Here is a 115343-nt window from a genome sequence, read left to right as displayed (position 1 = left end):
TAAGCTTCTGGTACCTCAATGCCTAATAATCCAAGTTCCCCAGCTTTCTCAAATAATTGACGAGAAACTTTATAGTTATGTTGTTCAATATTCTCCATTTGTGGAAAAATTTCTTGTTTAACGAATTGTTCAGTCGTTTTTGCGATTAAATCTTCATCACCTGAAAAATCTTCTGGTGTAAAGTAAGTATGATTTGTATCTTTATTGAGTGAAAAAAATTCATCCCATGGTAACTTCGTTTTCTCCATATGTATCCCCCTATCATTCGGCTTTCATAGCTTTTTGCTTATGCTCGTCTACGATGAGTGGAATATCTTTTTTGAAAATAGAAGGCGATGATTTTTCACATCAAGCATTTTATTTTGCCAAAGATGTATTTTCATCGCCTTCGCTGCTTTATCTATTGATCTTCTGATAATACTGTTTTTGCAATACCAGTATCTAACTCTTCAAAGTCATGATATGAAATTGTTTCGTATAATTCACTTCTCGTTTGCATATTAGAAAGTGCATCTTTTTGAGAACCTGTTTCTTTAATTAAAGTAAACACATTTTCATACGCTTTCGCTGCAACGCGAAGTGAAGTTACAGGATAAATAACCATTTGGAAGCCCATATTTGCAAATTCCTCTGCACTATAATATGGAGTTTTTCCGAATTCAGTCATATTCGCAAGTAAAGGTGCATTTACCTTGCTATTAAATAGACGGAATTCTTCCTCTGATTGAAGCGCTTCAGGGAAAATTGCGTCTGCACCTGCTTTTACATATGCATTTGCTCTTTCAATTGCTTCATCTAATCCTTCAACGCCACGAGCATCAGTACGTGCTACAATGTATAAGCTCGGTGCAACTTCTTTAATCGCTTTAATTTTTTGAACCAATTCTTCTGTAGTAACAAGTTTCTTACCATTTAAATGCCCACATTTTTTTGGTAATTGCTGATCTTCAATTTGGACAGCTGCTACTTTCGCTTCCACCATTTCTACAGCTGTTCTCGCCACATTTAGTACACCACCAAATCCTGTATCAATGTCAACAAGAACAGGTAAATCTGTAGCTCTTACTAAATCTCTTGCTCTCTCAGCCACTTCAGTAGACGTCACGATACCTAAATCTGGTAAGCCTTTACTTGCAGTATAAGCAGCTCCTGATAAATAAAGAGCTGAAAAACCTGTATTTTTTGCAACTAAAGCCGCCATTGCATCATGAGCACCTGGAATTTGCAAAATTTCATTTGCTTCTACTAAAGCTCGAAATCGATTCGCAAGCTCCTCTTGTGTTGACTGCTTTTTCACAACCCAAGCCATTCTAAATTCCCCCTATTATTAAATTAAGAATAGATCTACAAATTCGTTTACATTCATATTTTCTAGTTTTTCTTCATTTAAACAAACTTCATGAATTTGTTCTTGTTGCTTACTAGAATAATGACCTGCCATATTTGCAGTGAATTTTTGAACAACTTTTGGAATTGCTTCGTCTCTACGGAAACGGTGACCAAGTGGATATTCACATTCCACATTTTCTGTTACTGTGCCATCTTTAAAGTGAACTTGAACAGCGTTGGCGATTGAGCGCTTGTTCGGGTCAAGGTAATCTAAACTGTACTGTTTGTTTTCAACAACAACCATCTTATTACGTAATTCATCTACACGTGGATCGTTTGCTACTGCATCTTCATAATCGTCTGCAACGATATCTCCTTTTAATAAACCAATTGCCGTAATGTATTGTAAGCAATGATCACGATCAGCTGGGTTATTTAATGGCCCTTCTTTATCAATAATACGAATTGCTGATTCATGAGTTGTAATTGTAATACGGTCAATTTCATCTAATCTCTCTTTAATTTCCGGATGCAACTTCACTGCACATTCTGCAGCCGTTTGTGCATGGAATTCTGCTGGATATGACACTTTAAATAATACATTTTCCATTACATATGACTCTAGTGGTCTTGCTAATTTTAATTCTTGTTTATTGAATAATACATCTTGGAATCCCCATCCTGGCGCAGATAATGCTGTTGGATAACCCATTTCACCTTTTAGAGCAGTCATTGCAAGATGAACACCGCGGCTCGTTGCGTCACCTGCAGCCCATGATTTACGTGAGCCCGTATTTGGAGCATGACGATATGTACGAAGACTAGAATTATCAATCCACGCATGTGATAATGCATTAAAGATTTCTTCACGTGTTCCGCCAAGCATTTTCGCAACTACTGCAGTTGTTGCTACTTTTACATATAATACATGGTCAAGACCAACTCTGTTTAAGCTGTTTTCTAAAGCCAGCACGCCTTGAATTTCATGTGCTTTAATCATCATTTCTAATACTTCACGTACTTTTAAAGCTTCTTTTCCTTCTGAAATACGAACACGGCTAATATAATCTGCGACCGCTAAAATTCCGCCTAGGTTATCAGATGGATGTCCCCACTCTGCTGCAAGCCAAGTATCGTTATAGTCTAACCAACGGATCATACATCCGATATTAAATGCACCTTTTACTGGATCTAGTACATAAGACGTACCTGGTACACGTGTACCATTTGGCACGACTGTTCCTGGCACAACTGGTCCTAGTAATTTCGTACATTCTGGATATTGTAATGCTAAAATTCCACATCCAAGTGTATCAAGTAATACGTAACGAGCTGTACTGAATGCTTCTGCACTAGTAACCTCTTTATTTAATACATAATCCGTAATCTCTTCTAATAATGCATCTTTTTGCTTAATTTCATTTGTTTTAATCATGCTATCCTTCCCTTTCTGTCGAAAATTCGTTATTATTAATGATGGGTGTCGGTCAAACACCCATCTGGCGGGCGGTGCTAACAACTCCCCAGTTGTTCTTATTTACTAAGTACATGTCGCTCGCCAATATAATTTACACGCGGACGGAACAAACGATTATTTGCATGTTGCTCAATAACGTGCGCACATAATCCCACTGTTCTAGAGCTAAAGAAGATAGGTGTGTAAAGTTGAATTGGAATACCTAGCATCCAATATACTGGAGCTGCATAATAATCAAGATTTGGATAAATTCCTTTTTCTTTTTCCATAATCTTTTCTCCAGCTTCACACATTTCATATAGTGTATAATCACCTTTTACATCACATAACTGTTTTAAAGCTTCCTTCATCATAAGTGCTCTTGGATCCATCTTCTTCATATAAACACGGTGTCCAAAGCCCATAATTTTTTCTTTGTTATATAATTTCTTCTGTAATAACTCTTCAAATTTCTCAACATTACCAGCTTCTAAAAGCATGTACATAACCGCTTCATTTGCACCGCCATGTAAACTTCCTTTTAAAGATGCAACTGCACCTGTTAAAGCACCGTATAAATCTGATTGTGTTGATGCAATAACGCGAGCTGTAAATGTAGAGTTTGGCATTTCATGCTCACTATATAAAACAAGGGAACGATCAAAGATCTTTTCCTCAAGTTCAGTTGGTTTTTTACCAGTTAACATATAGAAGAAATTCGCACTATAAGATAATTCTTTAAGAGGTTCAATTGGCTCCTCATTATTTAAAATATGATAGCTATTCGCTACAATGTTTGGCACTTTACTTAACAGCTTGTACCCTCGGCTTTTATTCACTTCTAACGAGCGGTTTTCGATATCATTATCGTAACCAGCTAACGCTGACACACCTGTACGTAATCCATCCATGGGATGCGTCTCTTTAGGCAATGCCTTTAGTACGTTGAATACACCTTCTGGTACTGCATATTCTTCTTTTAATTTCTTTTCAAGTGTTGCTTTTTCATCTTCATTCGGTAGATGTTCCTCCAATAAAAGGTGCACAATGTCTAAATACTCTTTTGTTTTTGAGAGTTCGATTAAGTCATACCCTTGAATTACAATTTCACCTTTTACTGTGTCAAGAAACGAGATTTTCGTCTCCGCTGCCACTATACCATCTAATCCCGGGGAAAATTTTTCTTCAGCTTTCATCATTATTTCCTCCAATCCTAATAGATCTTCGTGCACATAACTGTAAGCCTTTACAATATTGTGAAACTACATTTCTATTTCAATGTATCAGAGTTTTTAGAAGATTTCAATTTATTTTATAATGATAAGTTTCCTACACTTTTCTTACTGTAACAATACAATTTTTTGAAAATAATTCTTATATTTTATAAAGAAAGAATAGACTTTTTTGCGTATTTTCAAAAACAAGATATAAAGATTTTTCATATAACACCGCCAAATATACAATTATTCTAATTTTATTTGAGAAATAAAAAAAACGAGCTGTACATAAATACAGCTCGTTACTATATGATATTTATTTCACTATCTCTTAAATATAATTTTTATATAAAACTTATTCATTTTTAATAAAGTTATTATTTTACATAATTAAATTGAATTTCTTCCATTTCCTCATGATAACTTACAAATAAATCATAGTTTTGAAAATACCAAAGATCATCAGAATCTACAAAAAATATAATACCTTCCTTCTCAACTGACACTATTTCCCCATCTGGTTTCTCAGCAACAACCCCTAAAGAATATCCGGGCTGAATTGAACTATCCCCTCCATACCTTACAGTAAAACGTACAGATTCACCGTTCTTTATACGTAATTCTTCCTGGAACCATTGCAGAGCTTTACGATCAATTGAAATTCTCATCTTTATTCCTCCAGTTTACGCAAACTCTTTTTTTCCTAATCGTTGTTTTACAAAGAAGACGAAAATAATTAAAGCTATCAATGCTGAAATTGCACTCCCTGAAAATAAAATACGATAACCAAACATTTGTGAAACAACTCCAAGTAAAATAGCACCTAACCCGATTCCTAAATCAAACGCTGTAAAAAATGAAGCATTTGCAACTCCTCTTTTACTCGGATCAACAATTGTAAGCATTGCCGCTTGCAAAGCTGGCTGCGCTGAACCAAATCCAATACCGTATAATGTTGCTGCGATAATTACACCTAACAAACCATTTGAAATAGTTAAAACAACTATAGCTAAAATAGTAATACATAATGCTGGGAGTATGATGAATACTTCTCCATACTTATCTAATAGTTTCCCTGAAATTGGTCTTACAATTGTTAATGCAATTGCATATACAAGAAAGAAAGTTCCCGGATTCACATGAATTGATGATGCAAATAACGGTAAAAAGGTTGTTATTCCTCCATATGCAAACGATAAAAAGAATACTACAATCGTGATTGTTAATACGGATTTCTCAAATAGCTGAATTTTCCCTTTTTCTTTTTGTGGCGTAAATGGCATCTTCGTTATTAGTGATAATACGACTGCCATAAAAGATAACAACGTCGCTAATAAAAATAGACCATGAAATGAATAATTTTGTACAACCCATAATCCAATCATTGGTCCGATTGCCATTGCAATTGTCATCGCCATCCCGTACCAACCCATACCTTCACCGCGGCGTGAATCTGGAATAATATCCGTTATTGCTGTTCCAACAGCTGTTGTAGAAACAGCCCATGTTACTCCGTGAATAACACGTAAAACAGCTAAAAGGACAATAGTCGATGCTATATTATAGGAATACATCGTTAATCCAAAAAAGATGAGACCGAAAATAATAAAGGATCTTCTACCATATTGATCTAACATTCCTCCAATAATCGGTCGTATTACAACAGCAGCTATTGTAAACATTCCCATCATGAGTCCAACTTGCGATTCATTGCCACCTATCTCTTTAATAAAGAGCGGGAGCGTTGGAACAAGTAAATAAAATCCTGTAAATAAAAATAACATTGCGAAAGTCATTTGAATAAATGATTTCGTCCATAATCGTTCCATAAAAATACCTCCATACACTCGTAAAATATTACGATTAACACCCTCATTGTACATTTTTTTTATCTCTTTTCCCTCCGTAAATAGACGTATCTTTTCATATTAAATAGTCCACCATCAGCTTACATTAGTCTTAAGACTTTGTACGCATGTTTTAAACGAAAGTCCTATATATGTACCTTTATACGTGCGAAAAGAATATACTAATTTATTATCACAACTTAGGAGTGATTATTTTATGTGGGTATTATCATCAAGAGTAACTGTCGCGGTTCCTTCGATACCCGAAATACATGCCCCCGCCGTTCATACAGCAAGTTCCGATGTCGGCATTGAACTTCCAGCAATTTGGCAACAATACCAATCACCAGGTCAAGCTACCCCTTCATTTTGGCATCATGGTGCCCATCCAAGTAGCACTACCTTTTATCACCCTAGCTACGCTCCACCACCTCAGGCTCAAGTCTTTTATCATTTCCCATCAATTTATTTTCAAAATTTTTATGGCACGTTTAACATTTAATAGCCATCACTGTATTCCCCCTACATTGCAATAAAGATTAACTTCACTCCAGTTTCAACATAAAAAGTCGAATTTCCTAAATAAGAAATTCGACTTTTTAAATTATTTTCCCAACTAAAGTAACCACTAAAGAAAGATATTTATTAAAGATTTGAATATAATTTTTACTTATTTAATACTTTATATGATTCATCACAGTTAGTCACTTTGCGGGATAGCCTAACCAACACATACCATCTTTTGCAAATAGGCTTTCCTCTCTTTACGTTAATTCATTCTTTTTCTTCTATCCAGCCCTTAACATTACATTTTCTGTAGCAAAATAAAAAAAGCACTTAAGATTGTAAATTCCTACAAATCTTAAGTGCTCTTTTGAAAACTTTTCTATAAATTTTTCTTATTGTCCATTATTGGCAGGAACCTCTCCTGCATTTCCACCATTATTTGGTTGTACTGTTGCAGGTGGGGTTGGAGTTCCTTGACCTCCATTATTATTCGCTGGAGGTGTCGTTCCTTGGCCTCCTCCGTTATTTGCTGGAGGTGTCGTTCCTTGGCCTCCTCCGTTATTCGCTGGAGGTGTCGTTCCTTGACCTCCTCCGTTATTCGCTGGAGGTGTCGTTCCTTGACCTCCTCCGTTATTTGCTGGAGGTGTCGTTCCTTGGCCATTTCCGTTATTTTGTTCATTTTGTTTCTTTTCTTCTTCTTGTTTCTTTTGCTCTTCTAGTTTCTTTTGTTCTTCTTGCTTCTTAAGTTCCTCTTGTTTCTTTTGCTCTTCTTGTTTTTTCAGTTCTTCTTGTTTCTTTAATTCTTCTTGCTTTTTCTCTTCTTCAGTTTTTTGCTGTTGATCTTGTTTTGGTTGCTCCGTTGTATCCGGTACGCTAGTATTTGGCGATGAATCACGTTTTTCACCTTTTATACGTAGCTCACTACCTTCTTGAATAACGCTACTTGGCATTTTAAAGCGTGATTTATCTGTAGCCATTTCACTCATCATTTCTTTAAAGATCAACTGTGCAATTTTCGTATTTTTACTACTAATATACTCGTCTTTACCATCTTTCATATACCCCGTCCATACTGCCATCGTATATTGCGGTGTATATCCAGCAAACCAACTATCACGAGTTGCACTTTCTGGAATTTTATATTGAGCTAATTGTTTTGATGAGTAGTTTGTCGTACCCGTTTTACCAGCTACATCTAAAGATGCTATATTTGCAGATGTACCAGTACCTGATGTAACTACAGAACGAAGCATATCTGTAATCATATATGCGGTAGAGTCTGTCATAACTTGTTTTGGTTTTTGTCCAAAACTTTGTGACTTACCATCTGGATAAACGACTTTCTTAACAAAATGCGGTTTCGTATATTTACCATCATTACCAAATGCCGCATAAGCGCCCGCTATTTCAGTTGGTGATACTTCATTTGTACCAATCGCTGTTGATTCAGTCGGTGCCGTATTAAATGTAATGCCTAATTTCTCAGAGAAGTCTTTTGATTTATTAATTCCAACTTCTTTCGCAGTCTTAATTGCTGGGATATTTCGTGACTTTTCTAATGCTACACGCATTGTAATAGGGCCCATATGACTTCTATCTGAATTTCGTACTTCTTGTCCCGTTGAATACTTAAATGGAGAGTCATCAATTTGATGGTACGTAGCCCATTTTAAATATTCAATTGCAGGAGCGTAGTCGAAAATCGGCTTCATCGTTGAACCAGCTGCACGATCTAATTCAATTGCCATATTATGCCCTTTAAATACAGCTTTATTTTCTCCACGGCCACTACCTATAGCACGAACTTCTCCTGTTTTCGTATCCATAAATGTAAATGCACCTTGGAATTTATCGTTCGGATAATCAATGATATTATTATTTAAAATATTATCAGCAAGTTTCTGTGCTTTCGGATCTAACGTAGTATAAATTTCTAAACCATCAGAACCAATATTAGCATCTGGCAATTCTTTTTCTACTTCTTTCACAACTGCATCCATAAATGCAGGGTATGGCATTGTTTGTAGTTGAGTTGCAGGCTTGAGTCCCTTTTCTACGTCAACTTTTGATGCTTCTTCCATTTCCTGTTTTGTTATATATCCATGTCGATTCATTAAGTTTAGAACAACATTTCTTCTTTCTGTTGCTTTTTGAACATTTTCTTTTTTCGTTGGATCATAGTTATTCGGTGCTTTCGGTAAACCTGCCAGCATCGCAACTTCTGGTAATGTTAAGTCCTTCAATTCTTTACCATAGTAGTTTTGTGCTGCTGTTGCGATCCCATATGAACGGTTTCCTAAGTTAATTTTATTTAAGTACATCTCTAATATTTCATGTTTTGAATACTGTTGTTCTAGCTTATAAGCTAAATATATTTCTTGCGCCTTACGCTTTGGTGTTTTGTCCATTGATAAGAAGTAGTTTTTAATAACTTGCTGTGTTATCGTACTTCCACCTTGAGAACCGTAATCTCCTTTAAGACTTACTAGAACAGCACGCGCAGTACCTTTAAAATCTACTCCGCTATGCTCATAAAAACGTGAATCTTCTGTTGCTAAAAATGCATTTTCTACTAATTTAGGTATTTGCTCATACGTAACATTCGTCCTTTTTTCTTTTCCATATTCATATACCAAATCCCCGTTTTTATCATAAATTTTTGAGGATAACGGATTAACAAGTTTTGCTTTCTCAAGTTTTGGTGCATCCTTAATCATTACGAAAAAGGTAGCAACCCCCGCCACTAAACCAACAATACCAAGTAATAAACAAGTAATTAAAAACTTGCGAAAGAATGATGTTTTACCTTTTGGTTTTTGTGTTTTAGAAGCTGGTTGTTTTTTCTTTTTAACTTGTCGTCGTTCCTCTCGAGAACGATAATTTTCTGACATGTTACTTTCTCCTGCCTTTCAATTCTCCCGTTGATTTACTTAAAAATATTGAGGTCACTTTCTAAAATGCATTTGATTAAGAAAGTATATTGACCTGGAGCATTCAATATTTTCCCAATTCACAGATTATAAATTTTAGAATACTTCTTATACAAACTATTTTCACTTCTATTTTTCCTAATAACGCTGCCCCTTTAAGCATAGAATGTAAAAAGTGAATTTTTAATACCTCGTATAAATAATATACCTTTTTTTCAAATGGTCAATATTTTCTTATTTATAAATCAAAGGTGAAATAAAAATAGCACAACGATATGTACTTCGTGTGAACTTCCTTATAATTACGTATAACAAACATTTAATATATTGCATATAAGTATAATACCTCTTAAATTATAAGGATTTCAACATCACAACCTCAACATATACAAGAAATTATTAAAAATGAAAAGTGAGGAGTTGCGTAATGATGAAGCTATCTCCCGTGATTTCAAAAAATATAGTTGCTGTTGGCTATAATCCTTTTTCTATGATTTTGCGAATCCAATTAAAGAACGGTATGTACGATTTCTTTAATGTACCAGAAAGTATTTATACTGGCCTATTACATGCACAATCTAAAAGTTATTATCATAAAACTTATATTAAAAATTCTTTCCGCCACACAAAAATTTAAACTTAACACCCACTAAAAAAAGGAGGTTAATCCTCCTTTCTTTTAAAAACATTTCACAGATGAATTATCTTCGATTCCTCTTATTAATTTCATCATATGCTTGAATTTGTTTTTTCAAACGCCGATCAGCTTTTTTATCATGCACTACAAGAATTGCATGTATAACTCCTGGAACCCAAAATATTAATGTTAATATGAAATTTATTATTGCCTGAATTGGTTTTCCACAAAATAGTACAGCAACAGGTGGAAGAAAAATTGCTAATAAATACATCATCCCTTGAAAACTCCTTATTTTGTATTTTATATATCCCTTTTCAAAACATACGTAAAGAAACCTTATGATGTTGTTGTTACATAAATTTTCATTAAGTATATATAACATCTCTTACTTTATCTATTCTATCTATAGGCAAAAAAACCTACTACTATTTTAATCTTAACGTACCTATAAAATTCATGTATCTCCTTCTATTTATATAAGTATTTCAACCTTTTCATTGTTTTCTAGCCTATTTTCTTCCTCTATTGCAGTTACTCCAATTGCAGAAATTAACGTTCCTATCGCTTGTATCCAAATACCAATGAGTGCAATTATTCTCTCATCCTTCTTATCAAAAATACTATCTTCATTTTCTCTCTCATCTTTCAATACATTTGAAACACCTTGATACGCTTGTAATCCAGCACCTAAACTTTGCATGGAGTTACCTAATATAATCATTTTCTGTAGTACATTTATATCCATCAAAGCTGCTTCTACTCCTAAAAAAGCACCGATTGATTGTAAACTGTTCCCTGTAATAATAAGATAATCATTTTCTTTCGATTGTTCATTTATATTAAAATATGTTCCTATTACATTTGATATATTCCCTAATGCTAATAGCTCAATTCCTATTTGATCAAGTAATTTACTTTGATTCTCTAAGCCTATATTTTGATTTTCTCTTTTTTCTTCCCCATCATCATAATTGCTCGCAATGATTTGTAATATATACCCGAGGGCTTGTAATGAGCTTCCTACAATAACAAGATCCGATTCAACTTTCTCTTCTCCAATAAATCCCCTTGTCGTTCCAATTGCAGCTGTAAGGTTCCCTCCTACTTGAAACCATGCCCCTGTAACTTTTAAACCGCTTGGATTCATTTTTATCACCTATTTAAATATTTTCTAAACCCTTCAAAATAAAGTGAAACTTTAATCAGTGGGGTTTTCTTCATCCCCCGCCTAAATTCTTTGCTTTCGCTGAATTTTGAGGTGGGGGTCTTACTGATTGGCAAATAGCGGAATAAATAAATTCCACCCTTAATCTTTTATTTTATTTTTCAAATGTAATTTTGTGAATGATATAATGTGCTACTAATATAAAAAGCACCTTAAAGGTGCTTTTTATATGCATGCTGGGCATGTCAATGAATCTCCATTTTTATCTATTGTTATATTCAATATATATTGAGTTGCTTTATGTGACCAAGTTTCAGGTGTAGGTGATTCATTTATATATTGTGGCGCACATGACTTCAGCATTGGAGTACTAATACTCCCTCCAGGATCTAAAGCAACTACAGCCATGCCATGAGGTAATTCCAGTGCCATAGATTTAGTGATACCTTCAATTGCAAATTTCGAGGCACAATATGGCGCAAGCTCAGCTTCACCTTCTCTCCCCCAACTAGAACTCATATTAATGATAATTCCTTCTTTCCTAGCTACCATTGCGGGAACAAACGCTCTTATTACATTCACTACACCATTCACGTTTACATTCATTACATTTTCGAATTCTTGATCCGTAATTTTCCAGAGTTGTGCATTTTGATTTACAATCGATGCATTATTTATTATCATATCGGGAGCCGTATGTCTATTAAGTATATAATTTGCCCAGTTGTTAACTTGCTGAGAATCTGAAACATCAATTACTTGAAAATCATGTATTTTACTGTACTGTTTTTTTAGTTCCTCAATTTTATCTTTTGAACGTCCACAACCATATATGTTCCACCCTAATTCATGAAATCGATCAACCATCGCACGTCCTAACCCTTGTGTCACACCTGTAATAATTACAGATTTACCAATTTCTTTTCTCTGCATTTCTCTCATCCTCCTTCCCTATATTTTACTCTCTTCATTTTTATTCAGCCATTTACTATAGTATCAACTCAACTCATACTTTAGTAATGGTTTTGATATTGCATACATAAATAAAAAAAGTAACCATCATGGTTACTTTTTGCTATATATCTAAAAATTCATTGTTTATTTCATTATCGTTTTTACATTTCAACTTCTCTTTTCCACATTTCTCACACTGGTAAATATAAACTACACCTAATGTACCTTTTTTTAAAATCCTCATTATCCTGCATCTTAATAAAAATATATTTATGTTTACAATGCGATTCACCCAAATAATTTTCAAACCACTTTTTCAACACAACACATTCCACCTTTATGATAGAACCTTTATTTAGCTGCCTTATTACATACTTTTATTTAAATATTCAATCTCATATTGCAATTTTTTAAATTGCTCAAAATGCATGGTAATAGATTGGCTACTACCATAATCAACATTTTGTTTCACTAATATAACACCCGTATCATGAAAAAGCGCTTCAAGTTCTTTCCTAATAGACACTTTCGCAATATGAGCTGTTTTAATTGCAGATAAAATTGCAATTTCATTAAACTTTAATTTTATTTCATTTGGACAAAATGCGTCTTCAACTAATATAACTTCATTACTATAAATTAGTGCAACAAGATTACTTGATTTGGCATCTGTTAAATCAACTTTTTTCATAATATCTTTCATTACATTTTGCCTCCTTTATTTTCGTATATATCAATTATACAAATTTTTTTAAAAAATTACTCAACTTTATTATATTAATTTTAACACACTTTTATTGAAATCCATGCTCCAAACGTTTTACTATTCCACAATTTTTATTATATGAACCATCTGGACTATAACTCCATATAGTAATGTTAACAACTTATTATAAAGCAGGTGAAAATTATGCCATCAGTTGTAGGGAATTTAGTTGTACAAAATAGTAATGGTTCATTTAACTTAGGTGATTTCTACAACGTTTCTCCAAAAGAAAATACGAAAGCTTATAATGGCTCTGGCGCATCAAACGTTGGTTTTGTTGTTAATACTTTTAGCGGTGTTAGCGCGACCAATACATTTGATTCTGACCTTGCAGATCAAAACCAAGTGGGTACAGCCTAATCTTATGTTCAACTTTTTGTATAGAAAATTTTAATTTGTCTATACTATAATCAGGCTGTTTGACAGCTCTTGTTGATTTTGGAGTACCCTATCTTTTTCTCCCTTTCCCTGGGGCTCAGCAGCTAGCACGAAGCTAGCTGCTTTTTCTTGTATTATTTGTCTCATAAATCAGAAATAAAAGAAGCTGCCATTTAATATTCAGCTTCTTTTACGTTATTTCAATAATATCCATAGCGTTAAATACGTAAGTTTTATAAAAGGCGTCTGTACAAATTACAATTTGTTTTACCGGATTGATATGTACAACAGTCATGTAGTTTGTTAGTATGTAACCATCTTCAAAATATGTTACCAATATTTCTTTCTCAGACAGTAATGACGTTAATAATTTATCAGAAATTCTCTCTTTTGCTTCGTTTGTTAAAAGCGGTTTTTGTACTTTTAATTTCTCTCCAATAATCTTTCTCATATTTAAAAGTTGTTCGGATATTACTGTAAACGGAACCCACTCTCTTTCTTCTTTTTGTATCTTTACATCGTTCATTTTTTATCTCCTTGATCATTTATACATTTATTTAGCCATACTATCCCTTAGTTATTTTTAATACGCACTAAATTCGGATTTACTTCTAAACTATAATTAGGTTACCTCTCAAAAGAACATTCGTTCTTATTATACACGAACTTATGTTCTTTTGAGAAGAGCCATACTTATTATTTTTTAACAAAAAACATAATTTTATTTATCTCCATACTTTTTCCTTTATCAAATAAACTTCTCATTTCTTATGTAAAATGCATATAACAACTAAAAGGCGACTTCACACAAAGTGAAATCGCCTTTTCTTAAAAAATATTTCAATGTTTATTTTTCTATTCTAACTAATGTTCTTTCTGGAATACATAATTCATCTATATTAAAATGATTTATTTTTAATTTCAATTCCCCTACTCGTTCCTTATCTTCATCACCAACCCAACAACTGAATAATTCGAAATAGTCTCCATCTTCCAAATAACCTTCCATAATCTTGCATAAAGTTAAAAGTTTTTCTTTCGCTTCTTTTTTTTCCTTTACGTTTTGCCACTCGACAAGTTCAATTCCCCAACTAGTTGAAACCTCATATATGTAATTTTTTTGGAATTGATACTCTTGTACAATTTCAAGCATACTTTCATCTGCAAAACATCGTCCAAAAACAATTACATCATTAGAATCGGGCTCCGTTAACGGAATTTCTACATTACAGCCTATGTAACTTGCTAAACTCATTTTATACTCCTCCAATATTCGTATAAAAAATACTTCATAGTATATTTATTTACTCAAATATAAAATCCCTGCCTAAACAAAAAAGTTTTAAATTTTTTCGTTTATTAACCATCTATAACTGAACACATATACTATGATGAACGAACTCACAAAGCATAAGAAAAGAGAGCATTTACAACACTCTCTTTTCTTACATACTCTATGAAACTTTACAAAACTGAATCAGTGATTTTTATTATTATATTTCATTACATATACTTAGGTTGTACTATTATATGTAACTCTCTCTCTGTATCCGCTTTTTTCGGATGACGAAAATAATTAAGTTCGTACTTTAACACTTTATACTCAACAATTCCGATTTTAATCCCTTTCGTTTCTTTTAATATAGCTAATAAATCACTTACATTTTCATCATATGACTCAAAAATTTTCGCGCCGCCCTCTCCTTGAAAGATTACTTTCATATATTCTCCCCACCTTAATTTATTGATGTGGTAAATGACGCGTTTAATACGATTCATTATTTATCCTAAAATTTTCACACCAAAAAGAACATCCTTTCCATTCGAATGCTCAGCTTTTTACTAATTATCCATATTAAATATTTATTCAAAAACATTATATGTATTATTTTTTAAATTATGTTCGATATCCATTATTAAAGAATAAATATATGTAACAAACTTGCATAATGAAAACCGTATAATATCCACTTTCGTTGAAATAGTTATAGCACCTTTAATTATCATCCATTATTTCCCATTGTAATTCTTAATATTTAAATGTAATATTGTATTGTCTTACTATCTATTTATAACTCACACACTAATTAGAAAAGGGAACTCTATATGAGTTCCCTTTTCTAATTATGATTACAATCATTATTTCTTTTCTAGAAATTTAAATGTATCTTTAAATTCTTTATTATTCACTTTAATATCAGCATCTTTCAATAAATCATTGACTACTTGTTGTTTCCATTTACCTGTCGTATCTTGTAGTCTTTGTTGTTCTAAATCTTTACGAATTTTTTCCTTTACTTCATCAAATGGCTTCAATTCTTTTTTATCCGTCACTTTAATAATATGGTAACCGTAAGTTGTTTTAACTGGATCACTTACTTGGCCTGCATCTAATTTATACGCAGCTTCCTCAAATTCTTTCACTGTTTGTCCAGGAGCAAAACCAGATATTTCCCCGCCCTGTTCCTTTGAACCAGTATCTTCTGAATACTGTTTTGCTAAGGCAGCAAAATCTTCACCATTATTTACTTTCTCCTTTACTTCTTTAGCTGTCTTTTCATCTTTCACTAAAATGTGACTTACTTTCATTTCTGGTTTATAGTTATCTTTCACATCTTTTTCTGTGACTGTTGCTTTAATCGCTTTCTCAAATGCAATTTCTGGCTTCATTTTTTCTTTTAATTCATCTTCATTTTTCAATCCAAGTTGTTCTAAAGTTGATTTAAAGTTCTCACCCATTTTATCTTTTGCTTCTTCTACTTTCTTTTTTGCTTCCTCATCCGAAACTTTATATTTATCTAACAATGCCTTACTTAACATCATTTGATATAAAGTACTTTCTCCATATTGTTGTCTTAATTCTTTACTTAATTCTTTCTCTGTAACATTTCCTACTTTTGATGTTACTACGTTGTCTGAAGAACCACATGCAGATAATGCTAACATCACGCATGAAATAATTGTTCCAATAAATATTTTTTTCTTTTTCAATTCAAATACCTCACTTTTATCATTATGCAAATTAACTATACACAGGCATTGTGAAAATAGTGTGTTTTCTGCATGTAATTCATTTCATATGAGTTGACTATGTATCATGCATTTCCATTTTTAAACATAAAGAGTCTTCTTACTATTATGTATAGTAAGAAGACTCTTTACATACACCTCAAAAACAATACGGCTGCTATAGTTACTTAATACTTACATGTTCTTCAGGTATCCAACTATTCTGCCCGATATCTACCGCATTTCCCACTCTACCCCACACTCGAAAAGATGTCGATCCATCTATATTTCCTTTATAATTCATACATTCAGGCTCTTCATAATAATTTACTCTGTAGCCGACAGGATATTTCGAAGTTGCATAAAACCATTTCACCTTAAAATGTTTTAAATATGCCCACTGCTTATCGTTCCCTAAACAAATCATATCTTGCTCACCGCCTCCCCAATAACCTGTTAAGATTAAATATGGAATTTTCTGAGTGAGTGCACCTGTAAATTGAGGATTCATGGGATTCTCATATAAATTTATTCCGTATCCATCAGGATATTTCGAAACTGCAATACCAATGCCATTCGGTTGCTGTTTATACACTATGTTAGATTGATTTGCTTTGTTCGAATCTATAAACCAAGAAAGTGACTTATTTCCTACTAATCGATTCAGATCACATTTCCCAATCCCAGGAACATTCCCTGAATCCGTATATTGCCAAATATCACATGGATATGCTGGCTTATTCCCTCCATAACGAGGGATCCATACGAAATCAGCTTCAATATTACGTGCTCCAAATGATAAATACATGTGATGCCCTACATATAATCCTACTTTTTCCGCACCTAAACGGCGTAATTCATCAATAAATGCCTGTGTCCCACCTTGCATATCTGACATCGTTTGAACTTCTACGTCCGCCACCCAAAACTTAGCTGATTGATCACCACGATTCCAAAAATCTTGTGCCTCTTTTTTTGCATCAGCAATAGATATAAAACGGCAAAAAGCATAATTACCGAATGGGATACTATACTTTTTCATTTCACTAACATAATTTTGATACATAAAATCCACCGTATTAGAGCCATCTTGAACTCTAGCAATCACTAAATCTAGCTGAGATGCTGCAATATCCCAATTGATAGTTCCATTCCATTTTGAAATATCTACAATATAACCCATACATTCCAGCTCCTTTTTAATGTCTTATTCATAGCTTGTTTTATTGTAAACCTTATCTCTCTAAAACTAGCTATCTATAATATAAATAAAAAGAATCGTTACTGTTTTAAAAAATATATTCTCTTTCAGAAATATTTCTATTAACTTTAACATATATACCATATAAAACATTCTCATATTTGAAATATACCCTACTATTCATTTGTTATGTAATCTCGTCCTATCAATCAAGGTATCAATCATTTTTACGGATATTAGAAAAAATCCCCCTACATTATTAAATTAAAACTTCCAATATCAATTCCCTTTCAGCTAATATAAATCATTCCTCATTTTCTATATCTTCTTAAGTCAAAATTACTATCTTTCCATGAAATTTGAGATTCAGAAAATTTTTAATTAATTGAAGATTATTCCTGCTAACCTACAATTGTCCAATCTGCACACTATTGGTGCATAAAAAAGACATTTTCTATTCATGAAAATGTCTTTTTATAGTCTAATAAAACAATTTTGGTGTTAAATCTTTATTTTGTAATTGTGTATTTTCACTGTTCATAACACAACTTGTAGAAAATAATATTGGGCTATCACAAACCTCATCATTCATTACATCGCGAAATATATTGGCAGCAACACCTGTAAACGTTTGACATAAGTTAGAAATATCGTCATTGAAAAACTGAATGACTTCCGCAGCGAAAACCGGAAAGACAACATTCGGTCCGCCAGGGAACTGAGGCTGTACCACAACTTGTTCAAAATAAGGATTATTTTCTAGTGCTACTTGAAATAAATGAGCTATTTCAAATGCATCTAGTGGACAAGGAAATGGATTTACAATTTCATTCTCATTATTCGTTACAATAACTGTCACACTTACATTCCCAAATTGTACAAAAAATTTTAAAAGCGTTGCTAATGCTCTCGCTTTTTCATTACTTAACGCATGCACTAAAATAATATAATTACCACCAACAGGAATAAGCGGCCCAACTGTAACAGTTGGATCAGCACCTATTGAATTTTTTAATTCATTAAAATATGTGATCCATGGTGGCGAAAGCTGAGCTTGTACATTTTCTTCCACTATTTTATACTACCTCCTTATACAATTCTTACTAACATAATATGTAGCAAATTAAAAAATGCATTAGTTATATTAACCATTTGCGTATTTATTGATTATATTAATTAAACATTTTACTTCGTATTTTCAATTTCCCCTTTACATCTTTAAGCACTTTTACTACTATGAAATTCTTTATTATAAGCAAATCCACTGAAATTTCATATTATACTAATACGACTCTATATCCTTTAACTTATAATACTCAATATTAGGAGCTGATTTCATGGAAAAAAAACCTATCTTGTTCAAAATCCCACCAAATTCAAAGCTAAAAGTTACATTTTTCGGTCCTTGTAACGAAGTAATTACAAATGTGTCTATAATTAATCAACTATGCACCCCTAAATGTCAAACTATCACGCAATATCCAGACTTTAAGAAATATGTGACTGAAGTACGATCGCTATCCCGTTGTTAGTCCGCATAATGTACGATTTTCACAAATTTGTTACCTAAAATAACTGAGAAAGAAAATAGATGCATTCCTAAACTAAAATTACACATTTTATGATATTCCATTGATAATTCATTGATTTTTTACACATTTTTATTAAAAGAACATATATTATCGTATGGAGATTATCCACTCATAAAACCTATCTTTCTTTAGAGCGTACTTTTTATGTATGCTCTTTTTTTATGTAACCGTCCCCCTTCTAAATTGACCAACAATATATTAAAATTCTTTATATACGCAAGGAGGTCAAATATGTTCAAGCTGCATCCAATACTACTCATCTTAGGATTGATTTTGTTTTTATATAGTGTACTCGCCTTTATATTATTCTTTTCAGTGTATTAGCATTGCCTACACAAATCTATGTTCAATATGTAATTTCTATATAGTAAAAAAAACGTAATGATACGATTTTTTATGTATTCCGTCTTTCTTGTTCTATAAGAAAACTAGTAAACTTACTAACAATGAGTTTTCAGAAGCATGTTACTTATTTACATATTATTTTGTTCAATACCTGAAGAAGGTTGAAGCCTCTGAAAATTAAACTATACTTTACCTATTTACTTACATATTTTAGAAAAACAATAATAATCCCCCACCATTTGGTAAGGGGATTAACTAAACCTACTAAAAAATATTTAATAATCTGTTTTATTTAATTGGAGAAGGAAATCTTGCTGCTTCAAAGTGAACCGTATTTAAACCATTAACATTTTGTATAATTACGCCCGCAATACTACTTTCTGCAAAAACTTCAACTAAATCTCCTGCTTCTAATTGAAGAATAGTAGTTACTGAAACATCATTATTAAAAAATACTCCTGTTCCAAAGAAATCATTATCTATCGCTATTGCTGGATTTCCATTTACACGAATTTCTACTCTAGCTCTGTAATTCACATTAAAATCATTTGGAGAAAATGTTATATTTCCTAATACATTATATACCCCTCTAGTTTTCGGAGTGAATATGGATGTTACTGGATTATATTCATTCGCTAGATCAAATTGTTCATTTTGAAATAATACTTTAACAGGAGTATTTGCTAGAACAGGTTGATTAACTGTATTCACAGCTCTAAATGCCGATGCCCTTACAAGCTCCTCTTTCTTATCATCACAACACTTCACCTTTACATACTTCCTATCACATTTACTACTTTTCCTATAACAATCATGACTTTCCTTTTTGTAATCTTTACAATACTTACAGTAATAATAAGACATAGTTAGTCCCCCTTTACACTTATTTTTACATAGTATGCTATATAGATTAGAATAGCTTGGACGACCTGTTACTATTTTTAATAGAGTAAAAAACCCTCACCATTTCGGTGAGGGTTTACCTTTAAGCTTCTGTAAACTCATTGTTTAATGACTTTATTTAATTGGAGAAGGAAATCTTGCTGCTTCAAAATGTGCACCATCTTCTAAAGGACTTAAAACTCCATCTATACTACTTTGTGCATAAATCTCAACTTCATCCCCTGCATTCAATTGAACAATCGTCGAAACACTTACTACATTTCCAAAACTTATTGGACCAAAAAAGTCATTATCTATAGCTATCGCTGCGTTTCCATTTACACGAATTTCTACACGCGCTCTATAATTTAAAGTTGGATCGTTTGGAAAGAAACCAATCGTTCCAATAATAGAATATACTCCTTTAGTCTTCGGCATAAAAATAGATGTTGCTGGATTATACTCATTCGCTAAATCAAATTGTTCATTTTGAAATAACACTTTCACAAAAGTATTAGCAGGAACATTTTGATTTACTGTATTTCTAGCTCTAAATGCGGATGCTCTAACAAGATTGTCCTTGTTATCATGGCACTTACAAGTGTTCTTACAACAATCATGATGCTTCTTTTTATACTCCTTACAATACTTACAGTAGTAATAACAAGACATACTAATTCCCCTTTCAAACTTATTACTACATATTATGTAAGATTGATTTATAAGGTTTGGACTAGCTATTTTTATTATTCATAAGGGCGCTATTAACCTGCACCCTTATTTATATACACCACTTCATTCCTTACTAGTTATAAGTTGTATACAGTCCCATATGGAATAGTCAGAAAAGAACTTCCGTACGGTGTAACTTGATGTACTGGGTAAAAATACTCTACGGATGAATAATACGGTTGTACACCTTGCTGCTGCATTTGCAATTGTTGTTGCATTTGCAATGCTTGTTGAATAGCTTGGATTGTACTTTGTGCTCCACTATACGTTATAGATGTACCATACGCTGGTCGCATACCAGTTTCAGAATTAAAATATGAATAAAACATGATTTTCAACTCACTTCCGTATAAGTTATTACAAATTATATTATGATTCTTTATTTCAGTGGGTACTATAAAGCTAGTCCGCTCGCTTATATTCAAATGACAAAATAAAAAAGTAGCTGCTAGACTACTTTGACTCCTTCTTATCACCAAATGAAATGATATACATATTCTCCTGTTACACGCTCATTAATTCCCGCAACCCTAACGAACCTAAGTAAATCCGCTCCTTGAAGGAAATATACCGAAATCGTAACCGGTACTTGTGACCACATGAATTGATAAAGCTCATTCACTCTCTGATTCGTCGTAACGATTAAATCATTTACAGGTCCATGATTCCATGCAGAGGTTTGAACTGAAGTGAAAGAAAGGTCTTTCCCATTAACCACTATTCTTGATACGCTTTGAGTTATGTCCACAATAATCCCCTCCAACATTACAAAAATTGGACCTTTTTTAGTTCATATTATTATAAATATTCTTGACTGTAATAAATGTTTAAGGCAAATCCCTAATAAAGTGAAACTTTAATCAGCCCTCACCAATCGGGCTTTTACGGGCAGCCCGACTCCACCTAACTTCTTTGCTTCCGCTGAATTTTGGGTGAGGATCTTACTGCTCGTTAATGCGGGATAAATTTTTTTATTCATATCCCTTAATTCCCATTACAACCATATAATTTCTAACCTTATTCAATTTTTGTAATTAAAATAAAAAATAGCTAATTCACTACTTAAAAAGTAAAAAAAGCATCAGATTGACTAGTATGTAGATGGTTAAATGAATGTAAAATGTTTTTAAATTATCTACTCTTTTTTTAGTTTGGAAGTAACTCTCATCTCGTCCCATCTTTATACACCACTTTCTTAATCACACTGAACGCAATATTCAATTGATGAGTTTGTCATTTCGTTACCTCCAATTAACGCCTTTGTTCAATGTAGTAATTTTCTTGTATAATAAAAGTTAATTAATCTAGAAGGGACTGAATTATGCGCAGATATCAATATTTTTAATCTACCTATCATTACAACATAACGGAGGTAAAAGTATTGATTACAGAACTACACTCACAGAGATTATATTTAAGGAAAATGAAAGCATCTGATTCACTAAGTATGTTTAAAATATGGTCTGATCCTGATGTTACTAAATTCATGAATATAAGTAATTTCACTGATGAGAACCAGGCAAAAGATATGATTCAATTCCTTAACGAACTCGCTCAAAATAATAAAGCTATACGTTTTACTATTATTGAAAAAGAATCTAATCACATTATCGGTTCATGTGGCTATAATTCCTTAGATTTTGAAAACTCAAAGACTGAGATTGGCTATGATATTTCAAAAACATTTTGGGGTAAAGGATATGCACCTGAAGCAATATCCTCTTTATTAGATTATGCTTTTACACATCTAAAACTAAATCGTGTTGAAGCAAAAGTTGAACCTGCAAATGTAAATTCCATAAAAGTATTAGAAAAATTAAACTTTACTTTTGAAGGTACTCTGAGAAAGAGCGAAAAATCAGCTGGAAAGCTTATCGATTTAAATATCTATTCGAAATTAATAAGCGATTAATTTTAGTCCCTCTGCCCATACTCAATCAAAGTGTGGGCTTCTTTAATTTCTGTATAAAATTCAAAAGTTTGACACAATCCTGGAAAAAGCTTATAAAGAAAAGTGAGGTTTCGTTATTTTCACACTTAGTAGCGCAGTCATGTTACATACAATTTTATAAGTGTGAACGAACTACAAAACTAAAAAATAAATAATAAGTTTGCAACATGTTTGCAAATACGAATTTTGCATATAAATTCGTGTGATATTGAAAGGAGTTTTACTTATGAAAGAAATTAAAACAGAACAAGAATTCAAAGACATCATCGCAAGCGAGGAGCCTGTAGTTGTTAAGTTCTTTACTACATGGTGCCCAGATTGCGTACGTATGGACAACTTTATCGGAGATGTAATGGAAGAGTTCAATAAATTTGAATGGTATTCTATTAATAAAGATGAGTTTCCAAGTATCGCTGAAGAGTATCAAGTAATGGGTATTCCAAGTTTACTTGTATACCAAAATGGTGAGAAATTAGGCCACTTACATAGTGCTAACGCAAAAACTGAAGAGCAAGTTACTGAGTTTTTAGAAGCATACTAAAATAAAAGCCCTCTGGAAAATATTTTTCAGAGGGCTTTCATCTATTTTCACACTTATCTTTTGACGTTTTTCATCGTTTAATGAATTACACCTTGTCATTATAAGAATAATACATAGTAAGAAAAGTATTCGTTTCTTCATCCATCTACCCTCCTATCTCTTTAGTAAATAAACTCCAATTCGGTTTACACCCTGACTTTGTACTTTTCAACATATTTTTCCTTCACGAAACTTTGTTATCCCCTTCTTAAAAAGCTATAAAACGTCAACAATGTTTGTATAGACCCACACGACTTTCGTTTGATACTCTATTTATAGAAAGAATTCCTTTAAAGAAAGGTGAGTGATTAAAATGGATACTCTTTCTCATAAAGAAGCTGATAAAGGTGCTATTGTCAGCATTATGGCCTACATATTTTTATCCTCTATGAAAATCATCATCAGTTATATTACCCTCTCTAGTGCATTACGTGCTGACGGTTTAAATAACTTAACGGATATCGGTGCTTCTTTAGCGATATTAATTGGTCTAAAAATATCTCGTAAACCTCGTGACCCAGATCATCCGTATGGGCATTCGCGGGCCGAACAAATCGCATCACTTGTTGCGTCCTTCATTATGGCAACAGTCGGATTAGAAGTTGTTATTAGTGCCATTCAATCTTTCTTAAATCCGAAACAAGCAGCACCTAATGTACTCGCTGCATGGGTTGCTTTATTTTCTGCTGTCGTTATGTACTGCGTGTATTTGTATACGAAAAAAATTGCAGCACGAACAAAAAGTAAATCATTAGAAGCCGCTGCAAAGGATAATTTATCAGATGCACTCGTAAGTATTGGTACTGTAGTAGGTATTGTCGGTTCTCAGTTCCAAATGCCTATTTTAGACCCTATTGCCGCTTTAATTGTTGGTCTTATTATTTGTAAAACTGCATGGGAGATTTTCGTAGAATCATCTCATATGCTAACAGATGGAATTGATCCTGATAAAATGGAAGAATACGCTGATGCTATTGAGCATATTGGCGGTGTGGAAAACATTGTAGATATTCGAGCACGTATGTACGGGAATCAAACGTACGTTGATATTACAATTGAAGTAGATGCTCGTATGGATGTTGGAGAAAGTCACTGTATTACTGACAATATCGAGGCTATGCTTCGCAAAAAGTTTGGAATTTACCATGCACACATTCATGTTGAGCCAATGAAAAAAGAACCTATTATGACATAGGTTCTTTTTTTATGAACGTTTTATGAAATATAACACATAAAACGAGCCAGCTACCGCCAGCTGCCCATCCTGCTAATACGTCAGATGGATAGTGCACGCCAAGATATATTCGGCTAACTGAAATAGATAATACAACAAAGCTTGCTATAAGAATAATTAATAATTTTTTATGCAACGAAATACGATCTTCAGTAATTGTGACGTATGCAATAAATCCTAAAAAAGCAGTAGCATTCATCGTATGACCGCTCGGAAAACTATATCCAGTCGCAGTAACAAGCTGCGTGACATCAGGTCTTGCTCGTTCGTACCATAGTTTAAGCATACTGTTTAAATAACGAGATCCGTAGTAATTAATTGTTAGAAGTAACGCACTAAGCAACTTTTTTCTAACGAGAAAATACATTACAAGAATAATGAGTAATGGAAAATATATTCTTTTGGAACCGATAAAAGACACCCAAGTAAAATAGGTCGTCAAATAATCGTTTCGAAAGCTTTGAATAAAATGTGCGACTATATTGTCAAAATTCTCAATACAAGCGGTATGATACGAAAGTGATAATACGACAAAACAAATGAGTAACGTAAAACTTAGCAAGTATAAATGTCGATATCGTTTCACATACATAACCTCACTATGCAAAAAAATGGAGCGGTTGTTTTAGTTTTCCTCTCCATTTCTTTTTTATGCATAGTTTATTAAAAAATATAATTATTAATTTTTTGCTTCATCTCAGGGATATCTTCTCTTGTTACGGTAAAACGAATCACCTTCTCATCAAGATCAAGCGCCTCAGCGAATAATCCAGCTAAACCACGGGATTTTCTATCTACTTCCATAATAATTTCTAGTCTGTCGTATGCACATGGCAAGATTAATAATTCTAATTCATCTAATTTCCCATAATGCTCTCCAGAAACCGGAATAAACTCAAATTCTTGTGCGAATGGAACTTGCTTACGTAATCGATGCGGTAATTCTTCACATTCTATATGACGTGCTTTAAACCCTAATTCATTTACACTATCTAAAACACTACTTAATAATGCATTGGGTAACACTTGAACGTAGTCGCGGTCACTTGGGTCTATACTACGTTTAATATCAAGACCTGTATGAATCCAAACCGTTTTCATACCAAGTGTAAGTGGTGCTTCAATTGGCATTGGAAAAGAAAATGGAATTTCAACTTTTTCATTCGGTTCTACAGAAAAAGGTTCTGTTAAGCGTACTCGCTCTAAATCATATGTTGCTGTTACTTTTTTATCATCCACTTCTCGTACATACGACGTCGATAATGTTAAGTAAATGCTTTCAATTTGTTGGCTAACTGAACCTCCAGTTATATGAACCTTTCCAACTATTTCTTCCCCAACAATATACTCATCTTTTTCAAGAACAGTATCTACCTTTGCACTTCCAATACCAACGCTTGCTAAAAACTTTTGAAACATGGAGTCTCCATCCTCTCTAAAGCAGAAGCTACATCTTGTTTTAAATCTTGTACATTCTCATAGTACGGCGTTTTTATTTGTAACATTCTCATAAGAATTTCGCGATTATAATTTTCCAAAGTTAATTCTTCGTACCATGGTTTTTCCTGTTTTTCATTAGATTCATATCCTGCATATAATAAAAATAATGAGAAATGACCGAGCGCATAAAAGTCGCTACGAAAGTGAACTTCTCGCATCAAAGCTTGTTCACCTTCGTAAGTTGTAGCTCGCTCATCATCCTCACCTTTCCATTTAGCCAATCCAAAATCAATAATACTAATTTGATTTTCTTTCATTAGTATGTTTGGAATGCGTAAATCTCGATGAATAATGCCTTCACTATGAAACACCGATACAATTTCTAATATTTCATATAAAATCTCAAAAACTTCACGTTCTGTATATACATACCCATCTATGAAAATATAATCTTCAAAATTTTTACCAGGCATGTACTCCATCACAAAGAAGCTCTTTTTCTCCCATATGAAATGATCATATAGACTAGGAATTGCATGATGATTTAATGTTTGTAAAATCATTTTCTCTTGTTCAAATGATTTTCTACCAGACTCATATCTTTGTTTACTTTGTCTTAATTGTTTTAAGACTTTATATCTATTTATTTGTAAATCATTAACGACATATGTAACCCCATAACTGCCCATTCCAATTACTGATTCAATTTTATAACGTTCTGCAACAATTGTATTTTTTCGCAGTGGTCTATCAAATAAAGCTAGTACACGACGCCATTTCATCAGCTACTTGAAAAGAAGCTACGGCTTTTACGTTTTCTTTTATAATGTTGATGTCCATAACCAGATGAACGTCGTTTATAATCGCTACTTGAATAAGAGCGCCCTCTACGACGATAATCACTACTTGAATACGAACGATATTTTTTCTTTCCTAATAAAGAATCAATAATTTTTTTGAACATTCCTTCACCTCTTGAGTAAAATTTCCTTTTCATTATACCAATAATTATTGACTATATTTGTGACAGGTTTGTAAAGAGTAAAAAACGACGAGTTATGCCCGTCGTTACTTTCATTCATCCTCTTCATCAAAAACTTCATCAATCATACATTTCTCTAATAAATACTCAAATGTAATATCTGCGAGATCTTCAATTTCTTCTCGTTTTGGGACGTACCCTCTTTCAATTAGTTGCTCATAAAAAAACTCCGCAATCTCTTCCGTATCAATCACGACTTCAATTTCCTTCATGAGCATCACTCCTTTATTTCTGTTTTATGAAAAAATCTCAAAATTATGTATATGAGATTAGAAAAATAGATTTTATTTTTTTATAGGTCATAAGCTTTGGACGAGATGCATACGATTGTAGTACAAGCTATTCAAAGGGGGAAATAATAATGGAAAATCAATATGAAGTAGGACAAACAAAAGAAGAGTTCATGCATGAAGATCAATGGGCAGACTCTCTTATAAAGTGGCTTTTTATTTTTTTAATAGTTGTAGGCATACCTTATACTGCATATGTTGTTGTTCAATTTATTCTCTCTTTCTAGTTAACTATTTTTTCTCTGTCAATTTAACTAAATAATTATGAACAACATCCATTACAATTTTATATTCTTCATCTTTAAATGTATCGAACAATAATTGATAATCGTTATAAATATCAAGTAACCCATCAATGATTTCTTGACGATTCGTCTTAACACTCACTTTTTTCGAGTTGTTAATTGACTTTAACTTACCTAAATCTAATTTATTCATACCTGCTTTATCTTGTTTCAGTTTCTTCAAAATTGCATTTGCCGTTTGAGCATTCGCAAGTAACGTTAAATCTGACTCATCCGCTTCTAACCATTCACCATCCGTAATCCGTGACAATTCATAAATTGTATCTTCCCATGCGTCATTCTTATATCTCCATACTTCTGTACGAAAACCAACAATACGGAAAACATCTTTATCATATCCAGTTACTTGCACAAGATCACCAAACGTGAAATTATAATTTAATTCAATCCACTCCGTATCGCCCTTTTTCATATCTTGCTCTGTAACGTGCTGCAATGTTTGCTCTACGTAAAATCCATCGTGATTATTGACTTCGTATACATAAACTCCATCTAAAACCTTCATATTTGTGATTTTCCCAACGGTTCCATATAGCGTAATCACGACTATGTCCCCTACGTTGTATTTAGGTTGTTTTTTTCTTGCCATCTCTATCTCTCCTTTTTTTGACGTCGTGATTTTGATATCAGTATATGCAACCTACATAAAAACGCTTATCACAGAAGCTTATATTCATAAATTTTTTCAATAAAAATTATAATCTTATAAAATTTACGTTACACTCAAAAAAAAGCTAGTAACTAGACTAGCTTTAAATCAACAAATTTCGTATAAAAAAACATACAGAATACTTCACTTTACACAAAGTAATGTATTCTGTATGTTTTCAAATAGTTTTTATCTATCTTGTATGTATAAATCCCAGGCTTCATCAAATATAGACATACTTTCTAGCATTCCGCTCAACTCTAAGTATGAACTAATTTCATCATAGTCTTCAGATTGCTTCGGAAAACTTAAATCATCATACATCGCCTCTGCTAAATCTGAAATTTCATTTCTAAATAAAGCTGCACGATGCTTCATCATATAATGGTAAAATGTCTTTTTCAAAAATATTCCCTACCTTTCTAACTTGGGTACATTATACAAGGCAAAAAAGAAAAAAACCAGCATAAAAGCTGGTTAAAAGTCGAAATAATTTCTTTTTAATAGACGCGGTCTTCCCATTAATTCTTCATATGTTAGTTGTTTTGGTAAATCTTTCGTATAAATTAAAAATAATTGATCTTCAATTTCTTTTACTGTATGGTCTGATTGATAGTCCATCCCGCACGAGGAACAAGAAATACATGGTGTCTTTTGGATTTCAATGGCTTTCGTACCATCTGGTAATTCCCAATATACAGTATTCAAGCTTTCTTTCGCTTCTGTACTGTCACACCACATACAATTCATACTGCATCACCCTCAGTTTTTTTGTCGTTTTCTTCTAATTTAGCCATTTGTGCTTGATATTTTTTATCTTTTAATTGATCACGCTTATCACGTTTATCTTTTAAAGATGCATGCGTATCATTATCTTCATAGTCTTTACGACGGTTCATACGCTGTAAGTCGTCTGGAACGAGGTTAAATTTCTTATCGCTCATAAGACCTGCGATACCAACATCTGAACGTTTTTCTTCGTAGTTCGGATAAATCTCTTTAAAGTATCCTTCCGCTCTTCCTGGAATATAGCTCTCTGGCTCTGGATACGTCGTAATAACACCTTCAAAGTTACGAAGTACAACTTTATCTGCACTTTGTGAGATTAAATAGTTTGGTTGAAGTGCAATTTTACCGCCTCCACCTGGCGCATCAACAACGAATGTCGGAACAGCATAACCAGATGTGTGTCCACGTAAACCTTCAATAATTTCAAGACCTTTAGATACTGGTGCACGGAAGTGACCGATACCTTCAGATAAATCACATTGATAAATGTAATATGGACGTACACGGATTTTTACTAAGTCATGCATAAGTTTTTTCATAATTGGGACGCTGTCGTTAATACCAGCTAAAATTACTGCTTGGTTTCCGACTGGAACACCAGCATTCGCTAACATTTCACATGCCTTTTTCGATTCTTCAGTAATTTCAATAGATGTATTGAAATGTGTATTTAACCATACTGGATGGTATTTTTTAATAATGTTACATAAATTTTCTGTAATACGTTGTGGGAATACTACTGGTGCTCTCGTTCCGATACGAATAATCTCAACATGCGGAATCTCTCGTAAATTTTTTAATACATATTCTAAAATTTTATCGTTAATTAGAAGTCCATCACCACCGGAGATTAATACATCTCGTACTTGTGGTGTTTCACTAATATAAGCAATCGCATCATCTAATTGTTTCTTCGGTACACCCATTCCAATTTGTCCACTAAAACGACGGCGTGTACAGTAACGACAATACATAGAACATTGATTTGTTACTAAGAATAGTACACGGTCCGGATAACGATGTGTTAGCCCTGGAACTGGTGAATCTTCATCTTCGTGAAGCGGATCTTCTAAATCATATTTTGTTTTATATAACTCTTCCGAAATCGGTACTGATTGCATCCGAATCGGACAGCGTGGATCATCAGGATTCATTAGCCAAGCATAGTACGGTGTAATGTTTAACGGGATCGTTTTCGTTGAAATTTTAACGCCCTCTTCTTCTTCAGGTGTTAAGTTAATTACTTTTCTTAAGTCATCTAACGTTTTGATCGTATTCGTTAATTGCCAAACCCAATCATTCCATTGCTCTTCAGTAACATCTTTCCATAATTCGATATCCTTCCAGTGACGATTTGGTTTGTATACATCATGTAACATTGCTATTCCCCCTTTTTATACGCTCATCCTTTATATAAGCAATAGTTATGCCAACTTTACATTGTTGATAAGTAAATGTGCGGAGAACCCTATTACATAAGCGAAAAAATATTTTTAAGCGTTGTATGAAATCAATACTTAACATCATATTCATTACTTTTTATATATGTAAACGCTCTTTTATTCGTGCAAACACACAAAAACCGCCGATTATTCGGCGGTTTTGTCGTACTTGCTCAGTTTATATTGAAGCGTTTGACGAGGGATACCTAACATTTTTGCGGCTTGTAATATATTCCCTTCCGTTTCAATCAACGCTTGATCTATTAATTCTTTTTCTGTTTGATGAAGTGCTTCTCTAAGTGGCATTATACCCTTCTTCTTCGAAAAATTCTCTTTCCGAAATGTACGTGGTAAACAATTGGCTGTTAATGTATTCCCTTCTGCAATAATAACAGCATGTTCAATCGTATGTTTTAACTCTCGGACATTTCCAGGCCACTGATAAGCTTGCAGTCTATCTTTCGCTTCCTCATCAATTTGAAGTACACCTTTTTTATAACTTTTATTATATTCTTTCAAAAAATAAGATGCTAATAATAGTACATCCTCAGTTCTTTCACGAAGCGGTGGGATATATAATGAAAATACGTTTAAGCGATAATATAAATCAGTGCGAATTTTATTCTCTCGTAAACATATTTCTGGAGGCTGGTTCATTGCGGTAATAACACGAACATCTACTTTTCTCGTCTTATTATCACCAATTCTTCTAATGACTCCATCTTCTAACACTCGTAACATTTTTGCCTGCAAATCAAGAGGCATTGAATTCAGTTCATCTAAAAATAATGTACCACCATCAACAAGTTCAAATAGCCCAGCTCTTTCAATCGCTCCTGTATAGCTTCCTTTTGTCGTTCCAAACAATAAACTTTCTAATAGCGACTCTGGTAAAGCTGCACAGTTTTGTGCAATAAATGGCTTGTTTTTTCTTTTAGAAGCTTCATGAATTGCTTGCACGAACAGTTCTTTTCCTGTTCCTGTTTCACCATATATTAAAACATTTGCGTCTGTTGGTGCTACTTTTTGTGCTAACTCTTTCGTCTGTTTAAACCGCGTATCATTTGTCACTATCGTCTCAAATGCAGCATGCTTTTTAATCACTTTTTTTCTAGATGATCGCTTTATTTTCGACTGTAAGTCAACAATTGTGTCAGTAAGTTTTTGAATTGTAGAGTAATCCTTTGCAATTTCAACAGCCCCAGCAATATTCCCATCTATAAAAATAGGTAACGTCGTATTTACTGTACAAACATCTTCACCATTTAAATTTTGATAATGCTGTGCTTGATGTACGATAGGTTTTTTTGTATCTAGTACTTTCATCAATGTACTCGTTTCCCTTGATAAAGACGGGAACGCTTCTAACAGATGTTTCCCTAACACTTTTTCAATCTTCGATCCATCGTGTTTTGCAGCTACAGAATTATAAAATATTGTAATTCCATTCTCATCTACAGCGTGTATAGCCTCATCAATACTGCCCAAAATCGCTTCAATGACTTCTTGTGTCGAAACTGCTAGCAATGTCATCCCCCCTCTTGCCGAAAATCCAGCAATTACATGCCGAATTTTCGGCACACCTATGTGCGATTGTAAGCATGACGATTCCGTTCTATAATTTTGACCAATTTTATATTTTCATTAGATAACTCGAAACTCTAATTAGTACAGCTTTTCGAACACCCAGCTCCACCTAACTGTTTTGCTTTACAGCCGAATTTTGAGGCGGAAGTTTTACTGCTTTCGAATAACTAGAAAGATCTTTCGCCCATATATTCATATCTTCCAACTTATCGAAAATGTAGCAATTATTCGCCAGTCTTCCTGTATACGTATAACCTAATTGATGAAAGGCAGCATTCATTCCGAAAGAAAGCGATCGAGCAATTGTATAGGAGCAGAAAATAGATCTTTCTCGAAGCTCTTCCTCTAATTTAATTAGTAAACTTTTCATAAATCCATGTTTACGATATTCAGGTAAAGTAGCACAATTCGTTAACTCTGCATTCCCTTCTTTTATATTCATTTCTGCAGATGCTGTACTAATAATTTTCCCCTCATATTCATATACGTAGTAAATTGTATCGTCTTCTTTCATCGTCTGTAATACATAACTCGCTTCATTTAAAGGTGTCGGATACACTTCAAATACTTTTCCGAATACAGTTGCTAATTCTTCTGCATCTTCTTCAGTCGCTTTTCTCAGCAAAAATTTCTCTGGAACTACTTTTTCTTTTATTTCTTTTCCTTTTACACCGCTTAATATAGTATCTTCCTCAGTCCAATGCATACTATTTCGTCTTTCATCATTATTATATTTCACAAAAAAGTATGCATCTTGTCCTTGAAAATAATGAGGTATCGTTGCTTCCAACAAAAAACCGAAAGAGAGCCATGTTGAAACATGCTCTCCCTTTCCTTTAATAATACATTTAGTGAAAGAATGTTCCTCTGCTAGTTCGTCAATTGTCTGTATAATACTTTCAACATTTCCTGTATAGTGATCTACCCGAATACGCTTATTAAAATAATCTAAAACGCCTTCTACTGTATAACAATTCGTCTGTTCTCTAAAAGATTCATAGTATTTCATTTTTTCACCTCACACCAATCTAGTAATGTACATGCAATAATTTTTGCGGCAGCTATCATTTTATCAACTTCTATATATTCGTTTGGATAGTGTGCTACTTTCGTCTCTCCTGGACCAAATACTATTGTTGGTACGTTTGCAATTTGTGTAAATAAACCTCCATCAGTCCCCCACGGAGATGCTTCAATAATTGGTTCGTTCCCTTCGATTTCAACAAAGTTGTGATGAAGTGTTGTAATGAGTTCATGATTCTCTTCTAATTCACCAGGAACCCATCTCGCTCCAAACCACTCTACTTCTACTGGATTTTCAACAAACCAATTGTCCACATCATTTAATTCAACAATCCAATTCTCAAACTCTTCTTTTGCCGCCTCTATAGTCTCATTCGGCGCAACACCGCATCTTCCTTCTAAAATTAATTCATCTGGAACAGAACTTGGCCAACTCCCTCCTTCAATTTTCCCAATATTAATTGGAATTGGAATCGGAATCCCTTTAAATAACGGATCTGTAATTCGACTATTTCTTTTCTCCTCTAGCTTTCTTACATGTTCTATAACAAACATACTTTTTTCAATTGCACTAACCCCTTCATAACGCGTTCCACCGTGTGCAGCTTTCCCTTTTACACGTAAACGAAACCACATGGAACCTTGTTGTTTCGGGAAAAACTTCATATTAGTAGGCTCTGGAATAATGACACCATCTGCCTTATATCCTCGTAATATAGTTGCTAATGTCCCTGCTCCGCCACTTTCCTCTTCTATTACACTTTGAAAATAGATGTCTCCTTTTAATTCAATGCTAGATTCAATAATCGCTTCCATCGCAAGCATGAGTGCGACATTTCCACCTTTCATATCCGTCGTTCCACGGCCATATATACGATTTCCTATCTTCTCACCGCTATAAGGATGATGTTCCCACTGATTCACATCCCCTTCTGGAACTACATCAATATGCCCATTTAATATCATAGATTTCCCGTCGCCACTTCCTTTTAAAGTTGCTACAATATTTGGGCTATCTGAAAAACTTGTACGGGGTGATACAAAATAAGGATGATCTTTCATTTTAGAAAAAGAAGGCTCCCATATATCGAGGTCTAAACCTAATTCACGTAATTTTTCAATCACAATCGCCTGCGCACCGCTTTCATCACCAGATACGCTCTTTTCTTGAATTAATCGTTTTAAAAATTTCACACTTTCCTCTTCATGGCTCTCAATATAATCACAAACTTGCTTTTTTAATTGCTCCATATATTACATCTCCCTTCATTCAATTACTAGTAAGTTAGAACTAATTTGAAAATCAGCTTCTGTATGTCGTTTTATATCTTCTACTGTGTATGGGCTCATTAATTCTTGTAATATAAGTCCACTCGGAGTTACCTCCATGACCGCCATATCAGTAATAATTAAATCTACACATTTCTTTGAAGTTAATGGCAATGTACACTCTGAAATAATTTTTGCATTTCCGTACTTATCAACATGATTCATCACAACAACGACCCGCTTCGCTTTTTGTGCTAAATCCATTGCTCCACCAATACCTGGAACACGTTTTCCAGGTACAATCCAGTTTGCTAAATCACCGTTTTCACTTACTTGTAATGAACCAAGAATCGTTATGTCTAGCAAACCTTTTCGAATCATACCAAACGCTGTACAACTATCGAAATAACTCGCTCCTGTTATAAGAGAAGTTGGTAAACCTGCCGCGTTACACAAATTTTCGTCTTCATTCCCTTTACTTGGCGTTGGTCCCATACCGACGATTCCATTTTCCGCATGAAACATAACATTTATATCGTTAGGCAAATGATTTGGTACAAGCGATGGTATGCCAATACCTAAATTTACAATCATGCCATTTTGTATTTCTTTCGCCGCTCGCCTAGCAATCTTATCCCTCACTTCTACGCCCATACCCATTTCCAGTTCACTCCTTCCGACGGTACAATATAATTTACGAAAACACCTGGAACGACAATTTCCTCTGGATCTAAACTTCCAAGCGGGACTATTTCTTCTGCTTCTACAATTGTTATATCCCCAGCCATCGCTACGTGAGGATTCATATTTCGTGCACTTTTGTCAAATACAAGGTTACCAAACGGATCTGCCTTTTTCGCATATACAATTGAAACTTCAGCAGTTAATGCTGTTTCAACTAAGTAGGTCTTACCATTCATTTCAACTGTTCGTTTTCCCTCTTCCACAATCGTATCAACACCAACATCAACTAAAACACCACCAAGACCAACGCCACCAGCGCGAATGCGCTCTGCTAATGTTCCCTGCGGAGAAAACTCAATTTGTAATCTTCCCTCGTTTAGTTGCCTTCCTGCATTTGGGTTGGAGCCAATATGAGAAGTAATTAGTGATTTAACTCTTTCATTTGTAACAAGACGACCGATACCTACATCAGGGAATCCAGTGTCATTTCCAATCAAATTTAAATTTGTAACGCCTTTTTCTAAAATTGCCTGTATTAAAGATGGAGGGGATCCAATCCCTCCAAATCCCCCAAACATTAATGTCATATCATCATGGAACAAAGAAATTACTTCCTCAATTTCTTTTAATTTACCGAATGTATTTGTAATAGTTGTCATGCGATACTATGCCCTCCTTTTTGCATCATCTCTTCCACACTTTTAGAGAAAATTGAAAGTAATTCATCTAACTCGGAATATGTAGTTGTCATTGGCGGTGCTACAAGCAGTGCACTATCTTCTTTTCCTGCTTGCCCTGAAACTGCTTGGTATAAAAGTAGGCCATTTTTAGCTGCAACTGAAATAAGCTCCGACGCTTTTGTAAACGGTTGCAATTCTACTCCGATTAGCAACCCTTTTCCGCGCACATCAGCAATGATTGTCGATTGTTGCTGAACTTTCTGTAAGCCTTTTATTAAATACTCTCCCTTTTCTGCTGTTTTTTCAGGGAGATTATGTTTCTCCATATATTCAATAACAGCTAAAGCCGTTGCTGCAGACAATGGATTGGCACTTAACGTATGACCGCTCATTACTGAACGTGACCCACGTAATATTGGTTCCATAACACGATCACTTACAACTGTCGCTGCCATCGGTGTATATCCCGCTCCTAACCCTTTACCAAGTGTCATGATATCCGGTTCTACACCCCAATGCTCCATTGCAAACCATGCTCCAGTACGACCAAGCCCAGTCATCACTTCATCCGCAATAAATAAAATATCGTAATGGTCGCAAATATCTTTAATGACTTTATAATAGTCTTTCGGCGGAACAACCGCGCCTCCAGCTGCTCCGATAATCGGCTCAGCAATAAAAGCAGCAATATGCTCTGCACCAATTCTTTCAATTGATCTTTCTAGTTCAGTCGCACATGCCAGCTGACAAGTTGGATATACCTTTTGAACAGGGCATCTGAAACAATATGGAGCTGGTATAGTCGGATAATCTTCCAAAATAGATACGAAACGTTGTCTACGTAGTGGGTGACCAGACATCGATAACGCACCCATCGTAATACCGTGATAACTCATCCATCTTGATAATATTTTATGTTTCCCTTGAATACCTCGCTCTTGAAAATGCTGAATTGCAATTTTCATAGCTGTTTCATTTGCTTCCGTACCACTATTTACAAAGAAACTCCAGTTCAAATCTCCTACACTTAAATCACTTAACTTCTTTGCTAATTTTTCAGCTGGTTCACTCGTAAACTGTGATCTATAAACAAAAGCAATCTCCTCAGCTTGCTTTTTAATAACGTCTGCAATCTCCTTTACGCCATGCCCAATACCTGCCGTAATTGCTCCTGACGAACCATCAAAATATTTATTACCATTTTGATCATACAAATAAACACCTTTTCCATGTGAAATCATTGGATACGGCTGACCAACAAGTGGTTTAATTAAGTAATCGCGCATAGCGCTCCCCCATTTCTCCAATTTGTATATATATATGAAGAAAATTGACGTTTCTTTCATAAAAAAGAATCCTCTGCAAAAGCAGTGAATTTATCAAAAAACTATTATAAAATATACAAATGAGTGCTTAAAAATATTTATAAAACAGAAAATTCAGAACTCAAAGCGAAGACCAACCCTTTTCTATACGCCCAAATAACCCTCCCTTTTATATGAAATGACTACATCACCAAATGTTTTTATAGCATAATGCCAGCTGCCCTTAAATGCCGACATTCTGTACACTTCGACGGAACTCCCGTTAAACTCCTTCCTATTATCCTACTTTAAATTGCATATTTTAAAACAAATTTCGACACCCACCTTACTAATCAATTCAGATTTCTATTCATTATGTAAACTTTTCAGTTTTAAACTATAAAAAAAGAACCGATTAACCACACTAATCAGTTCGTCATGACGCTCTCTTATGGGTTAATACTGTCAATTGCTAAAATAAATAGAAAAATGAAGTTTACAAATTCATCCTACAGCCTATAACACAAAACCTTTTCATAACTTCATTCACAATTACTATCGGGATATCCCTATCCCGAAGTGGCACTCCTTTCCTCAGATTCAAAGTATCTTTCCTTTATAATTTATGTAGGACAATTATCACTTTGTATGTGTATTTGCCTATAATTAAAAAAATCCCTAGTTTTCTAGCGATTTTTGGACATGTATTCAATATGTTAATTGAAATGCACTTTCAAATTGGCATTTATTTTACTTTCGTACAGTCATATGTACTGCTTTACTCTGTGAAATTCTCGTAAGCACCAGCACCTCTTTATGAAAACATATTTGTTGTCAATTTTTAATTTTCCCTTTATAAAATCATTTTTTTTGCATAACCGCTTTCTTGCTTCGCATATAGTTTTAATGATGACAAAGGAGGAATGTTCATGTCTCAATCTGAAATCGAAAAATATGGACAAGAAGTTACACAATACGAACAGCTCGCACGTTATTATCAGTTTCGTAACCCTAAAAAATATATAGAATTATATATGAAATATTACGATGCACTATCAAAACTTGTACAGGCGTATGAAACAAGAGACTCACAAGAAGCTGCTTTACCGTCACATATAAGAATTTTTCATGCCGATCCAAATATACCAGCGGTTGACATTTTAGTAAACGGACAAAAAGTTATTAAAAATATTTCATTTAAGCAATTCAGCCCTTATTTATCATTAGTGCAAGGTAAATACCGTATAGATATTGTTCCTGTCGGAAATGAAACTCCAATCTTTTCAGCGTTGGTACCAATAATGGGAAATCATACTTATACTCTTGCTGCAATAAATAGTGATAATCACCTACAATTACAACCTATACTTGATAATACACATTTACCAGCTGGTCAAGCTAAAATACGCTTTGCACATTTCTCTCCAGATACCCCTGTTGTAAATGTAGATTTAAAAGATGGAGATCATTTATTTGAAAATGTACTCTTTAAACAAATAACAGATTTTTTACAAGTTAGCCCTGGTACAGCAGATATTGAAATTTCACTCGCAGATAATAAAAACGTTTTATTGACTATACCGAAATTCAATGTTGAACCAAATGTTATTTATACAATTTCAATAGTAGGTTATTCAACTAAAGATCCTAAATTAGAAGCCGTTATACTTACAAATTAAAACAGTCTACACCATTCATTTGGTGTAGACTGTTTATTTTTGAAATGCAATTTGAAATTCTGTCCAATCGTTATCTGATCGACACATAATGGATCCATTATGTTTTTCCACAATTTGTTTACATACAAATAATCCAATACCAGTTCCTAACTTTTTAGTAGTTACAAATGGTTCAAAAATCGTTTCTACATTTTCAGCTGGAATCATTGGTCCATTATTTTTTATCACAATTCGAATAGCTTGATCTTCTTCAAATACATCAATGATAATTTTCCGTTCTTCTTTCATTGATTCAAGAGCATCAATTGAATTCATTAATATGTTTAAAAATACTTGTCTCACTTCACTTCGATAACCAACAAGCGGAATTGGATACGGTAAATTCTTTTCAATCAAAACATTCGCATTGACCAAACTCGGATATAAGAATTGTATAATGTCTTGAAACAAGTCATTAAGCCAAAACCGTTCCGATTCATTCCACATTTCTTTTTTCGATACGAGTAAAAATTGCGAAATACGAAAATTTAATTGATCTAATTCATGCGAAATAATATCTAAATACGATAAACTCGGATGATCTGCCTTTAATAATTTGACAAACCCCATAATGGAAGTAAGCGGATTACGAAATTCATGTACAAAACTAGCTGACATTTGTCCTAAAATCGTCAGTCTTTCTTTATGTGTTTCGTTAATATATTGCTGTTTTTCCTCTAAATTCTTCGATATAATTTCCGAGTATTTTAAAACAGTATAATAAATTAATTTGTCAAAACAAGTATGTATTTTTGCCATAATTGGTTTCAATTCACGAGCGCTAACATCTAATTCACACATCGCTTCGAAAAGTTCATTTCTTCCCACGTTTGCGTTATAAACAAAATCTCCAATATTCGCATCTGCTCCAGCACGTTCAATAGCAATTTTCTCGCATAACGGTTGAAGATAATTTATATCTTTATCTTCCATAGTAAGTTCGATAATTAACTCTAGTAAATCCTCTCCATTTTGAACTACTTCTAGTTTAAATGGATCTTTTTCGGAAATTATCATTTTGTTTTTCCAGTTCTCTACGAATTGGTGCCTATTGTTTTTCAAGTGTGAACAAAATATTTCTTTAATATCCTTATCGATTGGAAAAACCTCCATTCCCTCCATTTCCATACGACGAATACCCTTTATATTTTGAATATTAACACAAAAAATACGATTCGTTAATAGATTTTTGTCACATTTTGTTAATTTCTGTTGATAAAATTATTTTTTCTTTCTTATTTAACTAATTGTATGCAAATTCCCTTTTTCCTTCACATATTTTCATTATTTCCGTAGTCAAAACGACTTTTTTTTGCATCATTTTTAATTCTTGCGTACAATAGAAAATGAAAGGTGTGAAAAATATGGTAAATAAAAATGTGGAAGATTATCTCCAAGAAGGCATTTACGGCCAAAAGCAAAACAAACCAGAAGAACGTAATATGTATTTAACTACATTACGTGAGCGTGTAGAAATCGCTTTAACGATCGGTCAAGTAATGCAAAGTAATGTATACTCTGAAGTGGCAGGTAGCATGCGCTCTTCTCAATCATTACAACTCCTCCTAAATGGTAGCATTGCTTACCCACATTTATCAAAATACATTAAATTAGCAAACGAAAAAAATGTTCCTTTTACAATTGTTCAAAATAAAGATACAGAAACACCAATCGGTTTAGTATTAACTCATGCTACTGCTGTAGATAAAGAACAAATTTATGTAGAAGATACTATTTTCAAACAAGAAATGAAGTAAAAGTTACACTTAATTAAATAGTTACTAAAAGCGTAAAAAAACGAGTATGGAATCGTAAACATTCCCTACTCGTTTTTTAGCACAAATTTTAAGTTTTCTATTTTATTTTTTAATACATACTAATTTCATTTCTGTCATTTCTTCTATTGCATATTTAATTCCTTCGCGCCCCGTGCCACTTTCTTTCACACCACCATAAGGCATATGATCTACTCTGAACGTTGGAATATCATTAATCATGACACCACCAACCTCTAGCTCATCAATTGCACGCATTGCTTTAAATAAATTATTTGTAAATACTCCTGCCTGTAAGCCGTAACGCGAATTATTTACTTGCTCAATCGCTTCATCAAATTCTTTAAATGTATTTACTGTCATGAGTGGACCGAATACTTCTTGGCACTGCACAGATACATGATCTGGAACATTTGTTAATACAGTCGGTTCAAAAATTCTTGCATCCCGCTTCTTACCACCGCATAAAACAGTTGCTCCTTCCTTGATTGCTTCTTGAACCCACATATCAATTCGCTCTACATCTTTTTTTGAAATTAAAGCTGATACATCCGTTTCCTCAAGCAGTGGATCACCAACAACAACTGATTCCATCGCTTTCTTTAGCTTCGAGAGAAATTCATGCATTTTCGTTTCATGTACAAAAACACGTTGTACGGAAATACAAACTTGCCCATTATTAACAAATGCTCCCCATTTTACACGTTCAATTATTTCATCTGTTAACTCTACATCTTCATCAATAATAACAGCAGCATTTGAGCCTAGTTCTAACGTAACTCGTTTTAGCCCAGCCTTTTGTTTTATTCCGATTCCAACTTTTGGACTTCCGGTAAAAGTAATAGAAGCAACGTAACCATTTTTGACGATTGCCTCACCAACCGTGGCACCAGGGCCAGAAATGATATTTAAAGCTCCATTTGGCAATCCTGCCTCTTCAAATAACTCAACTAATGCATAAGATGATAATGGCGTTTGATCAGCTGGCTTTAATACAACTGTATTTCCAGCAGCAATTGCTGGTCCAACTTTATGCGCTACTAAATTTAACGGGAAATTAAATGGTGTAATAGCCCCTATAACCCCAATCGGCTTTCGGATTGTATATGCAATACGCCCATCCGCACCAGGTGCGGCGTCTAATGGCAATGTCTCACCATATATACGCTTCGCTTCTTCAGCTGCAAATTTGTACGTTTGAACAGTACGATCTACTTCTCCCCTTGCAGCACGTATTGGTTTTGCAGCTTCTTTTGCAATAATCTCTGCAAATTCTTCTCTTCTTTCATCCATTTTTTGTGCAACTTTCTCTAAAATAGTCGCACGATCATATGCAGATAATTTATTCATTTTTATCATTGCATTTTTTGCAGCAGTAACAGCCTCTTTTACATCTTCTTCCGTTCCTTGTGCAATTTCCGCTAATGTTTCTTCAGAATATGGTGCGTATAATGGTTTATACGTGTTTACAGATTTCCAATTTCCGTTTATATATAAATGCTTTTTCATACTTCTTCTCCTTCCAAATATATGTATACAACAATACTTCACCTAGTGAAAGGTTCAACTTATGTCATTGTATCATAGCCCCTATCCCTCAAAAAACATTATGCTCAAAAAAACTCTGCTATATAGCAGAGTTTACGAGCTAATTTGCTCTTGTAACGGAATTTGTTTTTCATCTTCTAAAATAACAATCGATTCTACTATCTTTGTAACTTCTAATCTTTTTATATAATGTCCATCTAATTCTTTCACACAAAACTTATAATTTTCAATTTCAATGGAATCCTCTTCAGCAATCTCTATATTCTTCGTTAAAATCCAACCACCGATTGTATCAACACCATCATCATCAATCCCTAAACCAAATAACGTATTCACTTCACTAACAAGTACTTTTCCCTCTAGTATCGTCTTCGTTTCACTAACTTGTTGAATTTCTGGTTGCTCATCCGTATCAAACTCATCCTGAATATCTCCAACAATTTCTTCCAAAATATCTTCAACAGTAACAAGTCCAGATGTCCCACCATATTCATCTATCAATATAGCAATATGTGTTCTTTCTTTTTGCATTTTTAAAAACAAATCATGAATTGGAATAGAATCGATAACTAAAATAATTGGTCTCATATATTGCTCTACTGTCTTCTTATTAACAGCTTTATGTTGTACAAACTCAGTAAAAATATCTTTAAAATTCACAAAACCTATTACGTGGTCTTTGTCGCCATCAACAACTGGATACCTTGTATATTTTTCGCGAGACATTTTTTGCAAAGCTTCTTCAGCAGGCATTTCTTTACTTATAATATTCATTTCAGTTCGAGGTACCATTATTTCTTTTGCAATCCGATCATCAAATTCAAAAATTTTATTTACATATTTATATTCAGATTGATTAATCTCACCATTTTTATAACTTTCTGAAACTAACAACCGTAATTCTTCTTCTGAATGAACCTCATCATGCCCCTTCGGCGGTTTCAGCCCTAACAGCTTCGTAATGATTCGAGCTGAACCATTTAATAGCCAAATGAATGGGAATGCAATACGATAAAAGAAAATTAACGGCTTAGAAACAAGCAAACTCACTTGTTCAGATTTTTGAATTGCAAATGTTTTTGGGGCCAATTCCCCTATTACAACATGTAAAAAAGTAATTAACAAAAATACTAAAGTTACAGCAAAAATGTCTGCTAGTTGAGTAGAGATATTCCAATTTGCAAAAAGCGTATCAAACATTTGCTTTAACGCAGGTTTACCAAACCACCCAATTCCTAAAGCTGTAACAGTAATTCCTAACTGACAAGCAGATAAATATTCGTCTAAGTTTGTAATGACTGTTTTGACCGATGTTGCACGATTATTTCCTTCTGCAATTAAATAGTCAATTCGTGAACTTCTCACTTTAACAATTGCAAATTCTGCTGCAACGAAAAATGCCGTTAAGGCAATTAAAACAATCACTATACTTATACTATATATGTCCAAATACTTTTCCTTACTTACATTGTAAGCAAGGAAGCCACCTCCTACTTAATTTTATTCAAGTGAAGTAAGCATTCTAATACTCTAACAAAATTCTACATTAGCAACCACCTTTTTATATATTATATGCATACATAAAAAAGATATTTATCATTATGATAATCTAATTCATTTACACTCGTCAAATTATTCTAAATGTTACGATAAAACATTTTTATTTAAACTAACTATTCTTCTCAACTCAATTTCGTGAAAAAACACTTTCTTTGCCGATTCCACACTTCTTTTGTCGCACTAGAAGGGAACTTACTTCATAGCTCGAAATCATTCAACAGGATATATATAGGAGGGATTATTTTGGAATATAAAACACCATTTATCGCAAAAAAATTAGGTGTTAGCCCAAAGGCTGTTGTCCGGATCGCGCAACAATTAAATCTTACGATAGAAAAAAACAAATATGGCCACTTTATTTTTACACAAGATGATGTCGATCAAATGTTAGAACACCATCTATTTCAAATAGAGCAGTCTCAAAATCCTCAACCTACTCAAAAGACTTCCTCAAATGAGGTTGAAGAATTAAAAACTCAAGTCAATACAATTGTTCAAAACATATCATCGAATGATTTTGAACAATTAGCTGATCAATTAAACACTATTACGAGAAGACTCGATCGAATGGAAGAACAAATGCAAGATAAGGCAAATGATGTCGTCACGTACCAACTTTTACAACACCGTCGTGAAATGGAGGAAATGTTAGAACGAATTCAAAAGTTAGAAGCTGCCCTAACGAAAGAAGAACCCATTTATATTACTCCTGATTCAAAACCAACATACGAACGAGAAAAGAAACCGAAGCGCCGCAAAATGATTTTTAGTATATTTGGATTATAATTTTTAGACCCTTATTAAAATAATAAGGGTCTTTTTTTATGAAGAGTTATATCTTATAAAAATATTATTCTCTTTATTATACATATTCACTTCGTTTTATTTCGTTAACATAATATTTTTACTGTATTCTGCAATTAATGCCTGTGCATGAGCATTCCCTTGAATCACATCGCGAAATTCTTTTAAAGAATACAAATGCGTAACCCCTTTTCGAGCATGAATTCTTACTGGTACACCTTGTAAAGTATCATGAAACTGAAATGGATTATCTATCGGTTCAATTGGAAAACCGAGTGTAAGTAAATACATATACATTCTTTTTGTTACTGCTGCAATGTACCATTCAGCTTTTGTTTCTAACGCATGTATAAATAAAATAGCTGTTAGCCTTTTGAAATGTCCTCTCCCACGAGACGTTTTCGAAATACTTAACTTGCCTATTTCATACACATTCTTCAAATCTTTTACTAAATCATTTTTAGAAAACGGATAGAAAAACTCAGAATTTGATTGTTCAGGTACCGTATACTTAATACATTCTACTGTACCAATAGGATGTTCATCTTCTATTAATAAAAATCGTGATGGATTTAAATTACGTTCTACGAACATTAAGTTTCTTTCTTCACAAAAATCTCCCCATAGTTGCTCGAACCCAAAATGTTCTTCCTTTGTTTGAACACGCTGGAACATATTTAACCGCCTTTCCCATCGTCGCTCTGTTTTTGATAACGCTTTCACTATCTATCATATAAGAACAAATCTTCGTATGCAACTAAAAATATTTATTACTTATTATATTCTGCAAAATGAATTAGATTCCAATTTAATCGACTTTTATCCCGCGCTCACATTCCTTTTAATAACACATTTGTATCACTTTTCAAATCTAACTTACAATATGTTTCTTTCCATACAGCATATAATTCTTCTTAATCTAAAAAAATCCTTTATGAAAAAGGATTTCTTTTACTTCTCAATGCTTTTTAACCACTTTTCAAAAATTTGTACCATCCCATGTTTTCCAGCTAATTTCTCTTCCCCTTGTTTCGTCTTATATGGATATAACTGCAAGAAAACACCGCATCCAGACTCAATTTTTTTACTATGCATATGGCTTCCTGGATATACACAAATGACTTCATAAATTGACCTTCGATAATAGACTCGCTTTCCATCCTGTTCTTCTACATACTTTATAGACCAATACTTATACATTTGCTCAGTTGCTTTCGTATTTCCGACGTGCTGAAAAATATTGTACATTGGACTATACTTCACTTCAATAATAATAGAAGATTTATATACGTATTTCCCATCTTCTTTTACATAACAGTCTAAGCGAATATCTGGCTTCTTCGTATCCTCACCATTGTAAAAATTACTCCCTTTACTTAATGCAATAAGAGGATGTGTTTCAATTAAGTCATTAAATGCGACATGCACCTTTAAATCATCTCGTTGTAAAACTACTGTCGTTCCATCTTGTAATCCATCTACATAAAAATGTTCTTGTATTTGTTCACGAATGGAATTTCTAGCCTCAAAACCAATTTGCTCTAAAATTGAAATAACGATAAAAAAAGCGTAATATTCATACACTAAAAACGTTGGCTTATAAACAAATAATAACGATGGAGATTGATCCGTATATTGCGGGAGTACTTCTAAATGATGTAGTAATTGTTGATGTGGTATCGGTAAATCATGTAAGTTCATATTACTTGTTTCAGTAACTTCCCTCCAAAACGAGGAGTGCATTAACATTTGAAAATATTGTACATTTTCATGCACAATGTGCGCCAATATTTTATATTCTTGTATTTTCATTGAGCTCTTTCGTAAATCGGCTTCTTTTAGTAAATGTATATTTTTATATTTTTGCTTCTCTCTATCGGTTACTGATCCATTACGCTCAATTGTTTGTATAATTGTTTTTACGGCTTGAAACTCTTCTGATTTTTTCTTTTTTTCTCTTTCTAATATTTCAATTGTTTGACGTAAAAAACTTTTAGCTTCAATTAAATAATGATAAAATTGCATCGATTTATATTTAAGAAATGCATTTTCCTTACTATTTTTTTGTTCCATAAACTTACGATTATAATGTTTTGCATAAGGTTTTCTTTCTGCCACTATGGTTCCTTTTCTTGTTGGCTTTCTCTCTTTTCCTTCCCATTTATATGCATTTATAAATTTTGAGCTTGATTCTATTTTCTTAAAGATTTGCTTTATCATCTTCATTTTTTGGGGTAACTTTCTAAGCAACACTAAATAAGAAGAATCCTCAATATCGCTAAGTGCAGAGAAAGTCTTTTTATAATAACCTCTATCCAAAATCAACTCATTTAAAATTGACTTCACATAGTCTTGAATCATTTCAAATTGATCATCAAAAAAGTTTTTCGGTACGATTTGAAAAGCACCATAATACGTTGTATCTTCTATACGAACTTCAAAATGGTATAAACCACAGCGCCATGGATAAAAGAATTCTGTTTTCCCATGTTCATATATTAATACTCTTTGTTTTTTTTCATTTATTTCATATTGAGCCTCTTTTATATTTTTCTGTCCCTCATATACTTTATTCCATATAAAAGTAATATTCATTGGGATTTCATAATTGTACTGCAATCTAATCGGTTTTAATTCTTGTACTTTATAAATGCATTGAACTAATGCTGTAGTAGATGTACAAAGACGATTTAATAAAATATAATCTCCTTTCCCCTCATTTCCAATGATTAACTTTAATACAAAAGGGAGCGTTTCATTCGTATCAACGATTTTTGTTTCGTAACGCCCTTCATTTTGCATATCCATACAGCTCCAGTTCCCTACGTTTTTCTCGTATATATGCTAAAGAGTGTTCAAATGTAGATACTCTGTTTGCAAGTGCAGATTGCAAAAGAGGTACTAAGGTCGCTCCCCTTTTTGCTTCTTCAGAAAGTAAAGAACCAACCATCATTTCGGTCCCTCTGATTTTCGTCAATACACGCTGCTTTATTTGTAAATCAAACCCTTCTTCTCTACTGATCATATAGGTATGGTTATTTTGGAACGGTATATTTTGCAAATAAGTCGCAATTGCGTTTGCACATCGGAAAGAAATTCCCTTAGACGCATCATGTGATGACAATACGACATGCAACTTATCTAATAGCTCTAATTCTTCTTCAGAAAACACTTCAATCATCGCTTTATTTCTCATCCAATTTATCCGAAATTCTCCCGCTGTTACTTTCAAAGGTGGGTGTAATACGACTTTCCCCAGTTCCATGCCCATCTCACAAAACGGAATTTTTTGTAACGTTATTAAGTTCGTTCGGTCTAATAATCGATCGGAGAGCTCTTTCGTTGTTTCATCAAAATTCACAGTACCTACAAATATAATATTTTCTCCAATTTCAATTGTTGATGGAATTGAATTCTCAATGTCCTGAACACCCTCATACAAGTTTAAAATACGATTTTTTGTTTCAAGTTGAAGAACAGATAAAAATGGAGTAAACCAATGCTCAATATGTGACATGTTCATTTCATCAAAAACGATTATATACAGTTGATTGGGATTTTCTTTCGCCTTCATTAACGTCCTAACTAACTTCGTTTCACTTTCAATAAAAGTACCATTTGGATGAAGGTAACCAAGTAAATCATATGGTTCTTGATACGATGGTGAAATTGGAATCCAAACCAATTCTTCCCCATACTGTAATCCTAATGCTTCTGCATAAGTTTGCACAAAACGTGATTTCCCAACGCCCGGTATACCACCAAGAATCGTTAACATATTTGTTTTTACACTTATATGGAAATTATAAATATCCGTTGCATCCAAATATAGCCCTTTATTATGCACCATACTTTGTACATACTGTAAAAAGGACGATTCACGCTCATCCCATTCCCATTCATCTTTTTGCACTTTTATATCCTCTACTTCAACTAGCTTACCTTCTTCATGCATTCGTTTTTTTAATTGCTCATACACATGATCACTTACAAAATATAATTGATCTTCTACCGCTATTTCTACATACTTCGTCCAGTCACTGCAGTTTATATATTTACATTCACGTTTCTGTTCAAAATATGCGATTGAGCTAATTGATGACTTTAAGGATATGTTTCCATACAGTCTTCCATCGTGCCACAATAATTCGGGAGGCTCAAAGTCTTTCGGAAATTTTGGCATAAGAAATGATAAATAACCGTTGCTAAGTTTTCGTTCTAAAGATTCTCTTTTTTTATTATTTGTAACTTTAGGTGCCGGAATCATTTTATAGCTGCTTGCTATTTCTTTCGGTTCTTCTGTACATATTAACTCCACGTATACATTTCCTCTTTCATAATAAAGACGAAACATCACTAATTGCTTTTCTAGTTTTCTTTTCTTTAATTCCAAAAAGATTTTTTCATTCTTTTTATTACTACATAACCCCTCAAATACATATGGTTCATTTGCAAATTGTTCCTGTAAAGTGAATGGTATTGGCGATAAGCATTGTACAAAGAAATTCTCTCCACTCTTCTCTTTTTCAGCTTTTGTAAATTTCCCTAAAAATCTCATATAGTACATTCGTTTTATAAAACTTGGCTGAAGAGCTTTATGTAACTTCACCTTAGTCACCTTCTTTTTTCATACTATTCTTAGTGTATGAAAGAAACGAAAAACTAGAAATAAAAAACCTGACGTTATCCGCCAGGTTCAAAATTAAAACGTATATTAATGAGAAGGAAATGCTTTTTTCTCTTGTAAAATTGCATTATGAGCAATTTTCATTTTAGCAAGTACGTAACGTAATCGATCTTCAGCATTTTCATCTTTACTTTTTTGCAATTCCGCCAAATTTTCAACAGAACTTGCTAAATTCTCAATGACTCCTCTCAGCTCAGGATGATGATTAAAAAAAGATTCTTGCACTAATACTTTCCTTAACTCACTAGCTAAATCAATTATTCTAGACAACTGTTCTTTTTCTTCCATTCTCATCCCTCCTGAATATCTTATGTAGTAAATATTCTCTAAACAAAGAAAAAAGCCCTTTAAATGAAAAGGACTTTTTACATTTTTATATTTCCAGTTAATAACATATACAGTGATGTGATAGCCGCAATAATAATTGCCCACATCACATATTTCTCTGCACCTGCAAAGCAACGGTTCCCTTGTTCTTTTCTTGCAAACGTGTAAACAATAATTCCAATTCCATACACAATTGAAACTAGTAGTAAATTCTTTAAACCAGCTGCATAAAGAAGCCATACAGAGTAAATAGAAGCAATTAAAGCTAACGCTCCGTTTTTTAATTTAGCGTCTTTTAGCTCGTTTGTAATGACTAATTTAAATTGGAATAACGCTGATAATAAATATGGTAATAAAATTGATGTTGATGCAATGAAATACATAATTTGATATGTTGATTCTGAAAACAGAACGATGATAAATATAATTTGGGCAACACCATTTGAAATCCATAATGCCATGTGCGGTGTTTGCTTTTTATTTGTTTTCGTAAAGACTTTCGGAAATACGCCATCTTTTCCGGCTACATGAGAAATTTCAGAAACAAGTAAAAACCAGCCAATTAATGTACCGACAAGTGAAGCAACTAACCCAATGTTAATCGCAACTGCACCCCATGGACCAACAACATGCTCTAATACATGTCCCATTGACGGAGTTTCTAGCACAGAAAGTTCGCTTCTTGTCATCGCTCCCATTGACAGAACAGAAATTAAAATATATATGGACATTACTAAAATAAGTCCCATTACTGTTGCCTTACCAACATCTCGGCTATTCTTCGCTCTTCCGGATAATACAACCGCTCCTTCAACTCCAATGAAAACCCAAAGTGTTACAAGCATTGTATTTTTCACTTGACCAAGTATAGCGGAAAGTGAGAAGGTTCCTTCTCCCCAAAAATCATGTGTAAATGTGTCCCAGCGAAAGGCTGTTACCATTACAACAATAAATAAAACGATTGGAACTAACTTCCCTATTGTTGCGATAACATTCATAATAGAAGCTTCACGGATTCCAAATAAAATTAGAAAATGAAGTGTCCATAATAAAAGTGATGCCCCAACGATAGATGCAACATTATTTCCTCCTTTGAAAATTGGAAAGAAATAACCTAATGTACTAAACAGTAACATAATTGTTGCGACATTACCTAAGATTCCTGCTAGCCAATATCCCCAAGCACTATTAAATCCAATATATTCACCGAAACCAGCACGTGCATAACTATAAATTCCACCTTCAAGTTCCGGTTTTTGTCTTGCTAACGTTTGATATACGAGCGCAAGTGGAATCATTCCCATCGCTGTAATACACCAGCCAATTATTATTGCACCACTGTTTGCTCCTACTGCTAAATCATGCGGTAAACTAAAAACACCGCCACCAACCATTGTTCCAACTACTAATGCGATTAACGGAAAAAATCCTAACTTCTTTTCTATTTGTACCACCCCATCTGTCATTCTAGGTGTTATGTTCGTTCAACTATTAAAGTCACCTTTTTCTCTAATAGACGTTTCTCTTATATTTTTTCAGGAAAACATTACTTATTCTAAAAGAAAATGAACAAAAATGGAATACTTTTTTGAAAAAATGTATAAGTATGCACGAAAAAACCGCTCATTTTGTAATGAACGGTCATTTCAAACATATAAATTTGTATATTTCTTGTAAATTTAACGAAGTAAATTCTCTTTTTCTAAAAATTGTTTTGCGACTTCTTCACTACTTTTACCATTTACGTTAACTTCATAATTCATTTTTCGCATTTCTTCATCTGTAATCTTTCCAGATAATTTATTTAATACCTTTTCAAGTTCAGGATATTTCTGTAACGTTTCTTTTCTTAATAATGGCGCTCCTTGATAAGGTGGGAATAACCCTTTATCATCTTTTAACACTTTCAGTCCGTATTGCTCCAATTCACTATCTGTTGAATATGCATCAATTACGTTAACATCTCCAGATTGAATTGCGCTATAACGCAGCTTCGGCTCCATCGTTTTAACATTCGAGAACTTATAGTTATATAATTTTTGCATTCCTTTATAACCATCTTCACGATCAGCAAATTCCAATGTAAACCCTACTTCGGCTTCCTGCGCAACATTCCCTAAATCAGAAATTGTATTTATATTCTTTTGATCTGCTATTTTTTTCGGCATGGCTAGTGCATATGTATTGTTATACTCCATTGGCTTCAACATAACCATATTATATTTCTTTTCCATTCCAATGCGAGCCTGATCATATACTTCATCACGATTTGTGCTCTTTGGTTCTTCTTTCACGAAAGTAGATAAAGCTGTTCCTGAAAATTCTGGGTATATATCTACTTCCCCGGATTTCAACGCTTCAAATACAAATGCTGTTTTTCCAAGACCTGGTTTTAATTGTACGTTTAAATCGGTATCTTGTTCAATAAGCTGCTTATACATTTGAATTAAAATTTCAGGTTCTGATCCAAGTTTGCCCGCAATAACAATATCTTTCTTTTCTGTACTCCAAAGAAATGGAGAAGCAATCATTACTACAACTATACATATCGTCAATATAACACGCTTAGAAGAGCGTTTCGGTCGTTCAAGTATGCGAAGTACTATATCAAAGAATAAAGCGAGTAACGCGGCTGGTACGGCCCCTAAAATGATAAGTGCATGATCATTTCGATCTATGCCTAATAATATAAGCTTACCGAGCCCACCAGCACCAATGAGAGCTGCTAATGTAGCCGTTCCAACAATTAATACCATCGCTGTACGAATACCGGCCATAATGATAGGCAATGCAAGAGGAAGCTCTACCTTCCACAGCCTTCTCCAACTATTCATCCCCATAGCTCTCGCGGCTTCTATTAGTGATTCATCTAATTCCCTTATTCCTGTATATGTATTTCGTAAAATAGGTAATAGTGCATACACAACTAATGCAATAATCGCTGGAAGTTTTCCGATTCCTACTAACGGAATTAATAGTCCGAGTAATGCAAGTGACGGCACTGTCTGCATTACTGCAGAAGTTCCTATTATAAATTCAGCCATTCGTTCTTTTCTTGTTAATAAAATGCCAAGTAGCACCGCTATAATTACTGCAAAAAATAATGAAATAAGCGATATTTGTAAATGCTCACTTAATGCAGCTAGTAATTCTATTTTTCGTTCTTGGAACGTTTGTATAAAATTAGTCACTGTTTAGCCTCTTTCCTTCATTTGTTCAACAATGTAATTGACGATATGACGACTTGTTAACGCTCCAATATATTGACCATTTTCTTCAACTGGAACGATCTCCTCATCACGCACACGAACTAACGCTTCTTGTAAAGAAGAATGTAATGATAGTGCCTGCCCTTCTAATTGCACACTTTGATCAAGCGGCAATACATCTGCTACACTTTTCTCCTCATACCAAGTTCGTCCACGATTTCCAATGAACTCCTCTACAAATTCATTTTTCGGATTATGTATAATTCCTTCTGGTGTATCTAGTTGAACAACTTTTCCATCTTTCATAATACAAATGCGATCTCCAAGTGATAATGCTTCTTGCATATCATGTGTTACGAACACGATTGTTTTTTGAATCTTTTTTTGCAACTGTACAATATCCTTCTGAAGCTGTTCCCTACTTAATGGATCTAACGCACTAAATGGTTCATCCATAAGAACGATTTTCGGGTTTGCGGCTAATGCTCGCACGACACCGACACGTTGTTTTTGTCCTCCTGACAATTCATCAGGCATACGATCTCGATATATATCCGGATCTAATCCAACCATATGTAACAAGTCATCGACGCGTGCTTTTATTTCCTTTTTGCTCCATTGCCTCATTTCAGGAACAACTGCAATATTTTCAGCGATTGTCATATGAGGAAACAATGCAATCTGTTGCAACACATATCCTATATCCCAACGTAATTCGTTTATATTATATTGTTGAATATCTTTTCCATCGATTAAAATCGATCCTTCAGTCGTTTCGATTAAACGATTAATCATCTTCATTGTCGTTGTTTTCCCGCAACCACTCGGACCGATGAGAACGAAAAATTCTCCCTTTTTAATTTCTAAATGCAATGAATCCACTGCTTTCGTGCCATCTTCATACGATTTTGACACATGATTAAATTGAATCACAAACACAACTCCTTTACTGTTGTTTCCTTTATTTTGATGGAATATGGCATTCATTTCAAATGATACGCTTTTAAATTAAAAAAGAGCTCGCATTTGAGCTCTAACGGTCGAACAATATTGTTTTCATAATAGCAGCATATTCGCGAACATACATTTTTCTCTTAGAACGAATTGGTGTTTCAGCAGCTAGCGCCTCCATCTTCATACCTAAACGCTTTGCAATTATTTTCGTTCGATATAAATGATATGTATTACTTACAACTACCGCATGTTTCACATTATATAAATCCATACTAAATTTTAAGTTTTCATACGTATTTGTAGATTGATCTTCTATTAAAATACGACTCTCATCTATACCGTGTACCATTAAATAATTTCTCATGCTATGAGCTTCCGGTATATCTTCATCTTCTCCTTGACCACCTGAAACAATTACTTTCGCTTCAGGATGGGAAAATAAATACTCCAACGCTACATCCAAACGATTTTGAAGAGATAAAGACGGTCTATCCCCAAATAACTTTGCACCCAGTATAAGAACGTACGGAGAGTGATAGCTCAACTTTTCACGAGCAACTTTGTTCATTCGAAACGTCATATAAATGATGTATAGTGGCGGTAATAATAAAATCATAAGAAAGATCCATTTGTTCATAAATAAGTATTCACTCCCTTTCTTGTTATTATATAGAAAAAGAAAGGGAGGCAGAAGTGTTTTTTCAAACGATTGATTTATTAGAAACATGCGCCGCTACTTTACGTTGTGATAGTACATAATAAATAGCGATTCCTAATGAGAAGATCAATATGCAGCTTAATACGTAAAACGGCAGCATGACTCCGACTTTAGATACACCCGCTGTAAACAACATTAATAATAAAATTCGTATTCCAGTACCAATTAGGCGAAATAAGCTGTCTACACGTCCCATTACTTCATTTGGAATTTCCTCCATCATCAATACATTTCTCGCCACTCTTGTACCCGCATTTCCAACTGCATGAAAAATTGCAAGTCCATATAAGAAAATTACGGAAGGTTCAATACTCATTGCGGTAATTGAAATTACATAAATGAACATCGTCATAACGATTGAAACTTCTGTTTTTACATATTTCATTATGAGTGGAATACAGATTCCTGCAACAACCGCTCCGACACCGTACATCGTGCCCTCTATTGCGTATACAGAGGCATTGGCTTTGAGTATATCCGAAATATACACGGGTATTAAATAATTTGCCATCATGACACCTATAAACGGCATATAAGTAGCCAGTAAGAACCAAAAGAGCTTAGGACGTTTTTTCATAAAGTGAATTCCTTCAAACAATTGCTTCTTAAATGTTATTTTTCTTTTCACTTCTTTTTTCTTTACGTACGGTATACATAAGAAAAGAAAAAATGCTCCAGCAAAAGTTAACATGTCTACTAACAAAATCCACTTCAAAGATACAATTTCAATTAAGAAGCTCGCGGCCGCTCCAGAAATAACTTGTGTTAACTGTCCTTGTATTTCCATCGTTCCACTTAAACTTTTATAATGTTCCGCTTGAAATATCTCTTGGTTGAACGCAAATATTGTAGGATAAAATAATAAATAGTAGAATGATCCGGCTATATAAATAAGAATATAGTGAATAGAATGATAAGGTTGCCCCGCAAATCCCCATATAACCATTATTCCAATTACGGCAATTCCGATTCCTTCGTTACATAGCAATAAAGATTTTCTTGAAAAACGATCAATACTTTGCCCAATGAATGGTGTTAATAAAAACATAATGAGGGTTGCAATGATAGAAACATAACCAAATGTTGTCTCTCCTCCACTCTCTTTAATTAACAGCCACGGAATCGTTATCATAACAATTCCGGAACCAATAGCAGATAGACTATTGGCCCCTAGAATGTAATACAAGCGAGAATCATGATAAAGTGAGGACATATCACTCCACTCCTAGTTGCTTTTTCACCTCTTTATATACGCTCATATATGCTTTTAATTCTTTAACTACATCATGAATTAATGGTTTGGCATCTTCCCCAAGTTCACCATCTTGCACATGTAATCCATCAAGCACAACTTGTTTTGGAATGGCATTTGCATAAACACCTCTAGCGACCGTTCGCATGCTGTTTAATGCATTAATTCCACCTTTACCTCCACCAGCAACCGCTAACAACGCAACTGGTTTATGAATAAATTCACTACTACTTAAGTAATCTAAAGAGTTTTTCAGCGCACCGCTCATCGCATTATGATATTCTGGTGTACATAATACAACCCCATCCGCAGCTTTCACTAACGTTTTCAATTTTTTTACTGCCTCTAAATCACGTTGTGACTCTTCTCCATTGTATAAAGGTAACTCCTCAATTGCTAAATCATATAATTCCCCTTCAAATTGATCCGCAATATATTTTGCCACCACGCGAGTTCTACCAAATTTTCTTGGTGTACCGTTAATAACGACTAGTTTCATGATTATTTCTCCCCTTTGTTTTCAAGTTCTATTTATATATTATCAGAAATTTCTATACAAAACACAATATAAAGAGTTAACTTGTTTCATAAAATAGTATGATAAACAAAAAAGAACTCATACTTTCGTATGAGTTTCGCACAATTACTTCGTTTCATCTCTCAGACTCAATGTACCTAAACTTTCATTTGCTTCAAAATGATTATATGCTTTTCCCGCTAATTTTTTCCGTTCTTCTGGTAATTCTATATATTTCATTACGTTTTCAATTATTTTTTCGTACGGAGTAAATACAATTCCCGGCCACTCTACCTCATCTTCTGGATTACTATTTTCAGAAATAATAAATTTCTTATTTGCGACTGCATAAGACACGCGAGGTGTTTCAAGAATTCCTGATAAGTAAAAATGAATATTTAATATAATTTTAGCTCTAGCAATCAATTCATTTCTAACAATTCCCCACGCATTATTTTTAAAAACTATATTTAAATTTGGGGCAATCGCTTTTAGATGATCAAAAATAGCTTGCCGCCTCGGATTAAGAGCACCTATAAACAGAATATCAATATCTTCAGTAATGTCATCTTCAAATGCATCTTTTTTTATTTCCAAAGTTGGAGCATAGTTCATTTTTACATGTTTTATTTCTTTTCCTACCCCTTTTTGTTTTAGCCATTCTATATTTTGTTTACTATAATCCCAAATCACTCTATCTTTTAATAATATTAAATAAAGGGGGTGCGCATATGGACTTCCTTCGTATAGCTGTTCTAAATTATAAATAATTGCATCTTTCGGAAGAAGATTCGGGTTATATGCGTATGTATGTGCTCCAAAAACAACTGTATTCTTTACATTTTCTAGTATTGTTTCTGATATAATTACTGTATTTCCCTCCTGCTCCAACCGCCACTTTAAAGCTCGCGCAACATCTATGAAACTACCGTATGTCTTTGGGCATATAAAAAGACAATAATCATATTCTTTATTCAAATAAGCTTCCATTAATTTTAAATTATTTTTATATAAATCTACATCCGGATGTTTAAGCACTAACTCATTTGCATGTTTTCTTGCTACTTTATATAATCCAGCATAATAAGCAGCGATGCATCTTCTTAATTCGATTCTTTCACGATGTTCATCTAATACATCCATGTTTAAAAGAAGATTTGCGATACAATACGCTTTTAAATGATCACGGTCATAATAATAGTCTAGTAGTGGCATCAATTCTTCATACGTATTTCCATGCACCGATTCTCCTAGTTCAATCGCCCATCGCATTAATTCCATGATTACTCCACTACTCCTTTAACCGAAAATGTATTTAATAAAATTTCGCATTATTCTCTACTACATTTGCTATATGAAATGGAATCTCTTCTTTAATCGATTCCAAATACTTTTGCGACACGGCCCCTAAATGTTTTTTATGAGGTATATAGAAAGCACTAATAGAAATTTCATAGTCAAATAAGTAATCATACACATGATAATCTACAAATAAAAGATCATCCTTTGGAAAAGGAATTTCCTTCCCTTGCAGAGCATACATCAAAGCAATATTGTTTTGAGATCGTAATCGATACAACCTTGCAAGTTGGTATAATGGTTCAGCCCGGGTTGGTCTATATTCCCACGCTTTTTGAAAATAAAAAACAGCTAATGCTAAATATTGCTCTTCTTGCCCTTTAACAGTTTCTTTTTCATCAGCATCTGTCACTTCATTTTGTTTATTTGCTGAACGATTTGCTAACTGCTCATAACAAAATCCTATTCGCAATAACGAATAGAATACCTCTTCAACCCACCCCCCTGCTTCCACTCGTTTTTTATACCATTTAATCGAATCTTCAAATTGACTTAAATGAAAATAAGTTTGGGCTAAATAAAATAAATATCTTATATGCAAATCTGGCGTTGTTTCTGGGTCATTTATTCCTTGTAACAACAACCTCTCATCTCTTTCAAATTTATCAGCTTTACTCCCGCCATCTCCGGGATCATTCACGACAAGAGTCTCTAACCGATCTACCCTCGTATTGTAATTCGCTCCAACTTTTGAACGATCTATATCCCAATACTCATGAGTAACACCGACAGATTTCCATGGTAAAGAAGCTTTCAAAAGACGTGTAAGCCAATATTTAATATGAACATCATATTGCAATGTAAGATAATGATCTTCCGTTAAGCTCGTTTTATCGAAATTCGGATCAACCTCTAAAATCATATCCGCATCTAATATTAATAAATACTCTGCTTCTGGATATGTTTTTTGCGCTAATGAAACAGCTAAACTTCTGTTATAACCAAAGTTTTTAAACGGCTCATGATGAACCGTCCCAGGTATCTCATTTTCCTTACACCAATCTTCAATAATTTCAGGCGTATTATCCGTCGATCCAGTATCACAAATAGAAACATAATCTACAATTGATTTTGTTGCATTTAAACATCTTTCCATAATTCTAGACTCATTTTTGACAATCATACAAAGACATAACTTTTTTTCTTCCTTTACAGACTTCACTTGCTCATTTCCCATTTAACCACCTCATATTTTATTAACACGCTCTTCTCATATGTAACAACATTTTTTAGCTATACTGATGACATAAGCACCCTTTTACTATTTATGAAAACTTCATTTTATTTATTCTTACTTTTATGTTGGGACATATTTCATGCTTCGCTTTATATTTGATACAATCAATACAAAAAAACATAATACGGGAATCCGTACATTTCAAAGTCTAAGAGGAGGTTATATTTTGTCGGATTACATTTGGCTAGATGACAAATCACCAATTTTAGAACAACTACCAAATAATTTTAAATCTGCAGCTATATTGCTACATCCATTTGTCCAAATGCCTTTAGGATGGGAAAAGTCTGTGAGAAAAAGACCATATGAGCACATCTATCCTAGCGCTGAAGAAATCATTCACAATGGGAAATCCGTTTCTTGGAAGGAAATGATGTCTTGTAGTGGATTACATTCATACGCAGACCTAGCAATGGCCATGTTGACTTCCATTAGTGCCTTTTCAGAAGAATATAAAAGAGAGGATTTAGCTGAAAAGCTACATTCAAACTTAAAAAAAGATCTTTATTATCCAACAGAAGATTATACGTCTATATTTTTATTACACAAATTACTTAAACTCCTCGGTTCTAAAGGTGCAAAAAATCTATATTTCTCTGAACCAATTCTTGATACAAACGGATTATTACAGGTAAATAATACTACTCCATTAGATATTTGGGACATTAGCAATAATGAGTTAATTATTACTGGAGAAGACAATGAGTATGCGTTTATGAGTATATACGATTCCTTTACAACCTTATTATTAGCTAAAGAAGAAAATATAGAATATATTGTTCAATTAATGAATGTTGAAGCTGTCATTTGTGACAAAAAAACGATGATTGATTGGTATTTTTAAATTAGTAATTTCTTAAACTATAAAAAAGAAACTTGCGCTTATGCACAAGTTTCTTTTCAAAAACATCCTTATTTTTTTACAACTTCATGTCCACCGAACTGATTACGTAGTGCTGAAACTACTTTTCCATGGAATGTATCATCTTCCTGAGAACGATAGCGCATAAATAATGACATCGCGATTACTGGTGCCGCTGCTTGTAACTCAAGCGCAGTTTCAACAGTCCATTTCCCTTCTCCTGAAGAGTTCATTACACCTTTAATGCCATCAAGTTTAGGATCATCTGCAAATGCTTTTTCAGTTAAGTCCATTAACCAACCGCGGATTACTGATCCGTTCGCCCATACTTTTGCAACATCTTCATAATTGAAATCAAAGTCACTCTTATCTAGTACTTCAAATCCTTCAGCAATTGCTTGCATCATGCCGTATTCAATACCGTTATGAACCATTTTTAAGAAATGACCACTACCAACGCGGCCAGCATAAGAATAGCCATTTTCTACTGCTAAATCTTTAAATAAAGGTTCTAATTGGTCGTAAATTTCTTTTTCTCCACCAACCATTAAACAAGCACCGTATCTAGCTCCTTCTACACCGCCAGATGTACCGATATCTACATAATGTAATCCGAAGCTTTTTGCTTCTTCAGCACGGCGTAACGTATCTTTATAGAATGAATTTCCACCTTCAATAACGATATCACCTTCATCTAATAACGGATACACATCTTTTAATACTGACTCTACAACTTCTCCTGCAGGCACCATTACCCAGATCGTACGAGGAGCTTCTAATTCAGCGATCATTTCTTTTAATGTATGACGTGCAGTAATTCCTAGTTTTCCTGCCTTTTCTACAAGCTCTTTATTTACATCGTATACAACTACTTCATGCTTGTCTTCATGTAAGTGTTCAGCTAATGGGAATCCCATTTTTCCTAATCCAATTAATCCTAGTTTCATATTAATCAATCTCCTATTCTATACAAATATATTTAATATCGAAATTAGCCCAAGTGCTACTACAGATAATATAGTCTCCATTGCAGTCCATGTTAATAACGTTTCTTTCACAGTCATTCCGAAATACTCTTTAATCATCCAAAATCCTGAATCATTCACGTGTGATAAAATTAATGACCCTGCACCTGTTGCAAGTGCTAATAATTCAACATTTACACCTGGTGTACTTGCTGCAATCGGCGCAACAATACCAGCTGCTGTCATCATAGAAACAGTTGCCGATCCTGTCGCAACTCGGATAAGTGCAGCAATTCCCCATCCAAGTAATATTGGTGAAATATGTGATTCTTTCGCCATTTCAGCAATTGTAGTACCAATTCCAGAATCTAATAACACCTTATTAAATGCACCACCAGCACCAATTACTAACAGTATGTTTGCAATAGGTCCAAGGCAATCATTTGTAAATTGTAATACTTTATCTTTAGAAAATCCTTTTGCATAACCAAGGCTAAAGAAAGAATAAATCGTTGCAATTAATAAAGCGACTATTGGATCTCCAATAAAGTGTAACACTTGTGCAAGTTGACTCGTTTTATGTAACGCTACTTCAGCAATGGATGCACCAAGCATAAGAAATACTGGAAGTAAAATAGTAAACAATGTATTTCCGAAGCTAGGAAGTTCTTTCTTCTTATCTCTTTCAATAAATTGCTCCGCTATATCTAATGGTACTTCCTTATGTATACGAGCACCAATCCATTTCCCGTAAAGTGGACCTGAAATAATTGCAGTTGGAAGTCCGACAATTAACGCATATAAAATTGTCTTCCCTACATCTGCTTTAAAAATACCCACTGCCGCCATTGCCGCTGGATGCGGTGGGACAAGTCCGTGTACGACTGACAGTCCTGCTACTAGCGGAATACCGATTGTAATAAGTGATACCCCAGTTTCTAACGCAATTGTAAATACTAACGGAATTAATAGGACGAATCCAACTTGGAAAAATACCGGAATCCCTACTAAAAATGCAACGAACATCATCGCCCAGTGAACTCGTTTCTTCCCAAAACGATTAATTAATGTGTTAGCGATACGTTCAGCACCGCCAGATTCGGCCATCATTTTTCCAAGCATCGTTCCTAGTGCTAAAACTATCGCTAAAAAGCCTAACGTATTACCAAGCCCTAGTTTAATAGAATCAATAATCCCTGGATCTTTTGGTGAAGTTCCAATTAAAGGCATTCCCATTGCTAAACCTACACCAATTGCTGTTAAAATTAATGCGACAAATGGATGCCATTTTACTACCGTAATAAGTAAAAGTAGTATGACAACTGCCGCTAGTACGATCCCAACTACCATTTCTCCCAATCCCCCTATTGTTTACGTTGGAAAGCAGCTATACAATCAAATTCTTCTTTCAAGCGATTGTAAAGTCGTTCATACATATAAAACATTTCTAAATATATAGCCGTATTTTCTTTATTCGGTACATGGTGATGGACAATATCAATCCAACCCTTTACCTCTTCAAGAGAATCAATTTTTCCTACAGCATATAAAGCAACTGCCGCTGCCCCAAGCGCAGATGCTTCATGACTTTCAGGTACAAACAATTCTTTTCCCATCATATCGGACAACATTTGTCTCCAAAATGCAGATTTTGCAAACCCTCCTGAAACTCGTATTTCAGTAAGTGGCCCTGTACAATCCCTGATTGCGAGTGCTACTGAATATACACTCATACAAACACCTTCCATCACTGCACGTATAAAATGTTCTCGTTTATGTTGAAGATTGATTCCAAAGAATGTACCACGAGCGTTTGCATTCCAGTAAGGTGCGCGTTCTCCAGATAAGAAAGGTAAGAACAATAGCCCATCCGCTCCAGCTGGTACGCTTTCTGCATATTTAATTAATAAATCATAAGGATCAATGCCGAGCTTTCTTGCTACTTCTTGCTCTGGACTACCAAATTCATCACGTAACCATCTCAGTAATATTCCGCCGTTATTCGTTGGACCACCGATTACCCAGTGCTCATCTGTTAATGCGTAACAAAACGTTCTCCCTTTCTCATCTGTATTTATATTTGATGAGATTGTTCGAACCGCACCACTCGTTCCAATCGTAATTGCAGCCGCACCCGGTGATATCGCACCAACTCCTACATTTGCAAGAACCCCATCACTTGCTCCGATGACAATTGGTGTCTCTGCACTTATCCCCATCTTCTGTGCTAATTCTGGCTTCATACCTGATAAAATATATGTAGTGGGTACAGGGGTTGATAATTGTTCTGGTGACATATGTAACATAGTCAAAACATCTTCATCCCAGTTTAATGTTTCTAAATTAAATAACCCTGTAGCAGAAGCAATTGAATAATCAACTACGTAGCGTGAAAATAATTGGTAAATCACATACTCTTTAATGGAAATGAATTTATAGGCACTTGTATATAACTCTGGTTCCTCTTCTTTCATCCATAACAATTTAGAAAGTGGTGACATCGGATGAATCGGTGTACCTGTACGTCTATAAATTTCATGCCCATTCATTTGTTGTAATAATTTTTCTGATTGCTTCGTACTTCGATTATCTGCCCAAATGATAGAACGCGTTAATGGCGCACCATTTTCATCTACTGCAATTAATGCGTGCATAGCTGTACTAATACCGATTGAAGAAATATCTTCTGGTAATACATTACCTTTTTCAATGGCAACGCTTACACTTTTGTATACAGCGGCACATATTACATCAGGATCTTGCTCAGCCCATCCTACATTCGGTTGAATAATTGGGTAATCGATTGCATGTGATGCAATGACTTTTCCTTTTTCTGTGAACACAACCGTTTTTGTACTTGTGGTACCGATATCAATCCCGATTACTCTCCCCCTTGTTTCCATGCGAATCTTCCCTTCATTTCTAGCAAAATACGATTTAGTAAACCGTTTACATGAATTAGTATATAAAATATTTTTTCATTTATCAAGTTATAAAAAGAAAATTTTTTTCACAATAAAAAGTAAATCCCCTCATTCCATTTCACTTATATACTAAATTTAGCTTTTCCGTGCGGTAAAATTACGTTATCTTCTTTACGCAATACACTCTTTCCTCTCATTAACAACACATACATAGTCCTCCATACGTTCTACTCATTTGCATGAAAAAGCGTTGAAAAGCAATATTCATTTTTAGGGATCACGTTACATAACCATCAAGCCAAGAAAAGTAACTACCCGCAGAATGAGAATTCTGTGCATTTTGCTCTTGTTTATTGTTTTAGATTCACTAGTCCTTTTATCTTGATAAACATAGAGCGCGGCCCCCCTGCTATCACTTTTTTATCTTGTAAATATATCTTACATACTATAAAATTTAATAGTATTTTTATTTTTCAGAAAAATAAAACAATAATATAGAATTTATTGTATAATGTTGTAAAAAGATGTCGGAGGGATTTAATGTTAAATAAAATATCTCAATTCACAATTAAGCTTTCATCAATTCTTTTATCACTCTTACTATTATTAAATTTACCTTATTTATTTATCACTCAACAAGGGTTTACCTTTCAACCAATTTATTTTTTTAATCAGATCGTTACCATGTTAAAACAGGTCTTCTCCCCTGAATCATTAGTGATTATAGGATCAGACCCGAAGTTTGGCCATTTCAAAAAAACACCATTATTTCCAACTGTTTTAGAACCTTACCTATATTCATTTACTATATTATTTTTAGCCTTTTTTCTTGCTCTCTTTCTATCATCTAGCATGGCATTTTTTTATTTTTTAGCGAAAGATTATATAAAAAAATGGATAAACCGAATTGTGTTCATATTAGAAGCTGTCCCTGATATGATGATGATGATTTGTTTGCAAATATTCTTCATATGGGTACTTCAAAAATTCGGGGAATCTCCTGTCACTATTATTTCTTTTAATGAAAATCGAGCTTATTTACTCCCTATTTTATCATTAGCTGTCTTACCTACATTACAAATGTTTCGGATGATGGTGTTATACATAAAAGAAGAAGAAGGAAAACATTACGTAGAGGTTGCATATGGAAAAGGCCTTTCATCAAGTTATATACTCTGCATTCATTTATTCAAAAATATATCTATCCACTTCTTTCACCATTTAAAAACGATTTTTGTTTTCTTACTTTCTAATTTATTCATTTTAGAATTTGTTTTTAATATGGAAGGCATTATTCAATTTCTATTTAATAAGGCGTTTGTTTCACCTCCCGCTGCATTTATCATACTTGTTATGATTATTTTACCGTTTTATGCCATTTTCCAAATAGTCTCATTCATGATGAATAGATGGAAAAAGCAATTGAAAGGAGTATCATTATGAAATCTATTTGGAAATCAAAACGCTTTTTAATCGGCTTTACTTATCTATTCATACTTATTTCAGCTAGTTTTATTTATAGTTGGTTCTTTAAAGATAACATCCCAAAACCTCCTCAGTTACTTTACAATGACAATAACGAATTACTTGGAAAGGCCCCCTTTCCGCCATCGTTAATTCCACCTTTTGGATCTGATCGTTTTGGAGAGTCTGTTTTCTTACAAATTGTAGAAGGAGCAAAATTCACTATTTTATTAGCCGTAGCAATTAGCTTCTTTCGAATTTTATGCGGAACATGTATAGGAATCCTCTTAAGTTTATATGCTCCAAAACTCAAGAGATTTTTCCAGTCATGCTCAGAAGTTTTTTATTATATTCCAACTCTATTTATCGCATTCATACTCATCACGCCCGTTAATATTATAATCACATCAAATGCTGATGGGGTAGATCCAAATATTTCATTTACGTTTTATCAAGTACTCGTACTTATTTTCGTCGCTCTGCCTACACTTTCTTTATACATATCCTCAGAGGTTGATGAATTTATGAAACAAGATTACATCTTAAGTTCACAATTACTGGGGGCTAGTCGTTTTCATATTATTAAAAAACACTTACGAGTCTTATTACTTGACCGCTTATTTGTATTATTTATGGAACATATCGTCCAAACACTCATACTCGTTATCCATTTAGCGTTGCTTAACATTGTAATTGGCGGCATACAAATGCGTGAACTCTATGACGGAGTGCTCAAACCTGTTTCTCTATCTAATGATTGGGCAGGTCTTATTGGATTAAATCGTAATGAAATGAATCTTTCATGGTGGATTATTTTTTATACTCTCGCTTCATTCTTTATTACGATTCTATTTATTAAGCTTATGACCATCGGGATTCAAGATGCACTGAAAGCAAGAGATTCGCAAATTGTAGCAATTCAAAACGTTCCAGATCATAAAAAATTTGTTAAACATAAAGATTCCTTTTCGTTTGCAAATAAAGTAAACCTTTAATCATTTCTCATTAATCAAGTATTAATTGGCATCGATATTAGTAGAAAATAAAGAAGATGATCCCTATTAAATACAGGGATCATCTTCTTATGCTGTCTAACTTTTTTACATGTCCTTTGCTAGACTCATGCTTTTTATATTTAAAGTGAATTATTTGCAATCACAATTATGTTTTTTAAAATCAATTACCATACGCCCTTGAATTCTACCTTGTTCCATTTCTTCGAATACATTTTGTACTTTATCTAGCGAACAAGTTTGAACAACCGGCACTACTTTTCCTTCTGCCCCAAACATAAACGCCTCTTCCAAATCTTTACGAGTACCCACTAGAGAACCAACTACTTCAATTCCATCCAATACAAGTCGCGGGATGTTTAAGTCCATTGTTTCTACTGGTAGCCCTACTGCAACTACTTTACCGCAAGCACGTACTGCATCAACTGCTGAGTTAAAGGCTATTTTAGAGACTGCTGTTACTACCGCAGCATAAGCGCCACCAAGCTCCTCTTGAACAATTTTATCAGCAGGACCTTGAGAAATTGGATTGATAGTCATATCAGCACCAACTTCTTTCGCTAAGGCTAATTTGTCGTCATTAATGTCTACTGCGATTACCTTTGCACCAAATACATTTTTAGCATATTGGATAGCTAAGTTACCTAATCCACCGCAGCCATAGATTACAATAGGTTGACCAGGTTTAATATCTGATACTTTAATAGCTTTATATGTAGTTACACCAGCACATGTAATTGATGATGCTTGAGCAGGATCTAATCCTTCTGGTACTTTTACCGCATAATCAGCTGTAACGATACATTGTTCAGCCATACCACCATCTACTGAATAACCTGCGTTTTTAACTTCACGGCAAAATGTTTCTCTACCAGTTACGCAATATTCACAACGTCCACAAGATTGGAACATCCATGCAATACTTACACGGTCACCTATCTTTAGCGAATTAACATCATCAGCTATTTTCGTAACAATACCTACACCCTCATGACCAAGAATACGGCCATCAGTGTTACCAAAATCATGATTCGCAACGTGTAAATCAGTGTGGCAAACTCCACAATACTCTACATCTACTAACGCTTCGCCTGAGCGTAACGGACGTAATTCTTTTTCAATCACTTCGATGTTTGCTTTGCTGTTTTTATTAACCACTACTGCTTTCATATGTGATCTCCCCTTTAGTGTATTAGCGTTTTAATGAGTTTATCTCACAACTACTTTCCTCACTACTTTGGCTAGTTATTGTACCAAATTTAAGTGTTCAATCATCATTACATCTTCATCATAACATGACACTTCATAAACAGCTTGTGAAATTATGAACAATATTTGAATTATTACACAAATCGGTCTTTATTTTAAATTTTTAAAAATGAGAGTTTATCACTGACTATAAGTAAGTCATACATTTCTAAAAGAAAATAAAGTAACAAACTTCTCATCGATAAAAAAGCTCTTCACTCAATATTTTCTATATTTAAACACTTAGTTTCACAGTAATAGCCTTTACCGCCAACATAAACTTTTTCTATTTTATTTTTGCTATTGGTTGCTAATTTAACTAATATTTCGGAAGGCGAGTGTAAAGAATAACCTTGTTCAAATACATAGACTTCTTTTTGCAAATAGTGCTGTTCATAAAGGTAGCAAGCTAATGCACCGTTTGAAGTTCCAGTCGCTGCTTCTTCATTAATGTCGTATAGTGGAGCAAAATTTCTGCATATAAATCGATTGTCATTAAAAGTATATAGATGCATCCCAACAACATTATAATACTTGCTGATTTCTTTAATTTTTTCAAAATTAGGTTGCAGTGCATGTAATTGTGTTTCGCTTTTTATAGGAATTAAAATATCTTTTAAGCCCGTGGAGACAATTTGGATTGGGTATTTATTGTCTATATCTTTAATGTCAAAACAGTCGGTGAACTCATTTGGAGATACAACATCATAGAATATCGGTTTATTTTGTTCCATGAATATGATGTCATCTGTTATGGTAATAGTAAGAACACCGCTGTTCGTTTCAATCGTATAGCGATTCTTGAAAATTTTATTTAAATGCATCAGTATCGCGAAAGAGCCAATTGTGGCATGACCACATAAATCAACTTCTTCTTTTGGAGTAAAATACTCAAATTTATAATCAGCAATTTCAGATTCTGATATAAATGCGGTTTCCGCATAACCCAGTTGTTTCGCTATTGTCTTTTTTTGAGTAGTGGTCAATGTATTTGTATTCTCAATAAATACCACTCCTGCTTTATTTCCGCCTTTATGATCCTTGCTAAATGCACTTGCAACATAAACAGATATTTTCATAAGACACCTTCCTCGCCTATAGTAAATTTCAATATAATAATTACTATATATAAATATAATCGGATAAATTATCAATAAAACAAGAGACAAACTATTTTTTTAGCATTTGAACTCTCCAAAAATAGTTTGTCTACAGTCTGAAAGCACTTCATTTGAAGAGCTTTTTTTATATTCGCTTCATCGAAATCGTTTCACGTATACTTTGTAAATTTTTTAGCGTTTCCTCTTGTCGCTGCAACGACAACCCTACATACAAAGTATCTAATAAGCTTAACTGTGCTAATCGTGATGAACTTGCTTCTGTGCGGAACTCAGTCTCACGTGTTGATGTATATAACGTAATATCAGCAAGTTGACTTAATGCTGATTTCTTATAGCTCGTAATCGCAATAATTTTGGCCCCTCTTGCTTTCGCTACTTCTAACGCTTCAAGTAACCCTTTATTGCTACCAGAATGAGAAATGCCAATAACAACTGAATTTTCCGAGAGTAAACCTGCTCCCATAATTTGAAAATGCGAATCAGTATGAGCGATACAAGAAATACCCGTTCTCATAAACTTATGATACGCATCCATCGCAATAATACCAGAGCCACCATTTCCATAAAACTCAATTCGACTTGCTTCTTGCAAAGCTCGTACAGCCTGCTCAAGTGCTGTTTCATTTAGCAAATGTAAAGTATCTTGCAGTCCTGTAATATGCGAATGAAAAACTTTTTTAGCAACAGTTACCATACTATCTTCTGCTGATACCTCTTCATGAATATTTTGCATCGGTGTATGTACAATTTCACGAGCTAATGTAATCTTTAAATCTTGAAAACCTTGCAAACCAAGGTGTTTACATAAGCGGAATATCGTCGCTTCGGAACTACTCGTAACTTCAGCTAATTCTGTAATAGATTTATGTACAACATCTTGTGGATGTTTCAAAATATGTTCGGCAATACTTCGCAATTTCGGTGATAAACCATTCAACGAAGCCTGAATCTTTCCAATCCCACTCCTTGTACCAGGCATAGCATATCCTCCTCTTCTATCGTAGCTTTATCCTGTAAAAACCGATTAGTTTAACTTTATTGTACCTAATTATTGAAAGAAGAAAAACCTATATTAGGGATTACTATAGATTTTAATTGCTCCTATGTATTCTGTCATACGATGTAACAGAATTATTCATACTTATGAATAATTCTCCCCATGTTTCACTGCGTATAATGCGGCTTGCGTACGATCATCCACTTCCAATTTAGCTAAAACGTTTGAAACGTGTGTTTTTACAGTTTGTTCTGTAATATGAAGTTCTGCTGCAATCTCCTTGTTGCTTCTTCCTTTCGCAATTTCGCGAAGTACCTCTTGCTCTCTTTTCGTTAACATTGAAAAAGGATTTTCTATTTCCTTCTTTACTGCGGTACGCCCCATTAATGCAGGTGTTACTTTCGGGTGAAAATTCGCATTTCCTTGATGTACTGCAATAATAGAAGCGACAAGTTGCTCAGGTTGTACTTCTTTTAATTGATAACCATCTGCTCCAGCTTCAAGTGCTGGTATAACATAATCTTGCTCTGAAAAACTACTTAATATAAGTACCTTTATCGTCTCATCGTATTGCTTTAGACATTTTGTTGCCTCAATTCCATCCATTTTCGGCATCGATACATCCATTAGTACGACATCCGGTCTTTCTTTTTGCACGAAATGTAATGCCTCTTCGCCATTTTCCGCTTCCCCAATAATTTCAAATTCTTCTCTCGTTTTCAAAAAGAATACAAGTCCTCTTCGAACGATATGATGATCCTCAACTAGTAGCAATTTAATCTTCAATCTTATTCTCCCCTTCAAATCGGCAATTGAATTTCTATTTTTGTACCCTTTCTCAGCTCTGTTATAATTTGAAACGACCCCTTCATTAACTGAATACGTTCCTTCATACTTTTCAGGCCAAGTGCTGACTCCCTTACTTGCTCTTGTATAAATCCTATTCCATTATCTTCTATGTAAAAATGTAACTGGTTATTTTCTATTTTCAAAAGAACATATACCTTTTCACACGAAGCATGCTTTTTACAATTATGTAGCGCCTCTTGGCTAATACGCCATAAAACTTCTTCTATTTCATCCCCAATTGAAACCATCCCATCAATTCGAACTTCCACTTGAACTCCTAATAACTTCCCGTAATTTTGAATTGCTTCTGCTAACCCTTTCTCTAATCCTTCAGGTCTTAATTGCCAAATTAATAGAGTCATCTCTTGTAATGCTTCTTGTGATAATTCTCCAATATAACTTAACATCTCTTGCAATTCTCTATCTTGCGTCATATTCAGAGTACCTTTCGCTGTTAGCATAATAGAAAATAACAATTGTTTTACTGAATCATGCAAATCACGTGCAAGTCGATTTCTTTCCGCTACCACTACATATTTACGTTCTTTCTCAACTAACTGAATACGTTGTATTGTCGTTCCAATTTGAAATGCAATTGATTCTAATAATGCTAACTCTTCCTCTGAAAAATGAGTCTTATGAGGCGCAGCCACATTTAGTAGACCAAATTTTTCTGATCCAGACCTAAGCGGAATTGTCGCATGATGTGTAACATCTTCTGTCTCTCCCCAATTACATTCAATTGCATCTTCTATTCGCTTACATTCAATAATATTAGTCGCTTTTTCTAATCTCCCATTCACAAAACGTTCTACACACCAACAGTTTCCTTCACACATCGGCTTCTTCTCTTGCCACGTAAGAGCCTCTGGTAAATTTTCGTCTACAAGCATGCTATGCTTTCCACTTTCATCAATAAAGAATATCCACCCTGTTTGTAAATTCATTACTTGTAACAATGTATGCAACACTTTTTCTAACATATCCTGCAAGTTTGTTGCTTCATTTAATAATTCAGCAATTTCTTTTAATGCTTCTAAACGATGCATCTCTTTTTCTTCAAAGTTCATTCTCATCACCAACTACAATTATAACATTAAGAAATTTCTAAATTCTATAAATAAAAAAGAACCAAATCTCTTCAGCCCTTTCTTTATATCAATCATTTTATTATTGTTATTCTATCCAATGTTGGAATCAGAATTTTTGTTAACAAACGATTCTACTTTAGCTGTCCGATAAAGATTTTCCACCATGGATATGCTGTAAATTTTCAGTAGTAACAACCATATTCGCTGCTGGCATTTGCACTTGATTCTTATGAAACATAGACATTAATTCAAATCTTACTTGTCTAGAAGTTTCAAAATAATCTTCTGGCTTTATTAAACCTGTAATACAAAATTCATAGCCAACATATTTCAAGTTAGGATTTAAGTCTGTAACACCGACGTATTTAAATGGTTCAACAGCGTCATCCTCTACTCTATAAAGAGTTTGATCCAATTTTTCATTGCATATAACACATACTTCTTCTAACAATTCCTTCACTCTTGTTGGATCTTCCTGATAACTTACCGTGATGCGTTCAATTACACGCATCCATCCTTTATTAAAATTTTGTATCGTTCTAATCTCTCCGTGCGGGATGGTAAGTAGTTTTCCTGACCATTCACGTATTTGCATAAAACGAATACTAATCTCTTCAATAGTTCCTGAATTTGTTCCGTTAAAAGTTACAAAATCACCAACTCGAAACTCTTTGTCCGCTAATCTTGCAAAGCCTAATATTACATCTTTTAGCATCTGTTGTGCTGCAAAACCGATGACAACTCCAGCTATCCCTGCACCTGCAATAATACTTTTTATATCTACAAATTGGCTAATTAAATATATGATAAGACTGATGATAATAATATATCTAAAAATAGATCGAATTACACTTTGAATCGTCTGCTCTACCTCTTCATCAAAAAAGCTTGATTTCCTAAAAAACCAATCAATAATACGGTTTATTACAAACGAAATAATGATTAAAACTAAAGCAAATAGTAAAAATCTTAAAAGTAAAAACTCCCTTACATAATTAAAAAATTCTTCAGTATACGTTAATAAACTCATCCATCCACTTCCTTAACTAATAAAAATTCTATACAAAGCTGCTATATTTTTAAAATTCATTAGACATTCTTCTATAAATATACCCTTTTTCATAACCTAAAGGGAGCTAGCAATTGAATTTTTTTATGACTTCACTTTAAGACTACACAACCCACCCTAATAAAGGGAAATATTTACATGATATCGAATAGTTCATTTGAAAATATTATTACTCACGAGGGTTACAAGCAATGGGATATATTGAAGAACTAAGAGAAGTTGTTGGATCAAGACCGCTTAATTTAGCAGGCGTTGCGGTAGCTGTTTTCAATGAACAAGGACAAATACTACTACAACAAAGGTGAAATGGCATGTGGGGCGTTCCAGGAGGTTTTGTAGAACTTGGTGAATCTATAGAAGCAGCTGGAAGACGAGAAGTACTTGAAGAAACCGGAATCGAAATTGGTACACTTCAGCTAGCAACTGTGTTTTCAGGTAAAGAATGTTTTGTGAAATTACCGAACGGAGATGAATTTTACCCTATAACAATTGCTTACCTTTGCAAAGATATTACAGGTGGCTTGCTAAAAGCTGATGGAGTCGAATCATTACATGTACAATTTTTTAATTTAAATGAGCTACCACAAAATATTAGCCCATTCATAAAAAAATTAATTGAACAAAATGTCGTCTCAGTTTAAACGCAAAAAAGAGACCTTTTTAAAGGCCTCTTTTTCATTTCACTTCTGCATGTAAACAAGATTTAAAATGTCCAAGTGCAAATTCATGCCCTTGCGCATTAAAAGATGCAACTGCCTTTTCATAAACAACAATTTTAAATCCTTTATTATAAGCGTCTACTGCTGTGTGAAGAACACAAATATCAGTACAAACACCTACAAGATGAACTTCTTCTATTCCTCTTTCTCTTAACTTCATTTCTAAGTCGGTTCCTGCAAATGCACTATATCGTGTTTTATCCATGTAATATACATTTTCAGCATTTTTATATGTTTCGTATACATCTTGTAATTCCCCAAACAAATCTCTTCCACTTGTACCAGCTATATTATGGGGTGGGAATAATTTTGACTCTGGATGATATACATCATTTTTTTCATGTTTATCAATCGCAAAGACAACGTAATCTCCATTTTCAATATATTGCGTCGTTATATGTACAATTTCCTTCTCAATTTCTTGACCGGGTTTTCCGCAAGTTAAAGCACCTTTTTCCGCTACAAAATCATATGTATAATCAATATTAATAAGAGCTCGTTTCATAACTACTATCTCTCCTTCTTCTGTTTCACAGTAAACAATAGAAAATTTGTTATTACGACATCGTATGTACTATTCGACATTTCAAATGAAATACCTACATTTTTCTTGTAAAACTTACCTTAATTCGAGTTTATCATAAAGTGAAACTTTAATCATTGGAGAGTTTGTTCATCTCCAATGATTATTAGTTAAACCAATCGGACAGTTGATCTCCCACCTAATCTCCTCACATATACCGATTTTTAAGGCGAGGTCTTACTGCCCATTAATGCGGGATATAATAGATACACAATGGTAAAACAACTAGCTCCTATTACTAAGTCATGAATTTGGTAATTAAACGTAATTTGAATCACCTCTTGTATCGTAAACCAAATTACTGCCATCATTATACTAATCAAGACGATACGAATACACCGATTTACATCTTCAACCTCTTTCTCTGTCATAGTAGTAGCAAGTGATTTCTTCCTATTTAATCGTATTAGAAAACGAAACAAGTTATTTACTCTTGCACACTCTAGTCCAAATAAAAAAGCACACTACTTTTTTGAGTAATGTACTTTTTATTCTTATTAAGACGCAGGCTTTGTCTCAAATGTTGCTTGATTAAAACTAATAACCTTTCCTTTCGGGTCATTGTTTTCATACTGAACTGCAGTAATCGTATGACTACCTGTTTCAAGCGTCTTTTCTTTTAATTGTACTGTTGTCTGCGTTGTACTAGTTACTTGATGTCTATCTGTATACATTTGATCTACAAATATGAAGGTTTCTTTATCACTTTGAAAATTAGAAAGTTCTAATTCAACTTGCTGAATTAAAGTATCCTTTTTAATGAATACAGTCGGTATATTGCCATTTTCAGAAGTACCATCTGGAGTAATAACTTTTACTTTCCCTTCTCCAATTGACATTGCACCTTCAGGAAATACAACCATATTCTCATCACTTGCGTTTACAACTTGTTCTTCCTGTTTTGATTGCGCGTCCTCTTTTTCCTGTGGAGCACCGCAACCTACTAATAACAATACAGACAATCCAGTGATTATGAATTTTTTCAAAATTCATCCCCCCTGTCATTTGATTATAATTTATTATACAAAAATAACTTTTAAATTTTAAGACAACTTTTAAAACTTTTATGAACATATAGAAGCTTGCTCACGATTAATGTATCATACTTTCCTTAATAGAACATTAATTTTTTTTATGAAATAAATAGTAATTCCTTCTTATTTATCATTTTAGCCCAACAAATCGATATAATACCCGCTCAAAAATAAAAAGACATTGATATGTCCAATGTCTTTTCTATGTAGCACTTTAAAAAACAAATGTTGTGATTTCTTCTACTTCTTTTCTTGGAAGTTTTTTTGGCTTATCTTTCGGAAATCCTAGTGAAATAACCATATTTATTTGTTTTTCAGGCTCAATTTGTAAATATTGGCGCAGTTCATCTTGAGCTAGCAATACTGGCCCTGTCATTGGACAAGTACCAAGTCCCTTTGCATGTGCAGCTAACATTAAGTTTTGTGCCGCTAAACAGCTACTCTTAATCCCTTCTTCTTCCCAAACTGAATCTGGAACAAAAGCAATTGGATCAAATATCTTTTCACGGAACTTTGATTCATATGGTGTTGCCAAACATACGATTAATACTGGTGCCTCCGAGAAAGCTGTTGCATATGGTCCGAAAGAACGTGTAAGTAATTTCCCTGCTTTCTCTTCTCCATTTTCTGCTGCTTTTGCCGCAAGTTTATGTAATGCATCCCATGTCATTTGTTCAATTTCTTTGATCTTCTCTCGATTCATGATAACTAAGAATTCCCACGTTTGCGAATTCGTATCACTCGGTGCGTAACGCGCACAATCAATTATTTCTTTTATATCATTAGTAGATACTTCTTGATCTTTAAACTTTCTAACACTTCGTCTTCCGTGAATTACTTCTTTAAAATCTTCATAATTCATATATTAAATCCCCTTTTTACAGCGTTTTCAAAACTTGTCCTATGCTTGAATTATATCATGAAAAAAAGCCGGAAGAATACCAGCTTTTTTCTTCATGATTAATTTGTCACTTTAAACAAACGAATACTCTCTTCATATGCAGCTTGTAATTTTTTCGTAATTGGTCCTCTTTCACCAGCTCCAAACTGTTCATCACCAATTTGAACGACTGGGAATATTTCAAGTGGCGTCGCTGTAAAGAAGCACTCATCAGCTTCATATACTTCTTGTAATGAAAACTCTCGTTCTTCTACTTCGATATGTAACTCTGTCGCTAATGTAATCACGTAGTGACGTGTAATACCATGTAAAATAAAATGATCCGCTGGATGTGTAATTAACTTATTATTTTTCACGATAAAGAAATTGGAATGACACCCTTCAGTCACAATGCCATCCCGTACTAATATTGCTTCTTGATACCCTTGTTCATTTATTTTGTTTTTGATCATGATATTAGGAAGCAAATTTAAAGATTTTATATGGCAAAACTTCCACCTGATGTCCTCTTCTACTGTTACCTTAATCCCTGCCTCCATTGAAGCAACTGGTCTTGGGAACGAAACAAGATTTGCAAAATATGTCGGTTGTAAATCTGATTCATATACATGATTGCGCGGTTGTATACCTCTTGATATTTGTAAATATACATTCCCATCTTCTTGAAATTGATTTTTTTCAATCATTTGATATAACTCTTCTACTAATTCTTCCTTCGTAAATGGTGGAATTAGTTTTATTTCTACCATAGAGTTAAAGAATCGTTCTAAATGTAAATCTAATAAATGAGGCTTGCCATCGTATAGTCTAAATACTTCATAAATACCATCACCAAATTGGAAACCGCGCTCTTCTAATGCGACCATCGGCTGTTCTTCCTTCGTATTAATCATTCTCCCATTAAACAAGATCCAATCTTTATGAGTAGCTTTCATTCTTCCCCACTCCTTTATCACATGATTGATTTTATTGTACAACTTATGCCACCCCGAAAGAAGGAATTTTCTGTATTTTCACAAACAAAAAATACATCACTTCGTAAAAGTGATGTATTTTATCATTTATTTAAGGAAATATTTTTCAATATCATCTAACATAAGGTTCGCAGCTTTAATACCGCCTGCTGTATTCCAGATTACCTCATCTACTTGGAATACTTTATTATTTTTAGAAGCCTGTAGTTGCTTAAAGAGTGGATCTTCTGTCCATTCCTTTGCTAACGAATTTCCTTCATTATTCTTATCTGCATCTTTATCAGACGTGAAATAGAATAAGTAGTCTCCGTCCATATTTGGAATTTGCTCTTTTGTAATTCCTTTTATCGCAAAATCATCTTTATCTTGTAATGGTGGTCGTTTAAACCCAATATCATTTAACACAACTCCCGAGAATGAGTTTTTTTGATAAATACGAACATCACCTGGCACGAAACGAATAATAGAAACTTTAGAATTCAATTTATCGCCTAACTTCTCTTTCATTCCTTCAATACGTTTTTTATAATCATCAAGAGCTTTTTGCCCTTCTTTTTCTCTATTTACAGCTTTTGTATAAAGCGTAAAGTTTTCTTTCCAATCACCGCGTAATGTTTCTGCATAAACAGTTGGTGCGATTTCTTTTAGCTGATCATATATTTTTTCGTGACGCATTTTATTTCCGATAATTAAATCTGGCTTAAGCTTCATTACAGCCTCTAAATTAATATCACGTTCAGTTCCTACAACTTCCGTATTTTTTAACTCTTTCGCTACATGAGGATACCATTCATCACCAGCACGTGGTTTTGTAGTCCCCACTGGAGTTACGCCCACAGCTAGTAGAGCCTCTGCACCTTCATTCGTTAAAACAACAACTTTTTTAGGTGTACCATTTACTGTCGTTTCGCCCATTGCATGCTTTACCGTATATGAATCTTTTGCTTTCGCTGATATTTCATTTTCCTTTTTCTCTTCTTTACTACATCCTGCAATTACAACCATGAGTATCATAATGCAAAACATAATTAGTTTTTTAGTATGTATCATATGTCCTCCCTAGATGAAATCGATTATCATTAACAATTAAAGATTAATGTATCCTACATACATTGTCAATGTATATCAGAAAACTTTTTTAATATATACTGTTTAGATTCTATCCGCTTTTCTAATGTTTCTTTTTAAAACATAGTGCATAAGTATGAAAATAAATGTTGTTATTAAAATGCGTATCTTTGTTATACATAACAAAGATACGCATCCATATTGCATTATCATTTTAATTGCTAATATTGAGTATACTTAATATACGATGGATCATTATATACCCACTGATTTCCACCAAGGTTTAACCAACCATTTTCATTTATATATACTAAATAAGATTCTGGAGAATTTAATTGGCGGATAACTGCAGATGTAGTTGATGGACCACTTCTTAAATTTACATTCATCCCTTGTATATATGCAACCCCAATCGGACTTCCATCACTATTACTTGTCTTTACAAAATTAATGTAAGAAGGATCATTATACACCCATTGTCCATTCCCCAAATCTAACCATCCGTTACTTTCCTGATATACAACGTAAGATTCTGGAGAATTTAATTGACGAATAACTGAGGAAGAAGTTGATGGACCATTTCTTAAATTTACATTTTTCCCAAGGATATAAGCGATTCCCTTCGTTTGAGGTGTCGGTTGTGGGTTAGGAGGTTGTGGATTTGGAGCTACTCCAAAAATAGCCGCTATTCCATTCGCATACGCTTGACTTAGATCTTCAATAAATTGTGGATTTTTTAATAAATTTGCATCAAACGTTGTATCAATAAAGGCAGTCTCAGTTAAAATTGCATCCATTGCGGTTTCTCTTAATACCGCATAATTTTCTTTTTTTGCTCCTCGATCACGAAGACCGTATTTTGTTAATACAGGATTTACTGCTGTATGCATCTTTTGTTGCTTTGCATATGCAGTGCTGCTGTTGGATAACGCATTATAAATATAGCTTTCAAAACCTGTACCCCCGCCGCTATTAATATGAAATGAAATAAAATAATCCGCACCAAAAGCATTGGCAATATTAGCACGTTCCGATAAAGAAATAAACACATCACTATCACGTGTCATTTTAATTGTAATTGGGTAATTTACCGTTAAAATGTCTCGAACGCGTCTAGCAATTTGAAGTGTTAAGTTTTTTTCTACTAAACCATTACCAACAGCACCAGAATCATATCCACCGTGCCCTGCGTCTATAACAAGTTTCATTTTATTGCCCCGCCCCTTTCTTGTAATATGTTTGCATTGCTACTCGTCCTATTTTATGTGAAATGTACAAGTTCTGTTACAATTACAAATAAAAAAAACGCCTTATGTAAGGCGTTTTCTATCATCTTGCTTTAACCAATTTAAAATAAATATATACGATTGATAGTGAGCATAACGTATGCAAAATAAAATAAATAAAAGTATTATTCCAGCACCACTATAAAGTAAACCGAACTTTAAAAAAACATTCACAAGTGGTGGAAAGTTCATTAGATTTTGTAATGTACTAAGCATACAAAACATAATGAAAAAGACAGGGACGTATTGTAATTCATACGGCTTTTTTTTCTTACTCATTCTTTTCCGAATGAGTATATGACATAATTCTGCTACTATAAAGCACCCTCCAATTAATACAAGACCAGAAGTCATCGTCATACATCCACCTGCCTTATATTTATTTTATCGCATAAGTAATCATCGTTATATTTTTTTTACATACTCTTCATCTTCTGAAGTAAAACCAAAACTCTCTATGAAAGACTTCGCCTTTTCTGTTAATTCCTCTTGTAGCACTTTTATTTCTTTCACATTTCTTTGTTTCATCATTTCTTCAAATGTAAAATACGTATTTGCACCATAACCGTAACCTTGGTAATCAAAATGAATAATTAGCTGTGATAAAACAGCTCGTTCCTCTTGAACACTATAATCTATTACACCAATATATGTATCATCAACTTTCACACAGTACTGTACCTTTTTCTCACCTAAACTATGCGATTTAAACATTTCTTTAACAACGCTTTCATTTTCTACGGTAACTTTCTCAAACGTAATCATATGTTGTCCATCCTTTTACTATTATTGTATCAATAATACTTCCTATTTATGAAAAAAACCTTAAGACCGTATGCGATCTTAAGGTTTTTCTAATTAAACTAAGCTATACGCACGTTTTGTTTCTTCATGGAACTTATTCGTATCGTATTTATGCTCAACATAAATTTGGTGCCATACCATAAACGCAAGGACAGTCCAAATTTTACGGCTATAATCGCCTTTATCTGCACAATGTGCTTCCAGTAAGTTTAATACATACTGTTTGTCGATTAAATGCTCTGTTTTACTCTCGTTTATAATATTGATAGCCCAATCATGCATTTCGTCTTTTAACCAGTGACGAATTGGTACTGGGAATCCAAGTTTTTTACGATCTAATACGTGATCTGGAACGATTCCGCGTGCTGCTTCACGTAAAATAGCTTTCGTAGTTCCGTTAGCAATCTTAAATTCAGTTGGAATTTTAGATGCAACATCGAATACTTCTTTATCTAAGAACGGTACACGAAGTTCTAATGAGTTTGCCATTGTCATTTTATCAGCTTTTAATAAAATGTCACCACGTAACCATGTGAACATGTCAATGTACTGCATTTTGCTTACATCATCATAATCTTTAATCTCGTTATACAATGGTTTCGTGATATCCATATAGTTAACACTTTCATTGTAATACTTCATTAATTCAACTTTTTCTTCTTCACGGAAGATTTTCGCGTTTCCATAGTAACGCTCTTCAATTGGCGTACATCCACGCTCTAGGAAGCTCTTACCTTTAAATCCTTCTTTAAGAGCACCACTTAATGCTTTTAGAACGCTCTTACCTGGGCTAGGAATGTAAGAGAACATTTTTAGTGAGTTTGGCTCACGATAAATGTTATAACCACCAAATAGCTCGTCTGCACCTTCACCTGAAAGAACAACTGTTACATGCTTACGTGCTTCTTTTGCAACGAAGTACAATGGTACAGCTGCTGGATCTGCTAAAGGATCATCCATATGCCAAATGATTTTTGGGAACTCATCCATAAACTCTTTCGCTGAAATGAATACGTTATGGTTTTTAACGCCTAATTTCTCAGCAGTTTCTTTGGCAACATCAACTTCACTGAAACCACGTTGTTCAAAACCAATAGAGAATGTTAAAAGATTTGGATTCATTTCTCTTGCGATAGAAGCGATAATAGATGAATCGATACCACCAGATAAGAATGAACCTACTGGTACATCACTGCGCATATGCACTTTTACTGAATCGTATAACACATCACGAATTGCTTGGATATGCTCCTCTTTCGTTGCGCTTGAAGCATTGAAATAAGGTTTCCAGTAGCGATGGATCTCCATCTCTTTACCGATTTCTTTTACGAAATAATGACCAGGCTCGATTTTATTAACATCAATTGTTAATGTTTCTGGCTCTGGACCATATTGGTACGTAAAGTAATGTTGTAGTGACGTTGGATTAACTCCTTTATCTTCCATCACATGCATAATACTTTTCTTCTCAGATGCGAAGAATGTAGTATCACCTTGTTGTGCGACGTATAAAGGTTTAATACCGAAGTGGTCACGTGCACCGAAAAGTTTCTTCTCTTCACGATCCCAAATCATAAATGCAAACATACCACGAAGATAGTCTACACATTTTTCTTTCATATGTGCATACAATGCAATGATAACTTCTGTATCAGATTGTGTTGCAAACGTTGCACCTTTTTCAAGTAACATTTCACGTAATTCTACATAGTTGTAAATTTCACCATTAAAAATAATTACATATCGATCATTTTCATAAGTTAGCGGCTGATGTCCTGCCTCTAAGTCAATGATACTTAAACGGCGGAAGCCAAATTGTACATGTTCATCACGAAAATATCCTTCGTCATCTGGACCACGGTGGAAAATCATCGTGTTCATATTTTCAAATTGATGTTTTTCTGTTTCTGAAAACTCTCTAGGGTTTTCACATAAACATCCTACAAAACCACACATACTTCTTACCCTCTTTCGGTTTTCATTCTGTTTCTATACTACTATATCAACCCTATTTATACTAGCATAATCAACTGAATATGGCGACCAAAAACTATAAAAAAATCACTCCATTTCACATTTTTAACAATTTTTTATGAAAACATGAAAACTAGGCACTCACCTTTCTCCGCTTTTGTCATATGATATTGCAAATTGATTTCTAGGAGGGAATACCATGAGTGAAGAAAAAAAAGATTCTTCTCGCCCACCGGTTCGTAATTACTTAAAGCAAATTGATGATTTCTTCGAGCAAACACCTCTTCGCAATGTAATCGCTGATTTAAATCATTTTTTCCAAAAAGGAAACCGTTTATTAACATTCCCTGTAGATTTATATGAAGTTGGTGAAGAACTCGTTGTTACAGCTGAACTACCAGGTATACAAAAAGAGCAAATTCAAATTGAAATACAAAGTGAATACTTAAAAGTCTCTGTAAAAGAAGAGATACTCGAAGAAGAAGAAGAAACATCCCATAACTATTATCGCCGGGAACGTTCCATTTCAGAAGCATCAAGATTGATTAAGTTGCCGTATTCAATTAATAAAAAAGCAGCAAAAGCTTCTTATCAAAACGGCGTATTAGAAATTCGGGCGCCGAAACTTCCCCAACAACATGACATTTTATCCATAGACTAATGCAAAAAAATAAGGGTGCTATGCACCCTTATTTTTAATCCACTAATCGCTTCATATCACGTATAATGTCTTCGTATGGCGTATTACTAATGCCACTATACTTTTTCATTACTTTTCCGTTTTGATCAATTAAATAAAATGATGTACCATGCATGACCTGACCATTCTCCGGCTTATCTACAAGTGATTGGAAATTATCTTTTGAAAACTTCGTGATATCTTCTAACGAATATCCCGTTAATAAATTCCAGTTACTAGTATCCTCTGTAAACTTTTGAATAAAAGCTTTCAGATTTTCTGGTTTATCAAGGTCTGGATCTACACTAAATGAAACAAACTGAACGTCTATCTTCTCTTCTTTTGCCATATTTTGCAGCTTGGCCATATTTGCAGTCATTGGTGGACAAACTGTTTGACAATTTGTGAACATAAAATCTGCAACCCAAACTTTCCCTTTTAAATCTTTTGTACCAAATTGCTTTCCATCTTGATTTGTAAATTGGAAAGTTTCTAAATCCCAATTTAATGGTTTACGAAGCTTTGAACCTGATTCACTACATCCAGCAAGTACAAAGAGACAAAATACAACCATAAGACCAATTATTTTTTGATAACGCTTCATTTATAAACCTCTTTTCTCTATCCTAAATTTAAATAGGTTATGTTTATAATAACAAAAGTTAACACTACGAGAAAATTGTTTACTACATTTGTTCACGAAATCGTACGAATTTACGTATGTTACTTCTTTATTTCAAGCGAATTACTAGACAAAATATATTTTTTTACTATTATTTCTATAAATAGAATTGATAAAACTAATTTTATTGTTACTTTTGTAAATATCTCTCCCTATTTTTTAACAATTCCTTAAACATTAATCCATGTTTTACACTGTATTCCTTAACAACATTTCGGTACAATACAAATACAACGATTGTAAATGAGGTGATGTTCATGGCAAAGCGCTATGAAAATATGGATAATGTTAGTACAAAAAAATCAATTCGCTCTTTTTTACGCTGGCGTAAAGAACGAAAGCAAAACAAAAAGGATTTTTCTTTCTTAGTAGAACAATCACCCGTTAAACAAAGTGCATTTTTGCAAAGTAATGTTGAAAAAACGACTATCACGTGGATTGGGCATTCTACTTTTCTTATCCAAACGAATGGACTTAATATATTAACAGATCCAGTATGGGCCAATAAATTAAAGCTAGTTCCAAGACTTACAGAACCTGGACTTTCTATAGAAGCACTACCTAAAATTGATATTGTCCTTATTTCACATGGTCATTATGATCATTTAGATTTTTCAACTCTTCGTCAGTTGAATGATGATGTTCTATATCTTGTACCTATTGGATTAAAAAAATTATTTACTCGTAAGAAATTTAAACATGTAGAAGAGTATAAATGGTGGGAAAGTACGATAATTAATGAAGTTTCTTTTCACTTCGTACCTGCTCAGCACTGGACGAGAAGATTCTTATTTGATATGAATACGTCTCTCTGGGGCGGATGGATTATTGATAATGAAACGACTATGGAAACCATATATTTTTGTGGCGACAGTGGCTATTTCCAAGGTTTCAAAGAAATTGGTGAACGCTTTTTAATTGATATTGCTCTTATGCCCATTGGCGCTTATGAACCAGAATGGTTTATGAAAGTATCTCATGTTTCACCTGAAGAAGCTGTGCAAGCTTATTTAGATTTAAACGCTACGCATTTTATACCGATGCATTACGGAGCTTTTGCACTCGCCGATGAAACACCTCGTGAAGCAATAACTAGACTTCGAAATAATTGGAATTTGCGCATGTTACCATGGGAACAACTGCATGTACTCTTTTTAGGCCAAACTTTTATTTATAGTAACGCAACAAATGATAAGCAAGTAAATGAAAAAATTGAAACTTTACATGTGTAACGTAACGACTGATTTTCTATATCCAACATATAATATAGAAAATCCTATAATGAAACTTTAATCAGTGGGAGTTTCTTTATCCCCACTGATTATTAACCTTCACCAATCGGGCTTTTACGGACAGCCCGCCACCTAACCTCTTTGCTCCAGCTAAATTTTGAGGTGGGAGTTTTACTGTCCGCAAATAGCAGGATAAAGGGTGTTATCTATGAATGAATATTTACAGACTCGCTATATCATTAGCGGTAGTGCCTGTATAGCTCTGCTTATTTCTTACTTTCTATTTACATAAAAAAGCTACTTGAAATATATTTTCAAGTAGCTTTTTTATTACTCTGCTAAATACATAAATCCGATTGCACCTGGACCTGTATGAGTACTAATTATAGGCGTTGTATAGAAAATTTCTGATTGAGCAAACCCACTCACTTTTTCAACCGCCACTTTCATACTTTCAGCTAAAGGAATTGCTTTCGCATGCGGAATTGCAACAGCCTTTACAACTTTTCCAGCTGTATCTTGCTCAAATAACTTAGCTAATGTTTTTACAATTTGGCCTTGGCTACGAACTTTCGTTACAGGATTATAAACACCATCTTCAAGACTAGCAATTGGCTTTATATTAAGCAGCGAACCGATAAACGCCTTTCCTTTACCGATACGTCCACCCTTCACTAAGTTTTCTAATGTATCTACTACTACATATAAACGAGTATTCTTTCTTACTTCATCTACACGTTTTAAAATTTCTTCTAGTGAGCGTCCTTCATTTGCCATTTTTGCAGCTTCAATCACTTGATATGCTAAAGCATGTGTAATAAATTGAGAATCAACAACTGTTACTTTTGTATCGGTCATTGATGCAGCACTATTTGCAGTTGCTACAGTACCACTCATTCCACTTGTCATATGAATGGAAAGTACTTCACTTCCATCTTCACCTAACTTGTCGTACATTTCTACAAATGTACCCATTGCAGGTTGTGATGTTTTTGGTAGTTCCTCTGATTTAATCATTTCTTCAATAAATTCATCTGGTTGTAGATCAACGCGATCTAAATATGTTTGTCCATTTACAGAGATTGATAATGGTAGAACATGAATGTCATACTTCTCGATTACCTCTTGTGATAAATCTGCCGTTGAATCTGTTACAATTTTAATTTTTTGCATATTATATTCTTCCCTTTCCAATACGCTCTCCTTGTTATTATACTAGTATTCCCACTGCTTTCAACAATTTGGAACGAAATTTCATCAAATTAATTATATTTTTATATCTAAAATGAAAAAGACAGAGCTCCTAACCCTGTCTCTACTCTATATCATGCATTTTTTTCAAGAGTATTTGTTTTATATACATTTAAATAATCATTCCACTTCAAACAATTTTGTAAATATTCACGGAAAGAATATGAAAATCTTGGATGTTTTTGTTTTTGAATTTTTGCAATAAATAATTGAAGACGAGACTGAATTAGAAACGATAATGGATGCTGTGCCTGTAGGACAGGGATTTCGAATATTTTAATACAATCCCCTGTTGAATGAGTGAAATAAAAACTTTTCGTAATCACAATATCAATCCTCTTTTTCATTGGATTTTTGAACTTCCTCTACTTTGCGCTGTAAGACGTTGTTTAAAGTGGAGTAAAATCAGACTTATATGATTTCTGTAGTCCTTATGGCTAGAAGATTTATACTCTATTCATCTCCACCTAATCCATCTTCCCGTCCTAAATATCTCTGAGACGGGAATCTCATTATCCATCAATTGTTTAATACATTTAGTATAAGCTTATAAAAGCGCAAAGTTTGTCTAAATTTTGGAGATTCTATAATTTTTTTCTTCTATATATTGTATACGTTTATAGCTATAGTATAACAAATAAATAAAAAAGTGCCTTTATAACGAGGCACTTTTCGACTGCATTTCTTCTCTTTTCTTTTTCCTCTTACTTACAACCTTTGATAAAGCAATACTTACTTCATAAATACAAATAAGCGGCACCGCAACTAAACTATGAGATAAAAAGTCAGGCGGTGATATACAAGATGCAATGATAATTAATGCTACGTAAGCATACCTTCTTATTTTTATTAAAAATTCCGCCGTAAGTATTCCAATACTAGTTAAAAACATTACAACGACTGGCAATTCAAAAATCACAGCAAATGGAACTGTTAAATTAAGTACAAAATGAAAATACTTTTCTGTCGTAAACATCGTATTAAACATTTCATTACCTATCGTAGTTAAAAAGTGAAATAGAAACGGCATTACAATAAAGTATCCAAAACATAAACCTGCGATAAATAATATAGACAATACCGGTATATACATTATTGTCATCTTTTGTTCATTTGGATGTAAACCCGGTTTTACAAATAACCAAATTTGTATAGCAGCAAAAGGAATTGTACAAACGATAGCAAATACTGTAGCAATCGAGAAAAAAATCCACAATACATCACTTGGACCGAGAACAGTTAATTTCATTGGTAAATCTTTTACAAGCCAAAAATAAATATCCTTTGTAAAAGTAAATCCAATAATTAAAAATAGTACAAAGGATAACACTGTATATATTACTCTTTTTCGAAGTTCAACAATATGTTCTACTACGCTCATTTCCCGATCTTCCATCTCGTTCACCACACTTTATTTATCCATTACAAGGAAAATACATTACAGTTTTTCTTTCTTTTCCTTTTCTTGAAATGCGTCATCTGTCAATTCTTTCGTTGATTTTTTAAACTCTTTTAACGTTTCCCCTAAAGCCTTCCCGATTTCCGGCAATTTTTTAGGTCCAAATAAAATGAGTACTGCTACTAAAATTAAAATTAACCCTGGAAAGCCAATATTTGAAAACATTTCCCCATCCCCTTTATTAGTAGTTTCCTTGTCCTACTATTACATAATTTTATTTTGTCAAAAAAGTTTGAAAACGTCAACAAATCCATTGCCTTTTGTCAAAAAAATTCAAAAATATAATCAATTATACAAATTTCATTTTCTATTGCTCTTGTGTATGATATGGTAAGGGAAATGACATATTATTTTATGATAGTAGAAAGGATTTGCATTATGACTGAAAAAATGACACGAATGACCCAATTTGTAAAAGAAGAAATTGCAAATGCAATTACACATGGTATCGGTGCCATTTTAAGCATCCCTGCCTTAATCATATTGATTATTCATGCTTCTAAGCACGGTACCGCATCAGCTGTAGTCGCATTTACTGTTTATGGTGTAAGCATGTTCTTACTGTACTTGTTTTCAACATTGCTACATAGCATTCATCATCCTAAAGTAGAAAAAATATTTACTATTTTAGATCATTCAGCCATTTACTTATTGATTGCTGGCACGTATACTCCTTTTCTACTTATTACACTTCGTGGCCCATTAGGATGGACGTTGCTTGCTATAATTTGGACACTTGCAATCGGAGGTATCGTCTTCAAAATCTTCTTTGTACGTCGCTTTATAAAGGCATCAACTTTATGTTACATCATTATGGGCTGGCTCATAATCGTTGCCATTAAACCACTTTATGAAAATCTAACTGGACATGGTTTTTCACTACTTTTAGCAGGTGGAATTTTATATTCTGTCGGAGCTATATTCTTCCTTTGGGAAAAGCTACCTTTCAACCATGCCATATGGCACCTGTTCGTTTTAGGTGGTAGTGCGATGATGTTCTTCTGTGTACTCTTTTATGTCTTACCTACAGCATAATAAAAAAGGTTTCAGCTTACTATAAGCTGAAACCTTTTTTATTACTTATGTAATTGTGATGCGATAACTTCCTGTGTATGCTTCGTTAATTCTTTAATATCCATATTCGCATACTCTTCAGGTGTAATCGGCTTAGAAATTGTTACTGTTGCATGAGCTGACTTCATACGATTTCCATTCGCTTCAAACATCTTATATGTACCATCTAACGTTACAGGTAAAATTGCTACACCTGATTTTACTGCAAGATGGAAACTACCAGCCTTAAACTCTCCAACTTCGCCACCTTTACTTCTCGTTCCTTCTGGGAAAATTACGATAGAATGTCCATTCTTTAATAGTTCGATTCCATCTTTAATTGCTTTAAGAGATTGACGACGATCGCTACGATCCATAAATACACAATTCATAAGTTCCATCCAAGTTGGTACAACTGGGAACTTTTTAATCTCTGCTTTTGACACGAATCCAATTGGTTTATTTAAGTAACCTAGTAAAACAGGGATATCCATATTACTTTGGTGATTACTTACAACTAGTACCGGCTTGTCTTTCGGAACATTTTCAAGCCCTTTCACTTCTACTGTCCCTCCAGCTACACGTACCATTTTCTTACCAAACCAATTTGTCGTTTTATACACAGCATTATCTTTTTCTTTTGGCGCCATCGTATTTACTTGTCTTTTAAGACGCCACATTCTCGGTGTAATCGCAATTACAATTAAAATTAAATAAAAGATTTTAAAAAACGTTTGAATCATACAGAACCCCCACCTATTATCATTCCGACCTTCATTATACTAGACAAACGAAGGAAAAAGAAGAAAAAAAGTCCAAACAGCAAGTGTTTGGACTTTTTAAGCATTCTATATTAGAAACGTTTTGCTAATTCACGAGCATTAGCAATTGCCGCTTCTTTAATTTCTTGTGCTTTTTCAGGGTTTGCATTCATACCCTCAACTGCAATATAATCAGTATCATTTACACCGACAAATCCTAATACAGTTTTTAAATGATTGCGTCCGAAGTCTACAGCTGCGTATGCTCCTTCAGAATATACGCCACCTGTTGCTTGAATGTGAAGTGCTTTTTTACCTTCTAATAAGCCGACTGGACCATTTTCAGTATATTTGAATGTTTTACCTGCGATTGCTACGTTATCTAAGTATGCTTTTACTACTGGTGGATAGCTAAAGTTCCACATTGGAGTTACGAATACATAACGATCTGCATGCATAAATGTTTCTAAGTTTGTGTTCATTGCTGCTACTTTTTGTTGTTGAGCTTCCGTTAAAGTTTCAAAGCCTTCACCTGCTGCAAATTTACCCCAAGCAGCAAATACATCTGCATCGATTGCTGGTACAGTAGTATTGAATAGATCAATTGTTACAACTTCGTCTTGTGGATGCTCGTTTTTATAAGCCTCGATGAAAGCTTCCCCTACTGCCATTCCGAAAGAACCTTCTGCTGAATTTGGATTTGCTGTGATAAATAGTACTTTTGTCATTGTATTCTCTCCCTTTTTTCTCTTTATCTTCAATTCAAGATTTGTTTTTTAAAAGTTAATAACTTACCTTATGTAAGTATAATACAAAAAGTTTTATTCAATGTCAATAAAAAATAGCTACTTTTTTTTCGTAAGTTAATGATTTATTTTGTTTCTCTAAAATTTAGTATACAGATATTAAGACTTCTCATACAAAAAGGCTACCTCTATAAATTATAGAGATAGCCTTTTATTACATATTATTTTTGAAAAACATGTTTTACTTTTTCAGCTGGAATGTTACTTCCACCTCTACCTTTTACATCTTCAATCATCATTGTAATGACCATATCTGGCGAATTCAAATCAAATGCAGCGAACCAGCCTAGTTCTTTTCCTTCGGCTTCTTTAGATACTTTTAATTCCGCTGTACCTGTTTTTCCAGCAAGAGTCATTCCATCAATCTTAGCAATTTTCCCTGTACCATCCGGATCATTAATTACTTTCGTCATAGCAGTTTTTAATATATCCTGATTTCCTTTAGAAATTACATTTTCTTTCCAAGCTTTTGGTTGTTTATCTGTTTTAATAATATACGGTGATGGAATCGTTCCATCATTTACAATTGGCGCATACGTTAAAGCTAAATGAAGAGGAGTCATTAATACTTGTCCTTGTCCATATCCTGTATCTGCCATTTGAATATCATTTTTAATACCGTCATTTGCAATTTTAGAAGCAGGGAATCCATATTCAATTGGTAGTTTCTCATCGAATCCGAATTTTTTCGCTTCACTCATAAACTTGTCTTTTCCGATTTTCAAAGCTTCTTGTGCGAAGTAAATATTATCCGAGTATTTCATCGCCTTATCAAAATCAATCGGATTTGCATCTTTCACACGCGTTACATAATAATTACCCCAAGAAGAATCTTTTGTCCATTTTAATCCTTCAATTTTCAACTCTTCTTTTGGATCGATTGTTTTCGTTTCAAGACCAATTGCAGCTGTAATTGGTTTAAATACAGAACCTGGTACCGATAATTGTGTAAAGCGATTCGTCATCGGTTTTTTCGGATCATTATTCCAAGCTTCGCGTTGCGCTTTCGATGTTCCTCGTGCAATTAAATTAGGATCATATGCTGGACTACTTACTAGTGCAATTGTTTCTCCACTTTTCGGATTGATTGCTGCACTTGAACCAGCTTCGCCCTTCATTTCATTATACGTTTTTTCTTGAACAGCACTATCAATAGTTAAAGTTACATTTTCTCCATCAACAGCATCTGTTTTTGCCAAGTTTTTAATTTCTTTTCCTTGCGCATCTTCTACAAAGACACGGCCACCTTTTTTACCGCGTAGCTTTTCCTCTAATACTTGCTCTAAACCAGCTTTACCAACTGGGTCATCAGCTTGATAGCCTTTCTTTTGTAGCGTTTTTAAATCTTCAGCATTTACCTTTCCAATATAACCAGTCAGATGAGCTGCCGCTTCCCCTAACGGATATGTACGAACATTTACAGGTTTTGTTGAAACACCTGGTAAATCAATGTACGTATTTTGCGTTGCCCCTTCAGGCAAAATTCCAATTGGTACGAGATACCCTGGTTTTACCCATTTAGCAGCTAATTTTTGATCAATTTCTTCTACAGACATATTTAATAACTTCGCTACTGTTTCTTTCGTTTGCGGAGCAGTATCGCCTAACTTTTCAGGAATCAATCCGATTTCAGAAGCTTTCCCATTTGTTGCAAGACCTTTTCCATTACGATCGTATATTTCACCACGTTTTGGCTGTGTTGTCTGCATACGCACTTTACTATCTTTCGTCATGCCAGGGAAAATAAAATCAGGAGTCCAATCTATTTTCCAAGATTCTTTATCTCCATCTTTTTCTTTAACCATTTTTGCTTCATGGCCAAAAGTAATTTTACCACCAACTGTATCCATGCTTACTTTAAAAGGAACAGGGCCTTCATCTTTTTTATCTTCTTTTACTTCCCCTGTTTCTACCTTTAAGTCTTTCACTTCGATACCAGAATAAATTTTTTCATATTTCTCAGTAAATTCTTTCTTTGAAATATCTTTTTTTGCATTTTTTGATAGTTGATCATACATATCTGCAAATTTTTGTTTATTCCACGCTTTTACATATGTATCAAACGCTTCTTGTGGTTTTTCTTCTTTACCACATCCAACTAACATGAATGTTAAGCAAAGAAAAAGAATCCCCCATATCTTTCTCAATCGATTCTCCTCCTCTTTCTATATTAGTACTTTTGAAAATTTTAGCATTTTTACATGCTACCTATCATTATAGCACTATCGAATCTCATCTATAAACTTATATTGGTGAATATAAATAAAAAGATTGATGCGAATTCTCACATCAATCTTCTTTATTATTGTTGTTTCTCATATACGTGGTAATAATACGTATACGGGTTTTTTTCATCTGTTAAACCTTTTTCTACAAAAATCTCTTTCCAATTTGTCATATCCATTTCTGGGAAGAATGTATCTCCTTCAAATGCATAATGAATTTTTGTTATATACAACTTGTCTACGTATGGTAAAAAGAGATCGTAAATTTGCGCTCCGCCAAAAATAAAAATCTCTTCTTCATTTTTACATAGTTCGAATACTGCTTCTACAGAATGAACAACTTCACATCCTTCAACGTGATATCCTTCATTACGAGTTACAATAATATTACGTCTTCCAGGCAGCGGTCTACCAATCGCTTCATAGTTCTTTCTTCCCATAATAAGCGGGTGACCCATCGTTGTTTTCTTCACGTATTGTAATTCACTCGGTAAACGCCAAGGTAAATTATTATCTTTACCAATTACTCTATTTTCGTCCATTGCGACCATAAATGAAACAATCATTTTTTCATCTCCTCTACAATTATACTGCAACCGGTGCTTTAATTGCTGGATGCGGATCGTATCCTTCAATCGTTAAATCTTCCATTTCAAAATCGAAAACAGATTTCACATCTGGATTTAATGTAAGTTTCGGGAATGGACGTGGTTCACGTGCCAATTGCTTTTCTACTTGTTCAAAATGATTTGTATAAATATGTGCATCACCAATTGTATGAACAAATTCTCCTACTTCAAGACCACATTCATGTGCAATTAAATGTGTTAGCAGTGAATAGCTTGCAATGTTAAATGGAATTCCAAGGAATATGTCACCACTTCTTTGATATAGCTGACAAGAAAGTTTCCCATCCGCTACATAAAACTGGAATAATGTATGACAAGGGGGTAATGCCATACTTGGTACGTCTTCAGGATTCCAAGCAGAAACGATTAAACGACGTGAGTCTGGTGTTTTTTTAATCATTTCAATTACATCTTTTAATTGATCAAGTGTCTCACCAGCTGTCGTTTTCCAAGCTCGCCACTGTTTACCGTAAACGTCTCCTAAATAACCATATTTATTTGAGAAATCATCATCTTCTAAAACGTTCTTTTTAAACAATTCCATCTGCTCATCGTACTGTACTTTAAATTCTTCATCTTGTTGTGAGCGAAGACCAAAATCCGTCATGTCAGGACCAGTATACTCATCACTTTCTACCCAGCTCTTAAACGCCCATTCATTCCAAATATTATTATTATGCTGCAATAAATAGCGAATATTTGTATCACCTTTCATAAACCAAAGTAGTTCACTTGCTACAAGGCGAAATGGTACTCTTTTTGTCGTTAATAAAGGAAATCCTTTACTCAGATCAAAACGCATTTGATATCCAAATACAGATACAGTTCCTGTCCCTGTACGATCTTCTTTCTTCGTACCATGTTCCATTACATGGCGGCATAAATTTAAGTATTCATTTTCAGCATGTTTCATATGTAGGAAAACCTTCTTTCAATCGTATATGCAATTTATCATAACATGAAAAATGGTAAATTTAATAATCCTAATTAATAAAATTTCTTCCGCTAATTCTTACAAAATTATTAACTTTCCAAATTTAAAAAGGTTTTCATTTTCTATTACCGAAAGTATAGTGCGGTAGAACAAAATTTATATTTGGAGGTTAGAAGTATGTCTAAAATTGAAACGCCTGTTATGACTTCTTTACAAACAGCGGTTGAAAAAATGATGAAGGATTTAAATGTTCCTGGTGCTGCTGTCGCTGTTATAAAAGACGGTGAAGTTATTATTTCAGAAGGTTTCGGCTATCGTAATATAGAAACAAAAGAGGCTGTTACACCGAATACTCGATTCGCAATCGGTTCCTCAACGAAAGCATTTGGCACACTTTCATTAAGCTTGTTAGCACAGCAAAAAAAGTTTAATTGGGATACCCCTATCCAGTCTTATATACCTAACTTTACTTTATCTGAACTACTTGCTAGCTCACAAGTTACAGGACGGGATTTAGCTTCTCATCGAACTGGAGTGAGTCGTCATGAGGCTCTTTGGTATAGCTCTTCCTTATCTCGAAAAGATCTCGTTGAAAAAATAAAACATTTACCACTTGATGCACCGTTCCGGACTGCATTTCTATATAACAACTTAATGTATGCAACAATTAGCTACATTGTTGAAAACATTACAAATCAAACGTGGGAGCAATACACTACAGAACATATTTTAGAACCTTTAAATATGAGACATACAAACTTCTCTGTTAACGATTCACAAACTACAGATGATTATGCTTTACCTTACATTGAAAATGACGGTGAAATAAAAGCAGTTCCATTCCGTAACATCGATACAGTTGGCGCTGCTGGGTGTATTAATTCCACAATTGAAGATATGGCAAATTGGGTACTTCTCCACTTAAATGAAGGAAAATTTGGAGATCATGAATTAATCTCCTCTGAATTATTACAACAAATGTATACACCACACAATTCAATTCCAGACCAACCGGTTTTATCACTCCCTGAATCTCCATTAAATAGTTACGGTCTTGGTTGGTTTATTAGCGCTTATCGTGGTAAAAAAGTGATTCATCATGGCGGTAATATCGATGGATTTTCAGCGCTTGTTTCATTCATACCAACAGAAAACATAGGCCTTGTCATTTTAACGAATGCTGGAGGAACATTACTTCCTACTTATCTCGCTAATCAAATTTATGACGAACTACTTGAATTAGAATCCATTGATTGGCATAAACGTGCTGTAGAAGATACTAAAAAAATGAAGGAAATGATGAAAGAAGCAACTGAATCCCTCCCTGAACAAATTAAAGGGACTACACCTTCGCACAAGTTAGAGGATTATACTGGTACTTTTGAACATCCTGCATACGGAACATTACAAGTATACAAACGAGATGATTCGTTATATGTACAATTTATGGAAATGGATATTCAATTAGGGCATCATCATTACGACATCTTCTCCGCAAAAGTTGACTTATTCCAAATGAAAATGAGCTTATTATTCGCTTATGAAATGAATATAAGTGGTGAATTCCCATCCCTTCAGTTACATGTACCTGCTATGTTAAGTACACAGCCGCTTACATTTAAGAAAATTAAATAATTATTTTAATAGAGGGAAGATACACTTCCCTCTATTTTTATATTAATATTCTCATCCAAATAAAGGATTTTACGTATAGAACAAGGAATCCTTTTATTTAGTTATTTAAACTATAAGGAGGAAAAGCATTGTACACAGAAATCTTCAAAGAAGTTGTTTCGATTACTCATCACGATTATTCCGGTTGTATTGATAAAAAAGGATGGGATGATCCTACTACATATTTACAAACAATTGAGCAACTAGAGAAGCAAAGAGATTTAACACCAGTACAATTCACTGAAATTGTAAATGATTACTTATTAGACTTCAAAGACAATCATATGTTTTTCAAAATGAGCTCTAACGATCAACCTCTTAACAGTGTTGGCTTCCAAGTGAAAAGATACGAAGATCACCTATATATTACATCTACTTCACAAGAAAAAAGAGTAAAAATAGGACAAACTATCGTTGCATTAGATAATATGAAAATTCCTGAGCTATTAATAAAGTATAAAAAGTATGTAAATGAGAATACATATGAGCGTGAAAAATGGGCCTATGTTTTATTAAAATCATCAAATTGTACACTTATAGATAAAGATGGAGTAACCGAAACCATTTCTTTACAAAAATATAAACAAAGCGAATACACACCTATCTATTCATTAAAAAAGTACAATAAAGATACACTCTTAATTACTTTAACTGACTTTGCAAATCCTGCAGCTATTAATCAATTAATCGACTCATACAAAAACGAGCTGGATTCTTTTCAAAACTTAATTATAGATGTGCGATTGAATCGTGGTGGAAGTGATGATGCATTTTTCAACATACTTCCTTACTTATTTGAAGACAAAGAAATTTCTCTTTTCGACTCTTCAAATACACTGCAATTAAATCATACAGAACGAAATTATTATTTACGAATGCAAGACTTTGAAGAAGATTACGATTCTTCCGACGACCTTTCAAAGTTAGTCGCCGATATGTTTATTCACGATTTAAAAGAGAATTATAAAAAGGGCCTTGTTACATTTGATACATCTAGACTACCAAAAGAACTTCAAACTTTAAAAATACACGGACGAACAACACCAAGTAGAGTAGCCGTATTAACAGATGTTACATGTGGAAGCTCTGGTGATTCTTTTGTAGAAGCAACAAAAAAATCACCGAAAGTAAAAGTAATAGGTCGTCCTACTGCTGGTTTAAATGATTATTCTAATTTAGCAGTAATGGAATGGGCTGGTACGTTCACTCTTTACTATCCTACTTCACGGCTTTCTATTATAGATAAAGGCAAAGGAATGTCCGGAATTGGAATACAACCTCATATACATATTCCATGGACTCCGGAACATATACAAGAAGATGTGGATTTAAAGTTAGCATTACAACTACTTCAAAATGAAGAATGGTAAAAAATAAAGGTAGGTGCGAATCACACCTACCTTTTCTATTTCATATCAATCTTATCTGGTTGAAACCAACTTGGTTTTGATAACTCAAAGTTTTTATGATCTTCCAATACAATATGAAGACGCTCTAACATATCATCCAACATATGTGGTGCTGCTCTTAATGTCCAGACAACTGATGAGAAAACTGTCATGCCAACGTACACCGCATATAATTTCCAGAACTCCTCTGGTATTCTCCTATTAAAGTATCCTTCTATTTGTCCGATTGAATACGGAATACTAATGTCCCTTGCAAATAGTGCAATTTTCACGAAATCATGCAGTGGATCGCCCCAGTCATAACCATTAAAATCAACTACACCTACATATTTCCCATCCCGTACAATTATATTTTCTAAATGAAAATCATCGTGTTGAAATCGATTTGGGCGATCCTTTACATACATTTCATTTTCATCTATAAACTTAATAATCTTATCATCATTTTTTATTTTTATTCCGCATGTTTTGTATGCTTCTAAATATTTACTATGTTTTTTCATTGCTCTTTCATGCCATGGAAGTATATCATTAGGAGCTTCATATGTATGCATTTTTGCTAAATCTTTTCCTGCCTCTATGCCAATATCATATTGTTCTTTTGGTGAATACGTAGGCAATAGCTTCTTCGCATCTTCCCCTTCTAAATATGAAAAAATACTATAGCATACACCTTCTTCTTCCAATATACCTATTTCAATTGGCCTTTGTGCCTGTACGTTACGTTTTACCATTTCATTTAAAATTTGAAACTCTATTTTCTTTCTTTCATACTCTTTTATATCTCCTGTCCGAAATAAATATTTTTCATTATTTGCATTCGTAATTACATATTTCTTATCTGGAGAGAAACCTTTAGAAATTTCTTCAATATTCGCTGCATCTTTTACAATTTGTATATTGTTTTGCCGTGCTGTAATTATCTTCATATCTATTCCCCTTACATTTCTGCATTTGGTGTATAGGCTACTTCTACAATAAATCCATTCGGATCGTAAAAATCAATCGTATAGTACCCTTCTGAATAATGATTCATTTCAATTGGACCACGTATTACCTTCACTTTCGTACTAGAAAGAAAATCTGCTACTTCATCAACTACTTCTCTATGAATAGCTTGATAACAAATATGTCTAGGACCTAACGTCCTTACGATTTCCTCATCTACTTCTTTAAAGTATATTTCACTTTCTCCCGTGCTATATGCTACTTCATTTAACTTTCTCCATCCAATTATCGGAAACAACTTATCATAATAAGAAATGGATTCCTCTAAATTTGCTACTCAAAATTCAATATGATGAATACACTCCTTGTACTACTTGCACAATTTCCATCGGCTTATGAACCATATAATCGGGTGCGTCTTTTTTCACTGTTTCAATAACATCATATCCCCAAGATACCCAAATTACATTCACCCCAGCCTTTTTACAAGCTGCTACATCTCGCTGTTCATCACCAATGTATAACATATCTTGCTCTGTTATCTTTTTCGATTTTAAAAATCTTTTTATCATCTTGTCTTTACCGAACAAATTTTTAGAACAATACACTTCTTGTATATTTTCTATATCATTCTTTTGTAAAAATGCTCGAATATGCTCTTCTGAATTAGATGATATAACCGCAATACCGTATCCTTTTTTATGTAGTTCATCTAATACATCCTTCATTCCATGGAATAAAACGAGATCTTTTATAGCAGGCTGATATAATTTATAAAACTCTAACGCTAATATCGGTAGTTTGTACAGTGGTACATCGAGTTGTTTACATCTCTCTGACATCGTTAATTTACGTAAATACTCAATTTCTTCTTCCCTTACCGTTTTATACCCGTGTTTTTCAGCAAGTTGATTATAAATTGGTACAAATATATTTTGTGAATCTACTAATGTGCCATCAAAGTCAAAAACAATATATTTTTGCATTCCCATACTCCCTTTGCTGCTTTTTTTCTAAACCTATCATATTCAACACCATAGTTGTCTTACCCTTCTATAAACATAAAAAAAGAACAAGATTTTCTCTTGTTCTTTTTAAGAAAGCCATTTTGGCGGTACATTCGTATTCCAATAAATATTCCCTAACTCATGATGTCCAGAGTATCCATCATCAAAACGATGATAGTGGAAATTAAAATAATAACCATCTTGCGGTGGATGATCTCTTCTTACATGGAAACGCAATAAGTCATTTCCTGTTTGCGTATCGTAGACGTGAAAAATCTTTTCATTATTTCCACCAGCTGGTCTTTGAGAAATCGCTAATGATTGCAATGACTCCGCTGGTACATCATTGGCAAGTTCAGCAATTGCCTCTTCAATCTTTGGTAATATTACATCTTTAAATTCATCTTCAATTACTGGGCCAATTTTAGTACCAAACTTTTGCATCGACTGTTTTTCTGCTTCTTGCATCGCATAAGTAATAAAAGTATCGGTGGTTAACCTGTCATTCGTTTCTTCATATGTATAGGACGTACTCTCCAAATTTTGTTGCCCAGCTGTGCTCGTAGGCTTGTCCGCAGCTTTGGCATTATCAAGCAATATGGAAGGAGGCGTCACTAAACCAAATGTAAATACGGTAATTAATGCGACTAAGGTTTTTCTAAACCAATTTGGCATTTATGTTCCCTCCCCTTTCACTCATTATTTTTTATATAACGGTGGTTTCTTCTATTATACAAAATGATTATAATTTTTGCACTTTACAATTTTGTTAACGTTCACATATTTTTCACTTGAATATGAAATTGTAAGATTTCATACAATATTAATACCACAATATTGAGGAGGCACTTGAATGACTTTAGATGTCATGTATTCCGCCGCAAGCATACTCGTTTTAGTATATTTTATTTATCAATGTGTTACAGACTAGAAAAAGAGCCGTCAATGGCTCTTTTTTAATGGTAAAAATACAATCCATACAATTAATAAAATAAAAATAATGCCACCAATCACAGCTGGCAATAAATAAAACTGGGCAAGTATAACTATTCCATACAAAAGTATTGCTGGTAGTAGTAAATAACGATTTGCCTTCCATCTTAACAAAAGTAAGTTCCCTTCATCACAATATAAATGAAGAAACATCTTATTCGTAAATTCATTCCAATAATCACGTGCATAGCGAGAAATTGCAACTACAGCAAATACGAGAACAATAGCTGCAATCCACCTAGGAGTCATAATTATACTTGCAGTACTGATACATACAATTTGAATATAAAATATTCGTGCAGTACTTGTACGGAAAAATTCTTTCAAAAAAGATTCGACAATACGAGAATCAGCTTTTTTTCCTAATAGTCTTTTAGAGTACGGAAACATCCACGGTTTTTTATTCGAACTACTCGGTTTAGCCGCATGACCACCAACTTGCATAATTCCGCTCGTCCAGCGCATGCTTTCCTCCTTTTCTTTCTTAATTTCTTTAAAAAAGAACTTTTTATAATTCATTTTCGCTTTTACTAATACACTACTTAAGAAAATTACTAAACCGATAAATAGAATTGAATAAAATGGATTTTTATAAATAAAAAATAAACTAATTCCCAAAAAGGACACGCTCATAGAAAATACTACATTTTTTACAATCCATAAAACCCATCGTTTCTCCGCATGTACATGAATAAATCTCGTTAACAACGACATCATAAATCGAAATATAGTAAAGAATACCCAAAATAATAGGACTTGTATCTCTGTTACTCCGATACTTTTCATCAACACCGGTAACATAATAACGACTAATATTATATTCGTTATCGCTATTCGAACAAATGTGTACATCATGCCATACTGGACTAATTTTTGCATATGTGTTGCATACGAAATTAAAAATAAACTATCCGCTTGCTCAAAAAATGAACGAACTCCTCTCGGATATGTTACTAGATAAAATGCGAGTAATCCTAATCCGAAATAAATCGTCTCTTCCGTTGATAATTCATTTATCCATAGTGACCTATAATAGATTCCCATAAATATAAATGCTGGTATAATAATATATAATGCGACTGTCCAATCTGTTACCGAACGTATAGACTTCCACTTCCGCTGAAGCTCATGGCGTAATCTTTTATAAAATTGTTGTTTAATCATGTTGTTCACGCCTTACGATTACATCAAAGCAGTCTAGTAATGAGCTACCCGGCATTTCCGCTAACATTTGAATAGATTCTAAATGTCCATCTGCGACTAATGTACCTTGTGAAATGAGTAAAAATCTTTCACAAATTTTTTCAGCAGTATCCAATACGTGCGTACAAAGTAAAATTCCTGCTCCGCGCTCTTTTTCTTTATATAAATAACTTAAAAACTCTTTCGTAGCTACTGGATCTAAACCGATAAAGGGTTCATCAATGATATAAAAATCTGGCTCAGTTAAAAACGCCAATATTAGCATCGATTTTGTTTCATACCTTTTGAAAACTTTGATAAATACTCATGTTTATGCTTATCCATTCGAAAAGTATGTAATAATTGTTCCGCTCGTTCTTCCCAGCTTCCCATTTCACTTCCACGAGCAGCCATTAATAATTCAATATGTTCCCAGAGCGTCAAGTAATCATAGTATGTTGGATGTTCTGGCACGTATGCATACGGATTTTTCTTTTTACCGAATGATATTTCACCGTCCATATTTACAAGTAATCCGAGCATCGTTTTTATCGTCGTACTCTTCCCAGCACCATTTGCTCCAATAAGAGCAACTAGTTCACCTTTTTCGATAGAAAAAGCTATATTATGAATTGTTTCTTCGCCTATTTCATATCCAGCTGAGCGGATATTTACTTCTAACATGCATTTCCCCTCTTTCCATTTCCAATACAATCAAGGAAAAGAATAACATATAACTATCTATATATCATTATAAAATATTTATTTTCATAGCAGGAAAAAACATTGTTTAACAGAATATTAAATGTTTGATTACATTTTATTGGAGTGGATAATATGTCTTTTCAAATTCGTGAAGCAACGATAGATGATATAGACGCACTTTGTTCTTTAACGAAAGAATTAAAAGGTTCCTCTATTTCCTATGAAGATATGAACAATCGATTACAATTCGTACAAATGAGTCCGTTTGATTTTTTATATGTTTACGAAGAAGAAGAAGAAGCTATATTTGGATTACTTGGATTTCGTATACGTGAAAATTTAGAAGATGTAACACGTTATGGAGAGATTTCAATTATTAGCGTCGATTCTAACATACGACGGAAAGGCATTGGACAAGTGTTGATGGATTATGCAGAGCAATTAGCAAAGAAACATAATTGCATTGGCACATGGCTAGTTAGTGGAACAAAAAGAGTAGAAGCTCATCCTTTTTACAAAAAATTAGGGTATGAAGTAAATGGCTACCGATTTGTAAAACATTTTTAAACTACTTATAATTGAAGGGACTATAACTATGACAAACATTAAAGCAATTTTCATTGATCGTGACGGTACAATTGGTGGTGACACTACAATACATTATCCAGGATCTTTTACATTATTTCCATTCACAAAAACATCCTTGCAAAAACTAAAAGCTAAAAATATAAAAATTTTCTCTTTCACAAATCAACCTGGTATCGCAGATGGAATAGCAACTGTAGCCGATTTTGTACAAGAATTAGAAGGCTTCGGTTTTGATGATATTTATGTATGTCCTCATAAACACGGTGATGGTTGTGAATGCCGTAAACCAAGTACAGGCATGCTGCTTAAAGCAGCAAAAAAACATGGGCTTGATTTAACACAATGTGCTGTAGTTGGTGATCGCTGGACTGATATTGTTGCAGGAGCAAAAGTAAATGCGACAACAATTCTAGTCCGAACAGGCGCTGGGTATGATGCTTTGCATACGTACCGAGACAAATGGGCACATATTGAACCAAACTACATTGCAGATAACTTTGAAGATGCAACAAACTGGGTTTTAAATCAACTATAATACAAATGAAGATTTTGATGCACTCAAAATAATTTAAAACATAGTTAAAATAGCCTTTTTGGCAAATAATTGTCTTCCACAAAACGGATTACCTCAAAAGGTAGCAAGTTCCCTTTTGATACGCAAACATTGCAATTCAAATTTTATTTTTTATTAGTAACAGCAATTAACGTAAAGAAGGAATAGCTTAGTGGCTATCCCTTCTTTATTGACTTCTATTATTTACATTTGTTATCTTTTTTTATTGAGTATTCTCATCGTTTTTATACTCCAAAATATCCCCTGGCTGACACTCCAAAGCTTTACATATCGCTTCTAATGTTGAAAAACGAACCGCTTTTGCTTTCCCATTTTTCAAAATAGAAAGATTCGCCATCGTAATTCCAACCTTCTCCGAAAGCTCCGTTACACTCATTTTTCGTTTTGCTAACATGACGTCAATATTAATAATGATTGTCATATCCGCCACCTCAGACCGTCAAATCATTTTCTGATTTTATGTTAATTGCCTCTTGTAGAAGTCGTTGGAGGATAGCAGCAAAAACAGCAATAACGAGCGAAGCAAAAACGATAATGAGTCCCACTAACCCAATAGGAGGGTCCATTTTTTTCGCTATAAAATGAAAAAGTGGTAAACCTAATACATACAAACCACTGATTGTAACTGCACAGCGCTTTATATTCTTTAACGCCTTTACAGATAATTCCGAGAACGCTGTGTTCTCATCAATGTACTGTAAAAGATTGAAAGCCTGATAAAGAGCAACGTAAAAAGGCACAGCTGCTCCATACATCACAATGAAAACAAGATATTTTATCAGAGTAATATTAGGATACAAATTCGCTGCGAAATTCGCCATTTCCGGCACTAAAAATATGCATAAAGCAAGCACTGAAATTCCAGCAAGAAAAATAATTACTTTTAAGAACGTTGTTGAACTTCGTTTAAGATTCATTTACAAGACCTCACTTATTTAATGACAACATAATTTTATCACATCATTTATTGTTTAACAATAAATAAATATCGTTTTTATTGTCTTGTTTTTTAATTTAGGCAAAAATAAAAAAGAATTTCTCATTACAAAGAAATTCTTTTTCTTGAAAATGCCTCTTTCAACTTAATTTTTTAAAACGTTAATTCGTAATGGAAATAACGATTATCTCTCAAATAACCATTTTCAGCGTATAATCGTTGTGCTGATAAATTATCAATCTCCGTTTGCAATTTTACACCTTTTGCTCCATTTTCTAAGGCGTATTCTTTAGCAGCTTCTAATAATTTTTTACCTGTTCCGGCTCCACGCTTCGCCGCTTGTACAAATAAATCATTTAAAATCCATAATTCTTTCATTGAAATGGAAGAAAATGATGGATATAGTTGTGTGAACCCAATATATTCGCCGTCTTCAACTGCTACGAAAATAACGGACTCTTTTTTCTCAATTCGATTTCGTAAAAATACTTTTGCACCTTCTAAATCAGAATCCTGCCTATAAAACATGCGATAGTTATTAAAAACTGATGCTAGTCCATCTAAATCTGCAATTGTTGCCTCATATATTCTCATTTTACTCCATTCCCCTTCCAATACTGTCTCATTATATCCGTTGCCCATTTAGGCTGGTGTATTTCTTCTTTCGGTATAAACTCTTTCATTATTGGTTTTATATCCAATATAGGAGTACCATTAATAGCATCTAATCCCTCAACAATAATTGATTTACCTTCTCTTTTGATCACCTTTACAATTGTTACACCTATGCGATTCGGGCGATTTTTTCCGCGCTGTGCAAAAATACCTACTTCAGGATAATCTTTATTATTTCTAGGATGTCTAGCAAAATACTGAATTTGCTCGTCAGTTACTTTATGAAAATAAAAAACAACTTCAATATGGGAAAAATCTTCAATCCCTTGTATACTTTCTTCTGCATACATTTCAGTTAAAGTTATACGGGATCTTACTTCTCCCCACTCATCATCTTTTATTTCCTTTCTTTCATTATGTACAAATGCGATTGGTTGAACTGAAAACATACGCATTCCCCCTTAAATGTAACCACTTACATTATAAAATATTTTCTGAATGTTTTCCAGATATATGAATTAAGTTTACATAATATAATTATAATCTATTTATCTAGAGCTACCTTGACTGCTTCAATTGCATGTATATGAGTCGTATCAAATATCGGGACAGATACGTTTTCTTGCTTTATTAATAACCCTATTTCTGTACAACCTAATATGATTCCCTGTGCTCCTTTTTGCACTAACTCTTCGATGACTCTTTTATAATATTCTCTAGATTGAGATACTATTTTTCCTAAACATAATTCTGTATATATTACTTTATTTATTTCTTTTCTATTTTTTTCTGATGGTACTATTACTTTTATATCATGCTCTTCAATACGTGACTTATAGAAATCTTGCTCCATTGTATATTTAGTTCCAAGCAGACCAACCTTTTGAATGTCTTTTCTTTTAATTTCTTTTGCAGTTGCATCGGCAATATGTAAGACTGGAATATCAATTTTCTCCTTTATTTTTCCAACTAACTTATGCATTGTATTTGTACAAATGATTATAAAGTCTGCTCCTCCCTTCTGTAATGAATACGCCGCATTCGCTAAAACTTCACCTGCTCCATTCCAATCTCCTCTAGACTGGAATCTTTCAATCTCTTCAAAGTCCACACTATTAATCAAACATTTTGCTGAATGTAGCCCTCCTAATCTCTCTTTTATTTCTTCATTAATAATTCGATAATATTCAGAAGTTGATTCCCAACTCATACCACCTATAAGACCTATCGTTTTCATACAAACACCTACCTAAACTATTTTTATAAAACTAATAACAATGTTTTATTATGTATATTATACATAATAAAACAAGACTTTAAGTTTGGAATATAAAGTCTTGTTTTAACGGAAAATACGGAAATAATAAAGAATAATTCTACTTTCATTTCCAAGGAAATTTTTATAGAATATTCTGAAATTAATAATCTGATGTTTTTATAAATTCTTTATACTTATAATTAAAACACTCTCGATACAGCTCTTTGATTTCATCATATGATGGAACACGTGGGTTATTAGCTGGGCTACCACTTTCAATTGCATCTGATGCCATTTTAGAAATAGCATTTTCAAATTCAATTTCATCGATTCCGTATTCTTTTAAATTTGGAATACGAAGATCAAAGCAAAGTTTTTTTATTTCACCAAGCGTGTAGTCTGCTACTTCCTCATCAGAATTCGAATACAAATCCTTATTTAAACTACGTCCAATTTTTGCTAACCTTTTCATTGCACTTGTTTTTGTAAACTCTAACACTGTAGGTAATAGTATGGCATTTGATATTCCATGCGGTACATGAAATAATGCTCCCACTGGCCTTGACATTCCATGAACTAATGTAACTGATGCATTAGAAAATGCAATTCCAGCTTGTAAGGAAGCAATCATCATCGCTTCTCTTGCCTCCATATTACGTCCATCTTCATATGCTATACGTAAATATTTCATAATACTTTCAATAGCTGAAAGAGCTAGTACATCTGTAAGTGGTTGTGAAACTTTAGAAATATACGCTTCAATTGCATGACATAACGCATCTATCCCTGTTGCTGCCGTAATTTGTGGTGGTAATGAACTTGTCAAAACTGGATCTATAATTGCTACTTTCGGTATAAAACTAGAATGCTTCATCATCATTTTTACATCTGTTTTTTTATTCGTAATTACTGCTACACTTGTAACTTCCGATCCAGTACCAGAAGTTGTTGGAATTGCAATAAGTGGTAGTGGGTTGTTTTCTATTTCAATATCCTTTTGGACATAATCCTCAACTTCTCCACCATTTGTATATAAAACCGCTACTGCTTTCGCAGCATCAATACAACTTCCACCACCAATACCGATAATAAAATCACACTTTTCCTCTTTACAAAGAGATAACGCTTCTAATACGTGTATATTTGTAGGCTCAGCATCTACTTTATTATATGTACTAACAGTAATACTTTTCTTATTTAGTTGTTGTATACACTTTTCAACATATCCTAATTTCTCCATAATTGTATCAGTAACTATAAAAGCTCTTTTCCCTAACTTTTTTGATTGTTCCCCCAGTTTTTCAAGCGAATTCCTTCCATATAATACCGACTTTGGCATACGAAACTCAGAAACTTCTTGCAAGTACTCCACCCCTTCTTATGCTAATTAATATTTTATGATATAAATTATCGATTTGATGAATCTTTACGATTCGAATGTTTAATAGAGTCCTGTTAAAGTATAGAACGCGATAACTAAAAATACAGCAACCGTTTTCAAAATTGTAATAGCAAATATATCTTTATAGGACTGTTTATGTGTTAATCCTGTTACTGTAAGAATAGTAATAATAGCCCCGTTATGCGGTAGTGTATCCATTCCTCCTGATGCCATTGATACGATACGGTGCATAACTTCTAATGGAATATCAAATTGATTGGCCGCTGCAATAAATTTATCTCCCATTGCACTTAATACTATTCCCATACCTCCTGATGCAGAGCCTGTAATTCCAGCTAAAATATTCGTCGTTACTGCACCATTCACTAACGGATTTGTGAAAGTAGCAGAGATACCATCTCTCATAATTGCGAAGCCTGGAAGTGCTGCAATGACACCACCGAATCCAAACTCAGCTCCTGTATTCATCGTTGCAAGTAGTGCTCCACCAATACTTGTATTCAATCCAGCTTGGAAACCTGTTACTACTCGCTTCCAATATAATAATAACGTTGTTAAGATCCCTATAATAAGTGCCAATTCTACAGACCAGATTCCTACTACTGCACTTAATTCTACTTTTCCAAATGCTTTCATACCAATTGCAGAAAAATCAAAACCGCTTGGATACCACTTCGGTATCATAATAGTAAACACTTTATTCATTACACCTACTAAAATAAGTGGTATAAATGCAATAAGTTGTTGTGCTCTTGTGATTTCAATGTTATTAATTAATGGCATATTTTTTTGTTCTAATTGCAAAGATGCTGCCATTTCAGTATTTCCATCATTAAAACCAAAATATCCTTCACCTGCTGCTTTTGCCTTCTTACGTCTACTCTCTAAATATAGTAAACCTAATGTAAGAACAAAAATTGCTCCTACAATCCCAAGTATCGGTGCAGCATAAATATCCGTTTTAAAAAATGTTGTAGGTATTACATTTTGAATTTGTGGTGATCCAGGTAGCGCATCCATTGTAAACGTTACTGCTCCAAGAACAATCGTTCCAGGGATTAAACGTTTTGGAATATTAGCTTGTCGAAACAACTTAGCTGCGAACGGATAAACAGCAAACACTACTACATACACACTAACACCACTATACGTTAAAATAGCCCCCATTAATACAATCGCTAATATAGTACGTTTTTCACCAACTAACTCAATAATCGTTTTTGCGATAGAATCTGCAATTCCTGACATTTCCACTACTTTTCCAAATATTGCTCCTAATAAAAACACAGGAAAATATAACTTTATAAATCCAACCATTTTCTCCATAAAGATATTAGAAAAGAAAGGTAATACATAACTAGGTTCTGTCAAAAATACTGCAAATAATGCAAATATCGGTGCGAATAGAATAACAGAAAAGCCTCTGTATGCTACGAACATAAGTAAACTTAGTGCTAATAATATAATAACTAACTCCAATTTTACCCCTCCATTAAACAGAATATTCTAAATTTTATCGATAAACTTCTACTAATCTTTTAATTCTGACATCCCTCCTCTTATTCATACAATTTTTTCATGCTAAAAATGTCTAATTATAAATATTCGATTACATATGAAAAATCCCTTTAAACAGAAACGAATTCCTCATCATACGTTATAAAGGGATTGCTAGCATCTATATTTACTAATTTATTAAACTTTTTTCTACACAAAAATGATACAGTTCTTCAACATCTTTCACTATGTAAGTCGCACTAACTTCAGTCAGTTCTTTCTCACAGCCATAGCCATATAAAACACCAATTGAAGCAATTCCATTCTGATTCGCACCTATTATATCGTGCTTTCTATCACCGATCATTATCATTTCTTCTTTATTTAGTTCTTCATTTGTTTGTAAAATATGAGCAATTATTTCATCTTTTTTTATTCTTGTACCATCTAAATTACTTCCAATGATATCTTCGAAATAATTCGTCAATTGAAAATACTCTATAACTTGTTTCGCAAATACAGTGGGCTTTGAAGTTGCTACAAATATGCGATTCCCTGAACTTTTTAATTGTTGCAAGAGCTTCAGAATCCCCTCATATACATTATTTTCAAACAATCCACGCTGCTTTAAATACTCACGGAAATAAAAAACAGCACGTTCAAGCTCTCCTTCACTCATATTATATCTCTCTATGAATGATTGCTGAATAGGAGGACCTATAAATGAATCTAACTCACTTACATGTACTTCTTCAATTCCTACTTTTTTTAATGCATATAAAACCGAGTTTACAATCCCTTCTTTCGGATCCGTTAAAGTTCCATCTAAATCAAATAGAAATGTTTTATACATGTTTCATTCCTCCACTTAATTTGCTGTATAAATAACTGCTAACATCTCTTCCACTTCTCCCTATTATACTATCATTATCTATTTTTTCGAAAAATCATTTTCCATATGTCACATACTTTCAGTTACAAAATACGATAGATATGATACAGTAAAAAAGTTACAATTATTTTAATAGAAACTGGTGAAACAAATGTCAATTACGTTAATTTTTATAATGGCTTTCACAATTGTGATCCACGCAGTTGAAACAAGCTCTTATAGTATTCGATTAGCCGGGGTTCGTTTAAAGAAGATTGCTGTCGCATTATCCGTCGTAGGAATCGTATTACTCATTTCAAGAACATCAAACTTACTACAAGCCTTTTTACTTGGCGGGATTGTTGACGAAGCAAAACTAGATCCTTCTATTGATTTAGAGCATATTATACGTCTTGTACTATTATCTGCTTCTATCGGTACATTGCTTGCGATTATACTGTATCCAACTTTGACAAAACTATTTGGATATGTCATTCAAAACTTTGAAACAGACGGTTCTTTCATTCGAATGATGAAAACGAATAACATTCAAAAATTAAAGTACACAAAAAAATATGTCCGCTTTCCAAAGTTAGAAATGATTCATAGATTGCGTATCGGCGGTATTCCAAAGCGTATAATGCTTATTAACATGTTCGCTACTGCAATTTATACAGCGGGGGTTCTTTCCGCACTATATGCTTCTTTTTTAATTCCAGCTTTCGCAACAAAAGCCACTACAGCTTCTGGTCTTATTAATGGTTTTGCTACTATTTTATTAACAGTGCTACTAGATCCACGTATTGCTCTTTTAACAGAGCGAGCTCTTCAATCAGAAGAAGGTGCTGAAGCAATGAGTAAAATGTATGCTTGGCTAATGATTTCTAGACTTTTTGGTACATTACTTGCTCAACTGTTATTCATACCAGGTGCTTACTGGATTACATGGATTATAAAGCTTATGAATTAAATTTACTCTCTAAAAAAAAGCAGGTGAGATAACAAATGACTATACAAACAGAACAAGATATCATTCGCTTAATAGAAAACGACGAATGGATGATGAATGTATTACAAATGGCAAAATCACTAGAGTTACCTGATTGGTGGGTTTGTGCCGGCTTTGTTCGTTCTAAAATTTGGGATACTTTACATGACTATGAAGCTAAAACGGCTATGCCTGATGTTGATGTAATTTATTATGATAGTCTACATCAAGATGAGATATACGAACAATCATTAGAAACGAAATTAATGAATATTGATGCTACTATCCCTTGGTCTGTAAAAAATCAAGCTCGTATGCATGTAGTGAATAATATGCCACCATATTCTTCTTCTGTTGATGCTATTTCTAAATTTCCTGAAACAGCAACAGCTTTAGGAGTTACACTTGATGAACTAAACAACGTCATATTAACAGCCCCATGTGGTATTGAAGATGTCCTTTCCTTACAAGTGAGACCAACAGCTCATTTTCTTGAATCGAAAGAACGATTACATATGTACAAAAACAGAGTTATAAAAAAGAATTGGCAAAGTAAGTGGCCTAACATCACAATCACATATCCAGAAATATAGAAAGGGTGCTCCTCATTTATAGAAGCACCCTTTTCTTCATTTCAAAAAATATATGACTGTTTCTGCAAACCTATCTGCTTCCTCATAATGAGGTGAATGACCGCTCTCTTCAAATACGATATACTTGCCGTTTCGGGCATCTTTATTAAATGTTTTAATTTGTTCTTCACACGTTACTACATCACGTTTTCCTACAATTAATAACATTTGATTCTGTACTTCTTTTATTTTATATAATAATGACGTATGACATGAGCCCTCTAATTTTAATCTATCAAAATGAATTTGAGAGCGATTTGAAAATACTTCCCACTCTTCATCACTGTATAAACTCTCATCTGTCCTATCTTCCTTATTATTGTAAATCTCCATTCTTTTTTCTTCTAATTCATTGCTTAGTCTTATATAAGCTTCTAACAACTCTTTTGAACTAGCATTGCTAGATGAATAAGCAAAGCACTCTTTTGCTACTTCTTCTTTTCCATGCTTTTTTAATAAATGCCCTGTCTTTTGCAACAAAGCTCTACTTGTTAATGCAAAGTCGAAAGTTGGCCCTTCAAATATTATTTTCTCTATTGAACTTGGATATATCGACGCATATAACAATGCTAAATAGCCACCGAAAGAATGTCCAATTACAGACCACTTTTCAATTTGTAATGCTTTTCTTAGTTCCTCAGCGTCTTCAACTAAATCAATTAGTCCAAAAGGTTCTTCTTCTGAAATTACTTCTGAACGACAAACACCTCTTTGATCTATCATAATTACATATAGAGAATCTTTTAAACGTTCCGCTTGATGAAATGAAAAATCATAGCAACTCTCTCCTGGACCACCATGCAAGTATAAGACTGGCTTATTTTTAGGATTTCCATGCGTTTCAACGTATAGCTTTTTCCCTCTAATATTCATGTATTTCCCTGCTTCTATCAAATTTGCCTTTATGATCATCACCCTCTCTTTTTACTGAATATTATAACATTTAATGTTAAATAATCCCTATTACATTTAAGAAGACGATAATTATTGCAAGTGGTGCTACAAATCGAAGTAAAAATGCCCAACAAGTAAATACTTTCTTTCCATAATTTCCACCTACAAAAAACTCTGCTTCTAGTACCTTCTTCTCCATTTTGAATGAAACGAAAATACTAATAAATAGTGCTCCAAGTGGCATTAATATATTACTAGATAAGAAGTCTACTGCATCAAAAATATTCTTTCCGAAAATCGTAATATCACTCCATACTCCAAATGATAACGCTGATGGTATACCTACTAAGAAAATGCCGAAACCGATCAGCCATGATAATTTCGTTCTCTTTTCTTGTTCACCATTTGCTAATGCTGAAACAACAGTTTCTAGTAGAGAAAATGCTGATGTTAATGTCGCAAATGTAAATAGTGCAAGAAATACTGTTAAGAAAAATCCACCGAATGGAATTTGACTAAATACAGATGGTAATACGATAAATAGTAATCCAGGTCCTTCTGTTGGCTCCATTCCTAATGAAAATACGGCTGGAAAAATAGCAAGACCTGCAAATAATGAAACAAATAAATTTAATCCAACAATTGTTATTGCTGATTTTGGTAAACTTTCTTTTTTATTTAAATAGGAACTATACGTAACCATAATTGAAATCCCGATACTAATTGCAAAGAATGATTGCCCCATTGCGAACAAAATACTTTCCGAAGTAATCTTTGAGAAATCTGGTTGTAAGAAAAACTTCACACCTTTCATTGCATCATCAAGTGTTAACGAACGAATAATAAGAGCGACAAATAAAACGAACAATGCTGGCAACATATATTTACTTGCTTTTTCAATTCCGTTTTGTACACCCTTTGATACAACCCATATCGTAATGAACATAAAAGCGAAATGTCCCATAATAGCCCAAGTGGGATTCCCAATTGTTTCAGTAAATAACGCACCGTAATTTTGTCCTGGAATAATCAGTTGTCCTGTTATTCCTCTGAATAAATAAATTAATACCCATCCACCTACAACACTATAAAACGAAAGTAATATAAAACACGTTCCAACGCCAAGGCGTCCGATCCAGTGCCATCCTGTATTTGGTGCGATGCTTTTAAATGCTCCAACTGCTTGTTTCTGCGTACTGCGTCCAATCATAAATTCAGCTATAAGTAGCGGTAGTCCAATTAAAACAGTAAATAATATAAAGATTAAAAAGAACGCTCCTCCCCCGCTCTTCCCAGCGATATAAGGAAACTTCCATATCGCACCAAGTCCAATTGCTGATCCGGCTGCTGCCATTATAAAACCTAATTTCGAAGTCCATTGCTCCGTCTGTTTCATCTCATTTTCCTCCTAATTAAATCTTTTTATATAAATAAATAAATTTTATAGACCTATCCAAATAAACCCTCCATTTCTTCTTCCATATAATAAAAAAATGGCCTAGCATCTCTATATAAAGAGACGCTAAGCCATTTACTTAACGCGGTACCACCCTTATTGATTCCATTATGAATCCACCTTAGTAGTAATCGTTTGATTACAAACCTAATATCGAAGGTTAACCGTTAAGATTTACTAAGAATGTGATTCCGTTCCACCTTACTGCTCCTAGGCGAGTTCAGGATGTCATTTGACTATGTCACACCAACCCATAGCTCTCTGTACAAATACATGACCTTACTACTCCTATTCAACACATTGTAATATTTAGAATATATTTTCTTTTGAAATTAATATGAAGTATATCTGTTATATTTGTAACTGTCAAGGGATATATTATTTTTTTGTCGAAAAAGATTTCTCAAGACGGTAATATTGGTCTAATAGCTCTAACATGCCATTCACCAAAAAGTCATTTGGATCATGTGTAAATACTATAGATTGTTCAATCGCCTTCACATCTACTTCATATTTCTTTAGTTCTCGTTGTATTAATACTTTCGCCATATCGGACAATAGCGCTTGTAGTCCATCACGTACTTGTCCTTCCGTTAAAACGTACTTTACGATGACTTCAAAAAATAATACACCCCTTTAGTTTTCCCTCTACTATCGTCGTACACTGTACATAGCCATTACAATCTATAAAACAACAATAAAAATTTAACACTTAATGCACTAATAAAATTATAATGCTCTTTTAAATTTCTACGCTAAAACGCAAAAAAGCACTTGTTGCCTTTAATTAACAATCAAGTGCTTTAAGTTCATATGTTTTTAAGTAGCGTAAATTTGTAAGTTTTGTAGTAACAGTATGACGCCTTTTGTACATCATGACAAATACTATATTAAAACTTACGAGTTTGTACGAGCTTGTTAGTTTAATATACATTCCATGTGTTTATATTTATCGCCCGGTAAAATGTCATCTCGCCTAAGCTCGTACTTTATTTTCTATTCTATCATTGCACATAACACTCTATGATGGTACAACCATCATGGAGTATCTATTTTCAAACACCATATATTTTTCTATCCACTTCAAAAATACATTCTTTTTCATCAATTTTTCTTATGTGCTTTTGTATTTATCGTTTTAGAACCATGAGCTTTATCACTCGCTTATGTTGCTTTACTAACACAAACTCTTAACATATATTTTTAAAATAATAATTATTAAGACCAATTAAACTTCGTCAGACAAAGCATCATCGTAATCCTGTAATTCTTCCATAATTTCTTTTAACCGGTCAATATTATTTATAAATTCGCCGTAAGAAATTTCTTGGTAATCGAAAATCCCTTCACCGTATTCATCACTATCAAATATTTTCACTTCCGCATCTAACTTCAACAAGTTATCAACTAATCCCTTTAAATTTTCCATATCATCAATATCATTTGCATCTGTTTCGGCAAAAAAATCTTTGTTTTCAATTTTATTTTTTATCTCTGTAATTCCTAAACCAGTGTACTTTCTTAATGGTACTACACATTTACTAAATGGACCATTAGAGCTTATTGTAATTGCCATTTTACTCATCTATTATTCTCCTTTCCATTAAAATTCTTCTAAATAATTTGGATTAACAGGTCTACCAGGTGCATTTTTACTATAGCTTCCGCCATGCCAACCCCTTAAATGTTCCCTGCTAGTTACAGGATAAATTAATTCTCCTCTATTACATATATGTGGGTAATTCATAGCATTGTAAGTATGATGTCCAATTATTGATTGCCCATTATATTGAGTTTTTTTCCTCTTAAAATCTCTTGTATCTGTTCATTAGTCCAATCCCTTGTTGTAGGTTCTCCATCTAAAATCCTTTTCTTTTCTTGCTTCCAAAATTCATTAACCCCTGCAGCTCTTCTTTTTGAAAATCTTTTATCCCATTGATATCTTTTATATTCTTCTTTTGTTACTGTACGATTTTCAATCTTTTCTTTTATTTTTTTCTGCTGACCCCTACTTAAAGATTTGTATGGTGTAAGTTTTGGTGTTAAATCAAGTTCTGCTTTCAGTACCCTTTGGGCAATAATCTCTTCTCCTACTGCTACTTCTTTATTACCCAGAGCTTCACCCGTACCCTTAACACCCTTCTCTCCAACACTTTTCATATACTGATAAGC

General features: G+C 33.7%; 119 protein-coding genes, 7 pseudogenes and 1 other annotated feature (1 of these 127 running past the window's edge). Of the genes and pseudogenes, 24 read left to right on the top strand and 102 right to left on the bottom strand.

Annotated features, from left to right (window positions below):
- From IBT51_RS21345 to IBT51_RS21320, 6 genes are all read right to left on the bottom strand, one after another.
- A protein-coding gene (locus tag IBT51_RS21345; RefSeq protein WP_088023340.1) for an acyl-CoA dehydrogenase family protein crosses the window boundary here: on the bottom strand, positions 1-248 show its start. 1462 nt of this gene lie to the left of the window's left edge; 248 of the gene's 1710 nt are visible here — the first part of the coding sequence; it begins with the start codon at positions 246-248; its stop codon lies beyond the left edge, outside the window.
- 152 nt (positions 249-400) lie between these two features.
- Positions 401-1309, bottom strand: a complete 909-nt coding sequence (gene prpB, locus IBT51_RS21340) for a methylisocitrate lyase (protein ID WP_000312640.1) — start codon at positions 1307-1309, stop codon at positions 401-403.
- An 18-nt stretch (positions 1310-1327) separates the two neighbouring features.
- Complete coding sequence (gene prpD / locus IBT51_RS21335) at positions 1328-2764, bottom strand: 2-methylcitrate dehydratase (protein ID WP_000598139.1); 1437 nt, start codon at positions 2762-2764, stop codon at positions 1328-1330.
- A 98-nt stretch (positions 2765-2862) separates the two neighbouring features.
- A complete protein-coding gene (gene mmgD, locus IBT51_RS21330; protein WP_001987369.1) occupies positions 2863-3984 on the bottom strand; it encodes a citrate synthase in 1122 nt (373 codons plus the stop codon).
- A gap of 395 nt (positions 3985-4379) precedes the next feature.
- Entirely contained in the window at positions 4380-4670 is a 291-nt protein-coding gene (locus tag IBT51_RS21325) for a HesB/YadR/YfhF family protein (RefSeq protein ID WP_098852756.1), read from the bottom strand.
- 15 nt (positions 4671-4685) lie between these two features.
- Positions 4686-5831, bottom strand: a complete 1146-nt coding sequence (locus IBT51_RS21320) for an MFS transporter (RefSeq protein ID WP_014482022.1) — start codon at positions 5829-5831, stop codon at positions 4686-4688.
- A 235-nt stretch (positions 5832-6066) separates the two neighbouring features.
- Between IBT51_RS21320 and IBT51_RS21315 the strand changes: the two genes are divergently transcribed.
- On the top strand, positions 6067-6351 hold the full coding sequence (locus IBT51_RS21315; protein ID WP_063547175.1) for a hypothetical protein: 285 nt from the start codon (positions 6067-6069) through the stop codon (positions 6349-6351).
- Positions 6352-6748: 397 nt separating this feature from the next.
- On the opposite strand, the gene IBT51_RS21310 is transcribed toward IBT51_RS21315, so the two are convergent.
- Positions 6749-9247 (bottom strand): transglycosylase domain-containing protein, encoded by a 2499-nt coding sequence (locus IBT51_RS21310; protein ID WP_001293956.1) that lies wholly within the window; start codon positions 9245-9247, stop codon positions 6749-6751.
- Positions 9248-9713: 466 nt separating this feature from the next.
- On the opposite strand from IBT51_RS21310, the gene IBT51_RS21305 reads away from it, so the two are divergent.
- Positions 9714-9923, top strand: coding sequence for a KTSC domain-containing protein (locus IBT51_RS21305; RefSeq protein WP_000977080.1), 210 nt, complete (start codon positions 9714-9716; stop codon positions 9921-9923).
- A gap of 64 nt (positions 9924-9987) precedes the next feature.
- On the opposite strand, the gene IBT51_RS21300 is transcribed toward IBT51_RS21305, so the two are convergent.
- The 5 genes and pseudogenes from IBT51_RS21300 to IBT51_RS21280 all read right to left on the bottom strand — a co-directional run bounded on the left by IBT51_RS21300 (position 9988) and on the right by IBT51_RS21280 (position 12748).
- On the bottom strand, positions 9988-10200 hold the full coding sequence (locus IBT51_RS21300; protein ID WP_000990219.1) for a YqaE/Pmp3 family membrane protein: 213 nt from the start codon (positions 10198-10200) through the stop codon (positions 9988-9990).
- Positions 10201-10398: 198 nt separating this feature from the next.
- A complete protein-coding gene (locus IBT51_RS21295) occupies positions 10399-11073 on the bottom strand; it encodes a DUF6944 family repetitive protein (RefSeq protein ID WP_053564572.1) in 675 nt (224 codons plus the stop codon).
- A 243-nt stretch (positions 11074-11316) separates the two neighbouring features.
- Positions 11317-12024, bottom strand: coding sequence for an SDR family oxidoreductase (locus IBT51_RS21290; RefSeq protein WP_053564573.1), 708 nt, complete (start codon positions 12022-12024; stop codon positions 11317-11319).
- Between the two features lie 142 nt (positions 12025-12166).
- Positions 12167-12368: pseudogene (locus IBT51_RS27340) on the bottom strand (hypothetical protein).
- A gap of 44 nt (positions 12369-12412) precedes the next feature.
- Positions 12413-12748: a hypothetical protein gene (locus tag IBT51_RS21280; protein WP_000651909.1), complete on the bottom strand. Its 336-nt coding sequence runs from the start codon at positions 12746-12748 to the stop codon at positions 12413-12415.
- Between the two features lie 207 nt (positions 12749-12955).
- Here IBT51_RS21280 and gerPF point away from each other — a divergent pair, with 207 nt between their 5' ends.
- A complete protein-coding gene (gene gerPF, locus IBT51_RS21275) occupies positions 12956-13171 on the top strand; it encodes a spore germination protein GerPF (protein WP_001141569.1) in 216 nt (71 codons plus the stop codon).
- Between the two features lie 208 nt (positions 13172-13379).
- On the opposite strand, the gene IBT51_RS21270 is transcribed toward gerPF, so the two are convergent.
- The 6 genes from IBT51_RS21270 to IBT51_RS21245 all read right to left on the bottom strand — a co-directional run bounded on the left by IBT51_RS21270 (position 13380) and on the right by IBT51_RS21245 (position 18471).
- Positions 13380-13715 (bottom strand): YolD-like family protein, encoded by a 336-nt coding sequence (locus IBT51_RS21270; protein WP_002093988.1) that lies wholly within the window; start codon positions 13713-13715, stop codon positions 13380-13382.
- A gap of 321 nt (positions 13716-14036) precedes the next feature.
- Positions 14037-14444, bottom strand: coding sequence for a hypothetical protein (locus tag IBT51_RS21265; protein ID WP_053564574.1), 408 nt, complete (start codon positions 14442-14444; stop codon positions 14037-14039).
- Between the two features lie 248 nt (positions 14445-14692).
- Positions 14693-14911 carry a hypothetical protein gene (locus IBT51_RS21260; RefSeq protein WP_000864277.1) on the bottom strand — a complete coding sequence of 73 codons (219 nt, stop codon included), beginning with the start codon at positions 14909-14911 and terminating at the stop codon, positions 14693-14695.
- A 417-nt stretch (positions 14912-15328) separates the two neighbouring features.
- Positions 15329-16180 carry a peptidylprolyl isomerase PrsA gene (locus IBT51_RS21255; protein WP_000727352.1) on the bottom strand — a complete coding sequence of 284 codons (852 nt, stop codon included), beginning with the start codon at positions 16178-16180 and terminating at the stop codon, positions 15329-15331.
- 202 nt (positions 16181-16382) lie between these two features.
- Positions 16383-17381 carry a glycoside hydrolase family 25 protein gene (locus IBT51_RS21250; protein WP_200458578.1) on the bottom strand — a complete coding sequence of 333 codons (999 nt, stop codon included), beginning with the start codon at positions 17379-17381 and terminating at the stop codon, positions 16383-16385.
- Positions 17382-17880: 499 nt separating this feature from the next.
- Entirely contained in the window at positions 17881-18471 is a 591-nt protein-coding gene (locus IBT51_RS21245; protein WP_200458579.1) for a hypothetical protein, read from the bottom strand.
- Positions 18472-18736: 265 nt separating this feature from the next.
- On the opposite strand from IBT51_RS21245, the gene IBT51_RS21240 reads away from it, so the two are divergent.
- Positions 18737-18931 carry a hypothetical protein gene (locus IBT51_RS21240; RefSeq protein WP_075716934.1) on the top strand — a complete coding sequence of 65 codons (195 nt, stop codon included), beginning with the start codon at positions 18737-18739 and terminating at the stop codon, positions 18929-18931.
- A 693-nt stretch (positions 18932-19624) separates the two neighbouring features.
- On the opposite strand, the gene IBT51_RS21235 is transcribed toward IBT51_RS21240, so the two are convergent.
- From IBT51_RS21235 to IBT51_RS21215, 5 genes and pseudogenes are all read right to left on the bottom strand, one after another.
- Complete coding sequence (locus IBT51_RS21235; protein ID WP_053564576.1) at positions 19625-20200, bottom strand: complement C1q domain-containing protein; 576 nt, start codon at positions 20198-20200, stop codon at positions 19625-19627.
- Positions 20201-20353: 153 nt separating this feature from the next.
- Positions 20354-20890: a C1q-like domain-containing protein gene (locus IBT51_RS21230; protein WP_002183539.1), complete on the bottom strand. Its 537-nt coding sequence runs from the start codon at positions 20888-20890 to the stop codon at positions 20354-20356.
- 137 nt (positions 20891-21027) lie between these two features.
- Complete coding sequence (locus IBT51_RS21225) at positions 21028-21279, bottom strand: DUF3947 family protein (RefSeq protein ID WP_053564577.1); 252 nt, start codon at positions 21277-21279, stop codon at positions 21028-21030.
- 143 nt (positions 21280-21422) lie between these two features.
- Positions 21423-21698, bottom strand: a complete 276-nt coding sequence (locus tag IBT51_RS21220; RefSeq protein WP_000355695.1) for a hypothetical protein — start codon at positions 21696-21698, stop codon at positions 21423-21425.
- A 319-nt stretch (positions 21699-22017) separates the two neighbouring features.
- Positions 22018-22128, bottom strand: a pseudogene (locus IBT51_RS21215) (2TM domain-containing protein); the annotation flags it as partial.
- A gap of 203 nt (positions 22129-22331) precedes the next feature.
- On the opposite strand from IBT51_RS21215, the gene IBT51_RS21210 reads away from it, so the two are divergent.
- From IBT51_RS21210 to IBT51_RS21200, 3 genes are all read left to right on the top strand, one after another.
- Positions 22332-22862 (top strand): GNAT family N-acetyltransferase, encoded by a 531-nt coding sequence (locus tag IBT51_RS21210; protein ID WP_000627261.1) that lies wholly within the window; start codon positions 22332-22334, stop codon positions 22860-22862.
- 265 nt (positions 22863-23127) lie between these two features.
- The gene (locus IBT51_RS21205) at positions 23128-23442 is read left to right on the top strand and encodes a thioredoxin family protein (protein WP_000658787.1); all 315 of its coding nucleotides are present in this window, start codon (positions 23128-23130) and stop codon (positions 23440-23442) included.
- 352 nt (positions 23443-23794) lie between these two features.
- Positions 23795-24676, top strand: coding sequence for a cation diffusion facilitator family transporter (locus IBT51_RS21200; protein ID WP_000380385.1), 882 nt, complete (start codon positions 23795-23797; stop codon positions 24674-24676).
- On the opposite strand, the gene IBT51_RS21195 is transcribed toward IBT51_RS21200, so the two are convergent.
- From IBT51_RS21195 to IBT51_RS21175, 5 genes are all read right to left on the bottom strand, one after another.
- Positions 24666-25301, bottom strand: coding sequence for a phosphatase PAP2 family protein (locus IBT51_RS21195; RefSeq protein ID WP_000833369.1), 636 nt, complete (start codon positions 25299-25301; stop codon positions 24666-24668). The genes IBT51_RS21200 and IBT51_RS21195 overlap by 11 nt on opposite strands.
- A 77-nt stretch (positions 25302-25378) precedes the next feature.
- Complete coding sequence (locus IBT51_RS21190; protein ID WP_029442235.1) at positions 25379-26134, bottom strand: sporulation protein; 756 nt, start codon at positions 26132-26134, stop codon at positions 25379-25381.
- On the bottom strand, positions 26116-26937 hold the full coding sequence (locus tag IBT51_RS21185; RefSeq protein ID WP_029442234.1) for a serine/threonine protein kinase: 822 nt from the start codon (positions 26935-26937) through the stop codon (positions 26116-26118). The genes IBT51_RS21190 and IBT51_RS21185 overlap by 19 nt, the downstream gene beginning before the upstream one ends.
- Complete coding sequence (locus IBT51_RS21180) at positions 26937-27119, bottom strand: hypothetical protein (protein ID WP_000473371.1); 183 nt, start codon at positions 27117-27119, stop codon at positions 26937-26939. The genes IBT51_RS21185 and IBT51_RS21180 overlap by 1 nt, the downstream gene beginning before the upstream one ends.
- Before the next feature lie 110 nt (positions 27120-27229).
- The gene (locus IBT51_RS21175; protein WP_000658451.1) at positions 27230-27409 is read right to left on the bottom strand and encodes a YozD family protein; all 180 of its coding nucleotides are present in this window, start codon (positions 27407-27409) and stop codon (positions 27230-27232) included.
- A gap of 149 nt (positions 27410-27558) precedes the next feature.
- Between IBT51_RS21175 and IBT51_RS21170 the strand changes: the two genes are divergently transcribed.
- Positions 27559-27714: a DUF3930 family protein gene (locus tag IBT51_RS21170; protein ID WP_000431486.1), complete on the top strand. Its 156-nt coding sequence runs from the start codon at positions 27559-27561 to the stop codon at positions 27712-27714.
- 4 nt (positions 27715-27718) lie between these two features.
- On the opposite strand, the gene IBT51_RS21165 is transcribed toward IBT51_RS21170, so the two are convergent.
- From IBT51_RS21165 to IBT51_RS21120, 10 genes are all read right to left on the bottom strand, one after another.
- The gene (locus IBT51_RS21165; RefSeq protein ID WP_000101498.1) at positions 27719-28381 is read right to left on the bottom strand and encodes a hypothetical protein; all 663 of its coding nucleotides are present in this window, start codon (positions 28379-28381) and stop codon (positions 27719-27721) included.
- Between the two features lie 249 nt (positions 28382-28630).
- Positions 28631-28846 carry a YozE family protein gene (locus IBT51_RS21160; RefSeq protein WP_000750717.1) on the bottom strand — a complete coding sequence of 72 codons (216 nt, stop codon included), beginning with the start codon at positions 28844-28846 and terminating at the stop codon, positions 28631-28633.
- Between the two features lie 72 nt (positions 28847-28918).
- Complete coding sequence (locus IBT51_RS21155; RefSeq protein WP_000995766.1) at positions 28919-29191, bottom strand: YokU family protein; 273 nt, start codon at positions 29189-29191, stop codon at positions 28919-28921.
- The gene (gene kamA, locus IBT51_RS21150; RefSeq protein ID WP_000902145.1) at positions 29188-30609 is read right to left on the bottom strand and encodes a lysine 2,3-aminomutase; all 1422 of its coding nucleotides are present in this window, start codon (positions 30607-30609) and stop codon (positions 29188-29190) included. The genes IBT51_RS21155 and kamA overlap by 4 nt, the downstream gene beginning before the upstream one ends.
- A gap of 210 nt (positions 30610-30819) precedes the next feature.
- Complete coding sequence (gene rocR / locus IBT51_RS21145; RefSeq protein ID WP_023521852.1) at positions 30820-32205, bottom strand: arginine utilization transcriptional regulator RocR; 1386 nt, start codon at positions 32203-32205, stop codon at positions 30820-30822.
- A gap of 163 nt (positions 32206-32368) precedes the next feature.
- Positions 32369-33268, bottom strand: a complete 900-nt coding sequence (gene ablB, locus IBT51_RS21140) for a putative beta-lysine N-acetyltransferase (RefSeq protein ID WP_200458580.1) — start codon at positions 33266-33268, stop codon at positions 32369-32371.
- On the bottom strand, positions 33265-34533 hold the full coding sequence (locus IBT51_RS21135; RefSeq protein WP_000436691.1) for a peptidase: 1269 nt from the start codon (positions 34531-34533) through the stop codon (positions 33265-33267). The genes ablB and IBT51_RS21135 overlap by 4 nt, the downstream gene beginning before the upstream one ends.
- Positions 34534-34548: 15 nt before the next feature.
- Positions 34549-35211 carry a CoA transferase subunit B gene (locus IBT51_RS21130; RefSeq protein ID WP_053564592.1) on the bottom strand — a complete coding sequence of 221 codons (663 nt, stop codon included), beginning with the start codon at positions 35209-35211 and terminating at the stop codon, positions 34549-34551.
- Positions 35196-35894: an acetate CoA-transferase subunit alpha gene (gene atoD, locus IBT51_RS21125; protein ID WP_000208107.1), complete on the bottom strand. Its 699-nt coding sequence runs from the start codon at positions 35892-35894 to the stop codon at positions 35196-35198. Before atoD ends, IBT51_RS21130 begins: the two co-directional genes overlap by 16 nt.
- A complete protein-coding gene (locus tag IBT51_RS21120) occupies positions 35891-37201 on the bottom strand; it encodes an aspartate aminotransferase family protein (RefSeq protein ID WP_001205877.1) in 1311 nt (436 codons plus the stop codon). The genes atoD and IBT51_RS21120 overlap by 4 nt, the downstream gene beginning before the upstream one ends.
- A 947-nt stretch (positions 37202-38148) precedes the next feature.
- Here IBT51_RS21120 and IBT51_RS21115 point away from each other — a divergent pair.
- Positions 38149-38898 carry a DUF4397 domain-containing protein gene (locus tag IBT51_RS21115; RefSeq protein ID WP_000083284.1) on the top strand — a complete coding sequence of 250 codons (750 nt, stop codon included), beginning with the start codon at positions 38149-38151 and terminating at the stop codon, positions 38896-38898.
- 33 nt (positions 38899-38931) lie between these two features.
- Here IBT51_RS21115 and IBT51_RS21110 read toward each other — a convergent pair whose 3' ends face one another.
- A complete protein-coding gene (locus IBT51_RS21110) occupies positions 38932-40065 on the bottom strand; it encodes a BA2291 family sporulation histidine kinase (RefSeq protein WP_000425086.1) in 1134 nt (377 codons plus the stop codon).
- A gap of 236 nt (positions 40066-40301) precedes the next feature.
- Here IBT51_RS21110 and IBT51_RS21105 point away from each other — a divergent pair, with 236 nt between their 5' ends.
- Positions 40302-40694, top strand: a complete 393-nt coding sequence (locus IBT51_RS21105; protein WP_000247562.1) for a YueI family protein — start codon at positions 40302-40304, stop codon at positions 40692-40694.
- Between the two features lie 102 nt (positions 40695-40796).
- On the opposite strand, the gene IBT51_RS21100 is transcribed toward IBT51_RS21105, so the two are convergent.
- Together IBT51_RS21100 and IBT51_RS21095 are read right to left on the bottom strand one after the other, a co-directional pair.
- On the bottom strand, positions 40797-42221 hold the full coding sequence (locus IBT51_RS21100) for an aldehyde dehydrogenase family protein (RefSeq protein ID WP_069355537.1): 1425 nt from the start codon (positions 42219-42221) through the stop codon (positions 40797-40799).
- A 132-nt stretch (positions 42222-42353) separates the two neighbouring features.
- The gene (locus IBT51_RS21095; protein WP_069355536.1) at positions 42354-43709 is read right to left on the bottom strand and encodes a hemolysin family protein; all 1356 of its coding nucleotides are present in this window, start codon (positions 43707-43709) and stop codon (positions 42354-42356) included.
- 354 nt (positions 43710-44063) lie between these two features.
- Here IBT51_RS21095 and racA point away from each other — a divergent pair, with 354 nt between their 5' ends.
- Positions 44064-44606, top strand: a complete 543-nt coding sequence (gene racA, locus IBT51_RS21090; RefSeq protein WP_000456013.1) for a chromosome-anchoring protein RacA — start codon at positions 44064-44066, stop codon at positions 44604-44606.
- 96 nt (positions 44607-44702) lie between these two features.
- Here the strand turns inward: racA and IBT51_RS21085 are convergent, their stop codons facing one another.
- The 12 genes from IBT51_RS21085 to IBT51_RS21030 all read right to left on the bottom strand — a co-directional run bounded on the left by IBT51_RS21085 (position 44703) and on the right by IBT51_RS21030 (position 58824).
- The gene (locus IBT51_RS21085) at positions 44703-45299 is read right to left on the bottom strand and encodes a hypothetical protein (protein WP_000487795.1); all 597 of its coding nucleotides are present in this window, start codon (positions 45297-45299) and stop codon (positions 44703-44705) included.
- A gap of 276 nt (positions 45300-45575) precedes the next feature.
- The gene (locus IBT51_RS21080; RefSeq protein ID WP_001178725.1) at positions 45576-47426 is read right to left on the bottom strand and encodes a hypothetical protein; all 1851 of its coding nucleotides are present in this window, start codon (positions 47424-47426) and stop codon (positions 45576-45578) included.
- The gene (locus tag IBT51_RS21075; protein WP_200458581.1) at positions 47416-49233 is read right to left on the bottom strand and encodes an AAA family ATPase; all 1818 of its coding nucleotides are present in this window, start codon (positions 49231-49233) and stop codon (positions 47416-47418) included. The genes IBT51_RS21080 and IBT51_RS21075 overlap by 11 nt, the downstream gene beginning before the upstream one ends.
- Positions 49234-49338: 105 nt before the next feature.
- Positions 49339-49599, bottom strand: a complete 261-nt coding sequence (locus IBT51_RS21070) for a hypothetical protein (RefSeq protein ID WP_000391447.1) — start codon at positions 49597-49599, stop codon at positions 49339-49341.
- A gap of 77 nt (positions 49600-49676) precedes the next feature.
- A complete protein-coding gene (locus tag IBT51_RS21065; protein WP_000129441.1) occupies positions 49677-51104 on the bottom strand; it encodes a basic amino acid/polyamine antiporter in 1428 nt (475 codons plus the stop codon).
- Between the two features lie 213 nt (positions 51105-51317).
- On the bottom strand, positions 51318-52829 hold the full coding sequence (locus IBT51_RS21060; protein ID WP_200458582.1) for a glycine betaine ABC transporter substrate-binding protein: 1512 nt from the start codon (positions 52827-52829) through the stop codon (positions 51318-51320).
- A gap of 3 nt (positions 52830-52832) precedes the next feature.
- On the bottom strand, positions 52833-53780 hold the full coding sequence (locus IBT51_RS21055) for an ABC transporter ATP-binding protein (RefSeq protein ID WP_000614073.1): 948 nt from the start codon (positions 53778-53780) through the stop codon (positions 52833-52835).
- A gap of 100 nt (positions 53781-53880) precedes the next feature.
- Positions 53881-54438, bottom strand: a complete 558-nt coding sequence (locus tag IBT51_RS21050) for a YdcF family protein (RefSeq protein WP_001045718.1) — start codon at positions 54436-54438, stop codon at positions 53881-53883.
- A gap of 64 nt (positions 54439-54502) precedes the next feature.
- Positions 54503-55732 (bottom strand): MFS transporter, encoded by a 1230-nt coding sequence (locus IBT51_RS21045; RefSeq protein ID WP_053564593.1) that lies wholly within the window; start codon positions 55730-55732, stop codon positions 54503-54505.
- 1 nt (position 55733) lies between these two features.
- Positions 55734-56270 (bottom strand): NADPH-dependent FMN reductase, encoded by a 537-nt coding sequence (locus tag IBT51_RS21040; RefSeq protein WP_000780355.1) that lies wholly within the window; start codon positions 56268-56270, stop codon positions 55734-55736.
- A 144-nt stretch (positions 56271-56414) separates the two neighbouring features.
- Positions 56415-57569 carry a CgeB family protein gene (locus tag IBT51_RS21035; protein WP_000422334.1) on the bottom strand — a complete coding sequence of 385 codons (1155 nt, stop codon included), beginning with the start codon at positions 57567-57569 and terminating at the stop codon, positions 56415-56417.
- A gap of 34 nt (positions 57570-57603) precedes the next feature.
- Positions 57604-58824 carry a glycosyltransferase gene (locus tag IBT51_RS21030; RefSeq protein ID WP_200458583.1) on the bottom strand — a complete coding sequence of 407 codons (1221 nt, stop codon included), beginning with the start codon at positions 58822-58824 and terminating at the stop codon, positions 57604-57606.
- Between the two features lie 139 nt (positions 58825-58963).
- On the opposite strand from IBT51_RS21030, the gene IBT51_RS21025 reads away from it, so the two are divergent.
- A complete protein-coding gene (locus IBT51_RS21025; protein ID WP_200458584.1) occupies positions 58964-59728 on the top strand; it encodes a DUF2711 domain-containing protein in 765 nt (254 codons plus the stop codon).
- 68 nt (positions 59729-59796) lie between these two features.
- On the opposite strand, the gene gnd is transcribed toward IBT51_RS21025, so the two are convergent.
- From gnd to gntK, 3 genes are read right to left on the bottom strand one after another with little or no spacing between them, the layout of a single operon-like run.
- On the bottom strand, positions 59797-60693 hold the full coding sequence (gene gnd / locus IBT51_RS21020) for a phosphogluconate dehydrogenase (NAD(+)-dependent, decarboxylating) (RefSeq protein ID WP_000765981.1): 897 nt from the start codon (positions 60691-60693) through the stop codon (positions 59797-59799).
- Positions 60694-60711: 18 nt separating this feature from the next.
- The gene (locus IBT51_RS21015) at positions 60712-62061 is read right to left on the bottom strand and encodes a GntP family permease (protein ID WP_000260205.1); all 1350 of its coding nucleotides are present in this window, start codon (positions 62059-62061) and stop codon (positions 60712-60714) included.
- 14 nt (positions 62062-62075) lie between these two features.
- On the bottom strand, positions 62076-63614 hold the full coding sequence (gntK, locus tag IBT51_RS21010) for a gluconokinase (protein WP_069355533.1): 1539 nt from the start codon (positions 63612-63614) through the stop codon (positions 62076-62078).
- A 561-nt stretch (positions 63615-64175) separates the two neighbouring features.
- Here gntK and IBT51_RS21005 point away from each other — a divergent pair.
- Positions 64176-65078 carry an ABC transporter permease subunit gene (locus IBT51_RS21005; RefSeq protein ID WP_000932680.1) on the top strand — a complete coding sequence of 301 codons (903 nt, stop codon included), beginning with the start codon at positions 64176-64178 and terminating at the stop codon, positions 65076-65078.
- Positions 65075-66094 carry an ABC transporter permease gene (locus IBT51_RS21000; protein WP_000836572.1) on the top strand — a complete coding sequence of 340 codons (1020 nt, stop codon included), beginning with the start codon at positions 65075-65077 and terminating at the stop codon, positions 66092-66094. Before IBT51_RS21005 ends, IBT51_RS21000 begins: the two co-directional genes overlap by 4 nt.
- 150 nt (positions 66095-66244) lie before the next feature.
- On the opposite strand, the gene adhP is transcribed toward IBT51_RS21000, so the two are convergent.
- The 6 genes from adhP to IBT51_RS20970 form a co-directional block, all read right to left on the bottom strand.
- Positions 66245-67282: an alcohol dehydrogenase AdhP gene (adhP, locus tag IBT51_RS20995; protein ID WP_088023298.1), complete on the bottom strand. Its 1038-nt coding sequence runs from the start codon at positions 67280-67282 to the stop codon at positions 66245-66247.
- 293 nt (positions 67283-67575) lie between these two features.
- Positions 67576-68439 carry a PhzF family phenazine biosynthesis protein gene (locus tag IBT51_RS20990; protein ID WP_200458585.1) on the bottom strand — a complete coding sequence of 288 codons (864 nt, stop codon included), beginning with the start codon at positions 68437-68439 and terminating at the stop codon, positions 67576-67578.
- A gap of 166 nt (positions 68440-68605) precedes the next feature.
- Positions 68606-69460: a MurR/RpiR family transcriptional regulator gene (locus IBT51_RS20985; protein WP_001119652.1), complete on the bottom strand. Its 855-nt coding sequence runs from the start codon at positions 69458-69460 to the stop codon at positions 68606-68608.
- A gap of 162 nt (positions 69461-69622) precedes the next feature.
- Positions 69623-70264, bottom strand: a complete 642-nt coding sequence (gene casR, locus IBT51_RS20980; protein ID WP_069355528.1) for a two-component system response regulator CasR — start codon at positions 70262-70264, stop codon at positions 69623-69625.
- Positions 70265-70278: 14 nt separating this feature from the next.
- A complete protein-coding gene (gene casK / locus IBT51_RS20975; protein ID WP_069355527.1) occupies positions 70279-71397 on the bottom strand; it encodes a two-component system sensor histidine kinase CasK in 1119 nt (372 codons plus the stop codon).
- Positions 71398-71554: 157 nt separating this feature from the next.
- Positions 71555-72448: a mechanosensitive ion channel family protein gene (locus tag IBT51_RS20970; RefSeq protein ID WP_069355526.1), complete on the bottom strand. Its 894-nt coding sequence runs from the start codon at positions 72446-72448 to the stop codon at positions 71555-71557.
- 230 nt (positions 72449-72678) lie between these two features.
- Between IBT51_RS20970 and IBT51_RS20965 the strand changes: the two are divergent.
- Positions 72679-73128 (top strand): annotated as a pseudogene (locus IBT51_RS20965) (NUDIX hydrolase).
- Between the two features lie 34 nt (positions 73129-73162).
- Here the strand turns inward: IBT51_RS20965 and IBT51_RS20960 are convergent.
- The 10 genes from IBT51_RS20960 to asnB all read right to left on the bottom strand — a co-directional run bounded on the left by IBT51_RS20960 (position 73163) and on the right by asnB (position 81812).
- On the bottom strand, positions 73163-73711 hold the full coding sequence (locus IBT51_RS20960) for a cysteine hydrolase family protein (RefSeq protein WP_000816771.1): 549 nt from the start codon (positions 73709-73711) through the stop codon (positions 73163-73165).
- A gap of 242 nt (positions 73712-73953) precedes the next feature.
- On the bottom strand, positions 73954-74160 hold the full coding sequence (locus tag IBT51_RS20955; protein ID WP_015406474.1) for a hypothetical protein: 207 nt from the start codon (positions 74158-74160) through the stop codon (positions 73954-73956).
- A 126-nt stretch (positions 74161-74286) separates the two neighbouring features.
- The gene (locus tag IBT51_RS20950) at positions 74287-74775 is read right to left on the bottom strand and encodes a putative periplasmic lipoprotein (RefSeq protein ID WP_000713495.1); all 489 of its coding nucleotides are present in this window, start codon (positions 74773-74775) and stop codon (positions 74287-74289) included.
- A 262-nt stretch (positions 74776-75037) separates the two neighbouring features.
- Positions 75038-75685: a nitroreductase family protein gene (locus tag IBT51_RS20945; protein WP_001105280.1), complete on the bottom strand. Its 648-nt coding sequence runs from the start codon at positions 75683-75685 to the stop codon at positions 75038-75040.
- Positions 75686-75783: 98 nt separating this feature from the next.
- A complete protein-coding gene (dat, locus tag IBT51_RS20940) occupies positions 75784-76659 on the bottom strand; it encodes a D-amino-acid transaminase (protein WP_200458586.1) in 876 nt (291 codons plus the stop codon).
- 126 nt (positions 76660-76785) lie between these two features.
- Positions 76786-77748: an ABC transporter substrate-binding protein gene (locus IBT51_RS20935; protein ID WP_200458587.1), complete on the bottom strand. Its 963-nt coding sequence runs from the start codon at positions 77746-77748 to the stop codon at positions 76786-76788.
- A gap of 239 nt (positions 77749-77987) precedes the next feature.
- Positions 77988-78974 (bottom strand): N-acetylmuramoyl-L-alanine amidase, encoded by a 987-nt coding sequence (locus tag IBT51_RS20930; protein WP_000779885.1) that lies wholly within the window; start codon positions 78972-78974, stop codon positions 77988-77990.
- Between the two features lie 102 nt (positions 78975-79076).
- Complete coding sequence (locus tag IBT51_RS20925; RefSeq protein WP_043924652.1) at positions 79077-79406, bottom strand: hypothetical protein; 330 nt, start codon at positions 79404-79406, stop codon at positions 79077-79079.
- Positions 79407-79457: 51 nt separating this feature from the next.
- A complete protein-coding gene (locus IBT51_RS20920; RefSeq protein ID WP_000627519.1) occupies positions 79458-79817 on the bottom strand; it encodes a GNAT family N-acetyltransferase in 360 nt (119 codons plus the stop codon).
- Positions 79818-79910: 93 nt separating this feature from the next.
- Entirely contained in the window at positions 79911-81812 is a 1902-nt protein-coding gene (gene asnB, locus IBT51_RS20915; protein WP_000333826.1) for an asparagine synthase (glutamine-hydrolyzing), read from the bottom strand.
- A gap of 217 nt (positions 81813-82029) precedes the next feature.
- Between asnB and IBT51_RS20910 the strand changes: the two genes are divergently transcribed.
- Positions 82030-82491 (top strand): Hsp20/alpha crystallin family protein, encoded by a 462-nt coding sequence (locus IBT51_RS20910; protein ID WP_001288086.1) that lies wholly within the window; start codon positions 82030-82032, stop codon positions 82489-82491.
- A 34-nt stretch (positions 82492-82525) separates the two neighbouring features.
- Here IBT51_RS20910 and IBT51_RS20905 read toward each other — a convergent pair whose 3' ends face one another.
- The gene (locus IBT51_RS20905) at positions 82526-83113 is read right to left on the bottom strand and encodes an SCO family protein (protein WP_200458588.1); all 588 of its coding nucleotides are present in this window, start codon (positions 83111-83113) and stop codon (positions 82526-82528) included.
- Between the two features lie 335 nt (positions 83114-83448).
- Between IBT51_RS20905 and IBT51_RS20900 the strand changes: the two genes are divergently transcribed.
- Positions 83449-84423, top strand: coding sequence for an MBL fold metallo-hydrolase (locus tag IBT51_RS20900; RefSeq protein WP_200458589.1), 975 nt, complete (start codon positions 83449-83451; stop codon positions 84421-84423).
- Positions 84424-84753: 330 nt separating this feature from the next.
- On the opposite strand, the gene IBT51_RS20895 is transcribed toward IBT51_RS20900, so the two are convergent.
- The 4 genes from IBT51_RS20895 to IBT51_RS20880 all read right to left on the bottom strand — a co-directional run bounded on the left by IBT51_RS20895 (position 84754) and on the right by IBT51_RS20880 (position 87298).
- Entirely contained in the window at positions 84754-85596 is an 843-nt protein-coding gene (locus tag IBT51_RS20895) for a DegV family protein (RefSeq protein WP_069356630.1), read from the bottom strand.
- A 152-nt stretch (positions 85597-85748) separates the two neighbouring features.
- Entirely contained in the window at positions 85749-86000 is a 252-nt protein-coding gene (locus IBT51_RS20890; RefSeq protein ID WP_000629012.1) for a DUF2535 family protein, read from the bottom strand.
- Between the two features lie 329 nt (positions 86001-86329).
- Positions 86330-87070, bottom strand: a complete 741-nt coding sequence (tatC, locus tag IBT51_RS20885) for a twin-arginine translocase subunit TatC (protein WP_000390119.1) — start codon at positions 87068-87070, stop codon at positions 86330-86332.
- Positions 87071-87112: 42 nt separating this feature from the next.
- Positions 87113-87298, bottom strand: a complete 186-nt coding sequence (locus IBT51_RS20880) for a twin-arginine translocase TatA/TatE family subunit (RefSeq protein WP_000492442.1) — start codon at positions 87296-87298, stop codon at positions 87113-87115.
- A 213-nt stretch (positions 87299-87511) separates the two neighbouring features.
- On the opposite strand from IBT51_RS20880, the gene trhA reads away from it, so the two are divergent.
- A complete protein-coding gene (gene trhA / locus IBT51_RS20875; RefSeq protein ID WP_000136889.1) occupies positions 87512-88168 on the top strand; it encodes a PAQR family membrane homeostasis protein TrhA in 657 nt (218 codons plus the stop codon).
- A gap of 41 nt (positions 88169-88209) precedes the next feature.
- Here the strand turns inward: trhA and IBT51_RS20870 are convergent, their stop codons facing one another.
- From IBT51_RS20870 to IBT51_RS20850, 5 genes are all read right to left on the bottom strand, one after another.
- Positions 88210-88929: a lysophospholipid acyltransferase family protein gene (locus IBT51_RS20870; RefSeq protein WP_000616582.1), complete on the bottom strand. Its 720-nt coding sequence runs from the start codon at positions 88927-88929 to the stop codon at positions 88210-88212.
- 110 nt (positions 88930-89039) lie between these two features.
- Positions 89040-89675, bottom strand: coding sequence for an FMN-dependent NADH-azoreductase (locus IBT51_RS20865; protein ID WP_000170028.1), 636 nt, complete (start codon positions 89673-89675; stop codon positions 89040-89042).
- A gap of 239 nt (positions 89676-89914) precedes the next feature.
- Entirely contained in the window at positions 89915-91900 is a 1986-nt protein-coding gene (gene pbpC, locus IBT51_RS20860; protein ID WP_016098466.1) for a penicillin-binding protein 3, read from the bottom strand.
- Positions 91901-92055: 155 nt separating this feature from the next.
- Positions 92056-92544 carry a dihydrofolate reductase gene (locus IBT51_RS20855; RefSeq protein WP_200458590.1) on the bottom strand — a complete coding sequence of 163 codons (489 nt, stop codon included), beginning with the start codon at positions 92542-92544 and terminating at the stop codon, positions 92056-92058.
- Positions 92545-92563: 19 nt separating this feature from the next.
- Positions 92564-93520 carry a thymidylate synthase gene (locus IBT51_RS20850; protein WP_000679600.1) on the bottom strand — a complete coding sequence of 319 codons (957 nt, stop codon included), beginning with the start codon at positions 93518-93520 and terminating at the stop codon, positions 92564-92566.
- A 198-nt stretch (positions 93521-93718) separates the two neighbouring features.
- On the opposite strand from IBT51_RS20850, the gene IBT51_RS20845 reads away from it, so the two are divergent.
- Both IBT51_RS20845 and IBT51_RS20840 read left to right on the top strand, forming a co-directional pair.
- Positions 93719-95176 (top strand): serine hydrolase, encoded by a 1458-nt coding sequence (locus IBT51_RS20845; RefSeq protein WP_144465451.1) that lies wholly within the window; start codon positions 93719-93721, stop codon positions 95174-95176.
- A 128-nt stretch (positions 95177-95304) separates the two neighbouring features.
- Positions 95305-96585, top strand: a complete 1281-nt coding sequence (locus IBT51_RS20840) for a S41 family peptidase (RefSeq protein ID WP_088023287.1) — start codon at positions 95305-95307, stop codon at positions 96583-96585.
- Positions 96586-96620: 35 nt separating this feature from the next.
- Here the strand turns inward: IBT51_RS20840 and IBT51_RS20835 are convergent, their stop codons facing one another.
- The 6 genes and pseudogenes from IBT51_RS20835 to IBT51_RS20810 form a co-directional block, all read right to left on the bottom strand.
- Entirely contained in the window at positions 96621-97553 is a 933-nt protein-coding gene (locus tag IBT51_RS20835) for an aminoglycoside phosphotransferase family protein (RefSeq protein ID WP_065228780.1), read from the bottom strand.
- A gap of 11 nt (positions 97554-97564) precedes the next feature.
- A pseudogene (locus IBT51_RS20830) lies at positions 97565-97930 on the bottom strand (VOC family protein).
- Positions 97917-98558: an HAD family hydrolase gene (locus IBT51_RS20825; RefSeq protein WP_140155659.1), complete on the bottom strand. Its 642-nt coding sequence runs from the start codon at positions 98556-98558 to the stop codon at positions 97917-97919. The pseudogene IBT51_RS20830 and the gene IBT51_RS20825 overlap by 14 nt, the downstream one beginning before the upstream one ends.
- 108 nt (positions 98559-98666) lie before the next feature.
- Complete coding sequence (locus IBT51_RS20820; protein ID WP_088023278.1) at positions 98667-99254, bottom strand: YpjP family protein; 588 nt, start codon at positions 99252-99254, stop codon at positions 98667-98669.
- Positions 99255-99521: 267 nt separating this feature from the next.
- The gene (locus IBT51_RS20815; protein WP_088023276.1) at positions 99522-100736 is read right to left on the bottom strand and encodes an ABC transporter permease; all 1215 of its coding nucleotides are present in this window, start codon (positions 100734-100736) and stop codon (positions 99522-99524) included.
- Positions 100729-101438: pseudogene (locus IBT51_RS20810) on the bottom strand (ABC transporter ATP-binding protein). The gene IBT51_RS20815 and the pseudogene IBT51_RS20810 overlap by 8 nt, the downstream one beginning before the upstream one ends.
- 153 nt (positions 101439-101591) lie before the next feature.
- Between IBT51_RS20810 and IBT51_RS20805 the strand changes: the two are divergent.
- Entirely contained in the window at positions 101592-102026 is a 435-nt protein-coding gene (locus IBT51_RS20805) for a GNAT family N-acetyltransferase (protein WP_016081796.1), read from the top strand.
- Between the two features lie 28 nt (positions 102027-102054).
- Positions 102055-102582 (top strand): HAD-IIIA family hydrolase, encoded by a 528-nt coding sequence (locus IBT51_RS20800; protein ID WP_000181782.1) that lies wholly within the window; start codon positions 102055-102057, stop codon positions 102580-102582.
- Positions 102583-102823: 241 nt separating this feature from the next.
- On the opposite strand, the gene IBT51_RS20795 is transcribed toward IBT51_RS20800, so the two are convergent.
- From IBT51_RS20795 to IBT51_RS20760, 8 genes are all read right to left on the bottom strand, one after another.
- Positions 102824-103042, bottom strand: a complete 219-nt coding sequence (locus IBT51_RS20795; protein ID WP_000152534.1) for a helix-turn-helix domain-containing protein — start codon at positions 103040-103042, stop codon at positions 102824-102826.
- A gap of 10 nt (positions 103043-103052) precedes the next feature.
- Positions 103053-103538 carry a DUF2975 domain-containing protein gene (locus IBT51_RS20790; RefSeq protein WP_053564614.1) on the bottom strand — a complete coding sequence of 162 codons (486 nt, stop codon included), beginning with the start codon at positions 103536-103538 and terminating at the stop codon, positions 103053-103055.
- A gap of 173 nt (positions 103539-103711) precedes the next feature.
- The gene (locus tag IBT51_RS20785; protein ID WP_001223866.1) at positions 103712-104152 is read right to left on the bottom strand and encodes a GNAT family N-acetyltransferase; all 441 of its coding nucleotides are present in this window, start codon (positions 104150-104152) and stop codon (positions 103712-103714) included.
- A complete protein-coding gene (locus IBT51_RS20780; protein ID WP_000493251.1) occupies positions 104149-104622 on the bottom strand; it encodes an SAM-dependent methyltransferase in 474 nt (157 codons plus the stop codon). The genes IBT51_RS20785 and IBT51_RS20780 overlap by 4 nt, the downstream gene beginning before the upstream one ends.
- Before the next feature lie 95 nt (positions 104623-104717).
- Positions 104718-105410 carry an aspartate/glutamate racemase family protein gene (locus IBT51_RS20775; RefSeq protein WP_197241466.1) on the bottom strand — a complete coding sequence of 231 codons (693 nt, stop codon included), beginning with the start codon at positions 105408-105410 and terminating at the stop codon, positions 104718-104720.
- 181 nt (positions 105411-105591) lie between these two features.
- Complete coding sequence (locus IBT51_RS20770) at positions 105592-106794, bottom strand: iron-containing alcohol dehydrogenase (protein ID WP_200458591.1); 1203 nt, start codon at positions 106792-106794, stop codon at positions 105592-105594.
- Positions 106795-106872: 78 nt separating this feature from the next.
- Positions 106873-108312, bottom strand: a complete 1440-nt coding sequence (locus IBT51_RS20765) for a GntP family permease (RefSeq protein ID WP_000424326.1) — start codon at positions 108310-108312, stop codon at positions 106873-106875.
- A gap of 208 nt (positions 108313-108520) precedes the next feature.
- Positions 108521-109183: an HAD family hydrolase gene (locus IBT51_RS20760; protein ID WP_200458592.1), complete on the bottom strand. Its 663-nt coding sequence runs from the start codon at positions 109181-109183 to the stop codon at positions 108521-108523.
- A gap of 190 nt (positions 109184-109373) precedes the next feature.
- Between IBT51_RS20760 and IBT51_RS20755 the strand changes: the two genes are divergently transcribed.
- Together IBT51_RS20755 and IBT51_RS20750 are read left to right on the top strand one after the other, a co-directional pair.
- Positions 109374-110171 carry a lipid II flippase Amj family protein gene (locus IBT51_RS20755; protein ID WP_000028911.1) on the top strand — a complete coding sequence of 266 codons (798 nt, stop codon included), beginning with the start codon at positions 109374-109376 and terminating at the stop codon, positions 110169-110171.
- Positions 110172-110206: 35 nt separating this feature from the next.
- Positions 110207-110782, top strand: coding sequence for a nucleotidyltransferase family protein (locus tag IBT51_RS20750; protein WP_087980963.1), 576 nt, complete (start codon positions 110207-110209; stop codon positions 110780-110782).
- Positions 110783-110818: 36 nt separating this feature from the next.
- On the opposite strand, the gene IBT51_RS20745 is transcribed toward IBT51_RS20750, so the two are convergent.
- From IBT51_RS20745 to IBT51_RS20725, 6 genes and pseudogenes are all read right to left on the bottom strand, one after another.
- Positions 110819-111694: an alpha/beta fold hydrolase gene (locus IBT51_RS20745; RefSeq protein ID WP_200458593.1), complete on the bottom strand. Its 876-nt coding sequence runs from the start codon at positions 111692-111694 to the stop codon at positions 110819-110821.
- Between the two features lie 76 nt (positions 111695-111770).
- Positions 111771-113111, bottom strand: coding sequence for a sodium-dependent transporter (locus tag IBT51_RS20740; RefSeq protein ID WP_088023259.1), 1341 nt, complete (start codon positions 113109-113111; stop codon positions 111771-111773).
- 116 nt (positions 113112-113227) lie between these two features.
- Positions 113228-113476: a binding site (T-box leader), on the bottom strand.
- 97 nt (positions 113477-113573) lie between these two features.
- Positions 113574-113750, bottom strand: a pseudogene (locus IBT51_RS20735) (recombinase family protein); the annotation flags it as partial.
- Positions 113751-114399: 649 nt separating this feature from the next.
- The gene (locus IBT51_RS20730) at positions 114400-114756 is read right to left on the bottom strand and encodes a hypothetical protein (protein WP_088023256.1); all 357 of its coding nucleotides are present in this window, start codon (positions 114754-114756) and stop codon (positions 114400-114402) included.
- An 18-nt stretch (positions 114757-114774) separates the two neighbouring features.
- Positions 114775-114918, bottom strand: coding sequence for a hypothetical protein (locus IBT51_RS27125; protein ID WP_012680183.1), 144 nt, complete (start codon positions 114916-114918; stop codon positions 114775-114777).
- Between the two features lie 23 nt (positions 114919-114941).
- A pseudogene (locus IBT51_RS20725) lies at positions 114942-115343 on the bottom strand (hypothetical protein); the annotation flags it as partial.

It is taken from the genome of Bacillus sp. S71 (assembly GCF_016625265.1).
Classification (GTDB): Bacteria; Bacillota; Bacilli; order Bacillales; family Bacillaceae_G; genus Bacillus_A; species Bacillus_A cereus.
This window is presented reverse-complemented; position numbering and strand designations above follow the sequence as displayed.

What these genes read in the sequence shown, in the direction of transcription:
- IBT51_RS20925 (WP_043924652.1), bottom strand. Translation starts at nt 79,406, where the DNA reads ATGACTTCTGGTCTTGTATTAATTGGAGGGTGCTTTATAGTAGCAGAA.
- IBT51_RS20785 (WP_001223866.1), bottom strand. Translation starts at nt 104,152, where the DNA reads ATGAGAATATATGAGGCAACAATTGCAGATTTAGATGGACTAGCATCA.
- IBT51_RS20900 (WP_200458589.1), top strand. Translation starts at nt 83,449, where the DNA reads ATGGCAAAGCGCTATGAAAATATGGATAATGTTAGTACAAAAAAATCA.
- IBT51_RS20850 (WP_000679600.1), bottom strand. Translation starts at nt 93,520, where the DNA reads ATGAAACATGCTGAAAATGAATACTTAAATTTATGCCGCCATGTAATG.
- IBT51_RS20755 (WP_000028911.1), top strand. Translation starts at nt 109,374, where the DNA reads ATGTCAATTACGTTAATTTTTATAATGGCTTTCACAATTGTGATCCAC.
- IBT51_RS21175 (WP_000658451.1), bottom strand. Translation starts at nt 27,409, where the DNA reads ATGAAGGAAATTGAAGTCGTGATTGATACGGAAGAGATTGCGGAGTTT.
- IBT51_RS20955 (WP_015406474.1), bottom strand. Translation starts at nt 74,160, where the DNA reads ATGACAGAGAAAGAGGTTGAAGATGTAAATCGGTGTATTCGTATCGTC.
- ablB (WP_200458580.1), bottom strand. Translation starts at nt 33,268, where the DNA reads ATGAAATACTATGAATCTTTTAGAGAACAGACGAATTGTTATACAGTA.
- IBT51_RS21110 (WP_000425086.1), bottom strand. Translation starts at nt 40,065, where the DNA reads ATGGAAATGGAGGGAATGGAGGTTTTTCCAATCGATAAGGATATTAAA.
- IBT51_RS21155 (WP_000995766.1), bottom strand. Translation starts at nt 29,191, where the DNA reads ATGAATTGTATGTGGTGTGACAGTACAGAAGCGAAAGAAAGCTTGAAT.
- gntK (WP_069355533.1), bottom strand. Translation starts at nt 63,614, where the DNA reads ATGGAAACAAGGGGGAGAGTAATCGGGATTGATATCGGTACCACAAGT.
- IBT51_RS21005 (WP_000932680.1), top strand. Translation starts at nt 64,176, where the DNA reads ATGTTAAATAAAATATCTCAATTCACAATTAAGCTTTCATCAATTCTT.
- IBT51_RS20935 (WP_200458587.1), bottom strand. Translation starts at nt 77,748, where the DNA reads ATGATACATACTAAAAAACTAATTATGTTTTGCATTATGATACTCATG.
- casK (WP_069355527.1), bottom strand. Translation starts at nt 71,397, where the DNA reads ATGAACTTTGAAGAAAAAGAGATGCATCGTTTAGAAGCATTAAAAGAA.
- IBT51_RS20985 (WP_001119652.1), bottom strand. Translation starts at nt 69,460, where the DNA reads ATGCCTGGTACAAGGAGTGGGATTGGAAAGATTCAGGCTTCGTTGAAT.
- mmgD (WP_001987369.1), bottom strand. Translation starts at nt 3,984, where the DNA reads ATGATGAAAGCTGAAGAAAAATTTTCCCCGGGATTAGATGGTATAGTG.
- IBT51_RS20960 (WP_000816771.1), bottom strand. Translation starts at nt 73,711, where the DNA reads ATGAAACGAGCTCTTATTAATATTGATTATACATATGATTTTGTAGCG.
- IBT51_RS21310 (WP_001293956.1), bottom strand. Translation starts at nt 9,247, where the DNA reads ATGTCAGAAAATTATCGTTCTCGAGAGGAACGACGACAAGTTAAAAAG.
- IBT51_RS21040 (WP_000780355.1), bottom strand. Translation starts at nt 56,270, where the DNA reads ATGAAACTAGTCGTTATTAACGGTACACCAAGAAAATTTGGTAGAACT.
- IBT51_RS21120 (WP_001205877.1), bottom strand. Translation starts at nt 37,201, where the DNA reads ATGCGCGATTACTTAATTAAACCACTTGTTGGTCAGCCGTATCCAATG.
- IBT51_RS27125 (WP_012680183.1), bottom strand. Translation starts at nt 114,918, where the DNA reads ATGAATTACCCACATATATGTAATAGAGGAGAATTAATTTATCCTGTA.
- IBT51_RS21085 (WP_000487795.1), bottom strand. Translation starts at nt 45,299, where the DNA reads ATGTTCCAGCGTGTTCAAACAAAGGAAGAACATTTTGGGTTCGAGCAA.
- adhP (WP_088023298.1), bottom strand. Translation starts at nt 67,282, where the DNA reads ATGAAAGCAGTAGTGGTTAATAAAAACAGCAAAGCAAACATCGAAGTG.
- IBT51_RS21115 (WP_000083284.1), top strand. Translation starts at nt 38,149, where the DNA reads ATGTCTCAATCTGAAATCGAAAAATATGGACAAGAAGTTACACAATAC.
- IBT51_RS20845 (WP_144465451.1), top strand. Translation starts at nt 93,719, where the DNA reads ATGTCTAAAATTGAAACGCCTGTTATGACTTCTTTACAAACAGCGGTT.
- IBT51_RS21000 (WP_000836572.1), top strand. Translation starts at nt 65,075, where the DNA reads ATGAAATCTATTTGGAAATCAAAACGCTTTTTAATCGGCTTTACTTAT.
- IBT51_RS20745 (WP_200458593.1), bottom strand. Translation starts at nt 111,694, where the DNA reads ATGAATATTAGAGGGAAAAAGCTATACGTTGAAACGCATGGAAATCCT.
- IBT51_RS21295 (WP_053564572.1), bottom strand. Translation starts at nt 11,073, where the DNA reads ATGAATCCAAGCGGTTTAAAAGTTACAGGGGCATGGTTTCAAGTAGGA.
- IBT51_RS20835 (WP_065228780.1), bottom strand. Translation starts at nt 97,553, where the DNA reads ATGAAGATAATTACAGCACGGCAAAACAATATACAAATTGTAAAAGAT.
- gnd (WP_000765981.1), bottom strand. Translation starts at nt 60,693, where the DNA reads ATGAAACTAGGATTAATTGGATTAGGAAAAATGGGATTCCCATTAGCT.
- IBT51_RS21315 (WP_063547175.1), top strand. Translation starts at nt 6,067, where the DNA reads ATGTGGGTATTATCATCAAGAGTAACTGTCGCGGTTCCTTCGATACCC.
- atoD (WP_000208107.1), bottom strand. Translation starts at nt 35,894, where the DNA reads ATGACAACTATTACAAATACATTCGGTAAATTAAAAGAAATTGAGGAA.
- IBT51_RS20910 (WP_001288086.1), top strand. Translation starts at nt 82,030, where the DNA reads ATGAGTGAAGAAAAAAAAGATTCTTCTCGCCCACCGGTTCGTAATTAC.
- IBT51_RS20825 (WP_140155659.1), bottom strand. Translation starts at nt 98,558, where the DNA reads ATGCAAAAATATATTGTTTTTGACTTTGATGGCACATTAGTAGATTCA.
- IBT51_RS20780 (WP_000493251.1), bottom strand. Translation starts at nt 104,622, where the DNA reads ATGTTTTCAGTTCAACCAATCGCATTTGTACATAATGAAAGAAAGGAA.
- IBT51_RS21050 (WP_001045718.1), bottom strand. Translation starts at nt 54,438, where the DNA reads ATGAACAAATGGATCTTTCTTATGATTTTATTATTACCGCCACTATAC.
- IBT51_RS20805 (WP_016081796.1), top strand. Translation starts at nt 101,592, where the DNA reads ATGTCTTTTCAAATTCGTGAAGCAACGATAGATGATATAGACGCACTT.
- IBT51_RS21235 (WP_053564576.1), bottom strand. Translation starts at nt 20,200, where the DNA reads ATGTCTTATTATTACTGTAAGTATTGTAAAGATTACAAAAAGGAAAGT.
- IBT51_RS21270 (WP_002093988.1), bottom strand. Translation starts at nt 13,715, where the DNA reads ATGAACGATGTAAAGATACAAAAAGAAGAAAGAGAGTGGGTTCCGTTT.
- IBT51_RS21230 (WP_002183539.1), bottom strand. Translation starts at nt 20,890, where the DNA reads ATGTCTTGTTATTACTACTGTAAGTATTGTAAGGAGTATAAAAAGAAG.
- IBT51_RS20895 (WP_069356630.1), bottom strand. Translation starts at nt 85,596, where the DNA reads ATGCAAAAAATTAAAATTGTAACAGATTCAACGGCAGATTTATCACAA.
- IBT51_RS20760 (WP_200458592.1), bottom strand. Translation starts at nt 109,183, where the DNA reads ATGTATAAAACATTTCTATTTGATTTAGATGGAACTTTAACGGATCCG.
- prpB (WP_000312640.1), bottom strand. Translation starts at nt 1,309, where the DNA reads ATGGCTTGGGTTGTGAAAAAGCAGTCAACACAAGAGGAGCTTGCGAAT.
- rocR (WP_023521852.1), bottom strand. Translation starts at nt 32,205, where the DNA reads ATGACATTGCTAGCAGTTTCGACACAAGAAGTCATTGAAGCGATTTTG.
- IBT51_RS21185 (WP_029442234.1), bottom strand. Translation starts at nt 26,937, where the DNA reads ATGAAATGGCGTCGTGTACTAGCTTTATTTGATAGACCACTGCGAAAA.
- IBT51_RS20820 (WP_088023278.1), bottom strand. Translation starts at nt 99,254, where the DNA reads ATGCCAAATTGGTTTAGAAAAACCTTAGTCGCATTAATTACCGTATTT.
- IBT51_RS21305 (WP_000977080.1), top strand. Translation starts at nt 9,714, where the DNA reads ATGATGAAGCTATCTCCCGTGATTTCAAAAAATATAGTTGCTGTTGGC.
- IBT51_RS21290 (WP_053564573.1), bottom strand. Translation starts at nt 12,024, where the DNA reads ATGCAGAGAAAAGAAATTGGTAAATCTGTAATTATTACAGGTGTGACA.
- IBT51_RS20945 (WP_001105280.1), bottom strand. Translation starts at nt 75,685, where the DNA reads ATGAATTATGAAGATTTTAAAGAAGTAATTCACGGAAGACGAAGTGTT.
- IBT51_RS20740 (WP_088023259.1), bottom strand. Translation starts at nt 113,111, where the DNA reads ATGAAACAGACGGAGCAATGGACTTCGAAATTAGGTTTTATAATGGCA.
- IBT51_RS21070 (WP_000391447.1), bottom strand. Translation starts at nt 49,599, where the DNA reads ATGGAAGAAAAAGAACAGTTGTCTAGAATAATTGATTTAGCTAGTGAG.
- IBT51_RS20970 (WP_069355526.1), bottom strand. Translation starts at nt 72,448, where the DNA reads ATGAGTTTATTAACGTATACTGAAGAATTTTTTAATTATGTAAGGGAG.
- IBT51_RS20815 (WP_088023276.1), bottom strand. Translation starts at nt 100,736, where the DNA reads ATGATTAAACAACAATTTTATAAAAGATTACGCCATGAGCTTCAGCGG.
- IBT51_RS21035 (WP_000422334.1), bottom strand. Translation starts at nt 57,569, where the DNA reads ATGGAATTAATGCGATGGGCGATTGAACTAGGAGAATCGGTGCATGGA.
- IBT51_RS20990 (WP_200458585.1), bottom strand. Translation starts at nt 68,439, where the DNA reads ATGAAAATATCTGTTTATGTTGCAAGTGCATTTAGCAAGGATCATAAA.
- dat (WP_200458586.1), bottom strand. Translation starts at nt 76,659, where the DNA reads ATGAAAGCTACTCATAAAGATTGGATCTTGTTTAATGGGAGAATGATT.
- IBT51_RS21065 (WP_000129441.1), bottom strand. Translation starts at nt 51,104, where the DNA reads ATGACAGATGGGGTGGTACAAATAGAAAAGAAGTTAGGATTTTTTCCG.
- IBT51_RS21265 (WP_053564574.1), bottom strand. Translation starts at nt 14,444, where the DNA reads ATGAGTTTAGCAAGTTACATAGGCTGTAATGTAGAAATTCCGTTAACG.
- trhA (WP_000136889.1), top strand. Translation starts at nt 87,512, where the DNA reads ATGACTGAAAAAATGACACGAATGACCCAATTTGTAAAAGAAGAAATT.
- IBT51_RS21300 (WP_000990219.1), bottom strand. Translation starts at nt 10,200, where the DNA reads ATGATGTATTTATTAGCAATTTTTCTTCCACCTGTTGCTGTACTATTT.
- IBT51_RS20870 (WP_000616582.1), bottom strand. Translation starts at nt 88,929, where the DNA reads ATGATTCAAACGTTTTTTAAAATCTTTTATTTAATTTTAATTGTAATT.
- IBT51_RS20930 (WP_000779885.1), bottom strand. Translation starts at nt 78,974, where the DNA reads ATGAAACTTGTTATAGACGCAGGGCACGGTGGATATGATTCTGGTGCT.
- IBT51_RS21240 (WP_075716934.1), top strand. Translation starts at nt 18,737, where the DNA reads ATGGAAAAAAAACCTATCTTGTTCAAAATCCCACCAAATTCAAAGCTA.
- IBT51_RS21190 (WP_029442235.1), bottom strand. Translation starts at nt 26,134, where the DNA reads ATGTTTCAAAAGTTTTTAGCAAGCGTTGGTATTGGAAGTGCAAAGGTA.
- IBT51_RS21170 (WP_000431486.1), top strand. Translation starts at nt 27,559, where the DNA reads ATGGAAAATCAATATGAAGTAGGACAAACAAAAGAAGAGTTCATGCAT.
- IBT51_RS20855 (WP_200458590.1), bottom strand. Translation starts at nt 92,544, where the DNA reads ATGATTGTTTCATTTATGGTCGCAATGGACGAAAATAGAGTAATTGGT.
- IBT51_RS21030 (WP_200458583.1), bottom strand. Translation starts at nt 58,824, where the DNA reads ATGGGAAATGAGCAAGTGAAGTCTGTAAAGGAAGAAAAAAAGTTATGT.
- IBT51_RS21180 (WP_000473371.1), bottom strand. Translation starts at nt 27,119, where the DNA reads ATGTTCAAAAAAATTATTGATTCTTTATTAGGAAAGAAAAAATATCGT.
- kamA (WP_000902145.1), bottom strand. Translation starts at nt 30,609, where the DNA reads ATGTTACATGATGTATACAAACCAAATCGTCACTGGAAGGATATCGAA.
- IBT51_RS21205 (WP_000658787.1), top strand. Translation starts at nt 23,128, where the DNA reads ATGAAAGAAATTAAAACAGAACAAGAATTCAAAGACATCATCGCAAGC.
- IBT51_RS21200 (WP_000380385.1), top strand. Translation starts at nt 23,795, where the DNA reads ATGGATACTCTTTCTCATAAAGAAGCTGATAAAGGTGCTATTGTCAGC.
- IBT51_RS21025 (WP_200458584.1), top strand. Translation starts at nt 58,964, where the DNA reads ATGCTTCGCTTTATATTTGATACAATCAATACAAAAAAACATAATACG.
- IBT51_RS20865 (WP_000170028.1), bottom strand. Translation starts at nt 89,675, where the DNA reads ATGACAAAAGTACTATTTATCACAGCAAATCCAAATTCAGCAGAAGGT.
- IBT51_RS21135 (WP_000436691.1), bottom strand. Translation starts at nt 34,533, where the DNA reads ATGGAGCAATTAAAAAAGCAAGTTTGTGATTATATTGAGAGCCATGAA.
- IBT51_RS21100 (WP_069355537.1), bottom strand. Translation starts at nt 42,221, where the DNA reads ATGAAAAAGCATTTATATATAAACGGAAATTGGAAATCTGTAAACACG.
- IBT51_RS21250 (WP_200458578.1), bottom strand. Translation starts at nt 17,381, where the DNA reads ATGGGTTATATTGTAGATATTTCAAAATGGAATGGAACTATCAATTGG.
- tatC (WP_000390119.1), bottom strand. Translation starts at nt 87,070, where the DNA reads ATGGAAGATCGGGAAATGAGCGTAGTAGAACATATTGTTGAACTTCGA.
- IBT51_RS20750 (WP_087980963.1), top strand. Translation starts at nt 110,207, where the DNA reads ATGACTATACAAACAGAACAAGATATCATTCGCTTAATAGAAAACGAC.
- IBT51_RS21015 (WP_000260205.1), bottom strand. Translation starts at nt 62,061, where the DNA reads ATGGTAGTTGGGATCGTACTAGCGGCAGTTGTCATACTACTTTTACTT.
- IBT51_RS20775 (WP_197241466.1), bottom strand. Translation starts at nt 105,410, where the DNA reads ATGAAAACGATAGGTCTTATAGGTGGTATGAGTTGGGAATCAACTTCT.
- IBT51_RS20920 (WP_000627519.1), bottom strand. Translation starts at nt 79,817, where the DNA reads ATGATTACGTTTGAGAAAGTTACCGTAGAAAATGAAAGCGTTGTTAAA.
- IBT51_RS20905 (WP_200458588.1), bottom strand. Translation starts at nt 83,113, where the DNA reads ATGAAGCGTTATCAAAAAATAATTGGTCTTATGGTTGTATTTTGTCTC.
- IBT51_RS20800 (WP_000181782.1), top strand. Translation starts at nt 102,055, where the DNA reads ATGACAAACATTAAAGCAATTTTCATTGATCGTGACGGTACAATTGGT.
- IBT51_RS20730 (WP_088023256.1), bottom strand. Translation starts at nt 114,756, where the DNA reads ATGAGTAAAATGGCAATTACAATAAGCTCTAATGGTCCATTTAGTAAA.
- asnB (WP_000333826.1), bottom strand. Translation starts at nt 81,812, where the DNA reads ATGTGTGGTTTTGTAGGATGTTTATGTGAAAACCCTAGAGAGTTTTCA.
- IBT51_RS21280 (WP_000651909.1), bottom strand. Translation starts at nt 12,748, where the DNA reads ATGAAAGATATTATGAAAAAAGTTGATTTAACAGATGCCAAATCAAGT.
- IBT51_RS20795 (WP_000152534.1), bottom strand. Translation starts at nt 103,042, where the DNA reads ATGACAATCATTATTAATATTGACGTCATGTTAGCAAAACGAAAAATG.
- IBT51_RS21045 (WP_053564593.1), bottom strand. Translation starts at nt 55,732, where the DNA reads ATGTCCTCACTTTATCATGATTCTCGCTTGTATTACATTCTAGGGGCC.
- IBT51_RS21325 (WP_098852756.1), bottom strand. Translation starts at nt 4,670, where the DNA reads ATGAGAATTTCAATTGATCGTAAAGCTCTGCAATGGTTCCAGGAAGAA.
- IBT51_RS21225 (WP_053564577.1), bottom strand. Translation starts at nt 21,279, where the DNA reads ATGTTTTATTCATATTTTAATTCTGAAACTGGTATGCGACCAGCGTAT.
- prpD (WP_000598139.1), bottom strand. Translation starts at nt 2,764, where the DNA reads ATGATTAAAACAAATGAAATTAAGCAAAAAGATGCATTATTAGAAGAG.
- IBT51_RS21105 (WP_000247562.1), top strand. Translation starts at nt 40,302, where the DNA reads ATGGTAAATAAAAATGTGGAAGATTATCTCCAAGAAGGCATTTACGGC.
- IBT51_RS21260 (WP_000864277.1), bottom strand. Translation starts at nt 14,911, where the DNA reads ATGAAAGTAATCTTTCAAGGAGAGGGCGGCGCGAAAATTTTTGAGTCA.
- IBT51_RS21165 (WP_000101498.1), bottom strand. Translation starts at nt 28,381, where the DNA reads ATGGCAAGAAAAAAACAACCTAAATACAACGTAGGGGACATAGTCGTG.
- IBT51_RS20880 (WP_000492442.1), bottom strand. Translation starts at nt 87,298, where the DNA reads ATGTTTTCAAATATTGGCTTTCCAGGGTTAATTTTAATTTTAGTAGCA.
- gerPF (WP_001141569.1), top strand. Translation starts at nt 12,956, where the DNA reads ATGCCATCAGTTGTAGGGAATTTAGTTGTACAAAATAGTAATGGTTCA.
- IBT51_RS21320 (WP_014482022.1), bottom strand. Translation starts at nt 5,831, where the DNA reads ATGGAACGATTATGGACGAAATCATTTATTCAAATGACTTTCGCAATG.
- IBT51_RS20790 (WP_053564614.1), bottom strand. Translation starts at nt 103,538, where the DNA reads ATGAATCTTAAACGAAGTTCAACAACGTTCTTAAAAGTAATTATTTTT.
- IBT51_RS21130 (WP_053564592.1), bottom strand. Translation starts at nt 35,211, where the DNA reads ATGGGTATGGGCGTAGAAGTGAGGGATAAGATTGCTAGGCGAGCGGCG.
- IBT51_RS21080 (WP_001178725.1), bottom strand. Translation starts at nt 47,426, where the DNA reads ATGCAAAATGAAGGGCGTTACGAAACAAAAATCGTTGATACGAATGAA.